Raw genomic sequence first — 115,343 nt, forward strand, 5'->3', positions numbered from 1 at the left:
TTTAATAAAACTTTAAGCTTTTACTGCTATAATTTCATTTCCTTTTCAAATAAAAGGGACTTAAAAAACTTAAGATTTTTATCTTAATTTTTTTATATTTGTTCTTTAAATTATTAATATTGTTAATCAAATCTTATAGTCAATCTTTGAAATCTAAATAAGTGATCGATTGAGCCAGAGATTTACCTTAATTAATGTAAATCTATCAATTAATAATTAAAGATTATTTTATTAATCTTTAAAATACTTTTTCTTTGAAGAAAAAGATTAAACTATCTGTATTTTTTATGGAGAGTTTGATCCTGGCTCAGAGTGAACGCTGGCGGCGTGCCTAATACATGCAAGTCGAACGATGAAGCTTTTAGCTTGCTAGAAGTGGATTAGTGGCGCACGGGTGAGTAAGGTATAGTTAATCTGCCCTACACAAGAGGACAACAGTTGGAAACGACTGCTAATACTCTATACTCCTGCTTAACACAAGTTGAGTAGGGAAAGTTTTTCGGTGTAGGATGAGACTATATAGTATCAGCTAGTTGGTGAGGTAATGGCTCACCAAGGCTATGACGCTTAACTGGTCTGAGAGGATGATCAGTCACACTGGAACTGAGACACGGTCCAGACTCCTACGGGAGGCAGCAGTAGGGAATATTGCGCAATGGGGGAAACCCTGACGCAGCAACGCCGCGTGGAGGATGACACTTTTCGGAGCGTAAACTCCTTTTCTTAGGGAAGAATTCTGACGGTACCTAAGGAATAAGCACCGGCTAACTCCGTGCCAGCAGCCGCGGTAATACGGAGGGTGCAAGCGTTACTCGGAATCACTGGGCGTAAAGGGCGCGTAGGCGGATTATCAAGTCTCTTGTGAAATCCAACGGCTTAACCGTTGAACTGCTTGGGAAACTGGTAGTCTAGAGTGAGGGAGAGGCAGATGGAATTGGTGGTGTAGGGGTAAAATCCGTAGATATCACCAAGAATACCCATTGCGAAGGCGATCTGCTGGAACTTAACTGACGCTAAGGCGCGAAAGCGTGGGGAGCAAACAGGATTAGATACCCTGGTAGTCCACGCCCTAAACGATGTACACTAGTTGTTGGGGTGCTAGTCATCTCAGTAATGCAGCTAACGCATTAAGTGTACCGCCTGGGGAGTACGGTCGCAAGATTAAAACTCAAAGGAATAGACGGGGACCCGCACAAGCGGTGGAGCATGTGGTTTAATTCGAAGATACGCGAAGAACCTTACCTGGGCTTGATATCCTAAGAACCTCTTAGAGATAAGAGGGTGCTAGCTTGCTAGAACTTAGAGACAGGTGCTGCACGGCTGTCGTCAGCTCGTGTCGTGAGATGTTGGGTTAAGTCCCGCAACGAGCGCAACCCACGTATTTAGTTGCTAACGGTTCGGCCGAGCACTCTAAATAGACTGCCTTCGTAAGGAGGAGGAAGGTGTGGACGACGTCAAGTCATCATGGCCCTTATGCCCAGGGCGACACACGTGCTACAATGGCATATACAATGAGACGCAATACCGCGAGGTGGAGCAAATCTATAAAATATGTCCCAGTTCGGATTGTTCTCTGCAACTCGAGAGCATGAAGCCGGAATCGCTAGTAATCGTAGATCAGCCATGCTACGGTGAATACGTTCCCGGGTCTTGTACTCACCGCCCGTCACACCATGGGAGTTGATTTCACTCGAAGCCGGAATACTAAACTAGTTACCGTCCACAGTGGAATCAGCGACTGGGGTGAAGTCGTAACAAGGTAACCGTAGGAGAACCTGCGGTTGGATCACCTCCTTTCTAGAGTACAAACTGATAAGTCTCACAACTATCAGTTCATATATAGACTCAATCATCCTTGTTTAGATTTCAAAGATTGATGAAAAGCTAATTTTGGGGAATTAGCTCAGCTGGGAGAGCGCCTGCTTTGCACGCAGGAGGTCAGCGGTTCGATCCCGCTATTCTCCACCATTTATAAGGGCCTATAGCTCAGCTGGTTAGAGTGCACCCCTGATAAGGGTGAGGTCACAAGTTCAAGTCTTGTTAGGCCCACCATAAAAAAGATTTGTTTATCAATCATATAATAAAGTTTTAAAACTTAAAGCAAGTATATAGCTAATAATAAAGCAATAAGTAAAGTAAAATACTTTATTACTTATGTTTTTAAATTATTTAAACTCTTTATATATACTTCCTTTAGGTTTTAAGACCTAAGCTAAATAAATAATAGAATATTTTATATATTAGATTAATTATTTAATGTTATTTGAATTATCATTGTTAAGAGTCACAAGCAAGTTTTAATAAAAACAATTTTACAGGACTTGTTAAAGGATAAAACCTAACTATCTTTTCTTTAACTTTTAGTTAAAGACAAGTTTTAAACTCACAACTTAGTTAGATTAATATTTTTAGTTTTATTAAGTGTTTAAATGCTTTCCGTCTTAAGATAGTAAAGTCTTATCGTAAAAACTTTAACAAGGAAGTGATGCGTTTTAGAATGAATTTAAAAGGTAAGCTATTAAGAGCGAATGGTGGATGCCTTGGCTGGTAAAGGCGATGAAGGACGTACTAGACTGCGATAAGCTACGGGGAGCTGTCAAGAAGCTTTGATCCGTAGATTTCCGAATGGGGCAACCCAGTATATAGAGATATATACTACCATAATGGAGCGAACGTAGGGAATTGAAACATCTTAGTACCTACAGGAAAAGAAATCAATAGAGATTGCGTCAGTAGCGGCGAGCGAAAGCGCAAGAGGGCAAACCCAGTGCTTGCACTGGGGGTTGTAGGACTGCAATGTGCAATAGGTAAGGTTAGTAGAACACTCTGGAAAGTGTAGCCATAGAGGGTGATAGTCCCGTATACGAAAACCAAACCTTAGCTAGCAGTATCCTGAGTAGGGCGGGACACGAGGAATCCTGTCTGAAGCTGGGTCGACCACGATCCAACCCTAAATACTACTACCAGACCGATAGTGCACAAGTACCGTGAGGGAAAGGTGAAAAGAACTGAGGTGATCAGAGTGAAATAGAACCTGAAACCATTTGCTTACAATCATTCAGAGCACTATGTAGCAATACAGTGTGATGGACTGCCTTTTGCATAATGAGCCTGCGAGTTGTGGTGTCTGGCAAGGTTAAGCACACGCGAAGCCGTAGCGAAAGCGAGTCTGAATAGGGCGCTTAAGTCAGATGCTGCAGACCCGAAACGAAGTGATCTATCCATGAGCAAGTTGAAGCTAGTGTAAGAACTAGTGGAGGACTGAACCGATAGGCGTTGAAAAGCCCCCGGATGACTTGTGGATAGGGGTGAAAGGCCAATCAAACTTCGTGATAGCTGGTTCTCTCCGAAATATATTTAGGTATAGCGTTGTGTCGTAGTATAAGGGGGTAGAGCACTGAATGGGCTAGGGCATACACCAATGTACCAAACCCTATCAAACTCCGAATACCTTATATGTAATCACAGCAGTCAGGCGGCGAGTGATAAAATCCGTCGTCAAGAGGGAAACAACCCAGACTACCAGCTAAGGTCCCTAAATCTTACTTAAGTGGAAAACGATGTGAAGTTACTTAAACAACCAGGAGGTTGGCTTAGAAGCAGCCATCCTTTAAAGAAAGCGTAATAGCTCACTGGTCTAGTGATTTTGCGCGGAAAATATAACGGGGCTAAAGTAAGTACCGAAGCTGTAGACTTGATTTTATCAAGTGGTAGGAGAGCGTTCTATTTGCGCCGAAGGTATACCGGTAAGGAGTGCTGGAGCGAATAGAAGTGAGCATGCAGGCATGAGTAGCGATAATTAATGTGAGAATCATTAACGCCGTAAACCCAAGGTTTCCTACGCGATGCTCGTCATCGTAGGGTTAGTCGGGTCCTAAGTCGAGTCCGAAAGGGGTAGACGATGGCAAATTGGTTAATATTCCAATACCAACATTAGTGTGCGATGGAAGGACGCTTAGGGCTAAGCAAGCTAGCGGATGGAAGTGCTAGTCTAAGGTCGTAGGAGGTTATATAGGCAAATCCGTATAACAATACTCCGAGAACTGAAAGGCTCTTCAAAGTCTTCGGACAGCGAGGAGAATTGCTGATGCCGTCGAGCCAAGAAAAGTTTCTAAGTTTAGCTAATGTTGCCCGTACCGTAAACCGACACAGGTGGGTGGGATGAGTATTCTAAGGCGCGTGGAAGAACTCTCTTTAAGGAACTCTGCAAAATAGCACCGTATCTTCGGTATAAGGTGTGGTTCGCTTCGTATTAGGATTTACTCCGAAAGCGAAGAAACTTACAACAAAGAGTCCCTCCCGACTGTTTACCAAAAACACAGCACTCTGCTAACTCGTAAGAGGATGTATAGGGTGTGACGCCTGCCCGGTGCTCGAAGGTTAATTGATGGGGTTAGCATTAGCGAAGCTCTTGATCGAAGCCCGAGTAAACGGCGGCCGTAACTATAACGGTCCTAAGGTAGCGAAATTCCTTGTCGGTTAAATACCGACCTGCATGAATGGCGTAACGAGATGGGAGCTGTCTCAAAGAGGGATCCAGTGAAATTGTAGTGGAGGTGAAAATTCCTCCTACCCGCGGCAAGACGGAAAGACCCCGTGGACCTTTACTACAGCTTGACACTGCTATTTGGATAAGAATGTGCAGGATAGGTGGGAGGCTTTGAGTATATGACGCCAGTTGTATATGAGCCGTTGTTGAGATACCACTCTTTCTTATTTGGGTAGCTAACTAGCTTGAGTTATCCTCAAGTGGGACAATGTCTGGTGGGTAGTTTGACTGGGGCGGTCGCCTCCCAAATAATAACGGAGGCTTACAAAGGTTGGCTCAGAACGGTTGGAAATCGTTCGTAGAGTATAAAGGTATAAGCCAGCTTAACTGCAAGACATACAAGTCAAGCAGAGACGAAAGTCGGTCTTAGTGATCCGGTGGTTCTGTGTGGAAGGGCCATCGCTCAAAGGATAAAAGGTACCCCGGGGATAACAGGCTGATCTCCCCCAAGAGCTCACATCGACGGGGAGGTTTGGCACCTCGATGTCGGCTCATCGCATCCTGGGGCTGGAGCAGGTCCCAAGGGTATGGCTGTTCGCCATTTAAAGCGGTACGCGAGCTGGGTTCAGAACGTCGTGAGACAGTTCGGTCCCTATCTGCCGTGGGCGTAAGAAGATTGAAGAGATTTGACCCTAGTACGAGAGGACCGGGTTGAACAAACCACTGGTGTAGCTGTTGTTCTGCCAAGAGCATCGCAGCGTAGCTAAGTTTGGAACGGATAAACGCTGAAAGCATCTAAGCGTGAAGCCAACTCTAAGATGAATCTTCTCTAAGCTCTCTAGAAGACTACTAGTTTGATAGGCTGGGTGTGTAATGGATGAAAGTCCTTTAGCTGACCAGTACTAATAGAGCGTTTGGCTTATCTTATTTAAGCATCACTTCCTTGTTAAGGTTTTTAATAAAGCTTTGAGTGTTTTTATATGAAATATTTATATAAAAATTACATTCTTAAGTTTATAAAATCTTATAAGTAAAGTTTATATTAGAACTTGCTCTTAACATTGTTTTTTAAGTATTCTAAAATGAAACAATAAAGTATTTAGTTCAATAAAACATCTAAATATAAGAATAAGATGAAAGTTAAAATAAAAATGATTTTTATGTTTAAATCTTATTGATTGTTTTTATTATGCTATATTAAATAGAATATTTAAATAACAATGTCCGTGATTATACAGATGTGGAGACGCCTTGCTCCATCCCGAACCAAGAAGCTAAGCACATCGTGGGTGATGATACTACGCCTTACTGGCAGGGGGAAAGTAGCTCATTGCGGACTTGTTAATTCTTATTATTCTTACTTTATATATAATCCTATATTTATTTTTATTGTTAGTTATTTTAGTTATTTTAGTTATTTTAGTTGTTTTAGTTGTTTTAGTTATTTTAGTTATTTTAGTTATTTTAGTTATTTTAGTTATTTTAGTTATTTTAGTTATTTTAGTTATTTTAGTTTGTGATATTATTTTTATATTTTTTATTATTTTAGATTATATTTCTTTCTTGTAGTTCTTAATTATTTATAATTTTTAGTTTTTAGTTTTATATGGTTTGGGATGTATGGTTTGGGGATTTAGTCGTTTTAACTTTAAAATGTTTATAGTGAGTTTGATAAATTTTTGTTTTTTAGTTTTTTATTGCTTATGTTTTTGGTTTTTTATTAATCTGGTAAATTAGGTTTTTTTATTTTTAGTATAGTTTTTAAATTTGGTTTTTAATCTATGTTGAAGTATTCTAATAATTTATTGGTAGTTTATTTTTAATTGTTTGTTGACTTTTTTATCAATTTGCTAAAATTATTTTTTGTTTTTTAGTAGTTTGCTAAATATGTTTTAGTTTTTTAGATTATATTTCTTATATTTCTTATATTTCTTATATTTCTTATATTTCTTATATTGCGTTTTTTTTAATTAATTTATAGTTTTTTTATTTTTTATGCTTTTTAGAAATTTATTTAGTTTTATGTTGTTTGGGTATTTGACTTGGTTTTATCATTCTTTATTTTTAGTAATTTATTAGCTTGCTTGTTTTTAATTTTAAAATGCTTATAGTGAATTTAATAAATTTGTTTTTACTTTTTAGTTTTATATTGAAATAGTATTGTAAAGTGTGATGTGTGATATTGTTTACAATAAAGTTTATAATAAGTCATTGTATTGGTGGATAATTGGTTTCTTAGAAGAAATTATCTTCTAAGAAAGAGAATGTTTATACAGCGCCTTTTGGAGCTGTAAATGCTGTTATTTTAGGCGGTAATCCCTTATATTTTTCTATATTTACTAAGCCTGTATGAGAAATGTTTCCGTTTGCTAATTCAGAAGTTGGCATATCAATAGTTAAGACATTTACATTTCCGTATTTGCACATTCCTTCATCATTTGGATCATACCAGCCACCTTCGCATAATCTTACAACATTTGGCATAATATCTTTAGTTACCACAGCACCTGCGAGAACTTGACCTCTTTTATTGAAAACTCTTACAATATCACCATTTTTGATTCCAAGTTTTTTAGCATCAATAGGATTGATTAAGATAGGTTCTCTATCATTTACTGCATATTTTTCACGCAATGAGGTATGGCACATTTGAGAGTGAAGCCTATCTGTTGGATGATTAGTTAGTAGATGAAAAGGTGTTTCCTTAGTAGCATTTCCTAGCCATTCTATCGGCTCCATCCACATTGGATGTGCTTTGCAGTCTTTATAGTTATACTTTTCGATAGTTTTTGAGTAAATTTCTATCAAGCCTGATTCAGTGCCTAGAGCATTTAAGATAGGATCTTCAATAAATTCAGAAAATCTCACCCATTCCATGCTTTCTATGGTTGGAGAAAAAGTTATAGGCTCATTTTTGGCCCAAAATTCTTCAAAACTTGGCATTTTTGGCTCAAATACATCCCCATAAGCCTGAGTTTGTTTTAAAGCGCTATTGTAGTATTCTTTAATAAAATCTTTTGCTTTTTTACCATTTTCGGTATAAGCATTAAATACATCATTTCCATATATTTTGCAAATATCAGCAAAAATTTCATAGTCATCTTTACTCTCGCCTATTGGTAATACTGCTTGTTTCATTGGAGCTATATTCATATTAGAATAATCTCCACTCATGGTAATATCATCTCGTTCATAAGAACTTGTGGTAGGCATTACAATATCTGCCATTTTGGCAGTTGGAGTCCAATAAATTTCATTTACAACTATAGTTCTTGGTTTTTGCCATGCTTTGATGTTAGTGTTTGTATTTTGATGATGGACTATAGGATTTCCACCTGCCCAATAAATAAAGTCAATATCAGGATAGGTTATTTTAGAACCATTATTGTCTATAACTTTCCCAGGATTTAATAAAGCATCAGCTATTCTAGCTACAGGAAAAGAATAACTAGCAGTATTTTGTAGCCATTCAGCACCACCTTGAGATTCTCCATTTTTTGGCATACCTTTAAATTTACCATTTTCCCAAATTCCCACAGCTCCTGCTGTAATACCTCCTATAACACCACCTTTGCATGATGGAACACCGCCATTACTATAGTGATAACTTAAGCCAAATCCACCACCTTTAGTGCCAATTTGACCAAGCATTGAAGCTAGGGTTATTAACATCCAATGAGGTTGCTCGCCATGATGAGCTCTTTGCATACCCCAACCACTCATGATCATAGTAGGGTTATCATAAAAACTTTCAGCTAGTGTTTTGATGATTTTTTCATCAATTCCACAAATTTTACTTGCCCATTTTGTATCTTTTTTAATACCATCATTCTTGCCATCTAAATAAGCTTTGAACTTATCAAATCCACTTGTATAATTTTCTAAAAATTCATAATTGACTTTATTTTTTTCGATCAAATGACTAGCCATGCCTATCATCATAGCAACATCTGTATTTGGTTTTGGAGAGATCCATTGTGCATTTAAAAATTTAGCAGTTTCGGTTTTTATAGGATCTATACAAATAACCTTGATTTTACTATTTTTTAATTTTTCAAAGTAAGCAAGACCTCTTTGATCGTTTGAAGTCCAAGCTATTCTTAAAGTAGCGATAGGATTAGCACCCCAAATAACTACTATTTTAGAATGTTCTAAAATGTTTTCCCATGAAGTTTGCTGTTCATATACTTCAATAGAGCCTACAACATAAGGCATTATTATTTGAGAAGCTCCGGTTGAGTAATCTCCGGTAGTCCCTACAAAACCACCTGTGACATTTAAAAATCTATGGAGCAATATTCTACAATTTTGCATATTTCCACTAGATTTCCATCCGTAGCTTCCACCAAATATAGCTTGAGTTCCTTTTTGCTCTCTTGTTTTTTTAAGTTCTTTTGCTATAAGTTTTATAGCCTCATCATAACTTACACGCACAAATTCATCTTTTCCTCTAAGTTCAGGTTTTGGACTGTCGGGATTTTCAAGATAGCTTTTTCTAACATAAGGATATTTCACGCGCGATTTATAGATCATATCTGCTGTATAGTGTTGTAAAGGATTGTCAATTTGTGTTACTTTTTCCCATGGCTCACTTTTAATTACCACACCATCTTTAATGGTAAGTTTTAAAATTCCCCAATGTGCTGCTGTTATCACACTTCCATTTTTTACTAAACCAGAATTTATTTGAGAAACTTCTATATTTTTACTCATGGCTAAACTAGGAGCTAAAGGCAACACGCTTAACCCTGCTCCGATTTTTAAAAATTTTCTTCTATCAAGTCCCATTTTATTTTACCTCCTTAAAATCTTTTGCATTTTTTTGCAAATACTGTATCACTAGCCAATGATCTTTTTTATCAATTCCTGTTCTATTTACCATTGATCTAAAAGTAGCAGGCCAGCCATTAGCACTAAATTCACTTTCTTTATGAACGCTATGACAAATTCCGCAATTATTCATATAAAGCTCTTTAGCTTTTATAAACATTTCTTTGTTGCTTTTTGCAAAATCTTTCTTGTCAGTCCAAACTTCTATGGTAGCTTTATCCCATTTTCCATTTTTGCTTTTAGTATAAGTTTTAAAATCAAGTTTTGTATTTTTAGAAAATGCAGCAACTATGATTCTTTGACTATCGTTGTAATAAAGCACAGAAGGCGAAGCAGGATTAACATAGCCTGTGATCTTGATTAAAACTTTATTTCCATCAGTTTTTAATACTTCAAAAGGATTTGTGGGTAGCAATCTACCAACAGCTTTTGTGTCATTTTTGCTTAAGTAAAGTGAGCTTACTTCACTTGTAAAAAATTCATTTTTAGCGCAAACAAAAGAAACAAGCGCTAAACAGAAAACTAAAATTTTTCCCATTTTGCCTCCTTGATATTTTTAATATAAACTTATTGTATAACTTTAGTATTAAAATTTTCTTAGTATAAAAATATAAAAAATGCAATAATAAATATTATCTAATAATTTTTTATTAATTTTTAATTTATTTGTTTTTATTTTTTCATAAAGTCTTTTCAATCCTTTAAAGTAAATTTTAGTAAAATATAAAATATTCTTTATAAAGGTTAAAAATGCACTTTACTTTGCTAAATGAAAAAGATTTTTTCAACCCCTACTACCGCAAAAAGCAAATTACACAAAATGAATTTGACACTTTTAGCAAGGCTTTAATGCAGTATCTAGAAAGGCTTGAAAGCTCACAAAGTGAAAATGAAGATTATCTTGTAGCTAACACACTTAGTCCATTTTTAACCACTCTAAATTTCAAAACCCACATCAAAACCAAGCAAAAAGGCAAAAGCGAGATTGATTTAGCCATTACTAAAGATGAGCTTAGCAAAGACTTAGAAGTTCTCATCGAAGCTAAAAAGCCCAACTCAAAAGAATTCATCACCCATACAAAGCCAAATTCCAAAGCCTTGCATGAAGCCATTTTGTATTATTTTAGAAACAGAGAGCATAGCTTTAGTTTGAAATTTATCATTATCACAGACTTTTATAAATTCTACATTTTCAAAGCTAGTGAATTTGAAGAGCTTTTTTATAAAAACACAAGCTTTAAAAAGCTTTTTGAAGAATTTCAAAGCCCAAATTCACTTTTTAAAGGCAATACTGATGAATTTTACAAAGAAGCAAGCAAACTTATAGAAAATTCCAAAGAAAGTTTAAAAGGCTTTTTCATCGATTTAGCCTTTTTAAAAGACAAGCAAAAGTCAAATTTCAAAAATCTAGCAAGCATTTTTAAAACCTTTCATAGAGACTTTTTGCTAAATGAATTTAGCCCAAATGACGCAAACTCACTAAACAACGCATTCTATAAAGAGCTTTTATACATCCTAGGTTTAAGCGAGAGCAAACAGCTTTCTAAATTCATCATCACACAAAGTGAGCAAAGCAAACAAGCCCAAGGCACGCTTTATCATCTCATAGCGAGCAAACTCCCAAAGCATGACTTTGAAGAGGTGTTAAAATTCATCATACTTTGGCTAAATCGCATTTTATTTTTAAAGCTTATTGAGTCTAATTTAGTTAGATTTAACAATGATAAAACCCTTAAATTTCTAAACTATGAAAAAATTCCAAATTTTACTACCCTTTCACACCTTTTCTTTGATATCTTAGCTAAAGAAAAACACACAAGGACGCAGAGTAAATTTAGCTATTTGCCTTATTTAAATTCATCACTTTTTGAAAAACAAGCCATCGAAAAAACTACACTAGAAATCGCTACTTTAGAAAATGATGCTTTGCTAGAGTATCACCCACACACGCAGTTAAAAGATGACAAAGGCAAAAGCAAAAAAGGCAAAGTAGGTTTGCTTGAGTATTTGTTTGAGTTTTTAGATAGTTTTGACTTTGGAGCAGATGAGCAAAGCGAAGAACTCATCAAGCAAAAAGAACTCATTAACTCAAGCGTTTTAGGAAATGTCTTTGAAAAGCTAAATGGCTACAAAGAAGGTAGTTTTTATACCCCAAGTTTTATCACTTCATATATGTGTAAAACAAGCATAGAAAAAGTCGTGCTTGATAAGTTTAACCATACTTTTAAGCTAAATGCCACCAAGCTAAACGAGCTAAGAACCCAGCTACGCCAAGAAAAAATCCCTCAAGAGCAAAAACTAGCCTTGCTAAATTCCATACGCATTTGCGATCCTGCGGTGGGAAGTGGGCATTTTTTAGTTTCAGCTTTAAATGCCATGCTTATGGTGCATTATGAGCTTGGTTTGTTTGAAGAGGACTTTTACCTAAGCGTGCAAAATGATGAAATTTTAGTGCAAAATCACAAAGGCCAGTTTTTAGAGTATAAACGCCCTGATTTTGACAAAGACAAAACCCACCTTTGCCAAAAAGAACTTTTCGAGCGTAAAAAAGACATCATAGAAAACAACCTTTTTGGAGTAGATATCAACCCAAACTCATGTGAGATCACTAAACTAAGGCTTTGGATAGAGCTTTTAAAACACAGCTTTTATGAAAGCTTTGATGATACAAACTATCATGATCTTAAAACTCTACCAAACATCGATATCAACATAAAATGTGGGAATTCTCTTATAAGTTATTTTGAAATTCACAAAAGCCTTTCTCACTACCCAAACATCAAAGAACGCATGGATAAATACAAACGCATAGTCAAAGACTACAAAGAAGGCTTTTACACCGATAAAACTCTCATCGCAAAAGAGATCAAAAATCTTAAAGAGTCTTTTAAAAATTTCTGCTTAAAAGACAAATTTGCCAAAGAGATTAAGCAACTTACCAACGGTGCTAATGAATACTCTAAAAAATACGGCGATTTTTTAGCACAAGATGAAAAAGATGAGAATTTTAGAGCATTTTTCTCTAAAAATATGTTTGAATTTGACTTTGATGAAAGTGAGGCTAAGAAAGAATTTAAAAAACTTAAAAAGCTTTATGAGAGTATATTTGACTTAGAAAGTGCAAATCCTTTTGAATGGCGTTTTGAATTTAGTGAAGTGCTTGATGAGAGCGGGAATTTTCAAGGATTTGATCTCATCATCGGTAACCCACCTTACATCAGACAAGAAGACATCAAAGAGTTAAAGCCAAATTTAGCCAAAAACTATAAAGTATATAAAGGCACAAGCGACATTTATACTTACTTTTATGAACTTGGGTTTAATGTGCTAAAACAAAATGGTGTTTTGTCATTCATCACTTCAAACAAATACACAAGAGCAGGTTATGGAGAGCCTTTGCGTGAATTTTTGCTTAAAAATACCACACTTTTAGAATACATCGATCTAAATGGCATAAAAGTCTTTGAAAGTGCTACGGTAGATACTTCCATACTAAGCTTTGAAAAAGCAAAAACTAAAGATAATAGCTTCAAATACCTAGCCCCAAACACCGAGCTTTTAAAAGAAAACGACTTTAGCATAGAAAGCATTTTAAATTTTAACAAAATCGCACAAAATTCTTTAAGCAAAGAAAGCTTTACTTTTAATGATGAAAGCACAAATGCACTAAAAGCAAAGATAGAAAAGCACGGCATTCCTCTTAAAGACTGGCATGGGCTTAATATAAACTATGGCATAAAAACGGGCTATAATGAAGCCTTTATCATTACTACTGAAAAAAGAGATGAAATTTTAGCTAAATGCAAAGATGAAGCCGAAAAAGAACGCACCGCCAAACTCATACGCAAAATGCTACGCGGTAGAGATATAAAAAGATATAGTTATGAGTGGGCAGGGCTTTGGGTGATAGGAACTTTTCCAAGTTTAAACATCGATATAGAACAATACCCATCATTAAAATCTTATCTATCTAAATTTTTACCACGCATAAAACAAAGTGGAGAAAAAGGCTGTCGTAAGAAAACAAGTAACAAATGGTTTGAGACCCAAGATAGTATAGCTTATTATCAAGAATTTGAAAAAGAAAAAATAGTTTGGAACCCAGTGAGTGGAGAATATTTGTTTTCATATATTAATGATCCTATGTTTTTTAATAATTCTTTATTTATGATGACTTCAGATGAAGTAAGTTTAAAATATATATTAGCTTTTATGAATTCTAATTGTTATAAATGGCTAATTACCTTAAAAACAAATTTAATACAAACGGGTTCTTATGCTTATGGAGCTAAAGATAAAATAGAAAAACTTCCTATACCAAAAATAAATTCTAAAAATGAAAAACTAGCAAACGAGCTTATAAGCTTAGTCGATGAGATTTTAGTTTTAAAAGAACAAGACAAAAAAGCAAACACCAAAACCCAAGAAGCCAAAATAAACTCTATCGTTTATAAACTTTACAACCTAAACGAAGAAGAAATAAAAATCATTGAAGGAAAATGATGAATGAATTTGATCAGAGATTGACACAATATGGAATTTATGCAACAAATACACAAATATCAATAGGAAAAGATAGAATAAGTGTATTTGGCAATGCAATAATTGAAAAAATAGATTTTAAGATTTTACAAGAAAAAGGTATTAAAGATCTTGATATAAGGGTAAATGAAATTAAAAATATTATTTTTACAAAAGATGTTTTGTTAGATATGTCTTTTTCAGGTGTAACTTTTATAAATGAAATCAAAGCTAGCTCTAAATTTATAGGTGAATTAGTTTTTTCAGGTTGTACTTTTAAAGAAGAGGTGAATTTTCAACAAGCAAATTTTGAAAATTTTATTTGCTCTCATGTTACTTTTGAAAAACAAGTATCTTTTTTAGGTGCTGTTTTTGGAAATACAGAAAATAAAAAAGAGATAAGTTTTTCCAATGTTACTTTTTTAAATGAAGTTGTTTTTTCTAAGGCTATTTTTAGTAGTAATATAGATTTTTATAAAGGTTATTTTCAAAAAGAATTGAAATTTAATAGGGCTAAATTTAAGTGTGATAAAGCTAATTTTTACATAGAATGTAAAGATAAAGTTGCTTTTATTGGAGCTATTGGAAAGAATATAACGATTATAGAATCAAATTTTGAAAATAATTTGATTCTAGGTGTAACATTTGATTTATTAAATATTATTGATAGTGAAATATTGAAAGATTTAACTTTAAATAACTCCACAGGACACAATATAGAAATTATAAATTCCACCATAGAAAAAAATACTGATTTGTCTTTTCTTTCAGCTAATAACATATCTTTAAATAATTCAACTTTTAAAGGAGAAATAAGTTTATCTATAAATAATTTTACGCTCACACAAAATATAAATTTTAAAGATATTACTTTTGGAAAATTATATGTACCAAAAGAACTTTTTATAAAGAGTGTAAATTTTGAAAGATGCATCTTTTTGCAAGATATGAATTTTAAGGATTATACTTTCAATGAAGTTGCTTTCAATACTTGCACATTTAAAGAAAGCGTGTATTTTAATAATTCTTGGTTTAAAAAGGAAGTTGATTTTCACGAGTGTGAGTTTGAAAAGACAGCTTGTTTTTATGGGGTGCAATTTGATGAAATACCAAATTTTTCTCAAGCTTTATTTAAGAGCAATATAAACGTTATAAATTCGAATTTAAATTTTGGTTTTACTAGGGTAGATAAAAAAATACAGCTAATGTCTTTACAAGGAAAAGGTAAGTATAATTATGAAATTGCAAATGATTTTAGAGATTCTTTCAGGAATTTTAAAAGTGCTTTGATAAAAGATAACAATTTTTTAGATGCTTCAAATTTTCATAAATATGAGCTTTATTGTAAAGAGATAGAACTAAAAAATAAAAAAGGCAAGACTCTTAAAGATATAGTAGATAAATGGCAACTCTTTTTCTACCGTAAACTTTGTGATCATCATACAGACTTGCTAAAGGTGTTTCATAATCTACTTATCATCATCATGCTTTTTAGCTTTTTTTCTTTTGTACTTGATAAATTTAAACAACCCAACATAGAAAATAATGCAAAATATCACATCGTTCAAGTAGATACTAATGAAAGCTATATCTTTAAAGAGCACAATAAAACGACTTATAATTTTTTATCCTTGAATATAGAGCAAGAATTTAAAAACTTGAGTCAATTTATACCTATGGATAAAATTCTTTTCACGGTTAAATCGTTTATATATGAAAATCCACTCAGAAATCAACTAACTTTTGTAGAAAAATTTGGTTTATTTTTGTTTTTTGCGTTGTTAGTGATTTTAGTTGCTTTGTTGAATAAACAATACTTATGGTTCTTGCTTTTTCCTTTGTTTGTAGGGGTGGTTTATTGCATAGGATTTCCTAAGTCGATTATTACTCATTTTATGATCATAATGCTATTTGCATGTACTTTTATACTTATAATGGTTTTTGATAGTAAGCCTAAAAGATTTCTTTTTGTAGGTATTTCTTATATAGTTTGCATTTTTGCACTACTTGCAAAACCTAGTTTAATGCTTCCTGTGTTTGGAAGCTTTTTAGAAAAAGACACTAATGCTACTTATCCTTTACTGCTTAGTTTATCGGTAGTGTATTTTATACTTGTAGCTTTAGTGATATTCTCGCTCCAAAAAACAGCACGCAAAAACTCCATAGTGCCAAGTTGAAATATAGGAAGATGAAATGATAAAAGAAACACTTGAAAAAATACTTCATACTTTAGAGAAATGTTGTAAAAAAACACATCAGAATGGTAAGAATAAAACTGATGAAAATAAAATTAAAAATAATTTAGCTGAAGTTCTAAAAGTAAAAAAGGGCAATATATACACCCCAAGCGATATAAAAGAAATAAAAAAAATAAAAGAAATAAAAAAAACATTAGAGTTGGTAGAATTAATAGATTCGATAGAATTGAAAAAAGAAAATTTTAGGCAAAAAGATGAGCTATTCTTTGATGATGAAGAATGGTATCTGATTTGTGGTAAAAAAGATAGTAAAATAGATATGCTTTTATCATTTGATAAAATAAAGGATATTCCATATAATTTTATTTTTAAGAATTGCAATGTTAATTTATGTATTAATAAGCCAAGGGATGTAGAAAAAAATAATGTAACGATAATTAAAAGTCATTTGTATTTTTATGATTGTATTATTGATAGATACGAAACAAAGATTGAAAATAATATTTTTGAGAAATCATTAAGTTTTTTTCAGTGCAAATTTAAAAGAAGTGTATTTATTCATAATAATACATTTTCAAGTCATTTGGTATTTTTAGACTGTCACGATAAGTACAATAAAAAAATTAAGTTTTTAAGTTTACAAGAAAACACATTTGAAAGGTATCTTTTTATAAAAAATTGTATTATAGAGGACATAGAATTATGGAAAAATAAAATTGAAGATAGAAGTTATTTTGTGGATAGTGAATTTGGAAACAAGGAGACAACAAAATTAGAATTTTCAAATACTCATTTTGAAGATAATGCTTATTTTAACAATTCTAAATTTTATAGTTATATTGATTTTCATGAGTGTGAATTTGAAAAAATAGCTTGTTTTTATGGAGTAACATTTGAAAAAACTCCAAATTTTAGTGCTTGTTATTTTAAAGAGCAAAAAGCTGTAAATTTAACAAATGTCAATATAGATAATTTAGATTTTGAATCAGTTGAAAAATATATAGAATATAATTATCAAGACGAGACTTATAAAAACGAAATTGAAAATATGCACAGTGAAGAAAAAGAAAAAATAAATCAGATTAATAATAAACATCAATTAAGATATGCTAAAAATTTAAAAGATTCTTTTAGGGTTATAAAAGATGTTTTGATAAGTCAAAATAATATTTTAGAGGCTCAAGAATGGCATAAGCTAGAACTTTATGCAAAAGAAAAAGAAACTATGATAAAAGCTACAAGCATAAATGATAATATAGATTTTAAAAATACTACTGCAAAATTTTTAAAAGAAGAATTGTATAATTTTACTGAATGGATTAATTTTACATTATTGTTTATATATAGAAACACTAGTAATCATCACACAAGTTTTTTAAAAATACTTAATTTCACAGTTGTAATGATTGCATTGTATGCTTTGTTTCTTTTTTTGTTACAAAACGACAGTGTTGTTCAATCAGTTTTTGATTTTATAGTTACACCGGCTTTAGAAGCTCTTATTGTATGTTGTTATATTTTATTAGTTTCTTTTGTTAGTTTGGTGTTTTTTTGTAAAAAATGCCTGCGTTTTTTTATTGCAGCTTTGGCATATATTGGTTTTTTTGCTGTTTTAATTGAAAAACCACAATTTATCAACCTTTTTACAGGTGTTTTTTCATCAGAAAAACTTCATGAAAGTAAAATTGAAAAAGCCATTCAAGATTTAAATTCTAGTTCTATTCTAAATCTTGCAAAAATTTCTCATAAAGATTTTAACCTATCTTGGCATTATCAAGACATTTCTTTTGTAGAACTAGACGCGGCTAAGAAGTTAATCATAGAAAACAAAGATAATATCTTAGATTTAAAAGAACAAAATTTAACCATAGCAACAGAATTTTTAGGTAAAAAATATACCGAAATTTCTAAAGCTATAAACCAAGATGAAATCACATCAAATGTCATAAAATCCACTAGTGTTTTATATAGTATTATACTTTTACTCTGTATATTCTCACTCCAAAAAACCGCACGCAAAAACTCCATAGTGCCAAGCTAAAAGCAAAATCATGCTTTTAGCTTTAAAGTGTGATGAAAAATTTGATTTAAAAATACTTTTGATATAAATATTTTTATTATATTTATATTTTGTTTCAAATATAAACAATACTTTATATTTCATTTGTAAAGTGTAAATTTTTGTTTTTATTAAAAGAGAATTTTTATACGAAATGTTACTCTTATACCCATATAGTTAATTTTTTCTAACAAAAATACACAAAAATAAAAATATTTGTTAAGCTAGATATTGGAAATTTTTATCAAAAGGAAAAATATGTGGCAACAAATATATAATCCATTTGACAACATACTTTTAAGTGCTTTGGTGGCTTTTTTGCCTATTTTGTGCTTTTTGCTTTCTCTTGTAGTTTTCAAACTCAAAGGCTATCAAGCAGGTTTTTTAACTCTTATTTTATCAAGTGTTGTGGCATTGTTTGCTTATGATATGCCGTTTTCTTTATTAGGTGCTAGCTTTATACAAGGTTTTGCAAATGGTATTTGGCCTATAGCTTGGATCATCATCGCGGCCATATTTTTATATAAACTTTCTATCAAATCAGGCTCGTTTGAAGTGATAAAACAAAGTGTTATGAGTATCACTCCAGATCATAGAATTCAAGTGATTTTGATTGGATTTTGTTTTGGTTCTTTTTTAGAAGGTGCTATAGGTTTTGGAGGGCCAGTGGCTATCACCGCTGCATTACTTGTAGGACTTGGGCTTAGACCATTATATGCCGCAGGACTTTGTCTCATAGCCAATACCGCTCCGGTAGCTTTTGGAGCAGTTGGAATTCCTATTATAGCGATGAGTAATCTAGCAGGTATAGAACAGCACGGTGTTTCAGCTATGGTGGGTAGAATGCTTGTGCCTCTTAGCTTGACTATACCATTTTTTATAGTATTTTTAATGGACGGTTTAAAAGGGGTTAAAGAAACCTTTCCTGCTATTTTTGTCGCAGCCGTTTCTTTTACTGCTACTCAATTTTGGAGTTCAAATCATTTAGGTGCAGAACTTCCAGATATTATTTCAGCGGTTGTTTCTTTGTCTATTACTACGATATTTTTAAAATTTTGGAAGCCAAAAAATATTTTTAGATTAGATGATGTAAAAGACTTTGAAAACTCACAAAAGCTAGAATTTAAAAAAGTATTTTTAGCTTGGATTCCTTTTATACTTTTGATTATTTGTATTATTATATGGACACAACCTTGGTTTAAGGCTTTATTTGCTAAAGATGGAATATTAAATTTTATGCAATTTACTTTGAAATTTAATGAAGCCTTAGGAGCTATCATAAGTCCTGATATAGTTAATCCACAAATCACAAAAACAATGATTCCATCACATACTATAGATTTAGTAGCACAAGCAGGAACTGCTATTTTAGTGGCTGCTTTAATGAGCATTGTTGTGTTGAAAATAAAAATCAACGAAGCTACCGAGTGTTTTTGGGAAACTTTAAAAGAAATGGCCACTCCATGCTTAACTATAGGCTTAGTAGTTGCTTTTGCCTTTATAGCTAAAAATAGCGGTATGAGCACTACTTTAGGACTTGCTTTTTCAAATACAGGCGATGCTTATGCATTTTTTTCTCCTATCATAGGATGGATAGGTGTGTTTTTAACAGGTTCTGATACTAGTTCAAATTTGCTTTTTGGGACATTACAGCAAGTTAGTGCTCAAAAGTTAGGAATTTCAGAAACTTTATTTTTAGCAGCAAATTCTGTTGGTGGAGTTGTGGGTAAAATGATATCTCCTCAAAGTATAGCGGTAGCTTGCGCAGCAGTTGGACTTGTAGGAAAAGAATCTGAATTGTTTAGATTTACTTTAAAATACTCAATAGGTTTTATAATTCTAATAGGAATTTGGACTTTTGTTATAGCATTTTTCTTCCACGGGATTATCCCTGAAGCAGTGCTTTTAAAATAAGGATTGATGATGAAAAAAGTGTATTTATTTGCTACTTGTTTGGGTAGTGCGATAATGCAAGAAAGTGTTTTAAGCGCGGTTAGACTTTTAAGAAGAGAGGGAGTTGAGGTTATATTTAAAAAGCAGCAAACTTGCTGCTCTCAACCCTCATTTAATTCAGGGTATTTTAAAGAAAGTAAAAATATAGCTTTGCATAATATAAAACTTTTTACTCAAGATTATCCTATAGTAGTGCCAAGCGGTTCTTGTGCGGGGATGATGAGTCATGATTATTTAGAGCTTTTCAAAGATGATGAGCATTTTAACTTGGTAAAGGAATTTAGCTCTAGAGTGATTGATCTTAGCCAGTATTTAGATGAGGTTTTAAAGGTTGATTATGAAGATAAAGGTGAGCCTATAAAAGTGACTTGGCACTCTAACTGCCATGCATTAAGAATTCAAAAAAGCATACAAGCGAGCAAAAATCTGCTAAAAAAACTCAAAAATGTGGAATTAATTCCTCTAGAATTTGAAGAAGAATGCTGTGGTTTTGGAGGAACTTTTTCTGTGAAAGAGCCTCAAATTTCAAACTCTATGGCACAAGAAAAAATCAAAGATATCCAAAATACAGGCGTAAAATATGTATTAAGTTCTGATGGTGGGTGTTTGATGAATATTGCAGGCACGATGAGTAAAATGGGGCTTGATATAAAAGGAATTCATTTGTATGATTTTTTAAACAAGCGTCTTGAAGGAGTTGCGATATGAAAATGACACATGAACAAATTGTGGATGTGAAAATTCATGATAAGCAAATGCGAGAGAATTTAAGATCTGCCATGCATACTTTGCAAAAAAATCGTTTAAAAGTTATAGATGAGAAATTTAATGATTGGCAAGGACTAAGATCTAAAGCTAAGCAAGCTAAAAACAATGCTTTATCAACTTTACACGATAGGCTTTTAGAATTTGAACAAAATGCCACTAAAAATGGCATAAATGTCCATTGGGCGAGTTCTGATGAGGATGCCTGTGAGATTATATATGAATTAATGGTAGAAAAAAACATCGGTAAAATTCTAAAAGGTAAATCTATGGCTAGTGAGGAAATAGGTTTAAACCACTACCTAGAATCCAAAGGTTTAAAAGCTATAGAAACAGATTTAGGTGAACTTATATTGCAGTTAAATGATGAAACTCCCGTGCATATTGTAGTTCCAGCGGTACATAAGAACCGCTATGAAATTGGTAAAATTTTTCAAGAAAAATTAGGCTCTAATTTAGAAAGTGAGCCAGAAAAGCTAAATTCTATTGCAAGAAAGCATTTAAGAGATGAATTTGAAGGGCTTAAAATGGGGCTTAGCGGAGTAAATTTTGCTATGTCTAAAGAAGGTGCTTTTTGGCTTATAGAAAATGAGGGAAATGGTAGGATGTGCACCACAGCAAGTGATATACATGTAGCACTTTGTGGTATAGAAAAAGTTATGGAAAGCTTTGAAGATGCTGCCACTATGGTGTCTTTACTTACTCCATCAGCTACGGGCCAATTTATACCAACTTATAACAATATCATTACAGGACCTAGAAAAAATGGAGATTTAGATGGCCCAAAAGAAGTGCATATTATTCTTTTTGATCATAATAGAAGCAAAATGCTAAATGATGAAGATTATTATGAAGCTTTGCGTTGTATAAGATGTGGGGCTTGTATGAATTTTTGTCCTGTGTATGATAAAATAGGCGGCCATACTTATCAAAGTGTATATCCAGGGCCGATTGGAGAAGTCATAAGTCCTAATCTTTTTGGTATGCAAGAAAATGGTGATATTCTTACTTTTTGCTCGCTTTGTGGAAGATGTTCTGAAGTTTGTCCGGTAAGAATTCCTCTTGCGGATTTAATACGCAAATTAAGAGCAGCAAAAGTAGGTCAAGGAAGTTTTGATAATATCGCTCCAAATACTGCTGAAGCTATGGCATTTAAGATTTTTGAAAAAGTAGCTACAAGTCCTATTATTTGGAAAAATACTTTAGCAAATTTACATAATTTTAATTGGCTTTTGCAAAAAGGAAAAAATTCTTTACCAGTAGTTAAAAAATGGAGTGCTTATAAGGAATTTCCACAAATAAAACTTGATCTTTATAAAGAACTTGAAAATATGCAAGGAGTAAAGTGTGAGTAGAATAAATGAAATTTCTTCACAAAGCAAAAAAGCTATTTTGGATAAGATTAAAAATACACATTTATCTTTTGAAAAAATTCCGACTATAGATCCTATAGAGCATATCAAAACAAGTGATGATATGTATAGTGAGTTAAAAGAAAAAATGAGTGCAAATAAATACATAGTAGAAGAAAGCTCGTTAGAAAAATTAGAAGAAAAAATCAATCAAATTGTTAAAAGTTATGGCTATAAAAGTCTTATTTATCCTGATAATTTAAATTTAGATATAAATAAAATTGAAGCCGAAAAAAAGACTTGTTTTAATCAAGAGATTGAAAAAATACGAAAAGAAGTTTTTCATAGTGATTTTTCTATCATCCAAGCAAGAGTTGGAGTAAGCTCACATGGAGTTGCTTTAGTTTTGTCTGATAAAACTCAACCAAGAATGCTTTCTTTGGCTCCTATGCTTTGTATTGTCTTATTAAAAAAAGAAAATATTGTAAAAAGCATTAGCCAAGCATTGAATTTAGTAAAAGAAGAAAATGAAATTTTACCTAGCAATATTTTGTTTATAGCAGGGCCATCAAGAACTGCAGATATTGAACTTATCACTGTTTTTGGAGTTCATGGATCTCAAAAGGTTCATATTATACTTTATTGATTTATTTAGAATTTGCACTTAGTGTAAATTCTAAAATCACCTTCAAATCAAAAATTAACTTCTTGGTTTTTAAAACATTAATTAAATTATATTTTTATCAACCTTTGCTATTTTATTGATTTTAGTTATATTTAAGATATTTTTTGACATAGTAAAAAAGGTATTAACTTAAATTTTAAAACTATAAAAAGGAAAATCATGTTAAAAACAAGTTTTAAAAAGGCAGTATTTTTACCAAGTATTAGTATTATAGTTGTTTTAAGCCTTAGTTGTATTTTCTTGCCTAAACTTACAAATGATTTTATCAATCATATAAAAAGTGGAATTTTTGCAAATTTTTCATGGTTTTATATATTAAGTGTGAGCTTTTTTGTGTGTTTTATGCTCGCACTTGCACTTTCAAAATTTGGCGATATTAAACTCGGCGATGATGATGAAAAACCTCATTTTAAATTTACTTCTTGGCTTGCTATGCTTTTTGCTACGGGTATGGGCGTGGGGCTTATGTATTTTGGTGTGGCTGAACCTCTCATACATAAAAAAGCCTTGCAAACAAGCGATGAAGAAGCTATGCTACATACTATCTTTCACTGGGGAATTCACCCATGGGCTATTTATGGGGTGTGTGCTTTGGCTATGGCGTATTTTGGTTTTAGATATAAAATGCCTCTTAGTTTGCGTAGTGCTTTTTACCCTTTGCTTAAAGATAAAATTTATGGTTTTTGGGGAAATTTAGTTGATATACTTGCTTTAATTGTCACGGTTTTTGGCATTAGTACCACACTTGGTTATAGTGCATCTCAATTAAATGCGGGCTTTTCAAATTTGGGTATTTTAAACGGACAAAGCTTTTTAGAACAAAGCGTGATTATAATCATCATTATTTCTTTAGCCACACTCTCATCGATTAGTGGCTTAACAAAGGGTTTAAAAATTTTAAGTGAAGCAAATTTAGTTTTTGCAGTGTGTTTAATGCTTTTTGTGCTTTTTTCAACAAATACCATCCAAATTCTTTCGCAATTTAGCTCTAATATTGGAAATTATTTGCAAAATTTAATTTCTTTGAGCTTTAAGACTTATTATTATGAAAAAGAACATATAGAATGGTTTAATAATTGGACTATTTATTATTGGGCTTGGTGGCTTAGTTGGGCACCTTTTGTGGGCTTTTTCATTGCTAAGATTTCTCGTGGTAGAACGATAAGGGAATTTATTTTTGGCGTGCTTGTAGTGCCTACTAGTTTTAATATACTTTGGTTTAGCATTTTTGGCAATAGTGCTTTAAATTTCAATGATATTTTAAGTCCTTTTACTTCAGCACCTGAAAGTTTGCTTTTTTATTTTTTACAAAATTTTTCTTTTTCTTATTTTAGTTCTTTGCTTGCGCTTTTGGTTTTAGCTTTGTTTTTCATCACTTCAGCAGATAGTGGGATATTTGTGTTAAATTCTTTAAGTAGTGGTGGCGCTCATGAGCCATACAAATGGCAAAATATCCTTTGGGGTTTTGTGCTTGCGCTTTTAGCTACTTCTTTGCTGTATTCAGGTGGCTTGGGGGCGATTTTAAGTATCACTATGATAGTGGCTTTACCTTTTGCATTTTTGCTTTGTTTGATGTGTTTTTCATTGCTTAAAGGCTTAATTGTAGATGTGAATTACTCTTTAACTAAGCTTAGTCAAAGTAGTGTGTATTTTACAGGAGAATTTTGGCAAGAAAGACTTGCTAGAATTTTAAAACAAAGCAAAGAACAAGACATACAAAATTTCTTAAATACCAAAGTTAAAAATGCTATGGAATCACTCAGCCAAAGTCTAAAAAACTACGGCTTGAAAACACAGATCGTTCAAGAAAAATCAAGTATAAGTTTGATTATAAAAAAAGAATTTGCAAAAGATTTTATCTATGGAGTGCAAGTGGTAAAAAAACAAGCAAGCCAAAGCATAATCGATGATAAATTTATGCCAACTTATTCTAAAGAATTTATCTTTGAGCCACAAACTTTCTTTGCTGATTCGCGTAATGGTTATAATATAGAGTATTTAAACGAGCAAGAAATCATCGTAGATATACTAAAGCAATATGAGAGGTATTTGCAACTTTTATTTGATGATAAAAATGAAATTTTTACCAAAGCTTATGATTAAAAAGCGTTATAATTACACTTTATTCTTATAAGAAAGGCCTTTTATGTTGAGATTTTTTTTAATGTTTTTTTGTGCTTTAAATCTTTTTGCTATTACGCCAAAAGATACGATCGTTATAGCAGTGGAAAATGAGCCAGAGCGTATAAATCCGCTTTTTAGTGAAGATCATGATGTGGCAATTGCTCTTGTGTTTTCAGGACTTACACGCTTTGATGAAAATATGAGCTTAGCGCCTGATCTTGCTAGATCTTGGAAAGTTAGTAAAGATGGGCTTGTTTATGAATTTACTTTAAGAGATGATATATTGTGGCATGATGGGACTAAATTTAGTGCCAAAGATGTGGAATTTAGTATAAATGCTTTAAAAGATGAGAAGTTAAATTCACCCTCAAAGGTAAATTTTGACGCAGTTAAAGAAGTAAAAATCATTGATGATTATCATTTGATTATCACACTTTCAAAGCCTTTTCCTGCATTTTTAGACGCTTTGAGTGTGGGAATTTTACCAAAACATTTACTTGAAAAAGAAAATTTAAATACTACTAAATTTAATCAAATGCCTATAGGAACAGGACCATATAAGCTAAAACAATGGAAAAAAGGTCAATACATGATCTTAGAAGCAAATGAAAATTATCATTTAGCTAAGGTAAAAACACCAAAACTCATACTAAAACATATTAAAGATCCAAGTATTAGCGCTATTGAGCTTAAAAATGGTTCTATTGATGTAGCTTTAGTCGATTTTGCTCTAGCTTCAAATTTTGCAAATGACAAAAACTTTAAAATGCTTATAGAGCCTTCGGCTGATTATCGTGCTTTGATGTTTAATTTTAATCATGAGTTTTTAAAAGATCAAAATGTGCGTTTAGCACTAAATTATGCTATCGATAAGAAAGCTATTGTGGATTCTCTTTTGCATTCTTTTGGAAAAGTAGCAAATCATCCTTTGGAAAAATCATGGGCAAATCCTAAAGAATTTGCAACTTATACTTATGATGTAAAAAAAGCAAATGAGCTTTTAGCAAAAGCAGGCTTTGTGAAAAACAAAAATGGAATTTTAGAAAAAAATGGCAAAGAATTTAGCTTTGAAATGTATGCTATGAGTGAAGATCCACTAAGAATAGCTTTGGTAAATATCTTACAAAGTGAGTTTTTAAAGCTTGGTATTAAGGCAAAGGCAGTTGCTAAGCCGAGTGGAAGTTTTGACTATACTAAGATTGACAGCTTTTTGGTAGGTTGGGGTAGTCCTTATGATCCTGATTTTCATACTTTTAGAGTTTTTGAAAGCTCTCAAGATAGTGCTTTAAACTCTAGTGGATGGAATTTTGGTCATTATCAAAATGCTAAAGTTGATGAAGCTCTGATAAAAGCGAGAAATTCGCTTGATGTAAATGAAAGAAAAAAATACTATAAAGAATTTATTGACGCTTTATATAAAGATCCTGCATTTTTATTTATAGCTTATATCGATTATCCTTTAGTTTTTGCTAAAAATATCCAAGGTATAAAACCTCATATTTTAGGTCATCATGGGGTAGGTTTTACTTGGAATGCTTATGAGTGGAGCAAAAATTAGTGCTAAAACTCATTTTTAAACGCCTTTTATGGGCGTTTTTTTTGATGATTTTTGCAAGTTTTTTATGTTTTGTGATGATTTATCATGCTAAAGGAAGTGTGGTTTTTGCTAGTGTGCCTCAAGGAACTAGCCTTAAAATAAAAGAAGAAATTGAGCATAATTTAAATTTAGACAAGCCTTTATTAGAGCAGTATGAAAATTGGCTTTTTAATGCCATGAAAGGCGACTTTTCCTACTCTTTAATCAGCGGAGAAAAGGTTAGTGAAATTTTAAAAGAAAAACTTCCCTATACCATCATACTAGGAAGTTTGGCTTTTTTTATACTTTTTGTGTTGTCTTTGGTTTTGGCACTTTTTTGCGTTCTTTATAAAGATAGTTTTTTGGATAAAATTATTACCTTTTCAACGATGAGTTTTTTTGCATTGCCTACTTTTTCTTTATCGCTAATGCTTATTTTAGTTTTTGCTGTATTTTTTAAGCTTTTTCCAAGTTCAGCTATTGCTGATATTGGCTTTGAAGATGATATATTTAATCGTTTGTGGCATTTGTTTTTACCAGTGTGTGCTTTAGTGCTTTCACATTTAGCTGTTTTTGTGCGTTTTATAAGGACAAGTTTGATTGATAGTTTAAATCAGGGCTTTATAGAAAGTGCTTTTGCAAGAGGACTTAGTAAAAAAAGAATTTATTTGCATTTTGTATTAAAAGATGCTTTTGCTTCTATACTCGCGTATTTTGGTGCTTCCTTTGTGAGTTTTTTAATGGGAACTTATATAGTAGAAAGTGTGTTTTCTTACGAGGGTGTTGGAAATTTAGTGATTAAAAGTATATTGTTTAAAGACTATCCTGTGGTGCTAGCTGTGGTAATTTTTAGCATTTTAGTGGTAGTGCTTGTAAATTTTATCGTAGAGATAATTTGCAAGATGATTAATCCAAGGTTTGCTAATGCGTAAGTTTTATGTGATGATGATTTTACTAAGTTTTATTTTAGCGCTTTTTGTACCTTTAATAAGTTCTTATGATCCTAATTTAGTGGATTTAAGCAAGGCTAAAATAGCCCCAAATTTAAGTCATATTTTTGGCACAGATTTACTTGGTAGAGATGTTTTTACGCGTATTTTATATGCCTTGCGTATTTCTTTATTTGTAGGGGTAATGGCGGCATTTTTTAGCGTGCTTTTTGCTTGTGTTTATGTGTTTTTAACAAGATTTTTTGCTTATGCCTTTTTTGCTAGAGTGCTTGATATGCTTTTGGCTTTACCTTCTTTACTTGTGATTATGTTTTTTCAAAGTTTTTTGGCGGGATCTTTGTGGAGTATGATTTTTATCATCGCTTTGGGGCATTTTGCTTTTGTGGCAAAAGTACTTGATACTCAGCTTAATAAATTTCAAAAACTTGAGTTTTATCAAAATGCTATCATTCTAGGCTCTAGTAAGATGAAAGCTTTATTTAGTGAGCTTTTACCTGCTTGTTGGAATTTGCTTTTTGTGCTTTTTGTTTTAAATATCGCTCATGCTATTACAAGTGAAGCTACTTTAAGCTTTTTTGGCTTGGGTGTAGAGCTTTGGACTCCAAGTTTAGGAAATATGTTAAATGAAGCAAGTAAGGCTGTGTTTTTAGGATTTTGGTGGATGATAGTTTTTCCAGTGGCCTTTATACTTATGCTTATCCTACCTTTACTTGCTTTGGGTAATGACTTACAAGAAGAGATTAAAGCATGATAGAAATTGCAAATTTAAATCTTAGCTTTAAAGATAAGATCTTATTAAAAGATATAAATCTTAATTTAGAAGATGGTAAAGCTTTGGCTATCATGGGTAAAAGTGGAGCGGGAAAAAGCTTGCTTTTAAAAAGCATGATTAAGCTCTTTGATAAACACTATAAGCTTAATGCACAAAAATTTAGGATAGATCAAAAAGATATTTTAATTTTAAAAGAAAAAGAGTTAAATATTTTAAGAACTAAGGTAAATTTACTTTTTCAAGATGTTTATGGGAGTTTTTATCCTCTTGTTGATATAGGGAGTTATTTTAATATAGTTTTAAAAACTCATACTAATTTAAGCACAAAAGAGATTAAAGAAAAGGCCTTTTATTATTTTGAGTGTTTAGGGCTTAAAAATCATGATCTTTTATGGCATTCTTTTATATATCAGCTAAGTGGTGGTATGGCAAGACGCATTCAAATAGCTCTAGCTTTACTAAGCGAGGCTAAGTATTTATTGTGTGATGAGATTACAAGCTCACTTGATAGAGCTAATGAAGAAAAAATCATCGCTATTTTAAAAGAGTTAAAAACACAATTTAAAAATCTCATTTTCATTACTCATGATATAAATTTAGCTAAAGAGCTTTGTGATGAGGTGGCTATCATAGAAGATAAAACTTTGATTTATCAAATGCCCGTGAAAGAGTTTTTAAGCAATCCAAAAGGTGTTTTTGCTAAAGAATTGTTAAATTATTTTGAGAATGAGAATGTTTTTAGAAGTTAAAAATTTAAGCAAATCTTATAAATTTAAAAAACATTGGTATTTAAAGGAAGAGGAAATTTTTGTTTTTAAAGATGTGAGTTTTTCTTTAAATCAAAATGAGAATTTATTGCTTTGTGGGGAAAGTGGTAGTGGTAAAAGCACTTTAGCTAAAATTCTTTGTATGCTTGAATGTGCAAATACTGGAGAGGTTTTGTTTGAAAATGAAAATATATTAAATTTAGATTTTAACGCTCAAAGAAAATTACGCCAAAAAATTCAATATATTTTCCAAGATCAAAAGCTAGCTTTAAATCCTTACAAAAGTGCCAAAAGACTTTTGATTGATGTGTATGAAAATTTTAAACTTAAGCCCGATTTTGGAGAACTTTTTAAACTTTTTGATGTTTTTGAGCTTGAAAAAGATATTTTAAATTTAAAACTTTCTAAATTAAGTGGCGGTCAAAGCCAAAGATTAGGTTTGATTAGAGCTTTGCTTTTAAAACCAAAATTGCTTATTTTAGATGAAATTACAGCAGCACTTGATATACCAACTGCTTGTAAAATTCTAAATTATTTATATGCTTTTCAAAAAAAATACGATATTACTTATATTTTTATTTCTCATCAGGAAAAAATCTTACAAGATATTTGCCATAAAAAAATGTATTTATAAAAAGATAAAAACTGTTTCATTTTGAAATACATAAAAATTTATTTTTTTGATAATAAGTTTTTATATAGCTAAATTGAAGTAAAATAAATTTAATTATGCTTAAATAAAAGGTTTATTATGACGCACGCAACTATAGAGCATCAATACTTTGGCATCTTTGCAATGCTTGTTATTGCAAGTGTTATATTTTTTACTTTGGTGTATATTTCTTCTAAAATAGGCTCTAAGCTAGCCTCTCATAATAGAAAAAAACTTGGACTAGGAATTTATGAGTGCGGGCCTATGGCTTCTAAACAAGCAAATAAAATCAATTCTCAATTTTTTGTTTTTGCATTGATTTTTATTTTGCTTGATATTGAAGTGGTGTTTTTATTTCCTTGGGCGGTGATTTTTAAAGATTTAACCGCAGAACTTTCAAAATATGGCTTATCTTTATTCGCCTTAGTGGAAGTGTTTGTTTTTATTTTATTACTTGCAGTAGGCTTTTTATATGCTTATAAAAAAGGAGCATTTGCATGGCAGAGTATCAAAAAATGAGTAATGCGCCAGTTGTTTTAACTACGGTTGATAAGTTAGTGCAATGGGGTAGAAGTAATTCTTTATGGGCACTATCTTATGGACTTGCCTGTTGTGCTATTGAAATGATGGCAGCAGGTGGTGCAAGATATGATTTTGATAGATTTGGAACAATTTTTAGAGCAAGTCCAAGACAATCTGAAGTAATGATTATAGCGGGTACTTTAAGTAAAAAACATGCTGAATTTACAAGAAGACTTTATGATCAAATGCCTGATCCTAAATGGGTTATTTCTATGGGTTCTTGTGCAAATACCGGCGGTATGTTTAATACCTATTCTACTGTCCAAGGAGTGGATAGGATTATTCCTGTTGATATTTATGTGCCAGGCTGTGCCCCGCGTCCTGAAACTTTTCAATTTGCTTTGATGATTTTGCAAAAAAGAATTCGTAAAGAAAAAGCAAGCAGAAAAATAGCTCCAAAAAGGCTTATATGATGAGAAAATATAGCGATAAGAAAAATGCTCAGCTAAAAAATTATTATGAGGATAGATTTTACCATGCACCTATAACTAAAAAATTAAGCATAGAAAGCAGTATTTTTGAGAGCGACCATCAAATTTTAAGTCAAGAATTTGAGTTAAAAAATTCTTTTATAGAGCTTGATTTTTGGGTGATTGAGATAAACAAAGATGATAATGTTGCTATTCTTGATAAGCTCAAGAATTTAGGTTATAGCTGTTTTACTGATGCAAGTGCGATTGATTTTGTCGCTCAAAAACAGGGTTTTGAAGTATATTATCAGCTTTTAAATATGGAGAAAAATTTAAGAGTGAGAATAAAAACTTTCGTTGGTTTAAAAGAAAGGCTTCAAAGTGTTATAAGGGTTTTTAAAGGTGCTAATTGGTGTGAGAGAGAAATATATGATATGTTTGGAATTTTCATCATCAATCATCCAAATTTAAAAAGACTTTTAATGCCTGATGATTGGTATGGACATCCTTTTTTAAAAAGCTATCCTTTGCATGGTGATGAATTTGCTAAGTGGTATGAGATAGATAAAATTTTTGGAAAAGAATACCGCGAGGTTGTAGGTGAAGAAAATAGAGATCCAGGTTTTGTAGATGAAAAAGACACGCTAAACTTTAGTAGAATTTATCATGAGGTTGGTAAAGGCGAAGCTCCAAGAGAGGATAAATACCTACAAGAATATCAAGAAGAAGGTGGCGTGCCTTTTGTGAAAAAAGCCAAAAGAACGCAAGTAAAAATTTTAGATAAGAGAAGATAAAATGCAAATTTCTACTAAATTAAAACCTTATTATGAAAATATAAGCTTTGAGCGTGAAGATGGCACCATGATAGTAAATCTTGGCCCTCAACATCCAAGTGCTCATGGAAATTTACGCCTTATTTTAGAGCTTGATGGAGAAGAAATCACCAAGGCTGCTCCTTGTATAGGTTATATGCATCGTGGTATGGAAAAAATGGCTGAAAATATGATCTATCAAGAGTTTATCCCAACTACTGATAGAATGGATTATATCGCAGCTAGTGCAAATAATTATGCCTATGTAGCTGCTGTGGAAAAACTTTGTGGTTTAGAAATTCCACGCAGAGCAAGTGCAATAAGGATGATTTTACTTGAGTTAAACCGCATTGCTTCGCATTTGTTATGGCTTGCTACACATGCTCTTGATATTGGTGCGATGACAGTATTTTTATACTGCTTTAGAGAGCGTGAGTATGTGCTTGATCTAATAGAAAAATATTGCGGGGCAAGACTTACGCATTCATCTATGAGAATAGGCGGGGTAATGCTTGATTTACCTGAAGGTTTTTTAGATGAACTTTTGGTATTTTGTAATAAATTTCCAAATGATATAAAAGATTATGAAGCTTTGCTTGATGATAATAGAATTTGGCGCGCAAGAACTGAAAATGTAGGAGTTGTAAGTAAAGAACAAGCGCTAAGTTGGGGTTGTAGTGGGGTTATGCTAAGAGGAAGTGGTATTGCTTATGATGTTAGAAAAGAAGAGCCTTATTTGCTTTATGATGAGGTAGATTTTGGCGTGCCTGTGGCCAAAATGGGTGATTCTTATGCAAGATATAAGGTTTATATGCAAGAATTTAGAGAAAGTTTAAAAATTTTAGTTCAATGTGTTAAGCTTTATCAAGATACTCCGCCTGAAATTTTATGCAATCATCCTGAATATGTAAGTGCTTCAAAAGAGCAAATCATGACGCAAAATTATTCTCTTATGCAACATTTTGTCCTAGTAACCCAAGGTCTAAAACCACCAAAAGGAGAGGTGTATGTGCCAACTGAAAGTCCAAAAGGCGAACTTGGATTTTTTATCCACTCAGATGGTAGCGGTAGGCCATATAGATTAAGAGCTAGAACCCCAAGCTTTTTTCATTGTGCATTTTTAGAAGAAATGCTTGTAGGATCATATTTGGCTGATGCAGTGGCAATTTTAGGAAGTATTAATATAGTTTTAGGTGAGATAGACCGATGAGACGCGTGGATTTAAGAAAAAGTCAAGATTTATTTAAGGATTTAGAACAAATCATTCAAAAAGCTTATATGGGTGAAGTTTTAGTAGTTTTATTTGAAATAGGAGATTTTTCTAGTGTAGAAAAAAGTTTTGCTTTCATAAAAGAGCAAAATTGTGAACTTTTAAATTCTTTAAAATTTAATCAAGTAGATTGGACTATAGTTTTTAAAAAGGTAGGACAATGAAATTAGCAAAATATCAAGAAGGTTTAAATGCTTTGTGTTTTGTGGATTTGCTTTCTTTAAAAAATCCTTCACTTTGCGCTAAGCTTAACAAAAGTAAAAATTATAATATTTCTTGTTTAGAGGATAAAAATTTAAAAACAAACTTTTATAAATGTGAGATTGCAAGTGTGCCTTTCGTGCTTGCTTTGCTTTGTAAGATGAGCTTGGAGACTGAATTTGACGAATTTGATGAGGGGTATTTAAGTGCTGAATCTTGCTTTGGTGAAGAAGAAGCTTTAGAGATTTTAGAGTTTTTAAAAGAAGCAAAATGTATTATTTTTGATGAAAATTTATATCAACATAAAGATTTTGAAAATATTAAGTATTTTTTAGAAAAACTTTGTCATAAATTTAATCTTTTGCTAATTTGCTCTAATGAAAATGAAGAAAATTTATCAATACAAAATTCTTTTAGTGAGCTTTTAGAACTTGATAATTTTGATGGAACTATTATCATGCAAGCACCTTTGGGAGACAAAAATTTGCATTGCTCTTCTTCTTTTGCTTTAATTGCTAAGGTTAAGGATGAGGATAAAATTAATTTAAAAATAAACACTCAAGAATTTACAACTATAGTAAAAATCAATCATGATTTGAAAGGCACGGTGGCTTTGTTTGATTATGAAAGCGCTGATTTTGCTTTTTCAAAAGCTCAAGTTAAGGTTATAAAATGAAAGTTATCATTAATGGTATAGAATGTGAGGCAAATGAGGGTGAGTATATCTTAAATGTCGCAAGAAAAAATGATATTTTCATTCCTGCAATTTGTTATTTAAATGGTTGTTCTCCAACACTTGCTTGTCGTATGTGTATGGTAGAAGCTGATGGTAAAAAGGTTTATTCTTGTAATACTAAAGTTAAAGAAGGTATGGTAGTAGAGAGTGATTTATCAAATTTATGGGATGAGCGTAATGCTATCATGCAAGCATATTGCATTAATCATCCTTTGCAATGTGGAGTATGTGATAAATCCGGTGAGTGTGAGCTTCAAAACTTTACACACAAAGCAAGAGTAAATGTACAAAATTATTGGATTAAAGATACCCATAAAGAGCATAAAAAATGGGGTGAGATTAATTATGATCCGGCTTTATGTATCGTGTGTGAAAGATGTATCACAGTTTGTAAAGATAAAATAGGAGAAAGCGCTTTAAAAACTACTCCAAGAGGGGCAAGCGCACCTGATACAAGCTTTAAAGAAAGTATGAGTAAAGATGCGTTAGCTATTTGGACTAAATTTCAAAAGAGTTTAATTGCGCCAAGTGGTGGCGATATACTTGATTGTTCTTTTTGTGGAGAATGTACAAGTGTATGTCCAACGGGAGCTTTGGTGGGTTCGGCTTTTCAATATACATCTAATGCTTGGGAGTTAAAGAAAATTCCAGCTAGTAATCCCCATTCAAGTGATTGTGAGTTGATGTATTATGATATTAAACAAACTAGTATTAATAATCAAAAAGAAAAAATTTATAGAGTGAGTAATGATTTTGCTTTTGCTACGCTAAATAAAGCTGCAAGATATGGTTTTAATACCCAAAATGAAGTTCAAGGTAAAGACGAAAAAGCCTTTGAAAAATTAGTAAATATGATAAAAAATGATGAAATAAAAAATATTTTATTTAATAGTTTTATTACTAATGAAGAAGCTTTAATCTTGCAAAATTTAAGTAAAAAATTTAATCTTAATCTTATAAATCATGAAGCTAAAAAATTCCAAGATTTCCTAGCTTGTTTTTATCAAAATGCAAATGCAATGTATAATGCAAATACAGACGATATCACTCAAAGTGATTTTTTAATCATCGTAGGTTCGTTTTTACGCTATGATGCGCCAACGCTAGGATATAAAGTTAATAACGCTTTGGTAATGAATAAAGGTGCAGGGCTATATTTTCACCCTATAAAAGATAAAGGCGTGGATAAATATTCTAAAAATTTCTTGCAGATTGATCATAATATTAAAGATAATGAAAGTATTTTATTATTTATCTTGCAAAAATTTGCCAAAGAGCTTCCGCAGGATTTTAAAAACACATTAGAAAATGCGTATTATCAAGATACAAAAGAAATAGAAGAAACTATTAATGAAGAAGTTATTGAAAAGATAGAAAAGCAAAATGAAAACGGCGAAACTATTATAGAAGAAGTTAAAAAACTTGTGCCTAAAAAAATTAAAAAAAGCATAGAGGTGCAAAGATCAAATTATGCGAAAAATCTTGGCATAGATGAGGATATTTTAGAAACTTTACTCGCAAAAAAGCAAAAATTTACACTTATTATAGGAAGTGATTTTTACTATGATGAGCAAAGTGTTAAGCTAGCAAAACTTTGTGCTTTGGTGCAAAAATATACTGAATTTAAAGTCTTTTTAAATCCAACTTGTACTAATACCTTAGGTGTGAGTTTAATTTGTGATTTAAGTCAAGATTTTCAAGCAGGAAAAACATTAGGTTATAACGAAAAAGGCGATTTTACTTTTTCTTATGATGGGCATTTTGATCTTGCAAGTTCTAGTTTAAATCAACAAGAAGGTAGCTTTGTAAATTATGATAAAAGATTAGTTCCTACAAATGCGGCTTTAGAATTTAAAGGTTATTTTTTAAATGATTTGGCAAATGCCTTAGGTTTTGATGAAGAATTTACGATCAACTATACTAAATTTTTACCACAAAATAAAGGCTTTAGGGTAATTGACTTTGATGAGTTAGAAAATCATTATGATAATGGTGGGGTAAATCATAGAGGTTATGAGCTTGATTTTTCCCATTTTGAGTTTGAAAAAACATTAAGCATTCAAGAAGTTAAAGAGCAAAATGAAGGAAATTTAACTTTATATCATGCAAATAGCATTCATCAGTTTTCAAAACTTAGTAATAGAGCTTTTAATGAGGTTGGAGCTTTATTTTTATCGTCTGATTTAATGCAAAAATTTGATTTAAACCAAGATGATAGTGTTATTTTAAAAAATGAAAAAACTCAAATTGCTATAAGTGTAAAATGTGATGAATCTTTAGAAAATGGTGCGTATTTAGGGGATTATGATAGTAAGATTGATTATAAATCTTTATTTGATAATACTCGATATGTAAAAGTTTGGCTTGAAAAAGCAGGAGCTAAAATATGAGTGATATTACTTTTTTTATTGTAGAAACAATTATAAAATGTGTGCTTGTTATAGCTATTTTTGCTACTTTAGCAGGCTTGGCAACTTATCTTGAAAGAAAGGCTTTGGCTTTATTTCATCGTCGTTTAGGGCCTGATATGGTAGGTCCTTTTGGATTGCTTCAGGTAGTTGCTGATATGATTAAACTTTTTACTAAAGAGGATATAGTGCCAACTTATGCTCAAAAAGTGGTATTTTTAATTGCTCCATTGATTGCAGCAATTTGTGCTTTTGTAGCAATTGCAGCTATACCTATTTTTCCTGAATTTACTTTATTTGGTAGAGTGATTCGTCCTATTATCGCTGATATTAATGTAGCCTTGCTTTTTGTTGTAGGTATGGGTGGAGTTAGTTTTTATGCGATTTTTTTAGGAGGTTTAGCAAGTAATAATAAATGGTCGCTGCTAGGCGGGGCAAGAGGGCTTGTTTCTATTATCTCTTATGAGAGCGTTGCAGGGCTTTCTTTGGTGTGTGTTGTAATGCTTGTTGGATCTTTGTCTTTAGTAGATATTAATAACTATCAAAGTGATGGCATACTTTCTTGGCTTATTTTTAAACAACCTTTAGCTTTTATTTTATTTGTGATAGCTATTTTTATAGAAACTAATAGAACTCCACTTTGTTTAAGTGAAAACGAAACCGAACTTGTTTCAGGTTATGGCACTGAATATAGCGGACTTAGATGGGGTATGTTTTTTATCGGAGAATATACAGCCATGATTACCGGAGCGATTATGATATCGCTTTTATTTTTGGGTGGATTTAATGATTTTTGGATTATACCAGGGGCTATTATGATGCTTTTGAAAGTGTCTTTTGTGTTCTTTTGGTATTTTTGGGCTAGAGGTGCTTTTCCGCAACTGCGTCCTGATCAAGTAATGAGAATGTGTTATTTGATTTTAATACCTTTAGCGGTTTTAAATTTATTAATTAGTGCTTTAGTACTTGTGATATAGGAAAAAACAATGAAAAAAGGTTATTTTAAAGTAGATTTTGAGCGTAAAAATCCTCAAAATACTTATGAAAAATTCATACAAGTAATCAAGCGTTCTTTAAATACAGAGCTTTTTGTAGGTTTGTTTGTCGTATTAAGAGAAATGTTTAAAAAAAACAATAGCGCAACGATTAAATATCCTATGGAAAAAGTTGCTTTAGATGATAGATATCGTGCAGTTCATCGTTTGATGCGTTTTATTGAAAGTGAAAATGAATGTTGTATTGGTTGTGGCTTGTGTGAAAAAATTTGCATTAGTAATTGTATAAGAATGGAAACGAGTTTAAGTGAAGATGGACGCAAAAAGGTCGAAAATTATAGTATTAATTTAGGGCGTTGTATTTATTGTGGATTTTGTGCTGATGTTTGTCCTGAACTTGCCATTGTGCATGGTAAAGAATATGAAAATGCCGCAGAGCAAAGATCTTATTTTGGTCAAAAGGAAGATTTTTTAACCCCTATCGATGAGCTTAAAAATCAAGTGGTGTTTGAAGGAAGTGGTAGTTTAAGAAAAGATGCTGATGATTTAGTAAAGAAAACTCCAAATTATTATGAGATAGATTTGCAAAGACAGCAAGATGCTCCAAAGGAAGAAAATGTTTGAAACGATAGCTTTTTGTTTATTAAGTGTTTTGGTGTTGGGATTTTTTTTAATTAGTGTTTTAAGCACTAGCGTGCTTTATGCTATCAGTTCTTTGGCTGCGGCTATGGTTTTTTTAAGTGGATTTTATTTTTTACTTAATGCTGAATTTATTGGAGCAATTCAAATAATCGTTTACAGTGGAGCTATTTTGGGTCTTTATAGTTTTGCTATGATGTTTTTTGATGCTTCTATAAAAGTAAAAGAAAGTTTAAAAGGTAAAAGAATCTTCATTTTTGCCGTGATTTTTAGTGCTGTTTTATTAATTAGTATTATTATGGGATATGAGTTTGGTTTAAATGAAACTAGTGAAGTTTATAGTCTTGATTCTACTCAGCAAATAGGCTTTGCTCTATTTACAAAATATATGCTTGCTTTTGAATTTATGGCAATTTTACTTTTAATAGCTTTAATTTGTGCTATAGCACTTACTCAAAAAAATATAAAAAAGGACGAACAATGATGTTAGAAAAATACTACATTGTGGCTATTTTGATGTTTATCATTGGTCTAATAGGTATCATAAAACGCCAAAATTTAATTATGCTTTTTATTTCAAGTGAAATTTTATTAAATGCTGCTAATTTGGCTTTAGTTACAGCAGGAGCTTCTCATAAAGACATAGAAGGTCAAATTTTTGCTTTATTTGTAATGGGAGTTGCAGCTTGTGAAGTAGCTGTTGGGATAGCGCTTTGTGTTTTATGGTATAGAAAAACAGGAACATTAGAGCTTAGCTCTTTAGCTGAAAAAGGAGAGATAAAATGCAAAATTTAGCTTTAATTGCACTTTTTTCTCCTTTGGCTTCAGCTGTTATTTTAGGTATTTTTGCTTTTAGTGCTAAGAAAATTATTTTAGGTTATTTAGCTTCTTTATTTATAGCTTTTTCAGCTTTTGCTTCAATTGTTTTATTAAATAATGGAGTACATTTTAATTTTGAACTTGGTACTTGGATATCTTTAGTAGATGTTAGTTTTGGTTTTAAAATAGACTCTATTACTTTGATTATGATGAATGTGGTAAGTATAGTAGCGACTTTTGTGCATTTATATAGTATATTTTATATGGAGCATGATGAAGGGTTTAATCGCTATTTTAGCTATTTGGGACTTTTTGTTTTTTCTATGATGTTTTTGATTATGAGTGATAATTTCTTAGGACTTTTCATAGGTTGGGAAGGTGTTGGACTTTGCTCATGGCTTTTGATAGGTTTTTGGTATCATAATAAAAAATACACTTTTGCTGCTAATGAAGCATTTATCATGAATAGAATTGCAGATTTGGCTTTGCTTTTAGGAATTTTCTTAATTTATATAGAATTTAACTCTTTAAAATATGATGAATTTTTTACCCTTTTATCTTTAGGGCATGAAAATGATGTGATTTTGATTTTAATAGCACTTTTACTTTTTGTAGGTGCTATGGGTAAATCAGCACAATTTCCTTTCCATACTTGGCTTGCTGATGCTATGGCAGGACCTACGCCAGTTTCAGCTCTAATCCATGCTGCTACTATGGTTACTGCGGGAGTTTATTTGGTAATTCGCGCAGGGGAGCTTTATTTACAAGTTCCTGAAGTAGGGTATTTTATCGCTATACTTGGAGCTTTTGTAGCGCTTTTTGCTGCTTCTATGGCCATGGTAGCTAAAGATTTAAAAAGAATTATTGCATATTCGACGCTTTCTCAACTTGGGTATATGTTTGTAGCAGCAGGTCTTGGAGCTTATGCAATAGCTTTATTTCATCTTGCAACTCATGCATTTTTTAAATCTTTATTATTCTTAGGTGCGGGTAATGTTATGCATGCTATGAATGATAAGCTTGACATTAGTAAAATGGGTGGACTTTATAAAAGTATGCGTTTTAGTGCTATTTTAATGCTTATAGGTTCTTTAGCTTTAGCAGGAATTTATCCTTTTGCAGGATTTTTCTCTAAAGATTTAATTTTAGGATTTTCTTTTATAAGCCATCATCATGGAATTTTTTTAGTACTTTTAATAGCAGCTTTTATGACAGCTTTTTATAGCTTTAGACTTTTAATGCTTGTATTTTTTACTCCAAAAAGACATGAAGAACATCCCCATGAAGCTAGTAAAATAGCTTTGCTTGCGATGAGTCCTTTGGCTTTACTTGCTATTATAGCAGGATTTTTTGAGCATAGCTTTATGGATTTTGTAAGTAAAAATTTAGCTTTTATTGATGGTCAAAATTCTTTAGTTATGATACTTGCAAGTGTTTCTGCGGTACTTGGAGTGCTTTTAGCTATCATAGCTTATTGGAAAAATTGGTTTAAACCATCACTTTCTAAAACAAGTATTTACAAACTTTTGTTTAATGAATACTACATACCAAAATTTTATCATCAATTTATTGTTAGTAAGTATGCTTTATTTTGTGAATTTTTAAGAAAAGCTGATAAAGAAATTTTAGATGCTTTGGTAGATAGTATTGCATTTTTCCTTAAAACATTTGCTAGGGTTCTTAGTATGGGTAAGGATTATTCTTTGGCTTTAAGAATTGTAGTTTTGGCTTTTGTGTGTTTATTTTGTTTAGCTTTGGCGGTGTAATATGCTCGGTTTATTAATGTTATTTCCATTTTTTGCGGCTTTTATAGCTTTATTTTTACAAAAAGAAGATAGCAAGTCCTTTGCTATTTTAGTTAGTTTTTTGATTTTAGTTTTTAATGTTTTTTTGTTATTTAACTACGATGGTGGCATGGCTTATGAATTTAGTTTAAATTCTTTGATAGTTAATTTTCACATAGGTGTAGATGCTATAGCGCTTTATTTAATATTACTTTGTTCTATTATGATTTTTTTATCTTTTATATGTTTGGATATTCAAGATAAAAGTGTTGTAATAAGTATATTTTTATTACAATTTTGCATTGTAGGACTTTTTGCTTCATTAGATGCTTTATTGTTTTATGTATTTTGGGAGTTTTCTCTTATACCGCTTATTTATTTAATAGGTAGATATTCAGATAATTATAAGGCAGGGATTAAATTTTTCATTTATGCATTTTGCGGTTCTATGCTTATGCTTTTAGCTATTATTTATGTGGGATTTTTGTATTATCAAAGTTTTGGATATTGGAGTTTTGATTTGTTAGCTTGGTATAAGAGTGAATTTTTTATACCTGAGAATGCACAAAATCTAATATTTGTAGGATTTTTTATTGCTTTTGCGATTAAAAGTCCTTTATTTCCTTTTCATACTTGGGCTCCAAAGGTTTATACCAAAAGTCCGACTTTAGTATCTGTAATGCTTGTAAGCTTTAAAATGGCGCCTTTTGGGTTTTTAAGATTTATTTTGCCTTTAGCGCCTGATACTTTGAATCATTATTATTCTTTACTTGCTATTTTATGTATAGTTGGAATTTTATATGCAGCCTTAATTGCTTTTAAAGCCAAGGATTTAAAAGAATTAATTGCTTATAGCTCAATTTCGCATTTGGGTGTGGTAATTTTAGGTATCGTAACTTTTACTTATAATGGGGTTAGTGGTTCTGTATTTTATATGTTTGCACATGGTATAGTAACAGGTGGCTTATTTTTAGCCGCTTATATGCTTTACAAAAGATATCATACTTTTGATTTAGACTTTTATAAAAATTTAGCTAAAACAGCCCCATTATTTAGCTTTTTCTTTGCAGTATTGTTGTTTTCATCTATTTCATTACCTTTGACTATTTCCTTTGTAGGTGAGTTTTTGATCTTGCAAGGTGTGGCAAGTGTAAATTTATGGTATGCATTATTTGCAGGCGGTGTAATCGTTTTAGGAGCTATTTATATGCTAAATATTTATAGAAATATGTTTTTTGCTACTTGCGAAGAAGAAGTGTGCAGTAAATTTACGCTTAAAAAAGGTGAAATTTTTGTTTTAAGTATTTTAAGTGCATTAGTGATTTATTTAGGGGTAGCTCCAAGTGCTATGCTAGATCAAATTGCTTCTAATGTAAATAGTATTCTTGAAGTTATGCAAACAAGAAATATCGCCATAGAAAATCAAAAAATCATAGATAGTATAAGAGGTTTTTAATGAGTGGTTTTAGTTTAGAAAAATTAAATTTTGTATTATTATTTCCTGTGTTGTCATTGCTTTTTTGGGCTATTGCATTACTTTTATTGAGTGCATTTAAAAAACTTTCTAGAAATTTTTATATAGGAGCAAGTGTTATAGCTTTGCTTAGCACTTTGTGTTTTTTATTGCTTTATAATGGTTTTGTTTTAGATAATTCTCATGCTTTTTTTGGTTTATTTGTAAGCGATAATTATGCAATTTTTGCGCAAATAATTATTTTGTTTTTTTCTATGCTTTATTTGCTTATAGACAAAGATGAACAAAGAGCAGAATTTTTTTCTTTATTTTTGTTTATGGTTGCTTCCTTAATATTAATGGTTTCAAGTACTAATTTGATTGTGATTTTCCTAGCTTTAGAAGGATCTTCTTTAGCTCTTTATACATTAATAGCATTAAGAGGAACTCATAATGCTATTAGTTCTAGCATAAAATATTTTGCCTTAGCTGCAGTAGGGGCTGGATTTTTTGTTTTTGCTTGTGCTTTTGTGTATTTAAAAACAAAGTCTTTGGATTTGGATAATTTATTGCATTCTGAATATATTTCAGATCCTGTATTATTATGTGCTGGAGTGATGTTTTTGGTTATTGTTGGAGTAAAACTTTCTATCGCTCCTTTTCATTTTTGGTTAAAAGATGTATATTGTGGAGTTCATACAAATTTTATATCTTTTATATCTATTGTTCCAAAAATTGCTATGATAATAGTAGTTTTAAGAATTTTTTCTGCTTTAGGCGGTGGAGTAAAATTTGAATACATAGTCGCATCGTTAGCAATTTTTTCTATGCTTGCTGTAAGCATAGTAGCTTTAATTCAAAAAGATGCAAAAAAAATGCTTGCATATAGCTCTATTACTCATTCTTCTTTTATATTGGCTGTTATTGTTTCTAGTATGAGTGTGAGTTCTCAAGGAGATGGAACTTCTTACCTGCTTTCAATTTTTGCCTTGTTCGTTTATTGGGTTTCTTTTGCTTTTGCAAACTATGGAATTTTTTTAATCTTAAGTTTATTTCAAAAAAGCTCATTTGAAAGTTTTTCTGGCTTATTTGATCAAAGACCCGTATTATCTATAATATTAGCTATGTTTATTTTATGTATAGCAGGAATTCCACCTTTTGGGATTTTTTGGGGTAAAATTTTAATTTTAGCTTCTATTTTAAATTCAGGCTATTATGTGCTTATATTTGCTATAGCTTTAAGTTCCATGATCATGCTTTATGCTTATTTGAAAATTTTAATTTATATCTTTTTTAAAAAAAGTCAATCTATAAAGAGTATAAATTTAGATATCAAGCAAAAGATTATTTTAAGTTTATGTTTTATCGGAAGCTTATCATGTGCGTTTTTGCTTTTGTGAAATAATATTGCTATAATCACGCTCATGATAAGGATTTTATTTTTATTATTATTAAGCATAAATTATATATTTTCTTTTGAAGTTATTGTTAATAAAGGGGAAGAACAAAATCGTCCCTTTACACTTTTGCATTTAAAAGATAATAAAGATTTTACTTGCAAGAGTATTTTTGAATTTGAAAAAACTCATTTTGAGTGTAATGTTTTGGGCGTTAGTAATATGCAATTTCAAAATAAAGAATTTGATGATTTTACAATTTATTTTGAAAAACACCAAACTTTTTTGACAATTAAAATATATCCTAAAATTTTAGCTAAAATGTTTAATTATTCTCAAGATATTTTTAATGCTAAAGAAATTCAAAGTCAAAATGGAGATACTTCTAAACATTTTGTGTTTATTTTTACTAAGGATTTAAGGTATTATAAACCTAGCGATGGACTTGATTTTGATATTTATTTTGATGATGCATTAATGCCTTATATTGGAGCATTGGATTTAAATTCTAATCCTATGGAAACTTCAAAAAGTGCAGATTTTAATGCATATTTTAATATCAAACAAGAATATGAAGCCAAAAAATACGATCAAGTTTTACGAGATGCTGTTAATGCTATTAAGCGTTATCAAGGTAGTGTATTTATGAATGAATTTGAGCTTTATAAATTAAGAGCGCAAAATAAGCTTTACACTTATGAGCTTGATAAAGATCAGCAAATTTTAGAACAAATGCTAGATGATGCTAAAAGATGGGTGAGAACTTATATTAATGATAAAGATTATACGGAAGTAATGTATATCATGATGAGAGTTTATATGGGCTTATCTCAAAGATCTAATGTCGATTATATTATTGATACTTTAAGTACTGAGCATAAAGACGATAAATATACTATAATAGCTTTACTTGATTATGCAGATTATTTATATCATTTGGGTAAAAAAAATATAGCAAATAATATTTATCAAGATGTATATTATTCTACTCCGAATGCAGATTTAGCTAGTAGGGCTGCTTTATTTTTGTCTAAAAATTATTTAGAAGCGCAAAATACAAAAGAAGCCAAGGAGTTAGCAAGTAAAATTTTAGAATCAAATCCTGAATTTTTTATGAGTGATTTAGAAAATTCTTTATCCTTAGCTAAGGCTTTTAGTAATCATAGAATTTATGATTTAAGTTCTAAAATTTATGAGTATATTTTTACGCATTTGACTAAAGTCGATAAGGAATATGAAAGAGTATTAAAAGATCTTTCTTTGGCTTTGTTAAATGCAAATGAACATACTAAAGCTCAAAAGTATTTAGATCTTTACACGGAAGATTTTCCTTTGGGTGAATATGTGAGTTTAATAAAAGAAGCTCAAGATAAAAATTTCTTATATTTAAAAGATAATAATGCAAGTTTTTTACATCAAAGATATGAAGAGATCATGCAAAAGTATGCTGGAGAAATTTCTAGTATGGCTTTATTTGATAATGTGAGATTATATTTTCAAGAAAAAAATTATGAAAAAGTTGTAAGTTATCAAAAAGACATAGAAAAATATTCCAACAAAGAAATCAAAAATCTTTTAGAACAAGCTGCTATCTTAGTTTTAGAACAAAATTTAAAAAATGATGAGTGCTTAGCTGCTGTTAAAATATATGATGATTTTAAGGTATATGATGTGGGAAATAAAATACAAAATAAAAAACAAATGCTTGAATGCTTTAAGCGTACTACTCGTATAGAAGAAGCTAAAAAATATATAGTTGAAAATGAAAATGATGATATTATTTTTTATAAACTCCAAAGTGCAGATTTGGCGCTTAAAGATAAGCGTTATCGTTTTGTTGTAAAAACAATTAATGATATTTTAAATACAAGAACTATTATTAGCGATGATGAAAAATTTGAAGCAAATTATATTAAATTTTTTGCTGAACTTAAATTGCAAGATTATAATGCCATGATAAGAACTTTGCAAAAACTAGAGCAATTTCCTATGAATTATCGTATGGTGGAATTATATTATGAGTTTTTGCGTTATTGTGAAAAAAATAATTTTCTAACAAGTATTTTAACTTATGCTCCAAAGGCTATTGATTATCAAAATTTAAAAGGAGTAAATCTTTTTAGTCCGGATTTAGAATTTATCTATATCAAAGCCTTAAAACAAAACAATCAAGCTCAACAAGCCTTAACTTTGTTTAAAGATTTGCTTGCTAATCCTTTAAAAGACGATGAGCGCGCAAGAGCTTTTTATATGCAAAGTAATATTTATGAAGATTTAAAAGATGTACAAAATCAAAAGCAAAGTTTGCAAAATTGTATAGATATTAACACAACAAGCAATTGGCAAAATTTATGTAAAGATAAATTAAATGTCTTAAACACTCAGCCTTGATGTTTTTTTAAAATATAAGCTTTTAAATTTTCATAAGCGTTTTGAAAATCTAAAATTTCTTTGTTGAATTTTTTATTAAAAGTTCTTTGTCTTTTGGCAAGCTGTCTTGTGTGAATGATGATGAGTTCTTCAAGCTCGTTTAAATTTATTTTTTTATCTAAAAAATCTTTACATTCTTTCAAGCCTATGGAATTTAGTGCTTTTAAATGATGATCATAGTTACTATATAGCATTTTAGCTTCATCTATTAAACCCTCATCAAGCATATTTTTAGTGCGTTTAATAATGCGTTTTTCCAAAAGATCTTTTTGCCAAGAAATTTCAAAAATATCAAGTTTTTTAATTAAAGCTTCTTGTTTTGTTTCTTTTAAAACTTCGCTTGGGATTTTATTAGTTTGCTCATAAATTCCAAGCCATTTTTTTAAGCGATAGGTGTCGTTTTTTTCTATTTTGGCATGTGGATCAGTTTTTATCATTAAATGATAAATTTCATCATTACTTAGCGTGCTTTGACTTTCTTTGAAATTTTCACTCAAGCCATCCATTAAAGCTTTTAAATAAAAACTAGTTCCACCTGTAATAATTAACATTTGATTGTTTTTTTGAGCAAAGGCTTTTGCTTTTTTGTATTCTTCAAAAAATAAAGCAATGTTAAAATGCTCATTAACATTTAATAAATTTATTCCAAAATAATCAAGCTCATCTAAGGTTTTTTGCTCTGTTTTGGCTGAAGCGATGTTGATTTGTTTATACACACAAAGACTATCAAGGCTTAAAATACTTGCATTAAATTCATAAGCTAGTTTGTTAGCAAGTTCTGTTTTGCCACTTGCAGTAGTTCCAATAAGAGCAAATTCAAAAAACATCGTAAAAATATCCTAAATTTAAAATTATTTTAGTAAAATCATAACAAAAATATACTATAAAGAGAAAAAATGCCTTTATTAAAAGAAAAATTAAAAGATATTTTGGACTTGATTGTTTTTAAGCATTCTATTTTTGCTTTACCATTTTTGTTTGTTTCTATGATTGTAGCTTCTGTTATTTTAAATGATAGCACTTGGTTTGGTTTTAAAGCTTTGTTTTTGGGTGTTATTTGCGCGGTAAGTGCAAGAAATTTTGCAATGGCAATCAATCGTTTGATGGATGAAGACATTGATAAAAACAATCCAAGATGTGCAAATAGACCTAATATCGATGGTCGTATAGGTAAAACTAGCATTTTACTTTTTATTATTTTAAATGCTATTATTTTTGTTTTGGCAAGTTATTTTATCAACAAACTAGCCTTTGCTCTTTCTTTGCCGGTATTGTTTATTTTAGCTATTTATTCAGCCTTTAAAAGATTTTCATCCCTAGCGCATTTAGTATTAGGATTTTGCTTAGGACTTGCTCCTATTGCAGGCAGTATTGTGGTTTTGGGAAGTATTGAAATTTATAGTGTTATTTTGTGTTTGGGTGTTACTTTTTGGACAGCTGGTTTTGATTTACTTTATGCTTTGCAAGATATGGAGTATGATAAAAAGACAGGCTTGCACTCTATACCTGCTAAATTTGGGCTTGAAGCAACCTTGTTCATCTCAGCATTTTGTCATGTTTTAGCAGTGCTTTTTTGGTTTTTATTTGTTTGGGTAGCTCCAACAGGAAATATTGCATTTTTAGGTGTGATTGTTAGTGCTGTTATTTTATTTTTTGAGCACCGCATTGTTAGAAAGAATTTTGCAAAAATTGACAAAGCATTTTTTACTTTAAATGGGTATTTAAGTATAGTCTTTTTTATTTTTATATGGGTTGATCTTTTATGGAGATGAAATTTTTTAAAAGTTCTTTGGAATTAGAGTTTGAAGAGAGCAAAGAAAGATATGAAGAGTTTTTGCAAGAATATGTTTCAAGTAATAATTATGTCAATTTAAGCAAATGGAAAAAGCTTGCTTCAAGGGTAGAATTTAGCGAGGGTGAGCAGTTGATTTTTGATTTGCTTATGGATTTAAAGCAAGAATTGTATTTGATAAAAAATGATATTAATAAAACAAAATTATTTGTTAATTTAAAATATAAATCTTTTGTGATTGGGGTAAATTTTACACATATTCAATTTAAAGATAGGTGTTTAATGCAAGATGAAGATTATTATGCTAGATTTAATTTAAATGGTCAAAAAATTAGTATTTTTTTTAAAGCATTAAATGAGAATGAAGCAAAAATCACGCAAATAAAAGCAGAAGATGAGCTCGTGTATGATAATTTTGTAGCAAATATGCAAAGAGCAATGATTAAAATTTTAAAGGAGCAAGAAAATGGATAGTGATTTATTATTGTGGCTAGTTGTAGCTTTATTAATTTTTGCTATGTTTGCTTATATGATGATTAAAGAAAAAGAAAGTATTGTTAAGATTAATGAGCTTGGTAAAATGATAGAAGATTTAAATAAACAATATCATTATTTAAAAAAAGAAAGTTTAGATGAGCAAGAGCAAGAAAAAGAAGAAATAGACACTGAAGCCATAAGAGAAGAATTAAAAGAAGAGCTTTTGCAGGTGCTAGAACAAAAAATCAATCAAAATATTATTCCTATTTTAAGTGCTTTAAAAGAAGTGGAAGAAGTAATTGAAGAATTTCAAAGTGAGCAAAAAAATCGTTTATTAAATTTAGAACAAAAAACTCAAAGTATTACAAAATTAAGCCCAAGCTATGATAATGAAGAGCAAAAAGTTATAGAACTTTTTAATCAAAAAAAATCCATAGAGCAAATTGCCAAAGATTTGCGTATAGGTATGGGCAGGGTTGAGCTTATTTTAAAATTTAATAAATTATTATAAAGGCCTTTGATGTTAGTAGATAGCTATGGAAGAGTGATTGATTATTTAAGAATTTCAGTAACACAAAGATGTAATTTTCGTTGCCTTTATTGTATGCCAAAAACTCCATTTGAATGGAGTGCTAAGGAAAATCTTTTATCATTTGAAGAACTTTTTATGTTTGTTAAAGTTTGCATTGATGAAGGAGTTAAGAAAATTCGTATTACAGGTGGTGAGCCTTTAGTAAGAAAAGATTTGCATAAATTTATTGCTATGATTAGTGAGTATAAGCAAGATATAGATCTAGCGCTTACTACTAATGCTTCTTTATTAAAACAACAAGCAAAGGATTTAAAACAAGCGGGCTTAAAAAGAATTAACATCTCTTTGGATACTTTAAAAGAAGAAGTGGCCTTTAAATTAGCTCAAAAAAACATACTCAAAGATGTGTTAAATGGTATTAATGAGGCTTTAGAATTAGGTTTTAATATTAAATTTAACACCGTAGCTCTTAAAGGGATTAATGATAGTGAATTTATCGATCTTTTAGAATTTGCTAAAGCACGCAAAAGCCAAATTCGCTTTATAGAATTTATGGAAAATTATCATGCTTATGGAGATTTAAAAGGCTTGAAATCAACAGAAATTTTAAATATCATTGCTCAAAAGTATTCTTTTAAACAAGGACAAAAAAGTCCAAATGCACCTGCGACTATTTATGAACTTGAAGATGGGTATGAGTTTGGCATTATTGATCCACATAGCCATGATTTTTGTGATAGTTGTAACCGTATAAGGCTTTCAGCCGAAGGGCTTTTAATACCTTGTTTATATTATGATGAGGCTTTAAGCATTAAAAAAGCTATACGCAATAAAGACATAGCAAGTGCTTGTGAAGTTTTAAAAACCGTGATAAAAAATAAATCAGAAAAAAATAGATGGGCAGAAAATGATGCCAATCAAAGTTCTACAAGAGCCTTTTATCAAACAGGTGGATAATGGAAGTTGTTGAAACTTTTTTAAGCTTGCAAGGTGAGGGAAAATATAGTGGAAATTTGGCTATATTTGTAAGATTTGCCGGGTGTAATTTTAACTGCGCAGGCTTTGGAGTAAAAAAAGAAAAAGATTCTAAAATACTTTTGGGCTGTGATACTATAAGAGCTGTTTTTACTAAAGAATTTAAAACTTGTTATAAAACATATACTTCAGCAAAGCTTTTTGATGAGGTTTTGAAGCTAGCAAATTCACGCAAAGTTATAGTTGTAATTACAGGCGGTGAGCCTTTGTTAAATTATCAAAATAAAGATTTTTTGTGTTTTATTAATTTACTTTTAGAAAATGATTTTATGGTGCATTTTGAAACAAATGCAAGTATTGAAATTGATTTTGAAAAATATCCTTTGTATAAAAAATGTTATTTTGCTTTAGGAGTAAAGCTTAGCAATAGTGGTGTAAAAAAAGAAAAAAGAATTAATGAAAAAGCTTTGAAAGCTTTTAAAAATTATGCTAAGGAAAGTTTTTATAAATTTGTTTTGGATAAGGATTTTTTACAAGAAAATAAAGCCTTCAAAGAAATCAATGAAATTTTACAAGTTTGTAAAAATGATGTTTTTTGTATGCCTATGGGGTCAAACGAAGAAGAAATTTCCAAAAACGCCTTAAGTGTTGCTGAATTTTGTATAAAAAATGGATATAATTACTCCGATAGATTGCATATTAGAATTTGGGGAGATAAAGAAGGCGTATGATTATTAGAAAAATGTTTGAATTTGAAAATGCTCATATTGTTAGATTTTGTAGCTCCAAGCGATGTAAAACAAGCATACATGGCCACTCTTATAAGGTAGAAATTTTACTTGAGAGTAAATACCTTGATAATGCTGGAATGGTGTATGATTTTGGTTTGTTAAAAGATGAGATAAAACAAATTATTGATAGTTTTGATCATGCTATTACGCTTTTTAAAGATGATGATAAAGCTTATTTAGAAGATATGAAAAAGCACTCGCAAAGATGGGTGAGTTTACCTGTGAATGTAAGTGCGGAAAATTTTGTACGCATATTTTTTGTACTGATTGATACTTTGCTTTTAAAGACTAAGATGGTCAATGGTGAGCAAGGTGTTAGTTTAAAAAGCATTATTGTGCATGAAACAAGAACAGGTTATGCACAAGGTTTTAGAGAAGATGCTTATAGTGAATTTTTACCAAAGATTGATTTGGCAGATATTGACTTTTCGCAAGCTATAAGAGATGAATGGAAAGATAAAGATTTTTTTGAAAAACTTCAAGATGTAAATTTTGTTTTTATCAATCAAAAGGAGGTGTAATGAAAAAGATTTTATTGATTGTGCCAATATTGCTTTTTATGGCTTGTTCAAATCAAGAGAATAAAAATATAAAAAAAGAAATACAAACCGAGCAAGTTCAGATTGAACAAAGTGATTCTAATGTCATTATAGATGATGAAACACTTCCTATACCTGTTGATGATGATATACAAGATGAAAATAATACACAAGGACAATAATGGATCAAAGTTATGAATTTTTTTTAGCATTGCATGTGTATAGTTTATATACAAATGGTTTTTTAATGTTGTTTTATTTGTATTTGACTCAAAGTAACTTCTCACAAGAATTTATCTTTATAAAAAGAATTCGTCTATTTTTACCAATTTATTATTTGTTTTTAGCAATTACACTTTTTACTGGAAGTTTGTTATGGGCTTTAAAGCATTTTGAATTTAATTTCTATGTGCTTTCTATGTGGTTTTGTTGGATTTTGATTTTTGCTTTGGCTATTTATCAATTTGTTTTATTTAAAAAAGCAAGATTGTTTAAACGCTATGCTAAATTTAGATTTTTAAGTTTTTTTATTTTGTGTTTAGGTATATTCTTGCTTTTTGTGCCTTATTTGCTTAAGAGGTTTTATTTTTAATGCAATTTTTATATCACCCACAAAGTGGTGCTGTAAGTTTAGAGCTAGAAAATGAAGCCTTTTTACACTTAAAGGCTCGAAGAATTAAAGTGAGTGATAAAATTATATTAAAGAATTTGAAAGATTTTTATGCTTACACTTATGAATGCATAGAGCTTTCTAGACGCTCTTGCATATTAAATTTACTTGATAAAAAAGAAGAAAAACAAGAATTAAAAACATATATACATTTAGCTTTGGCGGTGATTGATCCAAAGGTTATAGAAAAAACTTTACCTTTTTTAAATGAACTTGGAGTAGCAAAACTTTCTTTTGTGTATATGGAATACTCGCAAAAAAATTTTAAATTAGATTTTAAAAGAATGGAAAAAATTCTTATAGAATCATCCCAGCAATGCGGTCGTGCTTCTTTAATGGAACTTGAAAGTTTTGATGACTTTAAAAAATTTCAGCAAGCTTATGAAAATATTGTTTTGATAGATTTTGAAGGTAAAGATTTGATGAATTTTGATCCCGATAGATATGTATTTTTGGTTGGGGCTGAAGGCGGATTTTCGCAAAAAGAAAGAGAAATAAATATAAAAAGAGCAAAATTACAAGCCAACTATATACTTAAAGCACAAACAGCACTTATAGGGGTTGCTTCAAAATTTATAATTTAAAAACATGCTTAAATTTAGCTATTTTTTATATAAAAATCTATATAATTACGCCTTAATGTTTTGAAAAAGGATAAACAATGAAGAAAGAAATTCACCCAGAATATGTAGAGTGTAAAGTTAGTTGTGCTTGTGGAAATTCTTTTACTACTAAGTCAAATAAATCAGAAATTAAAGTTGATATTTGTTCAAGCTGCCACCCATTCTTTACAGGTAGTGAAAAAATCGTAGATGCTGCGGGTCGTGTAGAGAAATTTAAGAAAAAATACGCAATGCAATAATGTTATATTTTATTCCTACACCCATAGGAAATTTAAACGATATTTCTTTTCATTCTTTAGAAATTTTACAAAAATGCAAGCTCTTTTTATGTGAAGATACAAGAGTTTGCAAATCTTTAATTCATCTTCTTAATGAAAAATTTAATTTAGAAATAAAGCCTGATAAATATATAGCTTTACATACTCATAATGAAAAAGATTTTTTAGCAAAAATAGATGAGGATTTTTTTAAGCAAGATATTGCATATTTAAGTGATGCAGGTATGCCAGGTATTAGCGATCCGGGGCAATTTTTAATCGAATATGCTATTAAAAACAATATTGACTATGAAGTCTTAACAGGATCAAATGCTGCTTTGCTTGCGTTGGTTTCAAGTGCATTTTGTAAAAAAGAATTTATTTTTATGGGTTTTTTGGCCAATAAAAATCCTCAAAGACAAAAAGATATTGAAAATTTAATGCTTAATCCTTATCCTAGTATAGTTTATGAAGCACCCACTAGAATACTTAATTTAGTAGAAGAAATTAGTAAAATTGATCCTTTAAGAGAAATTTTTATCATAAAAGAAGCAACAAAGAAATTTGAAACTAAATTTAGAGCAGAAGCTTTAGAGGTTTTGGAAAAATTAAAAACAATGGATTTACGCGGTGAATGGTGTGCAGTGGTAAATGCTAAAGAAAAGCAATTTCATCAAAACACCTTGTGTGAGCAAGATATTTATGAGCTTGATTTATCTTTAAAGGCAAAGGCAAAACTTCTTTCGAAAATCAATGCAAAATCTCCAAAAGAAAATTATCAAAAACTGCTTTTAAGTTGAATTTGGTTATTATTTAAAAATGATAGTTTATGGTAAGCAAGTGTTTTTTTATATCTTAGAAAAGCATGAAGAAAAAATTAAAGAAATTTATTTGGCAAAAGAATGTGAAAAAGCTGATTTTTCAAAAATAACAAGGGCATCAAAAAAAATTAAAAAGCTTGATTTTAAAACCGCACAAAGCTTAGCAAGAGGTGGAAATCATCAAGGTTTTTTAATGGAAATTGATGAATTTGAATTTAGCTCTTTTGAGAGTTTAAAAGAAAAAGATTTTATAGTTATTTTATATAATATTAGCGATGTTGGAAATATAGGTGCTATCGTGCGTAGTGCTTATGCTTTAGGTGCTGATGGGGTTATTTTGGTAGCTAAAAGCGTGGCTATGGATGGAGTTATTCGTGCAAGTAGTGGAGCAGCTTTAGATATGGAAATAGTCTTAAATGATGATATTTTAAGCATGATAAATGAGTTAAAACAAAAAGGTTTTTATATCTATGCTAGTGCAAGCGGAGGTAGTGATATACATACTATCAAGGCCAAAGATAAAAAAGTTTTGATTATGGGAAGTGAAGGTTTTGGTATAGCGCCAAAGGTACTTAAAAAATGCGATGAGTGCGTAGGTATAAAAATGCACAATGATTTTGATAGTTTAAATGTTAGTGCAGCATTTGCAATACTTTGCGATAGGATGAAAAATGGATAGTTGGAAAAAATTAGAAGATTTAAATTTGTTAGAAGTTCAAAAAAGAACACAAATAGAAATAGCTTGTCTTGAATATATCATTAAGAAAGATTTTAAGTCTTTATCTCGCTTTAATGTAAATGGCTTTATTAAAATTTTACAAAGAGAGTATGAGCTTGACTTTTCTAATTTTTTAGAAGAATATCATGTCTATTTAGAAGAAAATGGTATTGAGAAAAAAAATCATGTGCATATTTCACCTAGAATGAACTCATATACCAAAGAAAGCTCAAGTGTATGGTATATTGTGATTATAGTAGTAGTACTTTTGATAGTAGCTTTGGCCTGGGGTGTTTCAAGATTTTTTCAAAGTTCTACTTTAGATGAAAATACCACCAATGTATTAAATCAAGAGCAGGTTGTTTTAGAAGAAAAAGTTGATGAAAATGAAACACCAGTTCTTAATTTTTTTGCTGATGATGCTATGGAAAATAATGAAACAAACGCGACTATTTTAGAACCAATAAGCGAGAACAATAATACAGAAAAAACATTAGAAGATAATGCTAGCTCAAATATGCCTGAAGAAAATATCATTTTACTCAATGAAAGCATTATAAAACCAAGTGCAGAGCTTTGGCTTGGTATGGTGGATTTAAAAACTTTTAGAAAGAGCTCTTTAACTATTAAAAATGATTATGTTTTACCTTTGGATAAAGATATGTTAATTACCACAGGCCACGCTGCTTTTAGCTTAAACGATGAAAATAATAATACTTTAGAGTTTAAAAACGGTGTGTCTAAATTTTTAATGATTAAAGATAGTAAAATCAAACAAATTACAAAAGCTGAATTTATCAAAGAAAATAGAGGAAAATTATGGTAAGAATTTTAATATTTTCCATTTTTTTTACTCTTAACGCTTTTGCACTAAGTGCTTTAGAAGTTGCAAAACATATTGTTAATGATAATTCTAAAGATGCAAAATTAGAGCTCTTGTTTGCAAGGAATGATTATAAAGATGAACGCGGAAATGTAGATATTTACACTATTTCTCAAATTTTAAAAACTAATTCTTTGGCAAATTTTATATTAAATGAGCCAAAAACTCTAACTTTTAGTTTTAAAGCTCAAGCTGATTCTGTTTTATTTTTTAAAACTATTAATGATACTTTAAACGAATTAGGCTATGTGTATTTTATACCAACTGAATTAACTTTAAGGGAAAATTATATCACCTATAAGTTAGCTGTAGATTCTCAATATATGCTTGATCCAGGAGTTTTCTATAAAGCCTTGTTATCAAGCTCTGTTTTTATTAAAGATATTTCTAAAATTTCAGAATTAAATTATGAGTATGAGCTAGATTTTTCAAAAGCAAAACCTAAAGTCAATACTCAAATTCCACTAAATACCATCACTCAATTAAATAAGCCTTTAAGGGAATATATTGTTGATTTACAAGGAGCAAAAAGCATAGAGCTTAGTGCGCACAATCTTGATTCTTGGTTTTGTAAAATTCAATTTTTAGATAAAAATTTAAATTTTATTCAAGGTATAGAAAACACACACAAACAAAATGAAATTAATATAAATATCCCATTGGGTGCAAAATATGCTATCATTGGCGATATGTTTAGCCTTGATAACATAAAAAGGGGTTTAAAAATTTACTTAAGACGCTAAAAAGGATGGAAAATGTTTGAAGAAATTCATTTTAATACCATAGAAAGACTTCCAAATTATGTTTTTGCTGAAGTTAATGCGATTAAAATGGCAGCAAGAAGAGCAGGGGAGGATATAATAGATTTTTCTATGGGAAATCCTGATGGTAAAACTCCTCAACACATTATAGATAAACTTTGTGAAAGTGCAAATAAAGAAAAAACTTCTGGTTATTCTGCTTCGAGTGGAATTTATAAACTAAGACTTGCAATTTGTAATTGGTATAAAAGAAAATACGATGTTGATTTAGATCCTGAAAGTGAAGTAGTTGCAACGATGGGCTCTAAAGAAGGCTTTGTAAATTTAGCAAGAGCTGTTATTAACCCAGGAGATGTAGCTATTGTACCTACACCCGCTTATCCTATACACACTCAAGCTTTTATCATAGCAGGTGGTAATGTAGCAACTATGAATTTTGATTTTAATGAAAATTATGAATTAAATGAAAATACTTTTTTTGAAAATTTGCAAAAAACACTACATGAAAGTATTCCGCGTCCAAAATATGTAGTAGTAAATTTTCCGCACAATCCTACAACAGTCACTGTGGAAAGAAGTTTTTATGAGAGATTAGTTGCAATGGCAAAAAAAGAAAGATTTTATATTATTTCTGATATTGCTTATGCAGATTTGACTTTTGGTTCTTATAAAACCCCTTCTATTTTTGAAGTTGAAGGTGCTAAAGATGTAGCGGTGGAAACTTATACACTTTCAAAGTCTTACAATATGGCAGGTTGGCGTGTAGGTTTTGTAGTGGGTAATAAACGCTTAATTGCGGCTTTGAAAAAAATCAAGTCTTGGTTTGATTATGGTATGTATACTCCTATACAAGTTGCTGCTACTATAGCTTTAGATGGAGATCAAACTTGTGTTGAAGAGATTAAGGCAACTTATGCAAAAAGATTAGAAGTCTTGCTTGATTCATTTTTTCAGGCAGGATGGGAGCTGAAAAAACCTAATGCAAGTATGTTTGTTTGGGCAAAACTCCCTCAAAGTAAAGCTCACCTTGGAAGTATGGAATTTTCTAAACAGCTTTTGCAAAAAGCAAATGTAGCGGTAAGTCCTGGAGTTGGTTTTGGTGAAGCGGGTAATGAGTATGTTAGAATAGCTTTAATAGAAAATGAAAATCGCATTCGTCAAGCAGCAAGAAATATAAAAAAATATTTAAGAGAATAAAATGAAAATCGCAATTTTGGGATATGGTACGGTAGGAAGTGCTGTTGTAGAAACTTTGCTAAAAAATCAAGATTTAATCAAAGCAAGATGTGATGAAGAAATTATTCCAGTAATTGCTTTGGCAAGAAATCCAAAACCAAATGCATTAATTCCTGTGGTAAATGATATTGATGAGGTTTTAGAGCGTGAAGATATTGATGTATTTGTGGAGTTAATGGGTGGTATTGATTTACCCTTTGAGATAATTTCAAAAATTTTAAAAAGAAAAAAAGCAGTGGTAACTGCTAATAAAGCTTTGCTTGCTTATCATCGTTATGAGCTTGAAAAATTAGCACAAGATACAGCTTTTGGTTATGAGGCGAGTGTGGCGGGTGGAATTCCTATTATTAAAATTTTAAAAGAGGGCTTGAGTGCTAATAATATTGTTTCTATTAAAGGTATTTTAAATGGCACAAGCAATTATATTTTAAGTAAAATGACCGAAGATAATACCAAATTCCAAGAGGTGTTAAAAAAAGCACAAGATTTAGGATATGCTGAAGCTAACCCCACTTTTGATATAGAGGGTTTTGATGCAGCACATAAACTTTTGATTTTAGCAAATATTGCCTATGGATTAAGAGTAAAACCTGAAGATATTTTGATTGAGGGTATTAGCAAAGTAAGTAATGAGGATATTTATTTTGCAAAAGAATTTGAATATACCATAAAACACTTGGGTATTGCTAAGATTAAAGATGAAAAAATAGAATTAAGAGTTCATCCTACCATGCTTAGCAAAGATAAAATACTAGCAAAAGTTGATGGGGTAATGAATGCTATTAGTATTGATGGAGATGTATTGGGTGAAAGTTTATATTATGGCCCAGGAGCAGGTGGCAGGGCAACTGCAAGTGCTGTTATAGCTGATTTAATCGATATAGCAAGAAAAGAAAAAAATAGTGCTATTTTTGGGTATTTAAATGATACTTCTTATAAACTTTTAAGTAAAGATGAAATTTATACAAGATATTATTTAAGATTAAAGGTATTAGATAAAATAGGAGTTTTATCAAAAATCACACAATTAATGAGTGAACATCAAATTTCAATCGATACTTTCTTGCAAAAGCCTAAAAAAGAAAAGCAAGATTATAGCACTTTATTTTTCATCACTCATCAAACTTATGAAAAAAATATACAAATTTTAACTCAAAAGCTTAGAGAACAAGAATTTGTAAAAGATGATGTTTTTATGATGAGAATAGAAGAGTAATGGCATTATTTGAATATCTTTTTGGTAAAAAAGGAGAAGAGTTGGCGTGTGAATTTTTAAAAACACAAGGATTTGAAATTTTAAAAAGGAATTTTTATTCTAAATTTGGAGAAATTGATATTATTGCTAAAAAAGATAAAATTTTACATTTTATTGAAGTTAAAAGCACGCAAGGAGATTATGAGGTAGAATATAGATTGGATAATAAAAAATATAATAAAATTATTAAGACTATAGAATATTACTTTATGAAACATAAAAATGATGAAAATTATCAACTAGATTTACTTTGCGTATATAAAGATGATATAAAACTTTTAGAGAACATTAGTTATTAAGGGAATGTTTATTCTATTTTAATAGAATTTGAAAAAACAAAGGAGAAAAAATGGGAAAATATATTGATTTAACTACAGAAAATTTTGCACAAGCAAAAGAAGGTGTAGCTTTAGTAGATTTTTGGGCTCCATGGTGCGGACCTTGCAGAATGCTTGCACCGGTAATTGATGAGCTTGCAAATGATTTTGATGGTAAAGCTAAAATTTGTAAAGTAAATACAGATGAGCAAGGTGATTTGGCTGCACAATTTGGTGTAAGATCTATCCCAACTATCATTTTTTTTAAAGATGGTGAAGTGGTTGATCAGCTAGTTGGTGCTCAATCAAAACAAGCTTTAGCAGATAAACTAAACTCACTTTTATAATCTTAAGCCACTTTTTGTGGCTTTTCTTCATATTTTTTACTATTTAATAATTTTTATTATTTATAATTAAAGAAAAATTTGTATAATACTTATAAATAAAACTATAAGGAAAATACCATGTTAGATTTAGCTATTATAGGTGGTGGACCTGCAGGTTTGAGCGCAGGTTTATATGCTACAAGAGGTGGATTAAAAAATGTTGTAATGTTTGAAAAAGGTATGCCTGGTGGGCAGATTACTTCGAGTTCAGAGATAGAAAATTATCCTGGAGTTGCTCAAGTTTTAGATGGAATTTCTTTTATGGCTCCTTGGAATGAACAATGTATGCGTTTTGGTTTAAAACATGAGATGGTAGGTGTTGAGCAAATTAGTAAAAATTCTGATGGAAGTTTTAATATAAAATTGGAAGGCGGTAAAAACGAACAAGCAAAAGCAGTTATTGTTTGCACAGGCTCTACTCCGCGTCGTGCTGGTTTTAAAGGCGAGGATGAATTTTTTGGTAAAGGTGTGAGTACTTGTGCAACTTGCGATGGCTTTTTTTATAAAAATAAAGAAGTGGCTGTTTTAGGTGGGGGAGATACTGCTTTAGAAGAAGCTTTGTATCTAGCTAATATTTGTTCAAAAGTGTATTTAATCCACAGAAGAGATGAGTTTAGAGCAGCACCTTCAACAGTTGAAAAAGTAAAAAATAATGACAAAATAGAATTAATCACAAATGCGGTTGTTGATGAGGTTTGCGGTGATAATATGGGTGTTAATAAAATTAAAATAGCATTTAATGATGGTTCTAAAAGAGAGCTTGATGTGCCTGGAATCTTTACCTTTGTTGGATTAAATGTAAGAAATGAAATTTTAAAACAAGATAATGGTGAATTTTTATGTGCTATGGAAGAAGGTGGTCAAGTTAGTGTTGATCTTAAAATGCAAACTAACATAGCAGGGTTATTTGCAGCAGGTGATTTAAGAAAAGATGCTCCAAAACAAGTAATATGTGCAGCAGGCGATGGAGCGGTTGCAGCGCTTAGCGCTTTAGCTTATATTGAAAATTTACACTAGAATTTCTAGTGTAAATTGATTAACTTCCAATAACTCCGCCATCAATTTTACTTATTGCTATTATACTTGATCTTGGTGTTTTGCCATAAGGAAATTGACTGCCTTTTAATTTCTCTCCTGGATGTTGAATTCCAACAAACATAGTTTTATAATCTTGACTAAAAGCAATTCCTGTTATTTCGCAAGCTATTGGTCCTGTTAAAAATCTTTTTATTTCCCCTGTTTTTGGATTAGCTGCTAACATACAATTATTTCCCATGCCTTCAAATTCTTCTTGATTAGAATAGTTTCCATCAGTTTGTATCCAAAGGCGACCATCTCTATCAAAACTTAATCCATCGGGGGAATTAAATTTATTATTACTTGTAATGTTGTTTGAGCCTTTATTTAAACTTGTTTGATTATCAGGGTTTCCTGCAAGTGCAAAAATTTCCCAAGTAAATTCATCATCTTTATGAGAATTTTTATGCTCCCATTTAATTATTTGTCCGTAAATATTTTTTGTTCTTGGGTTTGCTGGATTTGGGTTATTATTTTTTTTATTGTTTGTTAAGGTAGCAAATACTTCTTTTGAGCCACTTTCTTTATGGCTTGCTATCCATTCACATCTATCCATAGGAGTTGCATTTACAATAGTTCCAGCAATTCTAGCATTGATTAACACATCTGCTTGAGAGTTAAAACCATTTTCTTTATTAAGGTTATTTTTACCATATTCTAACTCAATCCATTTTCCACTCCCTCTAAAATTTCCTATTTTTCCATTAAATTGTGCTACATATAAGGTTCCTTCATCTAAAATTTTGCTAGTATCTAGACCTTTTTTATATTTATGTTTGCTTATAAATTTATAAATAAATTCATTGGCTTCATCATCTCCCATATAAATTACAACGGTTCCATCATCTTCTACAATTAATTCTGCATTTTCGTGTTTAAATCTTCCAAGAGCTGTTCTTTTTATAGGTATGCTGTTTGGATCAAATGGATCAATTTCCACAACCCATCCAAATTTATTTGCCTCGTTTGGATTTTTACTTAAATCAAATCTTTCATCAAATTTTTCCCACCCATATTGACTTTGAGCTTTAAATCCAAATCTAAGTTGCTCTTTTGAAAATTTAATTTTTTCATCTAAACTTCCAAAAAAATCATTTATATTTTCTTCGCAAGTAAGATAAGTCCCCCAAGGTGTTTTTCCATTGGCACAATTATTTAAAGTTCCATATATAAAATTTTCATTTTGAAGTACTTGTTGTTTTGCTGGACCACTAATGCTCATTTTTGTATTTGCATCAATTCTGCGGTTGTATTTAGAATCAAGCACCACAGACCATTGATCTTTTTCTTTTTTTATTTCAAAAATACTCACTCCTAAATTTGCTTGTTCATATAAAATATCTTCTAAGCTAAGATTTTTACCTTGATGTTTAAACATAATTTCAGGATTTATATATTCATTATTAATAGCTAGTATAGCCCTATCTTTTGAAAGAGGAAAAAAACTCATACCATCGTTATTGTCCCCAAAAGTTAATTTAGCATTTTCCACAGCTTTTTTATCGATATTTTTTTCTTCATCATAAATAGATGCTTTGCTAAAAAGAGGATCGCCCCATGAGATTAAAATATCTGCTTTGTAGCCATCTGGTACGATAACTTTATCTTCTGTGCTAGCAGGTATTTCTTTAAAATTTAGCAAATCTTTATCTTTTAATAAACTCGCATTTAAATTTGAGCTAGCAAAAAATGCTACCATAGAACCCAAAGCTGAACCTTTCAAAAATGTTCTTCTTTTCATAAAACTCCTTTTAAAAATGTGTTATAAATTTAAAGTTTTTTGGAAACTTTTTGGAAACTTTTGCTCATGGTATGTAATATTGTATTAATTAACTTAGTGATACAATTTCTCACTGCAAATATAAAGGATAAATTTATGATATGTATAGGAATTCATGGGAGCAATGGTCGCATGGGTAAACAAATTGAAAATTGTTTACAAGATCAAAAAGATGCTAAAGCAAGTGCATTTTTTTATCAAGGATCAAGCTATGAAGAATTTTTTAACAAATGCGATGTAGTAATTGATTTTTCTTCCCCGAAAGGTTGTGAGGATTTGTTGTTATACGCAAGAAGCAATCCTAAACCTTTAGTGATAGGTACTACAGGATTAGATGCTAAGCAAAATGAGTTAATGCAAAGTGCAAGCATTACTATGCCAATTCTTTATGCTACCAATATGTCTTTGGGTGTAGCTATTTTAAAAAAACTTTCATGTTTAGCAAGTGAAGCTTTAAGGGATTTTGATATAGAAATACTTGAAATGCACCATAATAAGAAAAAAGACGCTCCAAGTGGTACAGCTATGACTTTAGCACAAAATGTCGCTAAGGCTAGGAATTTAGATTTGGAAAAGGTTAGAGTAAGTGGTAGAGATGGGATTATTGGTCAAAGAAGTAAAGATGAAATCGCAGTGATGAGCTTAAGAGGTGGTGATATAGTGGGTTCTCATAGAGTTGGATTTTATAATGATGGTGAATTTATAGAATTAAATCATAGTGCTACTTCAAGAGCTACTTTTGCTATGGGGGCTATTAGATGTGCTAAATGGCTGGTTTCTCAAGAAAATGGCTTATATGATATAGACGATTGTTTAGGAATTTAAATGTGTGCGGTAGTTGGAGTAATTAATTCAAAAAATGCAAGCACGGTGGCTTATTATGCTTTATTTGCTATGCAACATCGTGGCCAAGAAGCAAGTGGAATTAGCGTGAGTGATGGTTTAAATATCAAAACTCATAAAGCTAAAGGTGAAGTAGGACAAATTTTTAATACTCAAATTTTAGCAGATTTAAAAGGTAGTATAGCTGTAGGCCATAATCGTTATTCTACCGCCGGAAATTCTTCTTTGCATGATGCACAGCCTGTTGCAGCTACTTGTTCTTTGGGTGATATTTCTTTAGTGCATAATGGAAATTTGATTAATAAAGAAGAAGTTAGAAAAGAGTTAATTGATAATGGGGCTATTTTTCATTCTAATATGGACACAGAAAATGTTGTACATTTAATAGCAAAAAGCAAAAAAGAAACTTTAAAAGATAGGTTTATAGAAAGTCTAATGCAAAGTAAGGGTGCATATTGCTTTATGTTGGCCAGTAAAAATCAACTTTTTGTGGTAAGAGATCCTTATGGGGTTAGACCTTTATCTTTGGGAAAATTAAAAGATGGTGGATATATTGTAGCGAGTGAAACTTGTGCTTTTGATTTGATAGAAGCTGAATTTATCCGCGATATAAAGCCCGGTGAAATGCTAGTTTTTACTCAAGGTAGTGATGAGTTTGAAAGCATTCAAGTTTTTGATAAAACAGATCCAAGAATTTGTGCATTTGAATATATTTATTTTGCTAGACCTGATAGTATTATAGAAGGTAAAAGTGTATATGAAGTGCGTAAAAAAATGGGTGAAGCCTTGGCTAAAAAATTTAAAGAAAAAGTAGATTTTGTAGTGCCTGTTCCTGATAGTGGAGTAAGTGCTGCTATAGGTTTTGCGCAATATTTAAAAATTCCACTTGAAATGGCCATAGTTAGAAATCACTATGTTGGAAGAACTTTCATAGAGCCAACTCAAGAAATGAGAAATTTAAAAGTAAAACTGAAATTAAATCCTATGAAGAAAGTTTTAGAAGGCAAAGATATAGTGGTGATTGATGATAGTGTAGTAAGAGGAACAACTTCTAAAAAAATCATCACACTTTTAAGACAAGCAGGTGCTAGAAAAATTCATTTGGCTATAGCTTGTCCAGAAATCAAATTTCCTGATATTTATGGTATAGACACTCCAACTTTTGAAGAGTTAATTTCAGCTAATAAGAGTATTGAAGAGGTTAGAGAATATACAGGTGCAGATAGTTTGACTTTTTTAGATATTAATGAGCTAGTTTCAAGCATAGGCAATGAAAGAAAATATTCTTTGATTAGTTTTGATGGGGATTATTTTATTAAATAATCCTTATCTGCATTTTAATTGTTTAAAAATTTTATAACTTTGAAAATGAGGTGGCAATCCCACTTCAAAAGAAAAGTCTTTGTAGGTATGACCTGATAATTGATTTGCAATGTTAATATTATACGAAACATCTCTTTGTTGTTGATTTGCTTTTTTTATACTATCAAAATTTTGTTGATTAAAAATTTCTCCACTGATTTCATGCTTTTTATTATTATTATCAATAATTCTAAGTTCTAAAAAGCATTCTGAAATTTTAAAATTAGTATCGTTGGTTACTCTACCTTTTATAACAATGCTTTCTGTAGCTAAGCGTCTGTAGGTTGAAAAATTACTCAAACTAGCTTTTTTTGTGTATTGATCTATAGTTAATAATAAAGAAATAGTTAAGATTGAGGCTAATATAAAACTTATTATGCAAAAAATTATCATATACTTTTTGTTTTGTATTTTTAAATAGAATAAAATCCAAGTAAGGAAAGTTGAAGCTAGCATAATAAAAATGATGAGAATATGAAAAAAAGTAAAATATCCCATTAAAAACACTTTGAATTAATTTTAATGTCAAAATCTTGACCTTCATTAAAATCGGAAAATTTGGTTTTTAGATTAATAGTTTGGTTGGGACTTATTGTTTTTTCGATAGTGGTAGATTTACTTCTTAATGGTTTTAATAAATGTATTAAATTTTTAAAAGTATTATTTTCATCGCTTTTTCTAAATACTTCTACTTTTATTTTGCAAAATTTAAAACTTTTTTTAGAAGTATTTGTCAAGCTATAATCAACACTTAAAGAATTATCATATACAAAAAATTGAGCATTATCTAAGCTAGCTATTCTAGATCTAACTTTAGTATCAATTAAAAAATATCCCAAATACGCAATACTAAGTGAACATAAAATTCCTAAAAAAATTATAATAAAAGCAAAAGTAGGTTTGTTTCTAACAATCAAAGCAATAAATAAAGTGATAATGAAAAAGAATACAACTAAAGCCATTAACAAAAAATCGATCAAGTGCAAATGAGCTGTATAAAAGATCATTTGCTCTCGGATATGTTGAACATTCATTATCACTTCTTTATTTTTTAATTTGCTACTGAACTTGTTCTTTTATTATCTTTGCTATCAACCCAAATATTTGGCACAGCTCCGCCTGGTGTTAAGAAAATTTTAGCATCTTTATTGACTTTAAGTGCTTCATTAAATTGCTTTTGGGTTTCAATTTGTTTTAAATCAAGTAAAGGATTATTTAAACTTTTTGCTATTTCTCTATTTGAATATGCTTGCGCATCAGCTTCAATTTTTACGGCACTTGCTCTACCTTTAGCACTAATAATAGTTGCATTTGCCTCCCCTTCAGCTAAAGCCGCTTTTTTAAGTGCTTCTTGGTTAGCTCTTTCAACTTCATATTTAGTTCTTTCAGCTTCTTGTTTAGCAATTTGTACTCTTTCGATTTGTTCTTTTACTTTTATAGGTAAGATAATTTCTCTAAGCTGAACTGCTTGAAGCTCTGCTGGCTCATTTGGTTGGCTTTCAATAGTTTTTCTAATACCCTGATCAATTTGCACCGCTATAGTATTACGATTTGTTGGAAGCTCTTCTGCAGTGTATTGACCTACAACATTTCTTACAACATCTCTTACTACTGGATCTATGATTTTATTTTCCCAATTAAGCCCCCATGTCGCGATAGTTTGAGGAACTTGTAAAGGATTTAATCTGTATTGAACGGTTACATCAATAGATACAGGCAAGCCTCTTGAATCAAGCACCGAAATACTATTTTTATTAACAACACCTGATCCTATTTGTAAATTTTCATTTATTCCTTCGATCGAAGCATAGTTGATTTGTCTTACTCTAGTATCTATGATAGTGATTTTTTGCAGTATAGGCATAAAAAAATGAAGTCCTGGTTCAAGTGGGGTAGGGCTGTATTTACCTGTAGTGGATTTGATCCCCATTTCCCCTGAATTTACTATTGCAAAAGGCTTAAAAAGTGCAAAAACTAAAATAATCGCAATTGCACTATAAATTAATGGAGAAAATTTCCCAAAACCTTTGAAATTAAATTCTGGTGTTTTGAAGTTTAAATTTTGCTTATTGTTGTTTTGATTGTTTTTTTTATTAAAATAATCATTCAAATCAGCTGGCATTTAGTTCCTTTGTTAAATATAAGTTAGCATAGAAGCGTATTTTTCATTGCGTCCATAAACTATATCAAAATACGCATTTTGAAGCTTTGTCGTTAGCTCACCTCTTTTTCCATCTCCTATAATTCTTGCATCAATATTATTTATCGGAGTTATTTCTGCTGCAGTTCCTGTGAAAAATGCTTCATCAGCTACATAAACTTCATCTCTTGAAATTCTTTGACGCACTACACTTATGCCCAAATCATGTGCAATTTTTAAAACAGTATCTTGAGTGATACTTTTTAATGAAAAATCATTTGGCGGTGTGATTAGCTTATTATCTTTAATCATAAAAAAACACTCACCTGTTCCTTCTGCTACAAAACCTTCTTCATCGAGCATTAAGGCTTCCTCATATCCTGCTTCTATAGCTTCATATTTAGCCATTTGAGAATTTAAATAATTTGCACTTACTTTTGCTTTACCTAAGCTAGATTTTACACTATTTCTAGCAAAAGAAGAAATTTTAACCTTAATACCTTTTTCTAAGCCTTCTTCACCTAAATAAGCACCCCATTCCCAAGCAGCAATAGCTACCCTAACAGGAGCTTTAGCATGATAAACTCCCATAGTGCCATCACCTAAAAAGATTAATGGTCGCAAATAGGTGTTATTTTGAAAATCATTTGCTCTTAAAAGTTCAACTTGTGCATTTTCAAGTTCTTCTTGAGAAAAAGGAGAATTAATTAAAGTAATTTTTGCAGACTCTAAAAGTCTTTTGGTGTGTTCTTTTAATCTAAAAATTGCTAAACCATTTTGTGTTTTATAAGCTCTTGTTCCTTCAAAAACTGCATTTGCATAATGTAATGAATGTGTTAAAACATGAATTTTTGCATCATCAAAATCAATGATTTTTCCATCCATCCAAATTTTTTTTGCCCTAATCATAACTAAGCCTTTTTGTTGAAAATAAAACTAATTTTATCAAAAATATACTAATAATTACTAGAATATAGTAAAATTATTATATTTGAAACAAGGAAAAATCATGCCAATTATAAATATCAAATTAGCTAAACCAGAATTTAGCAAAACACAAAAAGAAGAGTTAATAGCAGATATTACAGAACTTTTACATACAAAATACAACAAGCCAAAGCAAAATATAGTGATCATGTTAGAAGATATTGAGCCATATAATATTGCTTTTGGTGGCGAAAGTGTAGAAAAATTAAGATTGAAAGATAAAAAATGAAAGAATTGCAAATTGGTGATAAAGCTCCTGTGTTTGAACTTTTAAATCAAGATGGAGTTAAAATTTCTTTAAGTGATTTCTTGGGTAAAAAAATTATTTTGTATTTTTATCCAAAAGATAACACCCCAGGTTGTACCACACAAGCTTGTGAATTTAGTCAAAGTTATGAGGATTTTTTAGAGCAAAATGCTGTGATTATAGGTATTAGTCCAGATAGTGTTAAATCGCATGAAAATTTCATAAAAAAATATGATTTAAAACACACTTTATTAAGCGATAGTGAAAAAGAAATTTGTAAACTTTATGGTGCTTGGGGTTTAAAGAAAAATTATGGTAAAGAGTATGAGGGGCTTATAAGATCTACTTTTGTGATTGATGAAAATGGAAAAATCTCAAAAATTTATAAAAATGTAAAAGCTAAAGACCATGCTTTTAAGGTATTAAAAGAATTATGCTAGTGCATATTTGCTGTAGTGTGGATAGTCATTATTTTATACAAGAATTAAGCAAAACTTATCCTGATGAGAAAATTATAGGTTTTTTTTATGATCCAAATATTCATCCTTATAGTGAGCATGAACTTAGATTTTTAGATGTTAAGCGTAGTTGTGATAAATTGGGTGTTAAGCTTTATAAAGGTGAATATGAGTATGAAAAATGGCTTGAGAGTGTAAAGGGTTATGAAGACGAGCCTGAAAAAGGCGCAAGATGTCAAATTTGTTTTGATTTTAGAATGCATAAAAGTGTTGAATTTGCTCAAAAAATTGGTGAAAAAAAACTTACAACAACCCTTTTAACATCCCCTAAAAAAGACTTAGAGCAGCTAAAATTAGCTTTACAAAAAGAATGCGATAAATTTGGTATAGAGTTTTTGGCACCTGATTTTAGAAAAAATGGAGGCACGCAAAGACAATTTGCCTTAGCTAAGCAAGATATGCTTTATCATCAAAATTATTGTGGGTGTATTTATGCACTTTCTAAACAAAAAGGCCAAAAAGCTTTTATAGATGAGCTTATGAGTCCTATAAATAAACAAATATTACCTTCAAGCATAGAAGAAAAAATAAAATTTTATAACCAAGTAAAAAATTTAGAAAAAAAGGGCATTAAATTTGAAATTCAAAGAGAGAAATTTTTAAATTATCGCTTACTAAGAGCTTTGATAAAAGAAAACAAAAAAGCCATAAAAACTCATGTTTTATTTTATTCTCATTTTAAAAATTCTTACACTAAATTTAGTATTTTAGAAGAGGATTTAAAGTGCTATAAAAGCGTAAAGGATGAGATTAATTTATGGAGTTTTGATTATTTAAATAGTTTGTGCAAAATGCGATTTAAAAGTTTTGAAGATTTTTTACAAAATCCTTTAAAAATAGAGCAAGAAATCAAAATAAGGCAAAGGCATTTTGGCGCTTATGATCTTTCGCCGGTGATTATTGTTGAAAATATCACCAAAGGTGCTTATGAATTTATAGCAAAAAGTGAAATTTATTTTGATAGTAAAGAAAAGATTGTGAAGTTATAAAACTTAACTAGTTTGTTAATATTTTTTTTGTAAAATCTGAATTTTGAATATATTTTAAGGCTAAATTTATGATAGATGTAATGCAAATTCAAAAAATTTTACCACATAGGTATCCATTTTTACTTGTAGATAAAATCGTAGAATTAAAAAATAAAGAAGTTGTTAGAGGTTATAAAAATATTAGTATAAGCGACCATGTTTTTATGGGGCATTTTCCAGATCATCCAATTTACCCGGGTGTGTTAATTTTAGAAGGTATGGCACAAACTGGAGGGGTTTTGGCATTTGAAAGTATGGATGATAAGGTAGATCCAAGCACTAAAGTAGTATATTTTACAGGCATTGATAATGCTAAATTTAGAAATCCAGTGCGTCCAGGTGATAGGCTTGATTATGAGATGAGTGTGGTGAAAAATCGTGGAAATATGTGGATTTTTCAAGGAAAAGCTTTTGTTGATGGACAATTGGTTGCAGAAGCTGAACTTAAAGCTATGATAGTAGATAAATGATGAGCAAAATTCATCCAAGTGCTGTTATAGAAGATGGAGCTATTATAGCAGATGGTGTTGTAGTAGAGGCCTATGCCTATGTTGGAAAAAATGCCAATATAGGTGCAAATACTATCATCAAACAAGGTGCAAGAATTTTACCTAATGTAACTATAGGTGAAAATTCTAAAGTTTTTTCTTATGCCATAGTTGGAGATATCCCACAAGATATATCTTATAAAGATGAGATAAATTCAGGTGTTATTATAGGAAAAAATGCAGTTATTAGAGAATTTGTTACTATAAATTCAGGTACAGCTAAGGGTGATGGTTTTACAAGAATAGGCGATAATGCTTTTATAATGGCTTATTCTCATATTGCACATGATTGTTTGCTTGGAGATAATATTATTTTAGCAAATAATGCTACTTTAGCAGGTCATGTGGAACTTGGAGATTATACTGTGGTAGGTGGACTTACTCCAATACATCAGTTTGTTAAGGTAGGTGAGGGGTGTATGATAGCAGGTGCTAGTGCGCTTTCTCAAGATGTGGTGCCATTTTGCTTAGCTGAAGGAAATCGAGCAAGCATTAGAAGTTTAAATTTAGTAGGCATTAGAAGACGCTTTGATAAAGAAGAAGTGGATGTTTTAAGCAAGGCTTTTAAATTTTTATTCAGACAAGGAAATTTAAAAGATAATGCTTTAAGTTTGCTAGAAAATACTTCTAGTGAAAATGTGAAAAAAATGTGTAATTTTATCTTAGAAACAAAAAGAGGAATTCCTATATATAAGGAAAAAAGTCATGGTTAAAAGATGTAGTTTTTGCAATGAAATAGAAACAAGTGAAAGAAGAATTTTAGTAAATGATTATAATAATGCTTTTATATGTGAGTATTGTGCCGAAAGTGCTTGCAATATTTTCTTTGGAGAGGAAAAAGAATTAAAAAATAAAGAAGTTGATAAAGAAAATTTTAAAGATATTACTCCTAAGGAATTAAAAGCATATTTAGATAAATATGTTATCGGGCAAGATAGAGCTAAAAAAATCTTTAGTGTAGGGGTGTATAATCACTACAAAAGGCTTTTTAGATCTGACTTAGAAGATGATGATACAGAATTAGCAAAATCAAATATTTTATTAGTAGGCCCAACGGGAAGTGGAAAAACTTTACTGGCACAGACTTTAGCTAGATTTTTAGATGTTCCTATCGCAATTTGTGATGCGACTTCTTTAACTGAAGCAGGTTATGTGGGAGAAGATGTTGAAAATATCCTTACTCGTCTTTTGCAAGCTGCTGATGGAGATGTGCAAAGAGCACAAAAAGGGATTATATTTATCGATGAGATAGACAAAATCGCAAGAATGGGTGAAAATCGCTCCATTACAAGAGATGTAAGTGGTGAGGGCGTGCAACAAGCCTTACTCAAAATTATTGAAGGATCTTTGGTAAATATCCCACCAAAAGGCGGTAGAAAACACCCAAATCAAGACTTCATACAAATAGATACAACTAATATTTTATTTGTGTGTGGCGGGGCTTTTGATGGTATTAGTGATATTATTAAAAGAAAATTAGGCGATAATGTCATGGGCTTTTTTACTGATGATAAAAAAGATGAAAAAGAAGCTTTACTTCAAAGACTAGAGCCTGATGATTTGGTGCATTTTGGGCTTATTCCTGAACTTATAGGAAGATTGCATGTACTTGCTTCTTTAGAAGAGCTTGATGAGGAAAGCATGGTGCGTATTTTAACTGAGCCAAAAAATGCCATTATTAAGCAATATCAAAAACTTTTTGCTATTGACAATGTGGAATTAAAATTTGAAGATGAAGCGCTAAGAGAGATTGCTAAGCTTTCGCTAGAGCGTAAAACAGGCGCTAGAGGTTTAAGAAGTATTATTGAAGAAATGATGGTAGATTTGATGTTTGATTTGCCAGAGTATAATGGATATAGCATAGTAATTACTAAAGAAGTGATCAAAGAAGGTACAAAACCTTTATTTATAAAAAATAAAAAAGTTAAAGGCTGAGAATGATTTTAGATCAAATAATTGGATTTTTTTCAAGTGATATGGGGATTGACTTAGGTACTGCAAATACTTTAGTTTTGGTAAAAGATAAAGGTATAGTGATTGATGAACCTTCGGTTGTTGCGGTAGAGCGTGAAAGATATGGTAGGGTTAAAATTTTAGCTGTTGGAAAAGAAGCTAAGGAAATGGTAGGAAAAACCCCAGGTAATATCGAAGCAATCCGTCCTATGAAAGATGGTGTGATTGCTGATTTTGATATGACTGAAAAAATGATCCGTTATTTTATAGAAAAAACTCATAGAAGAAAATCTTTTTTAAGACCTAGAATTATCATTTCAGTTCCTTATGGATTAACCCAAGTAGAAAGAAAAGCAGTTAGAGAAAGTGCTTTGAGTGCGGGTGCTAGAGAAGTATTTTTGATAGAAGAACCTATGGCAGCAGCTATTGGTGCAAATTTACCAATTAGAGAGCCTCAAGGGAGCTTGGTGGTAGATATTGGCGGTGGTACTACTGAAATTGGTGTTACTTCTTTGGGCGGTCTTGTGATTTCAAAATCTATCCGAACAGCTGGTGATAAGCTTGATACTAGTATAGTAAATTATGTAAAAGAAAAATACAATCTTGTCATAGGTGAAAGAACGGGCGAGGAAATCAAAATCGCAATAGGCTCAGCAGTTCAGCTTCCAAAAGAGCTTTCTATGGTAGTTAAAGGACGCGATCAAGTAACAGGATTGTTAAATAGAATAGAGTTAACAAGTGAAGATGTAAGAGAGGCTATGCGTGAGCATTTAAAAGAAATTGCTGATGCATTAAAAATCGTTCTTGAAATGATGCCGCCTGATCTTGCAGCTGATATTGTTGAAAACGGTGTTGTTTTAACAGGAGGCGGAGCTTTAATACGCGGTCTTGATAAATATTTATCTGAAATTGTAAAACTTCCAGTATATGTAGCTGATGAGCCACTTTTAGCAGTGGCAAAAGGCACAGGTAAAGCTTTGGAAGAAATTTCTTTATTGCACCAACTAACGAATGAAGAGTAAAATTCTTAGTGTTTTAATTTTATCTTTTTTAGTGTTTGTTTCGTTTTATTATGGAGATATAATAAAACGAAATATTTTAGATTTAAATATTGCTATTGTTAATCAGTTTTCTCAAAGCATTAATCTTTTAAAAGATAAATTTAATGAGCATTTTAATCAAGCTCAAGAAATTAAAAAATTAAGAGAAAGAAATGCTGAACTTGAAAAAAACAATATCTATATGAAAAACTTTGCCAATGAATTAAACAATATTTTAAGTGATAAAAATTCAAGTTTTTATTATCCTAATGTTAGTTTAGTTAAGGCAACTTCTTATGCTCAAATTAGCGATTATCATAAAGTTTGGCTTGATGTGGATTATAAAGGAAAAATTAAAGGCTTAATTTATAATGGCTATACAGCAGGCATAGTTATAGAAAAAAATGGTAGAGCTTTGGGACTTTTACAAGGTGATGAAGAGTGTATTTTTTCCGTATATATAGGTAAGGAACAAGCACCAGGTATAGCTCATGGTAGAAATGATTATGTTTTAGTTAAATATATTCCTAAATGGCTTGAACTTAAAATGGGCGATAAGGTTTATACAAGTGGCTTAGATGAGATTTTCTTTTCAGGAATTCCAGTAGGCGAAATTTTTAAAATAGAAGAAGAAGGTGCCTATCAAAATGCATATGTTAAACCTTATGTAAAAATGAAAGTACCAAGTTATTTTTATATGGTAGAAAATTTTTAATAAAAAGTTATTTATTTTAGTTGATATAAATTATTATTTACTATTAAATATTAGAATTATCTCCGAATTTTAAAAATTTAGGAGATTAAATGAAAAAATATATCAGTAGTTGTTTAGCTTTTTGCTGTTTAAGTGGTGCTATTTATGCAAATGAAGTGGAATATGATGCACAAAAAATAGCAGATATTTTTTATCAACTTAATGCTGATCCTAAAAATCCAAAAGCAAAAGTTAATCATGCAAAAGGCTTTTGTGCTATGGGAACTTTTGAGCCAGCTTTGTCTATCAATAAAGAAGTTGATGTGCCTTTGTTAACACAAAAAAGTTTGCCAATCCAAGTAAGATATTCTTTGGGTGGAGCTTTTAAAGATGATAAAAGCAAAACAAGAGGTATGGCTATTAGAATTACTGATCCTAAAGATTCTGCTTCTTGGACTATGGTTATGCTAAATACAGAAATAAATTTCGCAAAAAATCCTAAAGAATTCGGTCAGTTTTTTGAAATGAGACTTCCTGTAAATGGTAAAGTCGATCAAGAAAAAATAAGCAAGATGATGCAAGAGGTTGATTCTTATAGAAATTTTGCTGCATATACTGATAAAATTGGCATTAGTAAAAGTGTAGCAAATACTCCATTTTTTAGTATTCATACTTTTTATTTTAAACAAGCAAACGGAGAAAACTATTTGCCAGCAAGATGGAAATTAGTTCCAAGTGAAGGTGTGGCATATTTAAATGAAGCACAAATGAAAAGTGCGAGTAGTGATTTTTTAAAAGAAGATTTCCAAAATCGTGTAAAAGCTAATAAGCCGGTTGAGTATAAAATGTATTTAGTATATGCAAATAAAAATGATATTACCAATGAAACAACGGCTTTATGGAGTGGTAAGCACAAAGAAAGTCTAGTTGGGACTTTTAAGGTTAATGCCTTGAGCGATGAAGATTGTAATTTTGATGTATATTTTCCTTCGGATGTACCTCAAGGGGTTAATCCACCACAAGATCCTTTATTTGATGTAAGAAATGAAGCTTATGCTATAACTTTTGGTAAGCGTCAATAAAATTTAGCTCTTTAAGAGCTAAATTCTTTGTTAAATTCAACTTCTAAAAAACTTATATTTGTTATAATTTGGCTAAAAATTTAGCTTAGGAAAATACATGCCAAAAAGAACAGATATAAAAAATATATTATTAATAGGCAGTGGGCCTATCATTATAGGTCAAGCTTGTGAGTTTGATTACTCAGGAACTCAAGCGGCAAAAACTTTAAAAGAGCTAGGTTATAGAGTAGTTTTGATCAATTCTAATCCGGCTACGATTATGACAGATCCTGAATTTGCTGATGCAACTTATATAGAACCAATTACCAAAGAAAGTATTCTAAGTATTATCAAAAAAGAAAAAATCGATGCGATTTTACCTACTATGGGTGGCCAAGTTGCTTTGAATGTTGCTATGGAAGTTTATGAAAGTGGCGAGCTTGCAGATGTAAAATTTTTGGGTGCAAATCCTGAAGCGATTAAAAAAGGCGAAGACAGACAAGTTTTTAAAGAATGTATGAAAAAAATCGGCATGGATTTGCCAAAATCTATGTATGCGTATAATTATGAAGAAGCTTTAAAAGCTGTTGATGAGATTGGTTTTCCTTTGATGATTAGAGCTTCTTTTACCTTAGGTGGTGCAGGAAGTGGCGTGGTGTATAATATGGATGAGTTTGCAGAACTTGCAAATACTGCTTTAGCGTTAAGCCCTATCCATGAAATTTTAATCGAAGAAAGCTTACTTGGTTGGAAAGAATACGAAATGGAAGTCATTAGAGATAAAAATGACAATTGTATTATCGTTTGCTCTATTGAAAATGTCGATCCTATGGGGGTTCATACAGGCGATTCTATTACTATAGCTCCTGCTTTAACTTTGACTGATAAAGAATACCAAGCGATGCGTAATGCTTCTTTTGCTATTTTAAGAGAAATTGGAGTAGATACAGGTGGATCAAATGTGCAATTTGCTATCAATCCAACTAATGGTAGAATGATAGTTATTGAAATGAATCCTAGGGTTTCAAGATCTTCAGCCCTAGCTAGTAAAGCTACGGGCTATCCTATAGCTAAGGTAGCTACGCTTTTAGCAGTTGGATTTAGTTTAGATGAGATTAAAAATGATATCACAGGAACTCCTGCTTCATTTGAACCGGTAATTGATTATATCGTAACTAAAATTCCTCGTTTTACTTTTGAAAAATTCCCAAATGCAAGCACAGAGCTTGGCACTGCTATGAAAAGCGTGGGTGAGGTTATGGCTATAGGGAGAACTTTTAAAGAAAGCATTCAAAAAGCACTTTGCTCACTTGAGAGAAATTTAAGTGGGTTTGATACTATAGAATGTGATAAAAATGAGCTTTTAGCAAAAATTCGCCAAGCTAATGAAAAACGCTTACTTTATATAGCACAAGCTTTTAGAGAAGGTTTTAGCACACAAGAGCTTTTTGAGCTTTGCAAAATAGATCCTTGGTTTTTAAACCAAATCAAAGAAATAGTGGAATTTGAAAATCAAATAGATATGGATATTTTAAGTAATAAGCAACTATTAAGAAAAGCTAAAACCTTAGGTTTTTCAGATAAAAAAATTGCTAGCTTAATTAATCAAAAAGATAATCTTGAGTTAAGCCAAAATGATATTTATTATGCAAGAATTAAACACAAAATTATCGCTCAATATAGTGAAGTAGATACTTGTGCAGGAGAATTTGAAGCACTGACCCCGTATTTATACTCAAGTATTAATACAAATGAAGCTACGCAAGTAAAAGAAAGTAAAGATAAAAAAGATAAAAAAGTGATGATTATAGGTGGTGGACCAAACCGCATAGGACAAGGCATTGAGTTTGATTATGCTTGTGTGCATGCTTCTTTTGCTCTAAAAGATATGGGTGTAAAAACTATAATGTATAATTGTAACCCAGAAACGGTTTCAACAGATTATGATACAAGTGATATTTTGTATTTTGAGCCAATTGATTTTGAGCATTTAAGAGCAGTTATTGATAGAGAAAGACCCGATGGAGTGATAGTGCATTTTGGTGGTCAAACCCCGCTTAAATTTGCAAAACGCCTTAGTGCTTTTGGAGCAAAGATTATAGGAACAAGTGCAAGGGTAATAGATTTAGCTGAAGATAGAAAGAAATTTGCTAAATTTATTGAAGATCTAGGTATAAATCAACCTAAAAATGGCACAGCCATAAGCGTTGAAGAAGCCATTATAAAAGCAAATGAGATAGGTTATCCTGTGCTTGTTAGACCAAGTTATGTTTTGGGTGGTCGTGCAATGCGTGTAGTGCATGATGAGAGTGAGCTTAGACTTTATATGCAAGAAGCAGTAGATGTGAGTGATAAATCTCCGGTATTAATTGATCAATTTTTAGATAATGCAACTGAGCTTGATGTAGATGCGATAAGTGATGGAAAAGAAGTTTATGTAGCAGGTATTATGGAGCATATTGAAGAAGCAGGAATTCACTCAGGCGATAGCGCTTGCTCTTTACCTGCTGTAAATATTGATGAAGCTATGCTTGAAATGATTGAGCAAAAAACAAAAGATATTGCTTTAAATTTAGGTGTAGTAGGACTTTTAAATATACAATTTGCTATTTATGATAATAAACTTTATATGATAGAAGTAAATCCAAGAGCTAGTAGAACCGTGCCTTTTGTGAGCAAAGCTACAGGAATTCCTTTAGCTAAGGTTGCAACACGCGTGATGTGGCAAGGAAATTTAAGAGAAAGCTTGAAATTTTATGACACCTTTAGAGTGGTAGAGGAAAAAAATGGAATTTTAAGAGCTAAAAAGCCAAAACATATTAGTGTAAAATCAGTGGTATTTCCTTTTGCTAAACTTAGCGGAAGCGATCTTGAGCTTGGACCTGAAATGCGCTCAACCGGTGAAGTTATGGGAGTAAGTAAAGATTTTGATAACTCTTATGCAAAAAGCCAACTTGCTTCTTCAAATTTCTTACCAGAAAGTGGTAATGTGTTTTTATCACTAAGAGAGCAAGATAAAAAATATGCAGTAGATTTAGCTAATGAGTATATTAAGCTAGGATTTAAAATCATTGCTACGAGTGGAACTTATAAAGTTTTACAAGAAGCGGGCTTGGAGTGTGAGTTTGTGCATAAAATTTCTGAAGGACGCCCGAATGTAGAGGATAAATTAAAAAATTCTCAAATTCAACTTGCTATAAATACTAGCGATGAGCATAGTTTTAAAGGCGACACTAAAAAAATTAGAGCAAATATTTTACGCTTTAAAATCCCATATTTTACAAATCTAAGAGCAGCTTATGCGGGGATTAAAGCTATCAAAGCTATACAAAATAAATCATGTCTTGAAGTAAAGAGCTTACAAGAATACTTAAAAACATGATTTATCTTGCTCAAACTGATACAACAGCAGGGTTTTTAAGTAAGGACTTAAAAGCCCTTAATACTTTAAAAAAAAGGCCCTTAAAGCAAGATTGTTTAATTACTACGGCTAAATTTAGTGAGCTTAAAAAACTTACAAGAGTGCCAAATTATTTTAAAAATACTATTAGAAAATCCAAAAAAACTACTTTTTTATATCCTAATTCTAAAGCAATACGCGTTGTGAAAGATTGCACTCATGAGGAATTTTTAAAAAAGTTTGATTGGCTTTATTCTACTTCTGCAAACATTCATGGAAAAAAATTTGATCTAAATTGGGCTATGCAAAATGCAGATAAAATAGTAGATGAAAAGTTTTTTGAAAGTGGAGCCTCAAAGATTTTTAAACTTCGAGGCATTAAAAAAGTTAAACTGCGTTAATCATTATTCTATTCATTTATTATTTTGTAACATTTTTTTTCAAATTAGTCAAAAAATATAATTAGGTGGTTTATTTAAGCTTTAAATTTATTTTTTGATTTTATTATAAATAAAAGATTGAAAAGGATATAAATGAAAAATGATGTTTTAACAAAAGCGCAAAAAATTCGTTCTATTATAGCCGCAAGTAGTGGAAATTTAGTTGAATGGTTTGATTTTTATATTTATGCTTTTACTGCCACTTACTTTGCTCACGCTTTTTCCACATCTACAAATCCTATAATTCAACAAGTCAATGCTTTTGCAGTTTTTGCAATTGGATTTTTTATGCGTCCTATTGGTTCTTGGATTTTTGGATCTTTAGCAGATAAAATTGGCCGTAAAAGTTCTATGATTTTTTCTGTAGTTTTAATGGCTTTGGGATCTTTTATGATAGCGGTTTTACCAAGTAAAGATAGTGTCGGAGATTTTGCCATTATATTACTTTTAATTGCAAGGTTGATTCAAGGTTTAAGTGTTGGTGGAGAATATGGTATAGTAGCTACCTATCTTTCAGAGCTTGCTAGCGAGGGAAAAAAAGGGTTTTATTCTTCTTTTCAATATGTTACTCTTATAGGAGGGCAGTTATTAGCTGTTGCAAGTATTAGTATAATGTTTTGTTTTTTTAGTGTTGATGATATGAAAGAATATGCATGGAGAATTCTTTTTGTTGTAGGCGGTATATTAGCTCTTGGTTCTCTTTTTGTGAGAAAAATTATGAACGAGAGTTCTAGCACACTAAAAAAACACGAAGATAGAGGCTCATTCAAGGCACTACTAAAATCATGGAAGTCTTTTTTAATTGTTATTGGAATTACTTCCGGCGGTTCTTTGGCATTTTATACTATTACAACTTACACTAAGATATTTATGGAAAATTCAGGGATGGATAAAATTTTAGTCAATAATATTTTTCTTATAGCTTTATTTATTTTAATGGCGATACAACCAGTTTTTGGAATATTAGGAGATAAATATGGACATAAAACATCTTTAGTGATATTTTGTATTTTAGCTTTTTTTGGGATATATCCTATTTTTATGATTATTCAAGATCAAGCACAGAATAATACTTATTTAGTCTTTGTTTTGGTTGTAGCGTTGTTTATTATTTTAAGTTTTTACACTTCTGTTGCAGGAATTTTTAAAGCCAAACTTTTTCCAGAGCATGTAAGAGCTTTAGGAGTTGGTTTTGGGTATGCTATTTCTAATGCGATTTTTGGAGGTTCTGCAAATTGGGTTGCTTTGCAATTTAAAGATGCTAATATAGAAAATGGTTTTTTTATTTATATAGCAGTGCTTATCGCAGTGATGTTTATAGCCACTTTGTGTTTGCCAAAAAAATCAACTTTGGATTAAGGTTATAAGAATAATTTTTTAGTTAGTTTTATTGTGATAGGTTTTTTATGCTTTATTGTTCAATTGATACTAAAAAAAATAGATGTTATTTATTTTTATTTATACAAATGAGTATTTTTAGGACAAAAATTCTATTTTTTATTTTTATAGATGTTATTTTTGAAAAATTTTTTAGAAATTAATTAAAATGTTTTTATATTTATTGCAAAATTAGGAGGTATTTTAATGTTTAAAACTATTGTAGCTAAGAAAATATCATTTTTCACAGCTTTGATTTTGGTTGTTGGATTTGGTATTTTTGTTGGACTAAATTATTATTCGTCTAAAACGGATATTCTTCAAAGTATTGTAAGTGGAAAGCAAGAAAGTGTTAAAAATGGAAAAAATTTTTCAGATTTATACTTCAATACTAAGATAGAGAATATTAAAAAAATCGCTGCAAATATTATTGAACATAAAAATGTAAGTGAGGAATATATTGGTTCTTTTTTAGAAAAGATGTTTGGTTTTTATTCTTTTAATGCTATTTATGTTGGGTATGAAAAAGATGGTAGCTTGATTGATGTAGATATTAATTCTAAAGGAAAACATTTTATTTTAAATCAAGAAAAAGATGGTTTTGATGCTAGAGAACGCGTGTGGTATCAAAATGCAAAAAATAAAAATAAGGTAAGCATTTCAGAACCTTTTTTAGATGTCGTAACTAAAAAAATAGCTTTGTCAGTGTCAATTCCGATTGTTATTGATGGGAAATTTTATGGAGTTTTAGCAGGTGAGTTTTTTCTAGATGATATACGCAATGCTTTTGGAAGATTAAAAACTACTGCAAGTAATAATGTGTTTTTAATCAATGAAAGAAAGGAAATGATAGCTCATTCTTCTGCTAATATAGATTTTTATGAAGACAATGAAGTTAAAGAAGTGTTAAAAAATTTTGTTAATGTTGCAAGTGTAACTCCAAATGAAACTACTGATTTGATTTTGTATAAACTTAAAGGTCAAGAACGCTTAGCTGTGTGTATTATGGGAGAAAATTCTTTAACTTTGTGTTCTTCTAATGCTTTGAGTGATTATGATGAGGTTTTAAAAGGACTTTTAATTACCCAAGTTATATTTGGTGTGATTTTTGTCCTTGTTATTATCGTTATTTTGGGTGGTATGATAGAGCATTTTCTTAAGAAAATTATATTTATTAAAGAAGCTTTAGAAGATTTTTTTGAAAGTTTAAACTACAAAGGCGATATGAAAGATATAGATTTAAATATCAAAGGAAATGATGAATTTGCTATTATTGGTAAAGAAATCAATAATGGTATAAAAAATATCCAAAAGAATTTAAAGCAAGACAAGAAGGCTGTGTTTGAAAGTGTTCAAAAGTTGAAAGAGATAGAGCTTGGAGATTTATCTGTTAGAATTGATAATGATCCTATAAATCCTCAACTAATAGAGTTAAAAAATGTATTAAATGAATTGCTTGATATTTTAGAAGAGAAAATAGGATCAAACATCAACGAGCTTGATAGAGTGCTTGAAAGTTATAAGGCTTTAGATTTTTCAACACAGGTTGAAAATGCAAAAGGAAGTGTAGAAATAACAACAAATGTTTTAGGTTCAGAAATCAAAAAGATGTTGATTTCTTCTTCTAAATTTGCACATAAACTAACTATACAATGTGAAAAACTAGAAGAATTTATGCAAAAACTTGTTGATGGAACTTATTCTCAATCAAATTCTTTGGAAAAATCCATAAAAGCAGTAGAGCAAATAAACATTTCTATGCAAAATGTTGGAGGTAAAACTACAGAGGTTGTTTCTCAAGCTGAAAATATTAAAGAAGTAGTAAATGTGATCAAGGACATAGCAGAACAAACAAATTTATTAGCATTAAATGCTGCCATAGAAGCTGCTCGTGCGGGCGAACATGGCAGAGGTTTTGCTGTGGTTGCTGATGAGGTGCGTCATTTGGCTGAAAAGACAGAAAGAAGTTTAGGCGAGATAGAAGCTAATGTAAATATTTTAGTTCAAAGCGTTAATGATGTTTCTATATCAATGCATGAACAAACTCAAAGTATTTCACAAATCAATGATGCGATAATTCAACTAGAAGATGTCACAAAAGAAAATGTAAAAATAGCTAATTTTACTAATGAAACTACTAAAGAAGTAGGGGATATTTCTCAAGATATATTAAAAGAGGTAGAAAGTAAGAAAATTTAATACCAAGGAGCTTATTATTTTGTAATTTTGGTTATAATTTGCACTTTTAAAAAAAAGGTAGATTATGATTGAAAGAACAAAAATAAGCTCTAATTTTGGTTGGTTTATGGTAATTTTAGGTGGTTTGGTTGAGTGTTTTTGGGTAAGTGGTTTAAAATACTCTACTGAAATTTGGCATTATGCTTTAACAGCCATTGGAGTTTGTATATCTTTTACATGTTTTTTAAAAGCTTGTGAAAGACTTGAAGTAAGTATTGCTTATAGTGTTTTTGTAGGTATTGGCACGGTTGGAGTGGTGCTTAATGAGATGTTTATTTTCAATGAGCCAAGCTCTATTACCAAGCTTACTTTAATAGCCATTTTGCTTTTAAGTATCATAGGCCTTAAAATCATTAGCAAGGAAGCTAAATAATGGAATGGTTTTTTTTATTTTTAGCGACCGCTTTTGAAATTTTTGGCGTGATTATTATGAAACAACTTGTAAGCACTAAAAATAAGCTTTATCTTTTAGCTTTGATAGTGTGTTTTGCTTTTTCATTTGGATTTTTAAGCCTTAGCATGCAAAGTATTGCTATGAGTGTGGCTTATTCTATATGGACAGGAGCTGGAACTGCAGGCGGGGTTATCATAGGGGTGCTGTTTTATAAAGAAAGCAAAAGCTTTTTAAAGCTTTTTTTGATTGCTCTTATCATTGCTTGCACCGTGGGTTTAAAAATACTTTCATAGGTTTAAAATGAAAATATACATTAGCGGTATAGACACAGATGTTGGCAAAACTTATCTAAGTGCTAGAATTTGTAAAGAATTGGGTTTTGATTATTTTAAGCTTATCCAAGCAGGCACGCCAAAAGATAGCGAGGTAGTAGCTGAGTTTAGCCCAAAAACTAAGATTTTCAAAGAAGGTGTGTTTTTACAAACCCCTGCTTCACCGCACAAAGGTAGGATTTTAGAAAATTTAAACTATAAAGCTTTTGATATACAAATTCCACAAAGTGATAAACTCATCATCGAGCTAGCTGGTGGGCTTTTTTCGCCCCTTGATGATGAAAAAACAATGATTGATTATATGAGTGCGTTTAAGCACCCTACGATTTTAGTCGCAAAAGACTATCTAGGAAGTATCAATCACACACTTTTAAGCATAGAAGCACTAAAACAAAGAGATATTAAAATCCTTGCTTTAATCTTAAAAACCCAAGATACTTTTAGCAAGGATTTTATAAGCAATTACGCTAAAATTCCTATCATAGAATTTGACGATAAAGTGTGTGAAAAACTTTCAAAAATCCTTGAAAATCTCTCTTAAAGACTGCACTATATAAGCAATTTCATCTTCATTTATAACATATGGTGGCATGAAATAAATTGTATTTCCAAGTGGTCTTAAAAGCAAGCCTTTTTCTAAGGCTCTTTGAAAGACTTCAAGTCCTGCTCTTTGATATTTGCTTTTTTGTATATCAAATGCACTTACCATACCTAAATTTCTAAAATTTCCTAAAAAGTCAAATTCTTTTAAACTCTCCCATTGAGTTTTTATAAAAGCACTTTTGATTTTATTTTTTGCGATGATATTTTCTTTTTCAAAAATATCCAAAGTCGCATTAGCCGCTGCACAAGCTAGGGCATTACCCGTGTAAGAGTGAGAGTGTAAAAAGGCCTTTTGGCTCTCATAGCTATCATAAAATTTCTCATAAATTTCATCTTTAGTAAGCACCACTGAAAGTGGTAAATACCCACCCGTGATAGCTTTAGAAAGACATATATAATCAATGCTTTGTGAGCAATAATCAAGCGCAAACATTTCCCCTGTGCGTCCAAAACCTGTGGCTATCTCATCAAATATCACTTGCACGCCATAATCTTTAGCAAGTTTAACTGCCTCATCTAAATACCCAAGCTCATACATATGCATATTGCCCGCACATTGAAGTAAAGGTTCAAGTATAAAAGCACAAATTTCATGATGATGATTTTTTAAAATGCTTTCTAGAATTTCGAGTTCTTTTGTATAGTCCTTGCTTGTTGGCACAGGCGTTGTGACACTTTTTAAAAGTAAAGACTCATAGGTTTTTTTATAAAGCGCTACATCGCCAACGCTTAATGCACCTAAGGTTTCTCCATGGTAAGAATTGCTAAGCGATAAGAATTTATCCTTTTTAGAGCCATTGTTTAAGTGGTATTGAAAGCTCATTTTTAAAGCCACTTCTATGGCTGAACTACCATTGTCTGCAAAAAAGCATTTATCAAAAGGTAAAAGCTTGCAAAGTCTTTGTGAAAGCTTTATGATAGGCTCATGTGAAAAGCCTGCAAGCAAGACATGTTCTAAATTTTGAAGTTGATCTTTGATTTTTTCATTGATATATTCATTACAATGGCCAAAGATATTTACCCACCAAGAGCTAATGCAGTCTATGTAGGATTTTTCATCAAAATCATACAAATACACTCCCTTAGCCTTTTTTATAGGTATTAAAGGTAAAAACTCATGATCGCTCATTTGCGTGCAAGGGTGCCAAATGTGTTTTAAGTCTAGTTCTTTTAAATTCATTTTTACTTCTTTGATTTTTATTACTAATGATACTACAATTAAGCTTATGTGCTATCTTAAAAATAACAATCACTTCTTTTAACATTTTTTGTATAATTAAATATTTAAATAGTATAACAATAGGTTGAGTATGCAAATTGCACAAATTTTAGATGAGTTAAAGCAACAAGATAATTTTAGAATTCTACGCTCATTAGGGCATGAGGGAAAATATGTCGTTTATAATGGGCAAAAATTGCTAAATTTAGCAAGCAATGATTATTTAAATTTAAGTAATGAAAAAGCATTAAAGCAAGATTTTTTAACACATTTAAAAGAATTTGAATTTTCTAGTTCAAGTTCAAGAAGCTTGAGTGGAAATTATGCGATTTTTGATGAATTTGAAAGCTTTTTAGAAGCTAAGTTAGGCAGAAAAATCTTGCATTTTAACAATGGCTATGCCTTAAATGTTAGCTGTTTGCAAGCTTTAGCAAGCATTAAAAATACTTTATTTTTAGCAGATAAGCAAGTACATGCAAGTATTATTGATGGTTTAAGGCTTGGCGGGGCTAAATTTATAAGATTTAAGCACAATGATATAAAGCATTTGCAAAGCTTAGTGCAAAAACATTATAAAGAATTGGAAAATATTATCATCGTAAGTGAAGCACTATTTAGCATGGATGGAGATTTTGCGCCTATAAAAGAATTCATAAATTTAAAAAAAGAGTTTAAAAATATCAAAATTTATATCGACGAAGCTCATAGCATAGGGTGCTTTAATGATGATGGTTTGGGTTATGTGAGATTTTTGGGCTTAGAAAAGGAAGTGGATTTTTTAGTTTTTACCTTTGGTAAGGCTATAGCTTCTATGGGAGCTTGCATGATAAGTAATGAAAAAGATTTTTTTATCAATAAAGCAAGAGCTTTTATATACTCAACTGCCATTGCGCCTATTAATGTAGCTTGGACTTTGCATGTTTTTAAGCATTTGTATGAATTTAGTGCTCAAAGAAAAGAGCTTTTAGAATTAAGTGCTTGGTTTAAAAATGCTTTAGCAAGTAAAGGTGCAGTTTTAGGCGAGGCTTATGTGATATCTTTTATTTTAGGGCAAAATGCACTAGCTAGTGAAATTTCACAAAAGCTTTTAGAAAATGGTATTTTCGCACCTGCTATTAAAGAGCCAACCGTGGCTAAAAATACAGCTAGAATTCGCTTTTCTTTGCATGCTGGTTTAGTGAAAAAAGACTTAGAAAAGGTTTTGGAGGTATTTTGAAAACTCATTTTTTACATGAAAATGCAAATTCATCTGAGTTGATTTTATTTTTTTCAGGATTTTGCTCGCATTTTAGCCATTTTACGCATTTAAAAAGTGATGTAAATGTTTTAATGGTGTATGATTATACGAGTTTTGGTTGGGAATTTGATCTTAATAAATTTGAAAAAATCACTCTTGTTGGCTTTTCTATGGGAGTTTGCGTGGCGAGTAAAATTTTAAAAGATATAAAATTTGATAAAAAAATAGCCATAAATGGCACAAATTTACCTATAGATGATGAATTTGGGATTAAAAAAGCCATTTTTAAACTTACGATGAAAAGGTTTGCTTTAGAGGATTTTAAAGCAAATTTGCTTGAAAAAAGAATGAATTTAAGTGATGAGTTTTACTTTGAAAAAAACGAGCATTTAAAAGCAGAACTTTTAAGTTTATATGAGTTTTGCACTAAAGATTTAAATGAAAATTTTACTTGGGATAAAGCTATAATTAGCAAAGAGGATAAGATCTTTCCACCAAAACATGTTTTAAATTTTTTTAAAGAAAAGGCAATGTTTATCGATGAGCCACATTTTGCATTTTTTAAATACCACACTTGGGAAGAGCTTTGCAAACTTTCATAAGAGCAAAAGATACTTATAGTGCAAATACACCAGTGCAAAAAGACATGGCTAAAGAGCTTTGTAAAATGCTTAGTGAGAATGATTTGAGCGATTTTAAAGTGGTATTTGAGTTTGGCTGTGGAGTAGGGGTTTTTAGTAAGGCTTTGCAAGAGTGTATTAAATTTAAGCATTATTTTTTAAATGATATTTATCCTTTTGAAAATCCTTGTAAGTTTGATGAATTTGGTGTTTTTGATATGAATGAACTTAAAAATCATCATTTTTATACGAAAAAATTTGATCTTATAGCTTCAAATGCTTGTATGCAGTGGCTAAAGATAGATGAGCTTTTAGAAAATTTTGCAAATATGTTAAATAAAAATGGGATTTTGCTTTTTTCTACTTTTGGAGAAAAAAATTTCACTCAAATAAAACAAAGCACTAATTTATCACTTGAGTATTTAACTTTAGAGCAAATTAGGCAAAAACTTTCTAAAAATTTTAAGATCATAAAAGCAAAAGAAGAATTAAAAGAGTTAAAATTTGATGATACTTTGGAGCTTTTTAGGCATTTGAAACTAAGTGGGGTAAATGCTTTGAGTGAAAAATTTTTCATAGGCAAGGCATTTTTAAAAAACTATGAAAAAGAATTTCAAAATACCTTGACTTATCATCCTTTATTTTTTCTAGTTAGAAAACTATAATCGCTAATGTTTTAAGTAAAATGGATAGGTAAAAAATATCAAATGGATTAAATTTAATCCATAGTGAAACAATATGCTCATCCATAAGCTTTTTGAGTGTTTATAAGCTAAGCCATAAATCACGCCTGCAACACTAGCAAATACAATCATCAAAACACCGCTTTTATAATGCACTAATCCAAAAGCTATGCTTGCGATTAATAAAGCAAGATTGGGGTGAATAAATTGTGTAAGTCTTTGTTGGAGATAACCTCTAAAAAAAGCTTCTTCTACTAAAGCAACTAACAAAAGATTTGAAAATAAAAAATATAAAATCCATGATGGTATGCTTATTTCTAGTTTGATAACACCCAAATACCAAGGCACGCACAGCAAAAGAATAGGAGATAAAAGCAATAAGCTCCATTTTAGCACTGAAGCTTTGGTGTAGTTTGTGTTTTTAAATAAAATAGGAAAAAGTATAAAAAGTATAAAAACCCCTAGTGGCTTGTCAATACTAAAGTAAAGATTAAAAGGTGCGCTATTTGTGCTTGCATAAACTTGATCTAAAACTTTGATGTTATTTACACCAGGGATAAAATGAAGAAATAAAGCTAAAGCATAGATAAATAATGCTATTTCTAATATGAAAATTTTTTTATACTGATACAATATAGCCGTTATAAAAACTAATACATTAATCACTATAAAAGTTATATCTATAATTTTAAATACATATCCCAACAAGACTGAAAAGAGTAAAAAAATATACGAAATTTTGACTTTATCAAATGAAAGCAATATCAAAGAAATAGCCAAAAAAAGATGAGTGCTTAAAGCTAACATATAAAATCCTTGTTTATAATTGATCTAGATATAGTTTTACTACTTCTTCTCTTAGATAAAGCTTTTTTAAATCATTTACATTTATATATTTAAGACAAAAGCGTAAATTTTGTTACTTTTTATAAAACTTACAATTTGTCTATATTGTTTTAAATTCTAGTTTGTGTTTTCACTTAGCTTGATGATATTTATAATTTTTACCTTTGTAGTGAAAAATTTATTATTATCTTTTATAATACCTTTATTGAGTGTAATTAAGACATTGAAAATTTTAAAGTAGAAGCAGATAAAATGCATTTTATTTGCTTTTTTAAAATCGTTTTATTTTCTTTTCATGAAAAATTTTTTTAATTCTTGTTGATCTCTTATAGCAATGTTTTCTTTGATGATTTTAAATCCTGCTCTTAAAAAGAAATTTTTAGCACTAAGGCTAGCAAAAGTATAAATTTCACTATAAGGGTAGTTTTTAAGAGCAAATTTTAATAAAGCTTTGCCATAACCTTGATGAGCATAGCTTGCATGAGTAAAGCAAAGATCGAGCGTTTTTTCTTCTAAATTTGTACTTATAAAAGATATGATTTGGCCTTTTTCTTCATAAACAAAGCCTAGTTGATTTTGAAATTTTTCCTCCCAAGCTTTTTGGTCTATATTAATCCAAGCATGAAATTGTTCTTTTGTGTAATCATTTTTACAAAGAGTAGATACGCTTTATTTAAAAAGCTTGATACAAGAAGCTAAGTCTTTTATGTTAAGCTTTCTTATCAAGCACTTTCCTTAAAGCCAAAGAAGCTAGAGCAAGTCCAAAAGAAGCTGTTACACCCATAAATGAGCCAAGATCTTTACAATGGGCTTCTTCATCTGAAAATACCACATCAAAATCCCCTTTAAAGCCCGATTTTCTAAGTTCATAGCGGAATTTTTTAGCTAAAGCATCGCCATGTGTTTTAAATATGCTTGTCGTTTTAATACGCGTTGGATCAAGCTTTCTAGCTCCACCGGTTGATGAGATAAAAATTTGCTTTTTCAAATCAAGTAAATTAGCCAAAGCAACCTTAGCAGGTATATCATCAATCGCATCGATGATAAGATCAAATTCACTCAAATTAAAACTTTTCAAAAACTCATCATCGATTTTACTGACTATACCTTTAGCATTGTAAATACGCTCAAAAACCTTAGCTTTTTCTTCGCCTATATTTTCACTATGAAGCTGGCGGTTTTGATTAGTAGTTTCAAATTTATCCGCATCAATTAAAGTTAGATTACTAAAGCCACTTCTAAAAAGCGCATCAACACAAATTCCACCAACTCCACCAAGTCCACAAACTAAAACTTTAGTGTTTTGAATTTTGATAAAATTTTCTTCATTAATAAGCCATTTTATACGCGTGTATCTATCCATTTTTCATCCATTTTTTGAGATTTTTCATTTGTTTATAAGCTGTTAGATCAAGCATTATAGGGGTTATTGTGGCATAGCCTTGTTTTAAAAGTGCTATGTCTGAATCTTTTTCATTTTCATGATCAAGATTAGCAGCAGCTAGCCAGTAGTATTCTACACCTCTTGGATTTGTATTTGAGTGTGCTTTATAGCTATAAATTCTTTTACCTGCTTTGCAAATTTTTAAGCCTTGAAAGGCTGTTTTGCTAGAAGGAAAGTTGATATTTAAAAATTCTTTTTTATCTAAAGGAAAGCCTTTTTCAAAGATATTTTTGACTATTTTTTTAGTAAGTTTTAAAGCAAGTTTATAATCAAGCTCTTTTTGATTATCTTTGTAAAATTGCGATAAAGCAATGGCAGGAATTCCATGAAGCACTGCTTCCATAGCACCTGAGCAAGTTCCTGAGTAGGTTATATCCTCGCCTACATTAGCACCTTTGTTAATTCCACTTATGACAAGATCAGGCAAACGCTTTTTATATAAAGCATGTAAAGCTAGATAAATACAATCTGCAGGCGTGCCATCATCAAGCTTGTAAAATCTTTTTCCAACCTTATGAAATCTTAAAGGCTTAGTTAGTGTTATAGAGTGTGAGCATGCTGATTTTTCACTAGCAGGAGCTACTATGGTAATTTTAGCTTTAAAATGCTTTCTTAGCATTTTTATAAGCTTTTTTAAACCCTCACTTTCATAGCCATCATCGTTTGTTATTAAAATTTCTTTCATGTTTTTTCCTTTTTTTAAATTCTAACACAAGTAATACAATATTTTTTTATTACTAAATTGTTTTTTCATTTTTTAAATATTAAAATTATAGTTTTGATTAATTTTTTAAAGGAAAGAATGATGTCAAAACTTTTACTTTTTAGTGCTTCTGGCTATAAAGATAGCGCTTATTTAAGTCATACTAGAGAATTTATAGATGATTTTTTAAAAGAAAATTCCATGAAAGATGAAGAAATTCTTTTTATACCTTATGCGGGTGTTAGAAGGACTTATGATGCTTATGAAGCTAGAGTAAAAGAAGGCTTGAAAAAAGATAATATCAAATCATTACACCATTTTGAAAATTTAAAAGAAGCGATTTTAAATGCAAGGGTTTTTTTAGTAGGTGGTGGCAATAGTTTTATGCTTTTGCATAAATTATATGAAAACGATTTGCTTGAAGTGTTAAAAGAGTGTATTGAAAAAGGGGCTTGTTATATAGGTTGGAGTGCAGGTTCTAACATAGCAGGCCTTAGCATAAAAACAACTAATGATATGCCTATTGTTATGCCAAAAAGTTTTGATAGTTTAGGGGTTTTTCCTTGTCAAATCAACCCACATTTTATTGGCGGGAAAATTCCTGGACACAACGGAGAAAGTAGAGAAGAGCGTTTGGAAGAGTTTTTATTAACTAATCCAAAAGACATTGTTTATGCTATACCGGAGGGTTCTGCATTAAAAGTGCAAGATGATAGCTTAAAAATCATAGGTTATCATGATGTGTTAAAGCTAAGTCATCCTTTTAATGTAGAATATTTAAAAGTCAATCAAATAACTAAAATCTAAAGGAGAAAAATGCAAACTTTTTATCTTTTAGCTGCGATTTTTGGTATTGTGGCTGTGGTTTATTTGCTTATTAAAAAAGTAGAAACAAAAACAGCTTTAATTAGTGTTGGTTTTATTTTATGTTTGATTTCACTTAAGCCCATTGAAGCTTTGAGTGCTTTTACACATGCTATGGTGCAACCTGCTTTGATTAAGGCAATTTGTGCGAGTATGGGCTTTGCTTTTGTGATGAAAGTGACTAAATGTGATAAACATTTGGTTAAAATACTTACAACACCTTTGAAAAATGTAGGATTTTTCTTAATCCCACTTGCTTTTATGGTGACTTTTTTTATCGCTATAGCTATACCTTCAGCGGCAGGATGTTCAGCTGCAGTTGGTGCGACTTTAATACCACTTTTAATGGCTTCGGGTATAAAACCTGCCATGGCAGCAGCAACAGTACTTTGTGGAACTATAGGAGGAATTTTAAGTCCAGGTGTTTCTCATACGGCTTTGATTTCTGAAATTTCAGGGAAAAATATACAAGAAATTGTTTTAACTCAAACTCCAAATGCATTAACAGCAGGAGTGATAGTGATGATTTCTTTGATGATTATGGCAGTGATTTTTAAAGATTATCAAAAAGGGCAAGTTTTTGAAGTGGCTAATCAAAACAAGACTGAAGATAATATTGAAAAAGTAAATGCATTTTATGCGCTTATGCCTTTAGTGCCTTTGATTGTACTAATTATAGGCGCAAGTCCTTTAAATGATTATGAGTTTTTAACATGGACAAAACAAGTTGGAGTTGCTGAAGCCATGCTTTTAGGGGCGATTATAGCTTTGGTAGTAACTATGAGTAAGCCTGATAATATTTTTAAAGAGTTTTTCAATGGCATGGGAAAATCTTATGCAGAGATTATAGGGATTATCATAGCTGCTAGTGTTTTTGTTGCGGGTTTAAAAGCATGCGGTGTAATTGATATTATCATAGAATGGCTTAAAAATGAACAGCATTATGTGCGTTTTGGTGGAACTTTTATACCATTTTTAATGGCTATGATTACAGGTAGCGGTGATGCTGCTGCTATGGCATTTAACAAGGCTGTAACTATTCATGCTCAAGATCTTGGTTTTGATCAAGTTAAACTTGGTACTGCAGTGGCAATGTCAGCAGTGCTTGGAAGATACCTTTCGCCTATTTTAGGAGCTTGCATTATCGTTTCAGCTATAGCTGGGGTTAGTCCTTTAGAAATTGTTAAAAGAACTGCTTTGGGTTGTGTTGTTTCGGTGGTTGTAATTGCTTTTGTGTTATTATAATTTTAAGCCTTAAAAGGCTTAAATTTATTTTGCGGCTAGGATGATGATTTCTTGTATAACTTTGCTCGCTGCTTTTAAAGATTTAACAGGTAAATACTCATAAATAGAGTGAAAATTATGTGCTCCGGTAAAGATATTTGGACAAGGTAGGCCTTTTTCTGAAAGTACCGCTCCATCGTATCCTCCACGCATAGGAATGATTTTAGTTTTGATATTTAAATTTTCATAAGCTTGTAAAGCAAGTTTAATAGGCAAAGATTTGGTTGTTTTTAGACTATTAAAGACATTTTTATAACGATCGTTAAGTTTAATGTTAATTCTTTCTTCTCCATATAGCTTTTTAAAACTATCGTTTAAATCTTGTAAAAATTGCATTCTTTGTTTGTATTTTTCATCATCAAATTCTCTAATATCTATTTTTAAAATAGTTTTAGCGCTATTTCCCTTGAGTTCTTTAACCCAAAAATATCCTTCTTTATTTTCTGTGTATTCAGGTGCTTCGCCATTTGGAAGCATAGAGATAAATTTATGTGCTAAAAGTAAAGAATTAACTAATTTTCCTTTAGCACTCATAGGATGAGCAGATTTTCCTATAAATTCTACTTCACAATCTCCTGCATTCCAATTTTCATAAATAAATTCTCCTATCTCACAACAATCTAAACAATATCCAAAGTCAGCATTAATTTCTTTTATATCAAAAGCTTTTGCCCCTCTTAAACCTTGTTCTTCATCAGGTAAAAAGCAAGCATAAATATCACCATGCTTAATATCAGGATTTTTAACAAAAAATTCAAGCATATCCATAATAGCTGCAATAGCTGCTTTATCATCAGCTCCAAGCAAGCTTGTGCCATCAGTGTGGATAATATCATCTCCTATGTAGTTTTTAAGCTCTTTAAATTCACTTTCTTTCAAATAAAGATCTAAGTTTTTATTTAAGCATATATCTCCACCTTGATACTTAGTGATTTGTGCTTTGGTGTCATTAGTTTGTTCCATACTTGTATCTAAATGCGCAAAAAAGGCTATTTTAGGAGCATTTGGAGTGTTTGCTGGTAAAAGAGCTGTGGTGATGGTGTTTTCTCTTCTTTTGATGTCCTTTAAACCTAGTTCTTGTAATTCTTTTTCAAGTAATTTTGCAAGCTCCATTTGATTAGGGCTTGATGGCATAATGCCTTTGGCGCCATTTTCTCTACTTGTAGTGGTATTAATCTTAGTGTAATTTATAAATCTTTGTACAATATCCATAATTTTTCCTTTTTAGATTAAAATTAATAAAATTATAACAATTCATTTTTAAAATATTTGATTAATCTAAGAAGATTTTATTAAATGATATTTTCTATCAAAATTTATTTAAAATTATGATAATATATTTAAATTTATATTTTTTAAGGAGAGAATATGCAAAAACTTAGATTTATGATGATATTGAGTGTATTTATAACTTTTTTTATTGGATGTTCTTCTAAAGAAATCAATCCTTTAGGGCGTTCTTTTGGAGAATTTAGCGATGGAGATCCTTTGAAAATAGGTAAAAATCCAACTCCACCGGCTAAACAAAAAACACCAACTTTAGTGGAAGGTAAGAAAATCCCAGCTATACCACTTGAGCCACCTCTTATGAAAGTCAATACTTTTAAAGGAGATAATGCTGTAAAAGGACCATTACCAAGGCTTACATCAAGCAATGGATTTACTTCAAATGCTTTGTATGAAAATATAGGATTTGTAAGCGATTTTGTAACTATTATGAACCCAAATGGAGCTGCACTAACGGTTTGGGCTTTAAATCCAGGCAATTGGATATGGGGGTATAATTTATTTGATAGTAAATCTTTTGGTGATGCAAGAGTGTGGCAACTCATTGAATTTCCAAATAATACTGTGATGATTAAAAATGCAAAAACTTTAACTTGCTTAAATGCTTATGGTAATGGTATAGTACATTATCCTTGCGATCAGACAAATTTTGCACAATTTTGGAGATTATATCCTATGAGCAATGGTGCTTATCAAATTCAAAATTTTGCAACACAACAATGTATACAAACGACAGTTGGAAATGTAATGGAGGAATTTTATTTTGGCTATTATAGTATTTATTTGACACCTTGTTTGAAATCAAAAGAAAAAAATTTAGATAGACAATGGAGCATTAGTGCGCCTGCTTTTCAAACAAGATCGCCTTATGCTTATACGGGAGAGTGATGATGAAAAAGATAGTATTTTTGATTTTTAGTTTTAATTTATTATTTGCTGCTTTGGAAAATTATAATAGTGGTACTTGGAATTTACAAGGTGCATCAGCTTCTACTGAAAGTAAGTGGAATATTAGCATAAGACAGCTTGTAACTGGTGCTAATCCTATGGATATTTTGGCTGTTCAAGAAGCAGGAGTTTTACCAAGCACTGCTATAATGACGCCAAGACAAGTTCAACCCGTGGGAGTTGGCATTCCTATTCATGAGTATGAGTGGAATTTGGGCTCATCAAGTCGTCCAAATTCGGTTTATATATACTACTCAAGAGTTGATGTTGGGGCAAATCGCGTAAATATGGCTATTGTGAGTAGAACGCGAGCTGATGAGGTGATAGTTTTACCACCTCCAACTGTTGCTTCAAGGCCTATTATAGGAATTCGTATAGGAAATGATGCGTTTTTTAGCATACACGCTTTATCAAGAGGCGGTAATGATGCAGGGGCTATTATAAGTGCTGTGGATATGCACTTTAGGAATATGCCACAGGTTAATTGGATGATTTTGGGGGATTTTAACAGACCTCCTGGGACTATTGTAAATTTAATTGATCAGGATTTAAGATCTCGCATTAATATAGTCGCACCTCCTTCTTTTACACAAACAGGCGGCAATACAATTGATTATGCGATTACAGGAAATTCAAGCACTACATCTTTATATAGTCCGCCTAGAATTCTTGCAATCTTAGCTGTAGCAGGACTTAGGACTTTTTTAGCTTCGGATCATTTTCCTGTAAATTTTAGAAGACCTTAGGAGAAGATGATGAGAAAAATTTGTATTTTATTTTGCTTTATTTTAAGTTTTTTAAAAGCTGAAGTTTTATTTGATGATTTAGAAGATTTTACACCTATGTTCGCGATAAGATCTTTAGAAACAGGAATTTCACTTAGTCCTTTTAGATATAGCTCTGAAAAACTAGAAGAGCAAAATTGGTTTTTAAAAGAGATAATTCTTAGCGATGCGTTAAAACAAAAAGATAGATATGCCGTGCAACGCCCTTTTGGCTATGTGCAGTTTATAAACCCTAGAGGTGCTGATGTATGTTTAGCTGTCTTAAGTGAAAAATCTTTTGGAGTGAAATCTTGCAAGCAAGATTTGCAAGATGGGCAAATGCAAACGGTTTTTTCTATCATGCCTACTACAAGTTCAGCTGTGCAAATTAGATCTTTAACTCATGGCGGGGTAAAATGCATGAGTACCTTTTATGAAGCGCGCGTGCCTATAGAAAATCGTTTTGGCTTAGATGATTGCACTGTAAATCCTTCTGTGCCGATAGAGTTAAAAGAGTTATTTTTCTTTGCTCCTGCTATTGTTGAAGCAACTCCGATTTATTAAATTTAACCCGCTTTTGCGGGTTTAAACTCTAAGTTAAAATTTGTTAGAATGTCTTTTTAGTTTTTGTTAGGGAAAAAAATGATTTTTGAAAAACAAGAATATCAAGAAAAGTGCATAAACAACATCATAGAGCTTTTAAAAGATTTTGATTTTAAAAAACAAGATAATTTAAAAGAATGTTTGCAAGAATTTTATAAAACCACAATCTTGCCGGTACAAAATATCACCGATAAGTTAAATTTAGATGTTTTAATGGAAACAGGTACAGGAAAAACCTTTACTTATCTAAATTTGATTTTTGAGCTTAACAAAATTTACAAACAAAATAAATTCATTATTTTTGTTCCAAGAAAAGCAATTTTAGAAAGCGTAAAGCAAAACATAGATCTTACTAGAGAATATTTTTATGTGCAGTATAAAAAACACATAAAAGCTTATTTTTATACAGATGCAAAAAGCCAAAATTCTATCATCAGTCATTATATAAAAAATCAAGATGAGCTTTCAGTGTTGATTTTAACAAATAGTGCTATAGATAAAAAAGATAATATATTAAACAAAAACAATGAAAATTTATTTAATTCAAAAAGTATTTTTGAAAATATCATAGATCTAAAGCCTATTAGTATTATAGATGAACCACATTTGCTTAAAGGTAAAGCCTTTAATGAGTATTTTTCTAGATTAAATTCTATTTATTTTCGTTTTGGAGCTACTTTTCCAAAAGAAAAAGATTATGAGCTTAGCAATTTAGTATATTGTCTTGATTCTATATCGGCATTTAAAGAATATCTTGTAAAGCAAGTTAGAGTAAGTTCTTTAGGAACTCAAAATAAAAATATTTTTTTAAAAGAATATAAAAGAGATTTAGTTACTTTTACTTATTTTTCAAATGGCATAGAACAAGAAATAAAAATCAAAAAAGGCGATAGTTGTCAAATTTTAAATAATGCTATTTTAAAAAGTGTAAAAGAAAATAAAGCGTATTTTGATAATGATATTATCATAGAAAAAAAAGAAAGTTATGTTTTAAGTGAAGAAGAAATCACAGGGCTTTTGCAAAATGCTATTAATTTACACTTTGAAAAAGAAGAAAAATTATTTAAACAAAATATTAAAGCATTAAGCTTATTTTTTATACCAAATATTTTAGATTTTAGAGGCGATAATCCTTTTATAAAAAATAAATTTGAAGAGCTTTATAAAGAAAAAAGAAAACAAATACTTGAAACTAAAATAGACAAATCTTATAGAGAATATTTGGAAAAAGATTTTGATGAAGATGGAAATTTAAAAGTCCATCAAGGTTATTTTAGTGGCGATAAAGGGAGTGCTGATGAAAAAGAAGCTTACGGGGTTAAACTTATTTTAGAAGATAAAGAAAAATTACTTTCATTTGACACTTCTTTGCGTTTTATTTTTAGTGTTTGGGCTTTGCAAGAAGGCTGGGATAATCCAAATATTTTTACCCTTACCAAACTTTCAAATTCTTCTTCGCAAATTAGCATACACCAACAAGTTGGTCGTGGACTTAGACTTTGTGTAAATGATAAAGGCAAAAGAATTACCCATAGTTATTTAGATTTTAATGATAGCAAATTTTATGATATTAATTATCTTGATATTTTAGTTAGTGCAAGAGAATTTAACTATATAGAAAATTTGCAAAAGGAAATTACAAATTCTAGTTTTGCTTTTGATAATAAAATATTAGAAAAAAGTTTTTTAGAAAATCTTTTGAATATAGATTTAGCTAATGATTTGGTCTATATTTTAAAAAAATTAAAATTAATCACTTACAATGAAGAACAAAGTAATTATGAAATAATATCTCCTATATATGAAAACATAAAAGATAATGATGAGATTAAAGAACTTCTAGGTGATAAATTTGAAGTTTTATTAAAAATTCTTAATGAAAACTCCCAAAATAAATACAAGCAAATCATAAATGCAAACAAAGAAAATAAAAAAATAAAAATAAATTCAAATCTAGCTAAAGATTTTAAAGAGCTTTGGGATATTATAAATAAAAAAGCAAATATAGTTTATAAAAATATAAAAGAAAATGAACTTATAGAAACAATAGCAAAAGAATTTAACGCTTTAAAAATAGAAAAAGAAATTTTGTATTATGAAAAGAAAGTTTTTAACGCACAAGAAAATACCATAATCACACAAGAAATTGATATTTTAAAAGAGATTGATTATAAAGCTAGTTTGTATAAAGATATTCATAATTTATTTTTAAATTTTTGTAAAAACGAAAAATTTCCTTTGCAATTTTTGCTAAAGATTTATGAAAAATTAAATAAAACTCAATTTGAAAATTCCCCTAAAAAAGCTTTTGATAGTTTAAAAAACATAATTAAAAATAATCTTCATCATAGTTTATTGCAATGTCTAAGTTATGAATTTTCTTTAAATATTTTTTCAAATTCTTATGAGAATTTAGTAGAAAACGGCAAAATTATAGACAATATAGATATGCAAAAATTAGGACGCTACATAGATGATGAAAAACCAGCTAAAAACTATCTTTACGAAAGTGTGGTTTATGACTCTGATATAGAAAAACAAATTATCAAAGAAAATAACGAAAATATAAGAAAAAAAACCATAAAAGTTTTTGCGAAATTACCAAAATTAAGCATTCCAACTCCATATAAAAATTATGAACCTGATTTTGCTTATTTTTTAGAAGATGATAAAGGTAAAAAAATATTTTTTATATGTGAAAGTAAAGGTTATGATGATGAAAATGATATTTCATCAAATGAAAAGAAAAAGATAGACTATGCAAAAGTATTTTTTAAAAATCTAAATGATAGTTTAAAAAATGAAAATATAGATATTGTTTTTAATACAAGATTAAATAAACAAAAATTCATAGAGTGTATAAAGGAAGTTTTAAATGGTAGATATTAATAATATAAAAAAAGAAAATTTAATCAATACAAAAGAAAATAAAAATGATTTTTTAGAGCATTTAAAACATAATTACCCGCAAACCATAAGTGATAATGTGCCAAATTTAAATGCAATTATGCAACTTTTAGGTTTAAATACTAAAGTCCAAGGTTATGAGCTAACTTTTGCTGGTAAAGCTTTAGCAAATGCTTTATGTAATACTCAAAATACCAATGAATTAAAATTTGAAAAAGAACAGAGTTTAAATTTTGAAAATACCAAAAATATCATCATAAAAGGGGATAATCTTGATGCTTTAAAGCTTTTAAAGCAAAGTTATTATGAAAAAATCAAAATGATTTATATAGACCCACCTTACAATACAAAAAATGATGATTTTATCTATAATGATGATTTTAGAAAAGACTATAAAGAACTTTTAAAACAAACAGGACTTTTAGAAATCGATGAAAATGGAGTTGAGATAGAAAGTGAAACTTTAAGGTTTTTTAATAGTATAAAATCAAGCAAAACTCATAGTGGATGGCTTTCCTTTATGCTTCCACGACTTAAACTTGCTAGAGATTTACTTCGTGAAGATGGAGTGATATTTATAAGTATAGATGATAATGAACAAGCAAATTTAAAAATACTTTGTGATGAGATTTTTGGAGAAGAGAATTTTGTTTCTTGTTTTATTTGGCAAAAAAAGTCAGGTGGAGGGCAAGCAAAATATTTTTATGAAGGACATGAGTATATACTTATATACACAAAAGATAAAATAAATTTAAATGGACTTTTTAAATATAAGGAAAAAGCAGATATTAATAACGATTTAATAAGAAAAGTTCATGGTAAATATAATGGACATCCGAGAATTGTTGAAATTTTAAAAAAATATAAGAAAAAAGTCATAGATCATAGAAATTTAATGTTTGAAGAATTGGATATTTTTTTAAAAGAAAAAATGATTAGTGAAAAAAAATATAATGATATAAAGTCAAAAATTGATAGTGGTGAATATTTTCTACAACAATATAAAGATACAAATTTTCATCTTATTTGTTCTTATCAAGATGATAATTTATCTAAAATGTATTCTATATTTAGTGGATATTGGACTTCAGATGGAAATGAAGAAATAGAAAATATATTTAATGGAAAATTGATTTTTGAAAATCCAAAACCAACTAAATTAATCAAAGAAATATTTTTTGCAAATGCAAAAAAAGATGATATTATTCTAGACTTTTTTGCAGGAAGTGGCACAACAGCACAAGCAGTTATGGAACTAAATGCACAAGATAATGGAAATCGTAAATTTATCCTAGTCCAACTTGATGAAAAGATAGATGAGAAAAAAAGCAAAGTTGCTTATGATTTTTGTAAAAACGAACTAAGTAGTCAAAACCCAGTCATTAGCGATATAACCATAGAAAGAGTTAAAAGAGCAGGCGAAAAAATAGCAAAAGAAAATGCAGATAAAAATTTAGACTTAGGATTTAAAGTGTTTTCTATGGTGGAAAAACCAGAGCTTGTATGCGATGGTAATGATAGTTTAAATTTGATAAATCATGCAAAATTAAGTCCGTATGAAAAGGCGTTAAATTTGGCTTTGCAAGATTGTAAAACCTTAGATAATGATCTAAAAATGATTTTAAAAGATAAAATTTATCAATGCGAACAAAGTTTTTATGTGATAAATTTTGATGATGAAGTTTTAAATTTTTTGAAAAATACTCAAAATGAAAATGTATATATTAATGGCTTTGGAGGTATAGATTTAGAAATTTATTTAAATTTAGAAAGCTTTTTAAAAGAACGCTTGAAAGTGGTGTATTGATATGGAACAAGAAATTATTAAATTTATCAAACAAAAAGATTATGAAAAAATCATTTTTTTGGGCGAGGGTTCGTTTGGTAAGGTTTTATTGATTAGAGATGTTTTTATCGATGAGCTTTTTGTTGTAAAAAAATATGATCCAGATGATATGTTAGATGAAAATGATAAGAAGAGATTTTATAAAAATTTTTTAGATGAGATAAAGATTTTATATAAGTTAAATCATAAAAATATAGTCAGAATTTTTAATTATTATCCTTATGAAAATACTCATACGGCTTATATTATTATGGAGTATATACAAGGGAAAAATATCAAAGAGTATTTTGATGATGAAAATAACTTGGAAAATTTAAATTCTATTTTTATGCAACTAATTGAAGTCTTTGCTTATATAGAAGAAAAAGGCATTATACATAGGGATATAAGAGAAAAAAATATTCTTATAGGCGATGATGGAGTGGTTAAAGTTATTGATTTTGGCTTGGGGAAGATTTTTGATGTAGAAAAAAACGAGGATACTTTAAATTCAATTATAAATAGAAACGATGTTGATACTTTACCAGAAGAGTATTTTCAAAAGGAATATACGATTCAAACTGATATTTATTATTTGGGCGATTTGGTTTATAGGCTTATCAATAACTTGGCAGAAAATAAACATAATTTTAAATATTTTGATATTTTAAATAAAATGATAAAAAAAGAAAAAAAAATTCGTTATCAAAGTTTTGCAGACATAAAGAGAGAGTTAAACAAAGAAAATTTTGTTAATTTAAAAATTAGCCAAGAAGATAAAGCGATTTATAATATTTTTTCAAATTATATTATTGGCTATGTTGATTCTTTTATAGGAGAGCCTGTATTAAATACTGATATAAATGAAATTCTAGGAGAAATTGATAAGGTTATTCAAAGAAATTCTTTTAATGAGTATATTGAAAATAATTCTAAACTTATAAACATAATCATTAAAAATAATTTTTATACACAGCAAAATCCTAGTTGTATTAAGTGCGAGGAATTGGACAAATTTTATAAGTGGTTTAAAGCATTAAATGGCAAAATGCAAAAACTTGTTTTAGATAATCTTGAAGAGAAAATATCTCAAATTCCTTTTACATCAAAAGACGATGATTTTGTCTTGCCTTTTTAATTATATAAACTAAGCAGGTATAAAATTGTAATCAAATTTTATAAACTTATCAAATAATGAAATTAAGACAATGTGAAACTAAAATAAAACTATTAGAGAATTAAAAAATCGGTTATGATATTTCCTTAAGATGTAAGAAAGAGTAAAAAATGAAAACCTTTTTAGTTTGCGCCTTAGAGCCTTCAGCAAATTTACATTTAAAAGAAGTTTTAAAAGCTTATAAAAATGAGTATAAAGAATTTGATTTAGTGGGAATTTATGATGAGAATTTATGTGAAGAATTTAGTTTAAATTCGAAGCCACTTTATAGCTCACATGAGTTTAGTGCTATGGGTTTTATAGAGGTTTTGCCACTCATTTTAAAAGCCAAAAGAGCCATAAAAGAGCTAGTGAGTTTAAGTTTTGCTCAAAAAATTGATGCGATTTTATGTATAGATTCTCCTGCCTTTAACTTACCTTTTGCAAAGGCTTTAAAAAAAGCAAATTCCAAAGTAAAAAGAATTTATTATATTTTACCTCAAGTTTGGGCATGGAAAAAAGGACGCATTCCTATCATAGAAAGTCATTTTGATGTGTTAGCTTCTATTTTACCTTTTGATAGTGAGTTTTTTAGTAAAAGCACTTATGTGGGACATCCGCTTTTAGATGAGATAAAAGAGTTTAAAAATCAAGAAGATATAAATTCTATACTTTCAAAAAAAGATGATGAAAAAATTATTGCTTTCTTACCGGGCTCAAGAAAAAGTGAAATAAAGCGTTTGATGCCTATTTTTAGAGAGTTAAGCACTAAATTTAAAGGTAAAAAAATCCTTTGTGTGCCCGAGTTTAATTTAAAAAGATTAGAAATTTACGGGGAAATGAGTAATTTTGAAATTCAAACTAACACCCCAAAGGTGCTAAAAAATGCTGATTTTGCTTTTATTTGTAGTGGCACAGCTACACTTGAAGCAGCTTTGGTTGGCACGCCTTTTGTGCTTGCTTATAAAGCTAAAGCTATTGATGTATTTATCGCAAGATGTTTTGTAAAACTCAAACATATAGGCCTTGCAAATATCTTTTTGGATTTTGCAGGAAAAAGCGAGCTTAATCCTGAATTTTTACAAGAGCAAGTGAATGTGGAAAATTTATATCAAGCTTATCTTAAATACGATTATAAGGCATTTTTTGATAAAGTAGATTTTTTAAAAGAATATTTGCAATTTGCAAGTGCAAAAAATTTAGCTAAAATACTTTATGAAATCAAATAAGGATAAATCATGCAAAAAGAACCTATGAGTAAATACGGCTATGAGAAATTAGAAAAAGAATTAGAGCATTTAAAAAAAGTTGAACGCCCAAAAGTAGTAGAAGAAATAGACATAGCAAGAAGCCATGGAGATTTAAAAGAAAATGCAGAATATCACGCAGCTAGAGAAAAACAAGCTTTTATAGAAGGAAAGATTGCTGAACTTGGAGATTTGATCTCAAGAGCACAAATCATCGATCCATCTTCTTATGAGCATGATAGTGTGAAATTTGGCTCAACTGTTGTTGTAGAGGATTTAGAAAGTGAAAAACAAAGCACTTATACTTTGGTAGGAGTAAATGAAGGAAATTTAGAAAAAGGCTATATTTCCATTAGTTCACCTATTGCTAAAGCAATGCTTGGTAAAAAAGAAGGGGATGATTTTAAAGTGCGTTTGCCAAAAGGCGAGAGTGAATTTGAAATCATTTCTATAGAATACAAAGCTTTGGAATTTTAATTTTTGCAAAAAATAATTATAAAAGAAAATGCTATTTTTATTGCCGATGCGCATGAAAATAAAAATAGGCGTGGTTTTTGGGAGTTTTTGCAAGCCTTAAAAAATAAAAAAATTCAAACTCCACAGCTTTTTTTAATGGGTGATATATTTGATCTTTTAATTTATGAAGTAAAGGCCACGCATGATTTTGCAAAAGCTTATATAGACTTACTTGAAGAACTTGCGTATGAAATTGAAATCATTTATTTAGAAGGCAATCATGATTTTAATTTAGCTAAATTTTTTAAAAAAGTGAAAGTTTTTAGTATAAAACAACAACCCTTGCTTTGCGAATTTCAAGATAAAACCTTAGTAAAATTAGCCCATGGGGATATTTTTTTAAAACCTTTTTTGCAGTTTTGCTTAAAGAGTTTGAGAAATCATTATTTGCTACTTTTTTTAAATTTTTTAAATGTTATTAGTAAAGAAAGAATTACTCAAAAAATTCTAAAAAATCAAAACAAAAAACAACTTATTAGAAAAATTCCCCATTTTTCTGCTTTAGTAAAAGAGCGTTTAAAGCACTATAATATAGGCTTTGTAATAGAAGGTCATTATCATCAAGATGTATTTTTAAAAAATGAAGATATAAAATATCTAAATTTAGCTACTTTTGCATACAAGGAAAGTTTTTTTATAGTAAAATATGAGCCAGAAATCAGATTTCACAAAATAGAACTTAAGGAGGCATAATGTTTGATGAGAATGTCGTTAAAACAGGTTCAAATGAAATGGAACTTGTTGATTTTCGCATCTTTAAGCAAGGCCACGATAAAGTCTATGAGGGAATTTATGGTGTAAATGTTTCTAAGGTTAGAGAAATCATTAAAATTCCTTTTTTGACTGAAATTCCAGGAGTACCTGAATATGTAGAAGGTATTTTTGATCTTCGTGGCGTGGTGATTCCTGTAATCAACCTAGCAAAATGGATGCAAATTCAAGAACCAGAAATGACAAATATAAAACCTAGAGTTATCATTACTGAATTTAGTAATGTTTTAATCGGTTTTATTGTCCATGAGGCGAAAAGAATTCGTAGAATTAATTGGAAAAATATTGAGCCAGCTACTTTTGCAACAAGTGCGGGTAGTTTAGATAAGGGTAAAATTACTGGTGTAACTAAGATCGAAGGAGATGAGGTTTTACTTATCCTAGATTTAGAAAGTATAGTACAAGAACTTGGAATTTATACCCCGCAAACTGATATTGACGATGATAAAATTCAAAAAATCGAAGGTATGGCTTTAGCACTTGATGATAGTTCAACTGCAAGAAAACTTGTTAAAGATTTACTAAATAAAATTGGTCTTAAAGTAATTGAAGCTAAAGATGGTGTTGAAGGTTTACATAAACTAGAAGAGCTTTATAGTACTTATGGTAGTGATTTAAATAAACATTTAAAAATTATTGTAAGTGATGTTGAAATGCCACAAATGGATGGATTCCATTTTGCAGCAAAAGTTAGAGATGATGAGAGATTTAAAAATATTCCTATCGTATTTAACTCTTCTTTATCAAATGAATTTATGAGTGATAAAGGTGTTAAAGAAGCAGGTGGAGATGGGTATTTAGTTAAATTTAATGCAAGTGATTTCTTTGCTGAAATTTCTCGTATCATAGCAAAACATGAAAAAGGTGAGGAGTAAAAATGGAAGATATTCAAGAAATACTTGAGGATTTTTTAGTTGAAGCCTTTGAATTAGTCGAGCAAATTGATCATGATTTGGTTGAATTAGAAGCAAATCCTGAAGATTTAGAACTATTAAATAGAATTTTCCGCGTTGCGCATACTGTTAAAGGATCATCAAGCTTTTTAAATTTTGATGTTTTAACAAAACTTACTCATCATATGGAAGATGTTTTAAATAAAGCAAGACATAATGAGCTTAAAATTACTCCTGAAGTAATGGATGTAGTTTTAGAATCTATTGATATGATGAAGACTTTATTAAATTCTATTAGAGATAATGGAAATGATACAGCAATCGGACTTGATATAGCTCCAATTTGTGCAAGATTAACCGCAATTTCAGAAGGAGAAAGTTTAGAATCAATTACTCCGGCTAAGGCTGAAGAGCCAAAAGAAGAAGTTAAAGAAGAGCCAAAAGCTGAAGAACCTGAAGTTGATGTAAATAAACTTAGTGATGATGAAGTTGAAGCTGAAATTGAAAGACTTTTAAAAGTAAGAAAAGCTGAAGATCAAGCAAGACGCGCTGAAAAGAAAAAAACTCAAGAATCAACTCCAACCCCAAGTAAGCCAGCTCCACAGGCACAAAATGCAGCAGCTGAAAAAAAGGTCCCTGCAGCAGGTGGTGGAAGCAGTGGTGCAAATATGGATCAAACAATTAGGGTTGAAGTTAAAAGACTTGATCATTTAATGAACTTAATTGGCGAGCTTGTATTAGGTAAAAACCGCTTGTTAAAAATTTATGATGATGTTGAAGAAAGATATGATGGAGAAAAATTCTTAGAAGAATTAAATCAAGTTGTTTCTCAACTTAGTATTGTCACTACAGATATTCAACTTGCGGTTATGAAAACAAGAATGCAACCTATTGCGAAAGTATTTAATAAATTCCCAAGAGTTGTGCGTGATTTAGGCCGTGAACTTGGTAAACAAATGGAGCTTGAAATTTCAGGGGAAGAAACTGAACTTGATAAGTCTATTGTAGAAGAAATTGGCGATCCTATTATGCATATGATTAGAAATTCTTGTGATCATGGTATAGAAGATCCAGCAACGCGTATAGCTAATGGTAAACCAGAAAAAGGAACGGTTAATCTTAAAGCATATAACGAAGGAAATCATATCGTTGTTGAAATTGCCGATGATGGTAAAGGTTTAGATGCTGATGTGTTAAAATCAAAAGCAATAGAGAAAAACTTAATCACAGAGCGTGAAGCTGATCAAATGAGTGATAAAGAAGCATTTGCATTGATTTTCAAACCAGGTTTTTCAACCGCTGCAAAAATCACCAATGTTTCAGGGCGTGGTGTTGGAATGGATGTTGTCAAAACTAATATTGAAAAATTAAATGGTGTGATTGAAATCGATAGTGAGCTTGGAAAAGGCACTGTGATGAAGCTTAAAATTCCACTTACTTTGGCGATTATTCAATCTTTACTTGTGGGAACTCAAGAAGAATTTTATGCTATTCCACTTGCAAGTGTTCTTGAAACAGTTAGAGTGCCAATTGATGATATTTATACCATTGAAGGTAAAAATGTACTTCGCTTAAGAGATGAGGTTTTATCTTTAGTAAGACTTTCAGATGTATTTGGCGTAAAACAAGTGCTTGAAAATACTGATCAAACTTATGTAGTTGTTATAGGTGTGGCAGAAAGTAAGCTTGGTATTATAGTGGATACTTTAGTAGGTCAAGAAGAAATTGTTATCAAGTCTATGGGTGAGTATTTGCAAAATATCCAAGGTATAGCAGGAGCAACTATCCGTGGTGATGGTAGAGTAACTTTGATTATCGATGTTGCTGCTATGATGGATATAGCTAAAGAAATTAAAGTTGATATTAAAGCACAAATTGAATCGCAATCTAAAAAAACAACTAAAGAAAAACCAAGTGATTATACAGTGCTTATAGTGGATGATTCTAAAATGGATAGAAATATCATGCAAAAATCATTAGAGCCACTAGGTGTAAGTATTATAGAAGCAACTAATGGTGTTGAAGCATTAAATACAATTAAATCAGGCGAGCATGATATTGATGCTGTGTTGATTGATATTGAAATGCCAAGAATGGATGGTTATACCTTAGCAGGTGAAATTAGAAAATATTCTAAATATAAAAACCTCCCACTTGTTGCAGTAACTTCAAGAACTAGTAAATCAGACCGCTTAAGAGGTGTGGAAGTAGGAATGACTGAGTATATTACTAAGCCTTACTCTCCAGAGTACTTAGAAAATGTAGTTAGAAAAAATTTAAAACTAGGATAAGAAGATGAATGATAAATTAAACCAGGTTTTGCAAAAACAACAAGCGCAAATTGCAGAACCTGATGTAGATAAAGAAGAGGATATTATTCAGCTTGTTGGCTTTGTGGTAGGAGATGAGGAATACGCTATTCCAATTCTTAATATCCAAGAAATTATTAAACCTATAGAATATACTAGGGTTCCAAGTGTACCTGATTATGTTTTAGGTGTGTTTAATATGAGGGGTAATGTTATGCCTTTGATTGATCTTGCTAAAAGATTTAATCAAGGTAGTTCTAAAATGACTCCTCAAACAAGATATATTGTTTTAAAAGGTATAGCAAATGGCAATCAAACTCCTGCAGGTAATGCAGGCTTTGTGATAGATAGATTAACAGAAGCTATTAAAATTCACAGAAGCAGGATTGATCCGCCACCTGAAACTTTACTAAAAGAAAAAGGTATGATTTTTGGTATAGGCAAAAGAGAAGAAAATATCTTGACTATATTAAAAGCTGAAGCTTTATTAAAGCGTGAGTTTTAATGATAAAGCTTTGTGCCTTTGACTTTGATTCTACGCTAATGGATGGAGAAACTATCGATATTTTAGCGCAAGAATATAATGTTGGTGATGCTGTAAAAGCAATCACCAACAAAGCAATGAATGGTGAGCTTGATTTTTTTGAAAGCTTAAGTTCTAGAGTAGCTTTGCTTGAAGGTATGCCTATAGAGCAGGTAAAGAAATGCTGTGAAAATTTACCTTTGATGAATGGTGCTAAAGAATTATGTGAATATTTAAAAAGTAAGAATATAAAAATAATTGTTTTTAGTGGTGGATTTCACGAAGGAATTGATTTAATACAAAATAAACTTCATTTTGATTTTGGTTTTGCTAACTTTTTACATAGTAAAAATGGTTTTTTAACAGGAAAAGTTGGCGGAGAAATTATGTTTAATAACTCAAAAGGTATTATACTACAAAGACTTAAGAAATTTTTAAATTTAAAAACAGAAGAAATTATGTGTGTAGGCGATGGAGCTAATGATATTTCTATGTTTAAAGAATGTGGATTAAAAATAGCTTTTTGTGCCAAAGAAATTTTAAAATCTCATGCAGATATTTGTATAGATAAGAAAGATTTAAAAGAAATAATAAAGGCAATACAATGAAAAAATTTTCACTATGGTGTGATTTTATAGAAAATGAATTTTTAGATCATGAATTTTTAGATTTAATTTACTCAAAAACAATCAATGGTGCTACCTCAAATCCTGCTATTTTTAAAAATGCGATTTTAAACTCAGCTATTTATAAAGAAAAAATCAAAAAATCAAATCTTAAAGATAAAAAAGCTTTATATGAGTATCTTGCGATAGAAGATATAGCTAAGGCTGCGGATAAATTAGCTATTAATTATTATGAAAATAATGATGGTTTTATTAGTATTGAAATTGATCCAAGATTAAAAGATAATACTAGTCTATCTTTGGCCGAGGCAAAAAGATTATACATGCAAATTGCAAAAGAAAATGTGATGATGAAAATTCCTGCTACAGAAGCTTCTTATGAAGTAATGCAAGAATTAATGAAAAATGGTATTAATGTTAACGCTACTTTGATTTTTGATTTTGAGCAAACTAAAAAATGCTTTGAAGCTTTAAATTTAGGTTTAAAAGAATTTAGAAAAAATAATACCACAGCTAAAAAAGAGCCTCGAGCAGTTATTAGTATTTTTGTAAGCCGTTTTGATAGATTATTAAATAATCAAGTTTTAGATAAAAATTATATAGGAATTCTTACTGCAACAAAGGCTTATAATTATATCATTAAACAAAATGAAACAAATATTAGAGCTTTATTTGCAAGTACAGGTGTTAAGGGTGATGATTTAGAAAAAGATTATTATATTAAAGAACTACTCTATGATAAAGCTATTAATACTGCACCACTAGATGCTATTAAGGCTTTTAAAAGTAAGCAAATTATATTTAAAGAGCCTTTAAAAGATGAGTGTATAGAGAAAAAACTGAATGCAAATATTTCAAAAGATGCTTTAAGTAAAGCTTGTAAAGATTTGCTTGATGATGGGTTGGAGCAATTTTGCATAGCTTATGAAGATATTTTAAAATCTTTATAAACTTATTTAGCTATAATTAGCGTTTATTTTTTTTAGAAAGGAAACAGATGTTAGAAGGTATCGTTAGAGAGAGTATCGGTAGAAAAGCTGCTAAAGCTTTAAAAAGAGATGGTTATCTAATCGCAAACATCTACGGAAAAGGATTAGAAAACATCAATGCTGCTTTTAAAGTAAATGAATTTATTAAAGAAGTACGCAAAAAAACTACTTTAGCTTTTGATGTAAAAGTAGCAGATAAAGTATTAAATGTTGTGGTAGTTGATTATCAAAAAGATCCTGTAACTGCAGAATTAAAACACGTAGATTTAAAAGTAGCACAAAAAGGTGTTATTTCTAAATATATGGTTCCTGTAAAAATCGTAGGAACAGCTATGGGTCTTAAAAATAAAGGTGTTTTAATCCAATCAAAAAGAAGATTGAAAGTAAAATGTGCAGCTGAAAACTTACCAAATTATTTTGAATTAGATGTAACTAAACTTGATGTTGGTGATGCACTTTTAATCCGCGATGTAGTTGTGCCTGAGGGTGTAACTATGGTTGATGCTGATAGAGTAGCTGTAGTTGGCGTAGAAAAAGCAAGATAAAATGACCTTAGTCGTAGGACTTGGTAATATAGGAGAACAATACGCCCAAACCCGTCACAATGTAGGGTTTATGCTAATTGATTTAATTTTGAAAGATTTGCAAACAACAAAGCTTTCAAATGCCAAATTTAAAGGAGAGCTTTTTAAAGGCTCTTCTACTTTTTTTTTAAAACCTTCCACTTATATGAATTTATCAGGAGAAAGTGTAAAAGCTGTTAGTGAATATTATAAATGTGATAGAATCATTGTAATCCATGATGATATAGATTTAAATTTGGGTGCATTGAAATTTAAAATGGGTGGATCAAGCGGTGGACATAATGGGCTTAAAAGTATAGATAATCTTTGTGGCAATGCTTATGAGAGGGTACGCATAGGAGTAGGAAAAGGACAAGATGTAATTTCTCATGTTTTGGGAAAATTTAAACAAGAAGAACAAGAAAGTTTAACTAAGGTTTTAGAACATAGCAAAAAAGCTTTACTTGAGCTTTTAAATTCTGATATAGAAAAAATCGCTTCAAAATATTCTTTAAAAAGTTAAACGATGAGTATATTTTTTCGCTATATTTCATCTTTGTATTTAAAATCATTTTTTATTTTATTTTTTTCTTTGACTTTTTTCTTCGTAGCGATTGATTTTTTACTCAATTTCAATAGACTGCCAAAAAGTGCAAATTTAGAGCTTTTGTATATATTTTTCTTAACATGTTCAGCAGCTTCTTATATACTACCTTTAGCTATAGTCCTTGCTTTGGTTTTATGTATTTTTAATATGATACGCTCGAATGAATTTGTTAGCTTGTATGCTTTGGGTTTAAGTAAAAATCAAGTGATTTTTTATCCTTTTTTATGGGCTATGTTTTTTTGTTGTGTTTATGTAGGACTTAATTTTAGCGCCTTTGCTTATGCAGATGAATATAAAAGTAATATTCTCAAGCGTGGCGTTGTAGATAGAGAGGGTGGGGAAGTTTTGATTAAATATAATGATAAATTTATTTATATACAAAAAACAAGTTCTCAAACCTTATATAATATAAAAATCTTTGATGTAAAAAATTTAGACATTCAAAGCACAATCCATGCAAAAACTGCTAAATTTGATGGAGATTCTTGGAACTTAAATGACGCTAAAGCTACTAATGTACCACAAAATTTGATTGTTTCAAAAGAGGGTTTAAGCGTAGAAGAATTTAAAAATATCAAAGGCTTAGAAGACTTTTCTCCAAAAATCTTAGAAAGAATTTCTTTAGTAGAGAGCAATCCTTCTTATTCTATTTTAGACGCGCTAGAAAGTATGGCAATTTTTGCAAAACAAAATATTTCTACTAATACACTTAGAACAAGTTTATATTCTTTAGTTCTTACACCATTTTTTGCGCCATTTTTAATGCTTATTGTGTATTATTATTTTCCTTTAACAGCAAGATTTTTTAATCTCGCACTTTTAGCTTTTGTGTTTTTTGTGTGCATACTTTTAGTTTGGGGTTTGTTGTTTTTATTAACAAGATTGAGTGAAAATGAAATTTTACTTCCAGAGCTTGGTATAATGCTACCAGTATTTATTTTAATAAGTATAGGAAGTTTTTATTATTTTAAACACAAATAACTACAAGTGAGGTTTTTATGGATTATTTAAAACTAGCAAAAGAATGCAACACACCATTTTATATTTATGATTTTGATAAAATTAAAGAGCGTTTTACAATGTTAAAAGATGCTTTTAAGGCAAGAAAATCACAAATTTTTTATGCAGTCAAAGCAAATTCTAATTTAAGTGTTTTAAAGCTTTTAGCTTCTTTGGATAGTGGGTTTGATTGTGTTAGTGCGGGTGAGATTTATAGAGCTTTAAAAGCAGGGGCTAAAAATTATAAAATTATTTTTAGCGGGGTTGGAAAAAGTGCTGATGAATTAAAATATGCTTTAGAGCAAAACATACTTTATGTAAATTTAGAAAGTTATGAAGAAATGCTTCTTTTGGAGCAAATTGCTAAAGAAGGTCAAAAGATAGCTCGTATAAGCATAAGGGTAAATCCAAATGTAGATGCTAAAACACATCCTTATATTTCTACAGGTTTGCATGAAAATAAATTTGGTGTAGATATAGAAAGTGCTAAAAAAATGTATCTTTATGCTAAAAACTCACAATTTTTAGAGCCAGTTGGAGTGCATTTTCACATAGGTTCACAAATTCTTGATATAAGTAGTATCCATGAGGCCTCAGCGATTGTTACAAAATTAGTAAAAGAACTTTTAGCTTTGAAAATTAATATTAAATTCTTTGATATAGGCGGGGGTTTAGGAGTTTGTTATAAAGATGAACAAGAGCCAAATTTATATGATTATGCTCAAGGAATTTTAGCAAGTTTACAAGGTCTTGATGTGTGTATAGGTATGGAACCTGGTAGATTTTTAGTGGCAAATGCAGGTGAGTTTGTTACTAAAGTATTATATGAAAAATTTAATGATAAAAAGCGTTTTGTGATTGTTGATGGGGCGATGAATGATTTATTGCGTCCAAGTTTATATAGTGCTTATCATGAAATTAAGCTTTTGAGCGAAAATAAAGAAGAAAGCCTTTGTGATATTGTTGGTGGGATTTGTGAGAGTGGAGATTTTTTAGCTAAAGATAGAAAACTAGCTAAAACAAAAGCAGGAGATTTGATCATAGTTAAAAGCGCAGGTGCATATGGTTTTAGCATGAGTAGTAATTACAATACTCGCAATAGAGTATGTGAGCTAGCTTGTGAAAATGGCAAGGTAAGAATGATTAGAAAAAGAGAAAGTTATGAGGATCAAATTGCTTTAGAGCTTGATTTTTTAAAGGATTAAAATGTTGTTTTTAGATGTGCAAGGAACTTTGATTTCAGATTATGATAAAAGTCCTATAAATGGTGCTTTAGAACTCATTAAATCTTTAAATAAAGAAAAAATTCCTTATGTGATTATTACTAATAACACCAAAAGATTAGATTTTTTAAATTATTTGCAAAATTTGGGTTTTGAAATTAATGAAAAGGTTTATATTGATCCTTTTTGTGTTTTAAAAGATTATTTAAAACCTTGTAAAATAGCAGCTTTTGGGGCAAAAGAATTTTTAGATTCACTTCAAGAGTTAGGTTATGAGCTTGATTATAAAAATCCAAAAGCATTTTTGCTAGCAAGTTATGATAATTTTAAATTTCAAGATTTTGCTAATATGATAGAGTATATTAAAGATGGCGTGCAAACTATAGCAATGCATGAGGGTAGTATTTATAAGAAAAACTCAAGGCTTTATCCAGGTGTTGGAAGTATCATGTCTATGCTTAAAAATGCATGCGAGTTTGATTATAAAGTGATAGGAAAACCTAGTAAGGCTTTTTATGAAAGTGCTTTAAATTTATTAAAACAGCAAGATTGTAATGTGAGTTTTAAAAAGACTTTGATTATTAGTGATGATTTTAAAGGCGATTTGCTTGGTGCTTATGAGCTTGGTATGCAAACAGGCTTAGTTTTAAGTGGTAAAATTTCTAACACTCAAGGTCTTGATACAACTAAACTTAATTTTGTATATGATAGTATTAAGGATTACTACATATCGAGGTTTAAATGAAAGATATAGAAAAATTACGCAATAAAATCGATACTATTGATGATAAAATTTTGGCTTTGCTTAATGAAAGAATGCTTCATGTTAAAGATATAGGAGTTATTAAACAAAATTTAGGTGGGAGTATTTATAGACCTGAGCGTGAAAGAGCTATTATAAATAGACTTAAAAATTATAATCATGGTTTATTAGATCAAAATGCAATCGAAGCAATTTACCAAGAAATTTTTGCTGTATCAAGAAATTTAGAAATGCCTCAAAGCATAGCTTATTTAGGGCCTGAAGGAAGTTATACGCATCAAGTAGCAAGAACGCGTTTTGGTGCTATGAGTCGTTATACTCCACTTGCAAATATAGAAGATGTTTTTAAAGAATTAGCTCACAAAGAAGCAAAATATGGAGTAGTACCTATAGAAAATAATACAGCAGGTGCAGTGGGTGTGACGCTTGATTGTCTTGGAAAATATGAAGATGTAAAGATTTTTGCTGAAATTTATATGGACATTCATCATTCTTTTGTAAGTATGAGTGAAAATTTAAAAGATATTAAACGCATATATTCTCATCCACAAGGCTATAATCAATGTAGAAATTTTTTAGAAAGTCATGATTTAAGTGAAGTAGAATTTGTAGCAAGCAAATCTACAGCTCATGCGGCTTACTTAGCTTCGCAAGATGTTACTTCAGCTGCGATTTGCTCTAAAATTGCAGCAAAACTTTATAATGTACCTATATTATTTGAAACGATTGAGGATAATTTGGCAAATCGTACCAGGTTTTTGATTTTAAGTGATATAAAAATACCTCAAATGCCTCATTGTAAAACTTCTATCTTAGCACTTGCTGCACACAAACCAGGTGGGCTTAGCGATTTGTTGTATGAGTTTAAAAAAGAGGGGATAAATTTAACAAAACTTGAATCACGCCCTATAAAAACAAGAGAATTTGTGCATAGTTTTTATATAGATTTTGAAGGACATATTGATGATGAAAATGTCCAAAGAGTATTAAAAAAAGCTGAGCATATAAAATGGCTTGGATCATATTTATCAGGAGAAAGCAATGAAATTTAATCCTTTTTTAGAGGCTATTAAAACTTATGAAAGTGGCAAGGATATGGATTTAGTTGCTAAAGAATATGGTTTAAAAGAAGTTATTAAACTAGCAAGTAATGAAAATCCTTATGGCACAAGCAAAAAAGCTAAAGAAGCCATCATAAATAATGCACATTTAGCTCATTTATATCCTGATGATACTATGAGTGAATTAAAACAAGCTCTAGCACAAAAATATGATATTTTAAAAGAAAATCTCATCATAGGTAGTGGGAGTGATCAAATCATAGAATATATAGTACATGCAAAACTTGATCATTCTAAGGCTTATTTGCAATGTGGGGTTAGTTTTGCTATGTATGAAATTTATGCAAAACAACTAGGAGTTAAGGTTTATAAAACTCCAAGTTTAACCCATGATTTAAATGAGTTATATGAGTTATATCAAAAGCATAAAAATGAAATTAAAGTAATCTTTTTATGCTCGCCAAATAATCCTTTGGGCGAGTGTTTAGACGCAAGTGAGGTTTTTGAGTTTTTAGAGAAAATTGATGAAGATTGTTTGGTGGCCATTGATGGAGCTTATAATGAATTTGCTTCATTTAAAGATAGCAAAAAGCATATTAATCCTAAAGAATTAATCCATAAATTTCAAAATGCAGTATATCTAGGAACCTTTTCTAAGCTTTATGGTTTGGGTGGCATGAGAGTGGGTTATGGTATAGCTTGCAAGGAAATTATCAATGCATTTTATAAATTACGAGCACCTTTTAATGTGACTAATTTGAGTTTAAAAGCTGCTGTTGCTGCATTAGATGATGATGAGTTTGTGCAAAAAACCTTAGAAAATAATTTTTCACAAATGAAACTTTATGAAGATTTTGCTAAAAATTATAAAATTCGATACATTCCAAGCTATACAAATTTTATTACCTATTTTTTTGATGAAAAAAATAGCACAGATTTATCTGAAAAACTGCTTAAAAACGGTATAATAATAAGAAATTTACAAAGTTATGGTTTAAATGCTGTGCGTATAAGTATAGGTACAGAGTATGAAAATTCAAGGTTTTTTGAAGAGTTTTCTAAAAATTTTTAGTTTGTAGGAAATAAATGGATTATAAAACTATACTGCACCAAGTAGGTCAGCTTTATCAAAATTTAAG

The 115,343-nt window shown here is 30.4% G+C and carries 105 protein-coding genes, 2 tRNA genes, 3 rRNA genes and 3 pseudogenes (1 of these 113 running past the window's edge); 98 read left to right on the plus strand and 15 right to left on the minus strand.

Translation table 11 applies throughout. The features are described 5' to 3' along the window. Positions 1–284: 284 nt before the first annotated feature. From L8X50_RS03765 to rrf, 5 genes are all read left to right on the plus strand, one after another. Positions 285–1,797 (plus strand): 16S ribosomal RNA (locus L8X50_RS03765). Between the two features lie 95 nt (positions 1,798–1,892). Continuing rightward, positions 1,893–1,968 (plus strand) — tRNA-Ala (locus L8X50_RS03770). 7 nt (positions 1,969–1,975) lie between these two features. Next, positions 1,976–2,052: transfer RNA gene (locus tag L8X50_RS03775), tRNA-Ile, on the plus strand. Positions 2,053–2,508: 456 nt separating this feature from the next. Beyond that, positions 2,509–5,416 (plus strand): 23S ribosomal RNA (locus tag L8X50_RS03780). 295 nt (positions 5,417–5,711) lie between these two features. After that, positions 5,712–5,828 (plus strand): 5S ribosomal RNA (gene rrf, locus L8X50_RS03785). Together the 16S, 23S and 5S rRNA genes with 2 tRNA genes alongside form the textbook arrangement of a ribosomal RNA operon. Positions 5,829–6,757: 929 nt before the next feature. On the opposite strand, the gene L8X50_RS03790 is transcribed toward rrf, so the two are convergent. Beyond that, positions 6,758–9,277 carry a molybdopterin guanine dinucleotide-containing S/N-oxide reductase gene (locus L8X50_RS03790; RefSeq protein ID WP_263660432.1) on the minus strand — a complete coding sequence of 840 codons (2,520 nt, stop codon included), beginning with the start codon at positions 9,275–9,277 and terminating at the stop codon, positions 6,758–6,760. 1 nt (position 9,278) lies between these two features. Beyond that, positions 9,279–9,857: a cytochrome C gene (locus L8X50_RS03795; protein ID WP_220566522.1), complete on the minus strand. Its 579-nt coding sequence runs from the start codon at positions 9,855–9,857 to the stop codon at positions 9,279–9,281. A gap of 212 nt (positions 9,858–10,069) precedes the next feature. Between L8X50_RS03795 and L8X50_RS03800 the strand changes: the two genes are divergently transcribed. The 28 genes from L8X50_RS03800 to L8X50_RS03935 all read left to right on the plus strand — a co-directional run bounded on the left by L8X50_RS03800 (position 10,070) and on the right by L8X50_RS03935 (position 45,590). Beyond that, positions 10,070–13,822, plus strand: a complete 3,753-nt coding sequence (locus L8X50_RS03800) for an Eco57I restriction-modification methylase domain-containing protein (protein WP_263660433.1) — start codon at positions 10,070–10,072, stop codon at positions 13,820–13,822. Then, a complete protein-coding gene (locus L8X50_RS03805) occupies positions 13,822–16,017 on the plus strand; it encodes a pentapeptide repeat-containing protein (protein WP_263660434.1) in 2,196 nt (731 codons plus the stop codon). The genes L8X50_RS03800 and L8X50_RS03805 overlap by 1 nt, the downstream gene beginning before the upstream one ends. A gap of 16 nt (positions 16,018–16,033) precedes the next feature. After that, positions 16,034–18,079, plus strand: a complete 2,046-nt coding sequence (locus tag L8X50_RS03810) for a pentapeptide repeat-containing protein (RefSeq protein ID WP_263660435.1) — start codon at positions 16,034–16,036, stop codon at positions 18,077–18,079. A 276-nt stretch (positions 18,080–18,355) separates the two neighbouring features. Continuing rightward, positions 18,356–20,011, plus strand: a complete 1,656-nt coding sequence (locus L8X50_RS03815; RefSeq protein WP_259429215.1) for an L-lactate permease — start codon at positions 18,356–18,358, stop codon at positions 20,009–20,011. Between the two features lie 6 nt (positions 20,012–20,017). After that, on the plus strand, positions 20,018–20,758 hold the full coding sequence (locus L8X50_RS03820) for a (Fe-S)-binding protein (RefSeq protein WP_263660436.1): 741 nt from the start codon (positions 20,018–20,020) through the stop codon (positions 20,756–20,758). Next, complete coding sequence (locus tag L8X50_RS03825) at positions 20,755–22,170, plus strand: LutB/LldF family L-lactate oxidation iron-sulfur protein (protein ID WP_263660437.1); 1,416 nt, start codon at positions 20,755–20,757, stop codon at positions 22,168–22,170. The genes L8X50_RS03820 and L8X50_RS03825 overlap by 4 nt, the downstream gene beginning before the upstream one ends. Further along, complete coding sequence (locus tag L8X50_RS03830) at positions 22,163–22,813, plus strand: LutC/YkgG family protein (protein WP_263660438.1); 651 nt, start codon at positions 22,163–22,165, stop codon at positions 22,811–22,813. Before L8X50_RS03825 ends, L8X50_RS03830 begins: the two co-directional genes overlap by 8 nt. A 198-nt stretch (positions 22,814–23,011) precedes the next feature. Next, on the plus strand, positions 23,012–24,955 hold the full coding sequence (locus L8X50_RS03835; RefSeq protein ID WP_263660439.1) for a BCCT family transporter: 1,944 nt from the start codon (positions 23,012–23,014) through the stop codon (positions 24,953–24,955). Between the two features lie 43 nt (positions 24,956–24,998). Then, positions 24,999–26,534, plus strand: a complete 1,536-nt coding sequence (locus L8X50_RS03840; protein WP_070255429.1) for an ABC transporter substrate-binding protein — start codon at positions 24,999–25,001, stop codon at positions 26,532–26,534. Between the two features lie 11 nt (positions 26,535–26,545). Further along, positions 26,546–27,484 (plus strand): ABC transporter permease, encoded by a 939-nt coding sequence (locus L8X50_RS03845; RefSeq protein ID WP_318529824.1) that lies wholly within the window; start codon positions 26,546–26,548, stop codon positions 27,482–27,484. Beyond that, the gene (locus L8X50_RS03850) at positions 27,477–28,253 is read left to right on the plus strand and encodes an ABC transporter permease (RefSeq protein WP_263660441.1); all 777 of its coding nucleotides are present in this window, start codon (positions 27,477–27,479) and stop codon (positions 28,251–28,253) included. Before L8X50_RS03845 ends, L8X50_RS03850 begins: the two co-directional genes overlap by 8 nt. After that, entirely contained in the window at positions 28,250–29,023 is a 774-nt protein-coding gene (locus L8X50_RS03855) for an ATP-binding cassette domain-containing protein (protein ID WP_133319468.1), read from the plus strand. The genes L8X50_RS03850 and L8X50_RS03855 overlap by 4 nt, the downstream gene beginning before the upstream one ends. Next, the gene (locus L8X50_RS03860) at positions 29,007–29,675 is read left to right on the plus strand and encodes an ATP-binding cassette domain-containing protein (protein ID WP_263660442.1); all 669 of its coding nucleotides are present in this window, start codon (positions 29,007–29,009) and stop codon (positions 29,673–29,675) included. Before L8X50_RS03855 ends, L8X50_RS03860 begins: the two co-directional genes overlap by 17 nt. Before the next feature lie 117 nt (positions 29,676–29,792). Further along, complete coding sequence (locus L8X50_RS03865) at positions 29,793–30,212, plus strand: NAD(P)H-quinone oxidoreductase subunit 3 (protein WP_220566531.1); 420 nt, start codon at positions 29,793–29,795, stop codon at positions 30,210–30,212. After that, positions 30,191–30,688, plus strand: coding sequence for a NuoB/complex I 20 kDa subunit family protein (locus L8X50_RS03870; RefSeq protein ID WP_039619352.1), 498 nt, complete (start codon positions 30,191–30,193; stop codon positions 30,686–30,688). Before L8X50_RS03865 ends, L8X50_RS03870 begins: the two co-directional genes overlap by 22 nt. Then, positions 30,688–31,479 carry an NADH-quinone oxidoreductase subunit C gene (locus tag L8X50_RS03875; protein WP_263660443.1) on the plus strand — a complete coding sequence of 264 codons (792 nt, stop codon included), beginning with the start codon at positions 30,688–30,690 and terminating at the stop codon, positions 31,477–31,479. Before L8X50_RS03870 ends, L8X50_RS03875 begins: the two co-directional genes overlap by 1 nt. Position 31,480: 1 nt before the next feature. Next, on the plus strand, positions 31,481–32,707 hold the full coding sequence (gene nuoD, locus L8X50_RS03880; protein WP_263660444.1) for an NADH dehydrogenase (quinone) subunit D: 1,227 nt from the start codon (positions 31,481–31,483) through the stop codon (positions 32,705–32,707). Continuing rightward, entirely contained in the window at positions 32,704–32,931 is a 228-nt protein-coding gene (locus tag L8X50_RS03885; RefSeq protein WP_263660445.1) for an NADH-ubiquinone oxidoreductase subunit E family protein, read from the plus strand. The genes nuoD and L8X50_RS03885 overlap by 4 nt, the downstream gene beginning before the upstream one ends. Continuing rightward, positions 32,928–33,644, plus strand: a complete 717-nt coding sequence (locus L8X50_RS03890; protein WP_263660446.1) for a hypothetical protein — start codon at positions 32,928–32,930, stop codon at positions 33,642–33,644. The genes L8X50_RS03885 and L8X50_RS03890 overlap by 4 nt, the downstream gene beginning before the upstream one ends. Next, on the plus strand, positions 33,641–36,094 hold the full coding sequence (locus L8X50_RS03895) for an NADH-quinone oxidoreductase subunit G (protein ID WP_263660447.1): 2,454 nt from the start codon (positions 33,641–33,643) through the stop codon (positions 36,092–36,094). Before L8X50_RS03890 ends, L8X50_RS03895 begins: the two co-directional genes overlap by 4 nt. After that, positions 36,091–37,089: an NADH-quinone oxidoreductase subunit NuoH gene (gene nuoH / locus L8X50_RS03900; RefSeq protein ID WP_133319476.1), complete on the plus strand. Its 999-nt coding sequence runs from the start codon at positions 36,091–36,093 to the stop codon at positions 37,087–37,089. The genes L8X50_RS03895 and nuoH overlap by 4 nt, the downstream gene beginning before the upstream one ends. Before the next feature lie 9 nt (positions 37,090–37,098). Then, positions 37,099–37,731, plus strand: a complete 633-nt coding sequence (gene nuoI / locus L8X50_RS03905) for an NADH-quinone oxidoreductase subunit NuoI (RefSeq protein ID WP_133319477.1) — start codon at positions 37,099–37,101, stop codon at positions 37,729–37,731. Further along, positions 37,724–38,230: an NADH-quinone oxidoreductase subunit J gene (locus L8X50_RS03910; protein WP_263660448.1), complete on the plus strand. Its 507-nt coding sequence runs from the start codon at positions 37,724–37,726 to the stop codon at positions 38,228–38,230. The genes nuoI and L8X50_RS03910 overlap by 8 nt, the downstream gene beginning before the upstream one ends. Then, a complete protein-coding gene (gene nuoK / locus L8X50_RS03915) occupies positions 38,230–38,541 on the plus strand; it encodes an NADH-quinone oxidoreductase subunit NuoK (protein ID WP_087699810.1) in 312 nt (103 codons plus the stop codon). The genes L8X50_RS03910 and nuoK overlap by 1 nt, the downstream gene beginning before the upstream one ends. After that, the gene (gene nuoL / locus L8X50_RS03920; RefSeq protein ID WP_263660449.1) at positions 38,529–40,331 is read left to right on the plus strand and encodes an NADH-quinone oxidoreductase subunit L; all 1,803 of its coding nucleotides are present in this window, start codon (positions 38,529–38,531) and stop codon (positions 40,329–40,331) included. Before nuoK ends, nuoL begins: the two co-directional genes overlap by 13 nt. Position 40,332: 1 nt before the next feature. Beyond that, entirely contained in the window at positions 40,333–41,805 is a 1,473-nt protein-coding gene (locus tag L8X50_RS03925; protein ID WP_263660450.1) for a complex I subunit 4 family protein, read from the plus strand. Beyond that, positions 41,805–43,202, plus strand: a complete 1,398-nt coding sequence (locus L8X50_RS03930; protein WP_263660451.1) for an NADH-quinone oxidoreductase subunit N — start codon at positions 41,805–41,807, stop codon at positions 43,200–43,202. The genes L8X50_RS03925 and L8X50_RS03930 overlap by 1 nt, the downstream gene beginning before the upstream one ends. A gap of 24 nt (positions 43,203–43,226) precedes the next feature. Beyond that, positions 43,227–45,590, plus strand: coding sequence for a tetratricopeptide repeat protein (locus L8X50_RS03935; RefSeq protein ID WP_220566538.1), 2,364 nt, complete (start codon positions 43,227–43,229; stop codon positions 45,588–45,590). Here the strand turns inward: L8X50_RS03935 and miaA are convergent. After that, positions 45,581–46,456, minus strand: a complete 876-nt coding sequence (gene miaA / locus L8X50_RS03940; protein WP_220566539.1) for a tRNA (adenosine(37)-N6)-dimethylallyltransferase MiaA — start codon at positions 46,454–46,456, stop codon at positions 45,581–45,583. The genes L8X50_RS03935 and miaA overlap by 10 nt on opposite strands. Positions 46,457–46,525: 69 nt before the next feature. On the opposite strand from miaA, the gene mqnP reads away from it, so the two are divergent. The 19 genes from mqnP (at position 46,526) to trxB (ending at position 59,679) form a co-directional block, all read left to right on the plus strand. After that, complete coding sequence (gene mqnP / locus L8X50_RS03945; protein WP_263660452.1) at positions 46,526–47,401, plus strand: menaquinone biosynthesis prenyltransferase MqnP; 876 nt, start codon at positions 46,526–46,528, stop codon at positions 47,399–47,401. Continuing rightward, the gene (locus tag L8X50_RS03950; RefSeq protein WP_263659526.1) at positions 47,398–47,895 is read left to right on the plus strand and encodes a hypothetical protein; all 498 of its coding nucleotides are present in this window, start codon (positions 47,398–47,400) and stop codon (positions 47,893–47,895) included. The genes mqnP and L8X50_RS03950 overlap by 4 nt, the downstream gene beginning before the upstream one ends. After that, on the plus strand, positions 47,888–48,409 hold the full coding sequence (locus tag L8X50_RS03955) for a DUF6115 domain-containing protein (RefSeq protein ID WP_133319486.1): 522 nt from the start codon (positions 47,888–47,890) through the stop codon (positions 48,407–48,409). The genes L8X50_RS03950 and L8X50_RS03955 overlap by 8 nt, the downstream gene beginning before the upstream one ends. A gap of 9 nt (positions 48,410–48,418) precedes the next feature. Continuing rightward, entirely contained in the window at positions 48,419–49,387 is a 969-nt protein-coding gene (gene moaA / locus L8X50_RS03960) for a GTP 3',8-cyclase MoaA (RefSeq protein WP_263660453.1), read from the plus strand. Continuing rightward, complete coding sequence (locus L8X50_RS03965; RefSeq protein WP_263660454.1) at positions 49,387–50,136, plus strand: 7-carboxy-7-deazaguanine synthase QueE; 750 nt, start codon at positions 49,387–49,389, stop codon at positions 50,134–50,136. The genes moaA and L8X50_RS03965 overlap by 1 nt, the downstream gene beginning before the upstream one ends. Next, on the plus strand, positions 50,133–50,717 hold the full coding sequence (locus L8X50_RS03970) for a 6-pyruvoyl trahydropterin synthase family protein (protein ID WP_220566544.1): 585 nt from the start codon (positions 50,133–50,135) through the stop codon (positions 50,715–50,717). The genes L8X50_RS03965 and L8X50_RS03970 overlap by 4 nt, the downstream gene beginning before the upstream one ends. Further along, positions 50,717–50,917 (plus strand): cytochrome C, encoded by a 201-nt coding sequence (locus L8X50_RS03975; RefSeq protein ID WP_133319490.1) that lies wholly within the window; start codon positions 50,717–50,719, stop codon positions 50,915–50,917. The genes L8X50_RS03970 and L8X50_RS03975 overlap by 1 nt, the downstream gene beginning before the upstream one ends. Further along, positions 50,917–51,327, plus strand: coding sequence for a hypothetical protein (locus tag L8X50_RS03980; protein WP_220566545.1), 411 nt, complete (start codon positions 50,917–50,919; stop codon positions 51,325–51,327). Before L8X50_RS03975 ends, L8X50_RS03980 begins: the two co-directional genes overlap by 1 nt. Continuing rightward, the gene (locus L8X50_RS03985; protein WP_133319492.1) at positions 51,327–51,989 is read left to right on the plus strand and encodes a 16S rRNA (uracil(1498)-N(3))-methyltransferase; all 663 of its coding nucleotides are present in this window, start codon (positions 51,327–51,329) and stop codon (positions 51,987–51,989) included. Before L8X50_RS03980 ends, L8X50_RS03985 begins: the two co-directional genes overlap by 1 nt. A 77-nt stretch (positions 51,990–52,066) precedes the next feature. Beyond that, positions 52,067–52,267 carry a 50S ribosomal protein L31 gene (gene rpmE, locus L8X50_RS03990; RefSeq protein WP_039664588.1) on the plus strand — a complete coding sequence of 67 codons (201 nt, stop codon included), beginning with the start codon at positions 52,067–52,069 and terminating at the stop codon, positions 52,265–52,267. Then, positions 52,267–53,085, plus strand: a complete 819-nt coding sequence (rsmI, locus tag L8X50_RS03995) for a 16S rRNA (cytidine(1402)-2'-O)-methyltransferase (RefSeq protein ID WP_263660455.1) — start codon at positions 52,267–52,269, stop codon at positions 53,083–53,085. The genes rpmE and rsmI overlap by 1 nt, the downstream gene beginning before the upstream one ends. Positions 53,086–53,104: 19 nt before the next feature. Next, a complete protein-coding gene (rlmB, locus tag L8X50_RS04000) occupies positions 53,105–53,785 on the plus strand; it encodes a 23S rRNA (guanosine(2251)-2'-O)-methyltransferase RlmB (protein WP_263660456.1) in 681 nt (226 codons plus the stop codon). Next, on the plus strand, positions 53,778–54,650 hold the full coding sequence (locus L8X50_RS04005) for a hypothetical protein (protein ID WP_263660457.1): 873 nt from the start codon (positions 53,778–53,780) through the stop codon (positions 54,648–54,650). The genes rlmB and L8X50_RS04005 overlap by 8 nt, the downstream gene beginning before the upstream one ends. Next, positions 54,644–55,450 (plus strand): hypothetical protein, encoded by an 807-nt coding sequence (locus L8X50_RS04010; RefSeq protein ID WP_263659525.1) that lies wholly within the window; start codon positions 54,644–54,646, stop codon positions 55,448–55,450. Before L8X50_RS04005 ends, L8X50_RS04010 begins: the two co-directional genes overlap by 7 nt. A 12-nt stretch (positions 55,451–55,462) precedes the next feature. Then, complete coding sequence (locus L8X50_RS04015; RefSeq protein WP_220566550.1) at positions 55,463–56,665, plus strand: LL-diaminopimelate aminotransferase; 1,203 nt, start codon at positions 55,463–55,465, stop codon at positions 56,663–56,665. 1 nt (position 56,666) lies between these two features. Then, positions 56,667–57,920, plus strand: a complete 1,254-nt coding sequence (locus L8X50_RS04020) for a homoserine dehydrogenase (protein ID WP_133319498.1) — start codon at positions 56,667–56,669, stop codon at positions 57,918–57,920. Continuing rightward, positions 57,920–58,258 carry a YraN family protein gene (locus L8X50_RS04025; protein ID WP_133319499.1) on the plus strand — a complete coding sequence of 113 codons (339 nt, stop codon included), beginning with the start codon at positions 57,920–57,922 and terminating at the stop codon, positions 58,256–58,258. The genes L8X50_RS04020 and L8X50_RS04025 overlap by 1 nt, the downstream gene beginning before the upstream one ends. 50 nt (positions 58,259–58,308) lie before the next feature. Then, positions 58,309–58,623, plus strand: coding sequence for a thioredoxin (trxA, locus tag L8X50_RS04030; RefSeq protein ID WP_039619298.1), 315 nt, complete (start codon positions 58,309–58,311; stop codon positions 58,621–58,623). 117 nt (positions 58,624–58,740) lie between these two features. Continuing rightward, on the plus strand, positions 58,741–59,679 hold the full coding sequence (gene trxB / locus L8X50_RS04035) for a thioredoxin-disulfide reductase (RefSeq protein WP_258107683.1): 939 nt from the start codon (positions 58,741–58,743) through the stop codon (positions 59,677–59,679). A 19-nt stretch (positions 59,680–59,698) separates the two neighbouring features. Here the strand turns inward: trxB and L8X50_RS04040 are convergent, their stop codons facing one another. Then, positions 59,699–61,480, minus strand: a complete 1,782-nt coding sequence (locus tag L8X50_RS04040; RefSeq protein ID WP_263660458.1) for a PhoX family protein — start codon at positions 61,478–61,480, stop codon at positions 59,699–59,701. 135 nt (positions 61,481–61,615) lie between these two features. On the opposite strand from L8X50_RS04040, the gene dapB reads away from it, so the two are divergent. Together dapB and purF are read left to right on the plus strand one after the other, a co-directional pair. Further along, entirely contained in the window at positions 61,616–62,344 is a 729-nt protein-coding gene (dapB, locus tag L8X50_RS04045; protein WP_263660459.1) for a 4-hydroxy-tetrahydrodipicolinate reductase, read from the plus strand. Further along, positions 62,345–63,685 (plus strand): amidophosphoribosyltransferase, encoded by a 1,341-nt coding sequence (gene purF, locus L8X50_RS04050; protein ID WP_133319503.1) that lies wholly within the window; start codon positions 62,345–62,347, stop codon positions 63,683–63,685. Between the two features lie 3 nt (positions 63,686–63,688). Here purF and L8X50_RS04055 read toward each other — a convergent pair whose 3' ends face one another. From L8X50_RS04055 to ilvE, 4 genes are read right to left on the minus strand one after another with little or no spacing between them, the layout of a single operon-like run. Further along, positions 63,689–64,222, minus strand: coding sequence for a DUF2393 family protein (locus tag L8X50_RS04055; protein ID WP_318529822.1), 534 nt, complete (start codon positions 64,220–64,222; stop codon positions 63,689–63,691). After that, positions 64,222–64,758 carry a DUF2393 family protein gene (locus L8X50_RS04060; protein ID WP_133319505.1) on the minus strand — a complete coding sequence of 179 codons (537 nt, stop codon included), beginning with the start codon at positions 64,756–64,758 and terminating at the stop codon, positions 64,222–64,224. The genes L8X50_RS04055 and L8X50_RS04060 overlap by 1 nt, the downstream gene beginning before the upstream one ends. 17 nt (positions 64,759–64,775) lie before the next feature. After that, positions 64,776–65,846, minus strand: coding sequence for a prohibitin family protein (locus L8X50_RS04065; RefSeq protein WP_220566555.1), 1,071 nt, complete (start codon positions 65,844–65,846; stop codon positions 64,776–64,778). 12 nt (positions 65,847–65,858) lie between these two features. Beyond that, a complete protein-coding gene (gene ilvE, locus L8X50_RS04070; RefSeq protein WP_263660460.1) occupies positions 65,859–66,773 on the minus strand; it encodes a branched-chain-amino-acid transaminase in 915 nt (304 codons plus the stop codon). 100 nt (positions 66,774–66,873) lie between these two features. Between ilvE and L8X50_RS04075 the strand changes: the two genes are divergently transcribed. The 17 genes and pseudogenes from L8X50_RS04075 to bioD all read left to right on the plus strand — a co-directional run bounded on the left by L8X50_RS04075 (position 66,874) and on the right by bioD (position 82,662). Beyond that, the gene (locus L8X50_RS04075; protein ID WP_133319508.1) at positions 66,874–67,080 is read left to right on the plus strand and encodes a tautomerase family protein; all 207 of its coding nucleotides are present in this window, start codon (positions 66,874–66,876) and stop codon (positions 67,078–67,080) included. Next, positions 67,077–67,538, plus strand: coding sequence for a thioredoxin-dependent thiol peroxidase (gene bcp, locus L8X50_RS04080; RefSeq protein WP_263659520.1), 462 nt, complete (start codon positions 67,077–67,079; stop codon positions 67,536–67,538). Before L8X50_RS04075 ends, bcp begins: the two co-directional genes overlap by 4 nt. Then, positions 67,532–68,605, plus strand: coding sequence for an epoxyqueuosine reductase QueH (locus L8X50_RS04085; RefSeq protein WP_263660461.1), 1,074 nt, complete (start codon positions 67,532–67,534; stop codon positions 68,603–68,605). Before bcp ends, L8X50_RS04085 begins: the two co-directional genes overlap by 7 nt. A gap of 68 nt (positions 68,606–68,673) precedes the next feature. After that, entirely contained in the window at positions 68,674–69,114 is a 441-nt protein-coding gene (gene fabZ, locus L8X50_RS04090; protein ID WP_039619275.1) for a 3-hydroxyacyl-ACP dehydratase FabZ, read from the plus strand. Beyond that, a complete protein-coding gene (lpxA, locus tag L8X50_RS04095; RefSeq protein ID WP_263660490.1) occupies positions 69,114–69,905 on the plus strand; it encodes an acyl-ACP--UDP-N-acetylglucosamine O-acyltransferase in 792 nt (263 codons plus the stop codon). Before fabZ ends, lpxA begins: the two co-directional genes overlap by 1 nt. Beyond that, positions 69,898–71,127: an ATP-dependent Clp protease ATP-binding subunit ClpX gene (clpX, locus tag L8X50_RS04100; protein ID WP_263659518.1), complete on the plus strand. Its 1,230-nt coding sequence runs from the start codon at positions 69,898–69,900 to the stop codon at positions 71,125–71,127. The genes lpxA and clpX overlap by 8 nt, the downstream gene beginning before the upstream one ends. A 2-nt stretch (positions 71,128–71,129) precedes the next feature. Next, the gene (locus L8X50_RS04105) at positions 71,130–72,167 is read left to right on the plus strand and encodes a rod shape-determining protein (protein ID WP_012662095.1); all 1,038 of its coding nucleotides are present in this window, start codon (positions 71,130–71,132) and stop codon (positions 72,165–72,167) included. Beyond that, on the plus strand, positions 72,157–72,900 hold the full coding sequence (gene mreC, locus L8X50_RS04110; protein ID WP_263659517.1) for a rod shape-determining protein MreC: 744 nt from the start codon (positions 72,157–72,159) through the stop codon (positions 72,898–72,900). The genes L8X50_RS04105 and mreC overlap by 11 nt, the downstream gene beginning before the upstream one ends. Before the next feature lie 89 nt (positions 72,901–72,989). Beyond that, positions 72,990–73,961: a catalase gene (locus L8X50_RS04115; RefSeq protein ID WP_263660462.1), complete on the plus strand. Its 972-nt coding sequence runs from the start codon at positions 72,990–72,992 to the stop codon at positions 73,959–73,961. A 97-nt stretch (positions 73,962–74,058) separates the two neighbouring features. Continuing rightward, entirely contained in the window at positions 74,059–77,322 is a 3,264-nt protein-coding gene (gene carB / locus L8X50_RS04120) for a carbamoyl-phosphate synthase large subunit (RefSeq protein ID WP_263660463.1), read from the plus strand. Beyond that, positions 77,319–77,741, plus strand: a complete 423-nt coding sequence (locus L8X50_RS04125; RefSeq protein ID WP_133319514.1) for a Sua5 YciO YrdC YwlC family protein — start codon at positions 77,319–77,321, stop codon at positions 77,739–77,741. The genes carB and L8X50_RS04125 overlap by 4 nt, the downstream gene beginning before the upstream one ends. Before the next feature lie 132 nt (positions 77,742–77,873). Continuing rightward, on the plus strand, positions 77,874–79,139 hold the full coding sequence (locus tag L8X50_RS04130) for an MFS transporter (RefSeq protein WP_263660464.1): 1,266 nt from the start codon (positions 77,874–77,876) through the stop codon (positions 79,137–79,139). A gap of 498 nt (positions 79,140–79,637) precedes the next feature. Continuing rightward, positions 79,638–80,141 (plus strand): annotated as a pseudogene (locus L8X50_RS08320) (cache domain-containing protein); the annotation flags it as partial. A gap of 690 nt (positions 80,142–80,831) precedes the next feature. After that, positions 80,832–81,356 (plus strand): methyl-accepting chemotaxis protein, encoded by a 525-nt coding sequence (locus tag L8X50_RS08325; RefSeq protein ID WP_375154850.1) that lies wholly within the window; start codon positions 80,832–80,834, stop codon positions 81,354–81,356. A 64-nt stretch (positions 81,357–81,420) separates the two neighbouring features. Then, positions 81,421–81,768, plus strand: a complete 348-nt coding sequence (locus L8X50_RS04145; RefSeq protein ID WP_087699708.1) for a DMT family transporter — start codon at positions 81,421–81,423, stop codon at positions 81,766–81,768. Beyond that, positions 81,768–82,082 (plus strand): DMT family transporter, encoded by a 315-nt coding sequence (locus L8X50_RS04150; protein WP_087699706.1) that lies wholly within the window; start codon positions 81,768–81,770, stop codon positions 82,080–82,082. The genes L8X50_RS04145 and L8X50_RS04150 overlap by 1 nt, the downstream gene beginning before the upstream one ends. 7 nt (positions 82,083–82,089) lie before the next feature. Beyond that, the gene (bioD, locus tag L8X50_RS04155; protein ID WP_133319517.1) at positions 82,090–82,662 is read left to right on the plus strand and encodes a dethiobiotin synthase; all 573 of its coding nucleotides are present in this window, start codon (positions 82,090–82,092) and stop codon (positions 82,660–82,662) included. Here the strand turns inward: bioD and L8X50_RS04160 are convergent. Beyond that, positions 82,636–83,904, minus strand: a complete 1,269-nt coding sequence (locus L8X50_RS04160; protein ID WP_263660465.1) for an adenosylmethionine--8-amino-7-oxononanoate transaminase — start codon at positions 83,902–83,904, stop codon at positions 82,636–82,638. The genes bioD and L8X50_RS04160 overlap by 27 nt on opposite strands. 130 nt (positions 83,905–84,034) lie before the next feature. On the opposite strand from L8X50_RS04160, the gene L8X50_RS04165 reads away from it, so the two are divergent. From L8X50_RS04165 to bioC, 3 genes are read left to right on the plus strand one after another with little or no spacing between them, the layout of a single operon-like run. Beyond that, on the plus strand, positions 84,035–85,159 hold the full coding sequence (locus L8X50_RS04165) for an aminotransferase class I/II-fold pyridoxal phosphate-dependent enzyme (protein WP_263660466.1): 1,125 nt from the start codon (positions 84,035–84,037) through the stop codon (positions 85,157–85,159). After that, positions 85,156–85,782 carry a pimeloyl-ACP methyl esterase BioG family protein gene (locus tag L8X50_RS04170; protein ID WP_263660467.1) on the plus strand — a complete coding sequence of 209 codons (627 nt, stop codon included), beginning with the start codon at positions 85,156–85,158 and terminating at the stop codon, positions 85,780–85,782. The genes L8X50_RS04165 and L8X50_RS04170 overlap by 4 nt, the downstream gene beginning before the upstream one ends. Further along, complete coding sequence (bioC, locus tag L8X50_RS04175) at positions 85,767–86,465, plus strand: malonyl-ACP O-methyltransferase BioC (RefSeq protein ID WP_263660468.1); 699 nt, start codon at positions 85,767–85,769, stop codon at positions 86,463–86,465. Before L8X50_RS04170 ends, bioC begins: the two co-directional genes overlap by 16 nt. Positions 86,466–86,468: 3 nt before the next feature. Here the strand turns inward: bioC and L8X50_RS04180 are convergent, their stop codons facing one another. The 5 genes and pseudogenes from L8X50_RS04180 to surE form a co-directional block, all read right to left on the minus strand. Next, positions 86,469–87,290: a CPBP family intramembrane glutamic endopeptidase gene (locus L8X50_RS04180; RefSeq protein ID WP_263660469.1), complete on the minus strand. Its 822-nt coding sequence runs from the start codon at positions 87,288–87,290 to the stop codon at positions 86,469–86,471. A 13-nt stretch (positions 87,291–87,303) separates the two neighbouring features. Continuing rightward, a pseudogene (locus L8X50_RS04185) lies at positions 87,304–87,611 on the minus strand (hypothetical protein); the annotation flags it as partial. Next, positions 87,612–88,055: pseudogene (locus L8X50_RS04190) on the minus strand (GNAT family N-acetyltransferase). It abuts the pseudogene before it with no gap. Beyond that, positions 88,039–88,692, minus strand: coding sequence for a ThiF family adenylyltransferase (locus L8X50_RS04195; RefSeq protein ID WP_220566570.1), 654 nt, complete (start codon positions 88,690–88,692; stop codon positions 88,039–88,041). The pseudogene L8X50_RS04190 and the gene L8X50_RS04195 overlap by 17 nt, the downstream one beginning before the upstream one ends. Continuing rightward, a complete protein-coding gene (surE, locus tag L8X50_RS04200) occupies positions 88,685–89,458 on the minus strand; it encodes a 5'/3'-nucleotidase SurE (protein WP_263660470.1) in 774 nt (257 codons plus the stop codon). The genes L8X50_RS04195 and surE overlap by 8 nt, the downstream gene beginning before the upstream one ends. A 120-nt stretch (positions 89,459–89,578) precedes the next feature. Here surE and pepE point away from each other — a divergent pair, with 120 nt between their 5' ends. Together pepE and dcuC are read left to right on the plus strand one after the other, a co-directional pair. After that, on the plus strand, positions 89,579–90,283 hold the full coding sequence (gene pepE, locus L8X50_RS04205; protein ID WP_263659505.1) for a dipeptidase PepE: 705 nt from the start codon (positions 89,579–89,581) through the stop codon (positions 90,281–90,283). A 9-nt stretch (positions 90,284–90,292) separates the two neighbouring features. Then, the gene (dcuC, locus tag L8X50_RS04210) at positions 90,293–91,585 is read left to right on the plus strand and encodes a C4-dicarboxylate transporter DcuC (RefSeq protein ID WP_263660471.1); all 1,293 of its coding nucleotides are present in this window, start codon (positions 90,293–90,295) and stop codon (positions 91,583–91,585) included. A gap of 24 nt (positions 91,586–91,609) precedes the next feature. Here the strand turns inward: dcuC and pepT are convergent, their stop codons facing one another. Further along, entirely contained in the window at positions 91,610–92,836 is a 1,227-nt protein-coding gene (gene pepT, locus L8X50_RS04215) for a peptidase T (RefSeq protein WP_133319528.1), read from the minus strand. Between the two features lie 156 nt (positions 92,837–92,992). Between pepT and L8X50_RS04220 the strand changes: the two genes are divergently transcribed. From L8X50_RS04220 to fliF, 22 genes are all read left to right on the plus strand, one after another. Next, complete coding sequence (locus L8X50_RS04220; RefSeq protein WP_263660472.1) at positions 92,993–93,799, plus strand: cytolethal distending toxin subunit A/C; 807 nt, start codon at positions 92,993–92,995, stop codon at positions 93,797–93,799. A gap of 2 nt (positions 93,800–93,801) precedes the next feature. Then, positions 93,802–94,605 (plus strand): cytolethal distending toxin subunit B family protein, encoded by an 804-nt coding sequence (locus tag L8X50_RS04225; protein ID WP_263660491.1) that lies wholly within the window; start codon positions 93,802–93,804, stop codon positions 94,603–94,605. A gap of 9 nt (positions 94,606–94,614) precedes the next feature. Beyond that, complete coding sequence (locus L8X50_RS04230) at positions 94,615–95,187, plus strand: cytolethal distending toxin subunit A (RefSeq protein ID WP_133319530.1); 573 nt, start codon at positions 94,615–94,617, stop codon at positions 95,185–95,187. A 78-nt stretch (positions 95,188–95,265) separates the two neighbouring features. Then, on the plus strand, positions 95,266–98,115 hold the full coding sequence (locus tag L8X50_RS04235; RefSeq protein ID WP_220566576.1) for a DEAD/DEAH box helicase family protein: 2,850 nt from the start codon (positions 95,266–95,268) through the stop codon (positions 98,113–98,115). Beyond that, on the plus strand, positions 98,102–99,940 hold the full coding sequence (locus tag L8X50_RS04240; RefSeq protein WP_220566577.1) for a site-specific DNA-methyltransferase: 1,839 nt from the start codon (positions 98,102–98,104) through the stop codon (positions 99,938–99,940). The genes L8X50_RS04235 and L8X50_RS04240 overlap by 14 nt, the downstream gene beginning before the upstream one ends. A gap of 1 nt (position 99,941) precedes the next feature. Continuing rightward, positions 99,942–101,096: a serine/threonine-protein kinase gene (locus L8X50_RS04245; RefSeq protein WP_220566578.1), complete on the plus strand. Its 1,155-nt coding sequence runs from the start codon at positions 99,942–99,944 to the stop codon at positions 101,094–101,096. A gap of 149 nt (positions 101,097–101,245) precedes the next feature. Continuing rightward, entirely contained in the window at positions 101,246–102,343 is a 1,098-nt protein-coding gene (gene lpxB / locus L8X50_RS04250) for a lipid-A-disaccharide synthase (RefSeq protein ID WP_220566579.1), read from the plus strand. Positions 102,344–102,352: 9 nt separating this feature from the next. Next, entirely contained in the window at positions 102,353–102,838 is a 486-nt protein-coding gene (gene greA, locus L8X50_RS04255) for a transcription elongation factor GreA (RefSeq protein ID WP_039619215.1), read from the plus strand. Between the two features lie 3 nt (positions 102,839–102,841). Beyond that, positions 102,842–103,570, plus strand: a complete 729-nt coding sequence (locus L8X50_RS04260; RefSeq protein ID WP_220566581.1) for a UDP-2,3-diacylglucosamine diphosphatase — start codon at positions 102,842–102,844, stop codon at positions 103,568–103,570. Continuing rightward, on the plus strand, positions 103,570–104,523 hold the full coding sequence (locus tag L8X50_RS04265; protein WP_133319535.1) for a chemotaxis protein: 954 nt from the start codon (positions 103,570–103,572) through the stop codon (positions 104,521–104,523). Before L8X50_RS04260 ends, L8X50_RS04265 begins: the two co-directional genes overlap by 1 nt. 2 nt (positions 104,524–104,525) lie before the next feature. Continuing rightward, on the plus strand, positions 104,526–106,832 hold the full coding sequence (locus L8X50_RS04270) for a chemotaxis protein CheW (protein ID WP_220566582.1): 2,307 nt from the start codon (positions 104,526–104,528) through the stop codon (positions 106,830–106,832). Positions 106,833–106,836: 4 nt separating this feature from the next. Then, on the plus strand, positions 106,837–107,355 hold the full coding sequence (locus L8X50_RS04275) for a chemotaxis protein CheW (protein ID WP_133319537.1): 519 nt from the start codon (positions 106,837–106,839) through the stop codon (positions 107,353–107,355). Further along, on the plus strand, positions 107,355–107,981 hold the full coding sequence (gene serB / locus L8X50_RS04280; protein ID WP_263660473.1) for a phosphoserine phosphatase SerB: 627 nt from the start codon (positions 107,355–107,357) through the stop codon (positions 107,979–107,981). The genes L8X50_RS04275 and serB overlap by 1 nt, the downstream gene beginning before the upstream one ends. After that, entirely contained in the window at positions 107,978–108,949 is a 972-nt protein-coding gene (locus L8X50_RS04285; RefSeq protein ID WP_263660474.1) for a transaldolase, read from the plus strand. Before serB ends, L8X50_RS04285 begins: the two co-directional genes overlap by 4 nt. Before the next feature lie 47 nt (positions 108,950–108,996). Next, complete coding sequence (locus L8X50_RS04290; RefSeq protein WP_133319540.1) at positions 108,997–109,533, plus strand: 50S ribosomal protein L25/general stress protein Ctc; 537 nt, start codon at positions 108,997–108,999, stop codon at positions 109,531–109,533. A 1-nt stretch (position 109,534) separates the two neighbouring features. Continuing rightward, positions 109,535–110,074, plus strand: a complete 540-nt coding sequence (gene pth / locus L8X50_RS04295; RefSeq protein WP_263660475.1) for an aminoacyl-tRNA hydrolase — start codon at positions 109,535–109,537, stop codon at positions 110,072–110,074. A 3-nt stretch (positions 110,075–110,077) separates the two neighbouring features. Further along, a complete protein-coding gene (locus L8X50_RS04300; protein WP_220566586.1) occupies positions 110,078–111,139 on the plus strand; it encodes an LptF/LptG family permease in 1,062 nt (353 codons plus the stop codon). Between the two features lie 17 nt (positions 111,140–111,156). Beyond that, positions 111,157–112,362, plus strand: coding sequence for a diaminopimelate decarboxylase (gene lysA, locus L8X50_RS04305; protein ID WP_263660476.1), 1,206 nt, complete (start codon positions 111,157–111,159; stop codon positions 112,360–112,362). A gap of 1 nt (position 112,363) precedes the next feature. Continuing rightward, positions 112,364–113,125: an HAD-IIA family hydrolase gene (locus L8X50_RS04310; protein ID WP_263660478.1), complete on the plus strand. Its 762-nt coding sequence runs from the start codon at positions 112,364–112,366 to the stop codon at positions 113,123–113,125. Continuing rightward, on the plus strand, positions 113,122–114,195 hold the full coding sequence (gene pheA, locus L8X50_RS04315; RefSeq protein ID WP_263659771.1) for a prephenate dehydratase: 1,074 nt from the start codon (positions 113,122–113,124) through the stop codon (positions 114,193–114,195). Before L8X50_RS04310 ends, pheA begins: the two co-directional genes overlap by 4 nt. Further along, positions 114,185–115,276 carry a histidinol-phosphate transaminase gene (hisC, locus tag L8X50_RS04320; protein WP_263660479.1) on the plus strand — a complete coding sequence of 364 codons (1,092 nt, stop codon included), beginning with the start codon at positions 114,185–114,187 and terminating at the stop codon, positions 115,274–115,276. The genes pheA and hisC overlap by 11 nt, the downstream gene beginning before the upstream one ends. Positions 115,277–115,290: 14 nt before the next feature. Beyond that, positions 115,291–115,343, plus strand: partial view of a flagellar basal-body MS-ring/collar protein FliF gene (gene fliF / locus L8X50_RS04325; protein ID WP_133319547.1) — the start only. Its footprint extends 1,633 nt past the window's final position; the window shows 53 of its 1,686 coding nt (coding positions 1–53); its start codon is at positions 115,291–115,293; its stop codon lies off the right edge, out of view.

Source organism: Campylobacter sp. CNRCH_2013_0898h (assembly GCF_025772965.1).
GTDB classification, from domain to species: Bacteria; Campylobacterota; Campylobacteria; order Campylobacterales; family Campylobacteraceae; genus Campylobacter_D; species Campylobacter_D lari_D.

What these genes read in the sequence shown, in the direction of transcription:
- L8X50_RS03790 (WP_263660432.1), bottom strand. Translation starts at nt 9,277, where the DNA reads ATGGGACTTGATAGAAGAAAATTTTTAAAAATCGGAGCAGGGTTAAGC.
- L8X50_RS03795 (WP_220566522.1), bottom strand. Translation starts at nt 9,857, where the DNA reads ATGGGAAAAATTTTAGTTTTCTGTTTAGCGCTTGTTTCTTTTGTTTGC.
- L8X50_RS03800 (WP_263660433.1), top strand. Translation starts at nt 10,070, where the DNA reads ATGCACTTTACTTTGCTAAATGAAAAAGATTTTTTCAACCCCTACTAC.
- L8X50_RS03805 (WP_263660434.1), top strand. Translation starts at nt 13,822, where the DNA reads ATGAATGAATTTGATCAGAGATTGACACAATATGGAATTTATGCAACA.
- L8X50_RS03810 (WP_263660435.1), top strand. Translation starts at nt 16,034, where the DNA reads ATGATAAAAGAAACACTTGAAAAAATACTTCATACTTTAGAGAAATGT.
- L8X50_RS03815 (WP_259429215.1), top strand. Translation starts at nt 18,356, where the DNA reads ATGTGGCAACAAATATATAATCCATTTGACAACATACTTTTAAGTGCT.
- L8X50_RS03820 (WP_263660436.1), top strand. Translation starts at nt 20,018, where the DNA reads ATGATGAAAAAAGTGTATTTATTTGCTACTTGTTTGGGTAGTGCGATA.
- L8X50_RS03825 (WP_263660437.1), top strand. Translation starts at nt 20,755, where the DNA reads ATGAAAATGACACATGAACAAATTGTGGATGTGAAAATTCATGATAAG.
- L8X50_RS03835 (WP_263660439.1), top strand. Translation starts at nt 23,012, where the DNA reads ATGTTAAAAACAAGTTTTAAAAAGGCAGTATTTTTACCAAGTATTAGT.
- L8X50_RS03840 (WP_070255429.1), top strand. Translation starts at nt 24,999, where the DNA reads ATGTTGAGATTTTTTTTAATGTTTTTTTGTGCTTTAAATCTTTTTGCT.
- L8X50_RS03850 (WP_263660441.1), top strand. Translation starts at nt 27,477, where the DNA reads ATGCGTAAGTTTTATGTGATGATGATTTTACTAAGTTTTATTTTAGCG.
- L8X50_RS03855 (WP_133319468.1), top strand. Translation starts at nt 28,250, where the DNA reads ATGATAGAAATTGCAAATTTAAATCTTAGCTTTAAAGATAAGATCTTA.
- L8X50_RS03860 (WP_263660442.1), top strand. Translation starts at nt 29,007, where the DNA reads ATGTTTTTAGAAGTTAAAAATTTAAGCAAATCTTATAAATTTAAAAAA.
- L8X50_RS03865 (WP_220566531.1), top strand. Translation starts at nt 29,793, where the DNA reads ATGACGCACGCAACTATAGAGCATCAATACTTTGGCATCTTTGCAATG.
- L8X50_RS03870 (WP_039619352.1), top strand. Translation starts at nt 30,191, where the DNA reads ATGGCAGAGTATCAAAAAATGAGTAATGCGCCAGTTGTTTTAACTACG.
- L8X50_RS03875 (WP_263660443.1), top strand. Translation starts at nt 30,688, where the DNA reads ATGAGAAAATATAGCGATAAGAAAAATGCTCAGCTAAAAAATTATTAT.
- nuoD (WP_263660444.1), top strand. Translation starts at nt 31,481, where the DNA reads ATGCAAATTTCTACTAAATTAAAACCTTATTATGAAAATATAAGCTTT.
- L8X50_RS03885 (WP_263660445.1), top strand. Translation starts at nt 32,704, where the DNA reads ATGAGACGCGTGGATTTAAGAAAAAGTCAAGATTTATTTAAGGATTTA.
- L8X50_RS03890 (WP_263660446.1), top strand. Translation starts at nt 32,928, where the DNA reads ATGAAATTAGCAAAATATCAAGAAGGTTTAAATGCTTTGTGTTTTGTG.
- L8X50_RS03895 (WP_263660447.1), top strand. Translation starts at nt 33,641, where the DNA reads ATGAAAGTTATCATTAATGGTATAGAATGTGAGGCAAATGAGGGTGAG.
- nuoH (WP_133319476.1), top strand. Translation starts at nt 36,091, where the DNA reads ATGAGTGATATTACTTTTTTTATTGTAGAAACAATTATAAAATGTGTG.
- nuoI (WP_133319477.1), top strand. Translation starts at nt 37,099, where the DNA reads ATGAAAAAAGGTTATTTTAAAGTAGATTTTGAGCGTAAAAATCCTCAA.
- L8X50_RS03910 (WP_263660448.1), top strand. Translation starts at nt 37,724, where the DNA reads ATGTTTGAAACGATAGCTTTTTGTTTATTAAGTGTTTTGGTGTTGGGA.
- nuoK (WP_087699810.1), top strand. Translation starts at nt 38,230, where the DNA reads ATGTTAGAAAAATACTACATTGTGGCTATTTTGATGTTTATCATTGGT.
- nuoL (WP_263660449.1), top strand. Translation starts at nt 38,529, where the DNA reads ATGCAAAATTTAGCTTTAATTGCACTTTTTTCTCCTTTGGCTTCAGCT.
- L8X50_RS03925 (WP_263660450.1), top strand. Translation starts at nt 40,333, where the DNA reads ATGCTCGGTTTATTAATGTTATTTCCATTTTTTGCGGCTTTTATAGCT.
- L8X50_RS03930 (WP_263660451.1), top strand. Translation starts at nt 41,805, where the DNA reads ATGAGTGGTTTTAGTTTAGAAAAATTAAATTTTGTATTATTATTTCCT.
- L8X50_RS03935 (WP_220566538.1), top strand. Translation starts at nt 43,227, where the DNA reads ATGATAAGGATTTTATTTTTATTATTATTAAGCATAAATTATATATTT.
- miaA (WP_220566539.1), bottom strand. Translation starts at nt 46,456, where the DNA reads ATGTTTTTTGAATTTGCTCTTATTGGAACTACTGCAAGTGGCAAAACA.
- mqnP (WP_263660452.1), top strand. Translation starts at nt 46,526, where the DNA reads ATGCCTTTATTAAAAGAAAAATTAAAAGATATTTTGGACTTGATTGTT.
- L8X50_RS03950 (WP_263659526.1), top strand. Translation starts at nt 47,398, where the DNA reads ATGAAATTTTTTAAAAGTTCTTTGGAATTAGAGTTTGAAGAGAGCAAA.
- L8X50_RS03955 (WP_133319486.1), top strand. Translation starts at nt 47,888, where the DNA reads ATGGATAGTGATTTATTATTGTGGCTAGTTGTAGCTTTATTAATTTTT.
- moaA (WP_263660453.1), top strand. Translation starts at nt 48,419, where the DNA reads ATGTTAGTAGATAGCTATGGAAGAGTGATTGATTATTTAAGAATTTCA.
- L8X50_RS03965 (WP_263660454.1), top strand. Translation starts at nt 49,387, where the DNA reads ATGGAAGTTGTTGAAACTTTTTTAAGCTTGCAAGGTGAGGGAAAATAT.
- L8X50_RS03970 (WP_220566544.1), top strand. Translation starts at nt 50,133, where the DNA reads ATGATTATTAGAAAAATGTTTGAATTTGAAAATGCTCATATTGTTAGA.
- L8X50_RS03975 (WP_133319490.1), top strand. Translation starts at nt 50,717, where the DNA reads ATGAAAAAGATTTTATTGATTGTGCCAATATTGCTTTTTATGGCTTGT.
- L8X50_RS03980 (WP_220566545.1), top strand. Translation starts at nt 50,917, where the DNA reads ATGGATCAAAGTTATGAATTTTTTTTAGCATTGCATGTGTATAGTTTA.
- L8X50_RS03985 (WP_133319492.1), top strand. Translation starts at nt 51,327, where the DNA reads ATGCAATTTTTATATCACCCACAAAGTGGTGCTGTAAGTTTAGAGCTA.
- rpmE (WP_039664588.1), top strand. Translation starts at nt 52,067, where the DNA reads ATGAAGAAAGAAATTCACCCAGAATATGTAGAGTGTAAAGTTAGTTGT.
- rsmI (WP_263660455.1), top strand. Translation starts at nt 52,267, where the DNA reads ATGTTATATTTTATTCCTACACCCATAGGAAATTTAAACGATATTTCT.
- rlmB (WP_263660456.1), top strand. Translation starts at nt 53,105, where the DNA reads ATGATAGTTTATGGTAAGCAAGTGTTTTTTTATATCTTAGAAAAGCAT.
- L8X50_RS04005 (WP_263660457.1), top strand. Translation starts at nt 53,778, where the DNA reads ATGGATAGTTGGAAAAAATTAGAAGATTTAAATTTGTTAGAAGTTCAA.
- L8X50_RS04010 (WP_263659525.1), top strand. Translation starts at nt 54,644, where the DNA reads ATGGTAAGAATTTTAATATTTTCCATTTTTTTTACTCTTAACGCTTTT.
- L8X50_RS04015 (WP_220566550.1), top strand. Translation starts at nt 55,463, where the DNA reads ATGTTTGAAGAAATTCATTTTAATACCATAGAAAGACTTCCAAATTAT.
- L8X50_RS04020 (WP_133319498.1), top strand. Translation starts at nt 56,667, where the DNA reads ATGAAAATCGCAATTTTGGGATATGGTACGGTAGGAAGTGCTGTTGTA.
- L8X50_RS04025 (WP_133319499.1), top strand. Translation starts at nt 57,920, where the DNA reads ATGGCATTATTTGAATATCTTTTTGGTAAAAAAGGAGAAGAGTTGGCG.
- trxA (WP_039619298.1), top strand. Translation starts at nt 58,309, where the DNA reads ATGGGAAAATATATTGATTTAACTACAGAAAATTTTGCACAAGCAAAA.
- trxB (WP_258107683.1), top strand. Translation starts at nt 58,741, where the DNA reads ATGTTAGATTTAGCTATTATAGGTGGTGGACCTGCAGGTTTGAGCGCA.
- L8X50_RS04040 (WP_263660458.1), bottom strand. Translation starts at nt 61,480, where the DNA reads ATGAAAAGAAGAACATTTTTGAAAGGTTCAGCTTTGGGTTCTATGGTA.
- dapB (WP_263660459.1), top strand. Translation starts at nt 61,616, where the DNA reads ATGATATGTATAGGAATTCATGGGAGCAATGGTCGCATGGGTAAACAA.
- purF (WP_133319503.1), top strand. Translation starts at nt 62,345, where the DNA reads ATGTGTGCGGTAGTTGGAGTAATTAATTCAAAAAATGCAAGCACGGTG.
- L8X50_RS04055 (WP_318529822.1), bottom strand. Translation starts at nt 64,222, where the DNA reads ATGGGATATTTTACTTTTTTTCATATTCTCATCATTTTTATTATGCTA.
- L8X50_RS04060 (WP_133319505.1), bottom strand. Translation starts at nt 64,758, where the DNA reads ATGAATGTTCAACATATCCGAGAGCAAATGATCTTTTATACAGCTCAT.
- L8X50_RS04065 (WP_220566555.1), bottom strand. Translation starts at nt 65,846, where the DNA reads ATGCCAGCTGATTTGAATGATTATTTTAATAAAAAAAACAATCAAAAC.
- ilvE (WP_263660460.1), bottom strand. Translation starts at nt 66,773, where the DNA reads ATGATTAGGGCAAAAAAAATTTGGATGGATGGAAAAATCATTGATTTT.
- L8X50_RS04075 (WP_133319508.1), top strand. Translation starts at nt 66,874, where the DNA reads ATGCCAATTATAAATATCAAATTAGCTAAACCAGAATTTAGCAAAACA.
- bcp (WP_263659520.1), top strand. Translation starts at nt 67,077, where the DNA reads ATGAAAGAATTGCAAATTGGTGATAAAGCTCCTGTGTTTGAACTTTTA.
- L8X50_RS04085 (WP_263660461.1), top strand. Translation starts at nt 67,532, where the DNA reads ATGCTAGTGCATATTTGCTGTAGTGTGGATAGTCATTATTTTATACAA.
- fabZ (WP_039619275.1), top strand. Translation starts at nt 68,674, where the DNA reads ATGATAGATGTAATGCAAATTCAAAAAATTTTACCACATAGGTATCCA.
- lpxA (WP_263660490.1), top strand. Translation starts at nt 69,114, where the DNA reads ATGAGCAAAATTCATCCAAGTGCTGTTATAGAAGATGGAGCTATTATA.
- clpX (WP_263659518.1), top strand. Translation starts at nt 69,898, where the DNA reads ATGGTTAAAAGATGTAGTTTTTGCAATGAAATAGAAACAAGTGAAAGA.
- L8X50_RS04105 (WP_012662095.1), top strand. Translation starts at nt 71,130, where the DNA reads ATGATTTTAGATCAAATAATTGGATTTTTTTCAAGTGATATGGGGATT.
- mreC (WP_263659517.1), top strand. Translation starts at nt 72,157, where the DNA reads ATGAAGAGTAAAATTCTTAGTGTTTTAATTTTATCTTTTTTAGTGTTT.
- L8X50_RS04115 (WP_263660462.1), top strand. Translation starts at nt 72,990, where the DNA reads ATGAAAAAATATATCAGTAGTTGTTTAGCTTTTTGCTGTTTAAGTGGT.
- carB (WP_263660463.1), top strand. Translation starts at nt 74,059, where the DNA reads ATGCCAAAAAGAACAGATATAAAAAATATATTATTAATAGGCAGTGGG.
- L8X50_RS04125 (WP_133319514.1), top strand. Translation starts at nt 77,319, where the DNA reads ATGATTTATCTTGCTCAAACTGATACAACAGCAGGGTTTTTAAGTAAG.
- L8X50_RS04130 (WP_263660464.1), top strand. Translation starts at nt 77,874, where the DNA reads ATGAAAAATGATGTTTTAACAAAAGCGCAAAAAATTCGTTCTATTATA.
- L8X50_RS08325 (WP_375154850.1), top strand. Translation starts at nt 80,832, where the DNA reads ATGCAAAAACTTGTTGATGGAACTTATTCTCAATCAAATTCTTTGGAA.
- L8X50_RS04145 (WP_087699708.1), top strand. Translation starts at nt 81,421, where the DNA reads ATGATTGAAAGAACAAAAATAAGCTCTAATTTTGGTTGGTTTATGGTA.
- L8X50_RS04150 (WP_087699706.1), top strand. Translation starts at nt 81,768, where the DNA reads ATGGAATGGTTTTTTTTATTTTTAGCGACCGCTTTTGAAATTTTTGGC.
- bioD (WP_133319517.1), top strand. Translation starts at nt 82,090, where the DNA reads ATGAAAATATACATTAGCGGTATAGACACAGATGTTGGCAAAACTTAT.
- L8X50_RS04160 (WP_263660465.1), bottom strand. Translation starts at nt 83,904, where the DNA reads ATGAATTTAAAAGAACTAGACTTAAAACACATTTGGCACCCTTGCACG.
- L8X50_RS04165 (WP_263660466.1), top strand. Translation starts at nt 84,035, where the DNA reads ATGCAAATTGCACAAATTTTAGATGAGTTAAAGCAACAAGATAATTTT.
- L8X50_RS04180 (WP_263660469.1), bottom strand. Translation starts at nt 87,290, where the DNA reads ATGTTAGCTTTAAGCACTCATCTTTTTTTGGCTATTTCTTTGATATTG.
- L8X50_RS04195 (WP_220566570.1), bottom strand. Translation starts at nt 88,692, where the DNA reads ATGGATAGATACACGCGTATAAAATGGCTTATTAATGAAGAAAATTTT.
- surE (WP_263660470.1), bottom strand. Translation starts at nt 89,458, where the DNA reads ATGAAAGAAATTTTAATAACAAACGATGATGGCTATGAAAGTGAGGGT.
- pepE (WP_263659505.1), top strand. Translation starts at nt 89,579, where the DNA reads ATGTCAAAACTTTTACTTTTTAGTGCTTCTGGCTATAAAGATAGCGCT.
- dcuC (WP_263660471.1), top strand. Translation starts at nt 90,293, where the DNA reads ATGCAAACTTTTTATCTTTTAGCTGCGATTTTTGGTATTGTGGCTGTG.
- pepT (WP_133319528.1), bottom strand. Translation starts at nt 92,836, where the DNA reads ATGGATATTGTACAAAGATTTATAAATTACACTAAGATTAATACCACT.
- L8X50_RS04220 (WP_263660472.1), top strand. Translation starts at nt 92,993, where the DNA reads ATGCAAAAACTTAGATTTATGATGATATTGAGTGTATTTATAACTTTT.
- L8X50_RS04225 (WP_263660491.1), top strand. Translation starts at nt 93,802, where the DNA reads ATGAAAAAGATAGTATTTTTGATTTTTAGTTTTAATTTATTATTTGCT.
- L8X50_RS04230 (WP_133319530.1), top strand. Translation starts at nt 94,615, where the DNA reads ATGAGAAAAATTTGTATTTTATTTTGCTTTATTTTAAGTTTTTTAAAA.
- L8X50_RS04235 (WP_220566576.1), top strand. Translation starts at nt 95,266, where the DNA reads ATGATTTTTGAAAAACAAGAATATCAAGAAAAGTGCATAAACAACATC.
- L8X50_RS04240 (WP_220566577.1), top strand. Translation starts at nt 98,102, where the DNA reads ATGGTAGATATTAATAATATAAAAAAAGAAAATTTAATCAATACAAAA.
- L8X50_RS04245 (WP_220566578.1), top strand. Translation starts at nt 99,942, where the DNA reads ATGGAACAAGAAATTATTAAATTTATCAAACAAAAAGATTATGAAAAA.
- lpxB (WP_220566579.1), top strand. Translation starts at nt 101,246, where the DNA reads ATGAAAACCTTTTTAGTTTGCGCCTTAGAGCCTTCAGCAAATTTACAT.
- greA (WP_039619215.1), top strand. Translation starts at nt 102,353, where the DNA reads ATGCAAAAAGAACCTATGAGTAAATACGGCTATGAGAAATTAGAAAAA.
- L8X50_RS04265 (WP_133319535.1), top strand. Translation starts at nt 103,570, where the DNA reads ATGTTTGATGAGAATGTCGTTAAAACAGGTTCAAATGAAATGGAACTT.
- L8X50_RS04270 (WP_220566582.1), top strand. Translation starts at nt 104,526, where the DNA reads ATGGAAGATATTCAAGAAATACTTGAGGATTTTTTAGTTGAAGCCTTT.
- L8X50_RS04275 (WP_133319537.1), top strand. Translation starts at nt 106,837, where the DNA reads ATGAATGATAAATTAAACCAGGTTTTGCAAAAACAACAAGCGCAAATT.
- serB (WP_263660473.1), top strand. Translation starts at nt 107,355, where the DNA reads ATGATAAAGCTTTGTGCCTTTGACTTTGATTCTACGCTAATGGATGGA.
- L8X50_RS04285 (WP_263660474.1), top strand. Translation starts at nt 107,978, where the DNA reads ATGAAAAAATTTTCACTATGGTGTGATTTTATAGAAAATGAATTTTTA.
- L8X50_RS04290 (WP_133319540.1), top strand. Translation starts at nt 108,997, where the DNA reads ATGTTAGAAGGTATCGTTAGAGAGAGTATCGGTAGAAAAGCTGCTAAA.
- pth (WP_263660475.1), top strand. Translation starts at nt 109,535, where the DNA reads ATGACCTTAGTCGTAGGACTTGGTAATATAGGAGAACAATACGCCCAA.
- L8X50_RS04300 (WP_220566586.1), top strand. Translation starts at nt 110,078, where the DNA reads ATGAGTATATTTTTTCGCTATATTTCATCTTTGTATTTAAAATCATTT.
- lysA (WP_263660476.1), top strand. Translation starts at nt 111,157, where the DNA reads ATGGATTATTTAAAACTAGCAAAAGAATGCAACACACCATTTTATATT.
- L8X50_RS04310 (WP_263660478.1), top strand. Translation starts at nt 112,364, where the DNA reads ATGTTGTTTTTAGATGTGCAAGGAACTTTGATTTCAGATTATGATAAA.
- pheA (WP_263659771.1), top strand. Translation starts at nt 113,122, where the DNA reads ATGAAAGATATAGAAAAATTACGCAATAAAATCGATACTATTGATGAT.
- hisC (WP_263660479.1), top strand. Translation starts at nt 114,185, where the DNA reads ATGAAATTTAATCCTTTTTTAGAGGCTATTAAAACTTATGAAAGTGGC.